The sequence below is a fragment of the Janibacter corallicola NBRC 107790 genome (assembly GCF_001570965.1).
GTDB classification, from domain to species: domain Bacteria; phylum Actinomycetota; class Actinomycetes; order Actinomycetales; family Dermatophilaceae; genus Janibacter; species Janibacter corallicola.
Map to the genome: position 1 here is coordinate 1 of NZ_BCSR01000009.1, position 94,510 is coordinate 94,510.

Consider the following 94,510-nt stretch of genomic DNA (forward strand, 5'->3'; position numbering starts at 1 on the left):
ATAGTTCCTCGGGGGTGTCGTACCGCCAGTAGACGACGTGCCTCACGTTGTTTGAGCGCGTGGCCGGTGGTGGTGCCTCACGTACTTTGAGCGCGTAGCCCGTTGGGCAGGCTTGCCTGTGTGAAGGGCGAGAAGATCGATATGGCCGCGAGACGGCAGGTGACGAACAAGCTGCGCGCCGAGTACCGGAAGGCCTCGAAGGCCGAGAAGGGCGCGATCTTGGAGCGGGTGATGGCCGCGAAGGGGATGGGCAGGTCGAGCGCGCGGCGGATGCTGACCGGGCCTGCCCTGCCGCACCCGAGGGAGCAGATCGACGCGCGGACGGTTAAGCCGCGCCGGTTCAGCGACGACGCGCGGGCCCTGCTGGAGCATGTGTGGGCGCTGATGGGCATGCCGTGCGGGAAGTACTTGGTGGTCATGCTCGAGACGTGGTTGCCGGCCATGGCCGAGGCCGGCGACTTGGACCAACCGTTTGCCACCGCGCCCGCCCGTGAGCAGCTGGAGGCGATGAGCGCCGCGACGGTCGACCGGTACCTGGCCCCGGCCCGCCAGCGGATGCAGCTGCAGGGGTGTCTCGACGACGAAACCCCGACGCCCCGGGAGTGGTCGAGGCCGACACTGTCGCCCACTGCGGACCGACCCTGATCGGGGGAGTTCGTGCGCACCCTGACGATGACCGACATGGTCACCGGGTGGACCGAGAACTACTCGATCCGCAACAACGCCGCGAAGTGGATCACCGAGGGCATCGGCGCGCTGGCGGAGAGGTTCCCGTTCGAGCTGGTGATCTTCGATTCGGACTGTGGCGGGGAGTTCATCAACCACGAGGTCGCCGCCTGGCTGCAGGAGCGCGACATCGAGCAGACCCGCTCGCGCCCGTGCCAGAAGAACGATCAGGCGACCGTGGAGTCGAAGAACAACCACGTGGTGCGCAAGCACGCCTTCTACCTACGTGCCTCACGGGCCTCACGGTCGCGGGCGCCCCAGTTGCCCAAGCGTGCCCTCGTTGACGCCCATCTCGCGGGGCGACCTGGGCGACCGGCTTCCCGGACTCTTCGACGATCCGGACCGTTTCCTACGGAACTTCCGGTCGTACTTCTTCCTCTCGATCCCTATTGTCGATGCCTCTACGCTTCCGCGTAAGCTCACATAGCGCCCCATCTTCCAATGAACACAATCAATCCAGCTCAAGGGCACTGGTTTCCTCGCAAGCGTCGCTCTCCTCCTTCGAAACGAGCGATCGTCCTACGGTTTCCGGGAGCGCCAGGACCACACAGAACACTGCTGCGGCCACCACAGACAAATATATGCCGGGTGCGATACTCATTCCCGTTTGAGAGACCAAGAATGTTCCAACGAACGGAGCGGTGCCAGCGAATACCACGTAAGCAGCGTTGTAGCTAATAGAGATGCCGCTGTACCTCGTACCCGTTGGGAACAGTTCGACCTGTGTGGCCGTATATGCGGGCGCAAAGAGCGCGAGCCCCAGGCCAAGGAGCATTTGACCTGCAATGGCGTTGGCCAAGCCACCGGTGCTCAATAGGACGAATCCAGGGACCCCAAGGACCGACAGGACCGCACACCCAGCCAGCATGGGGACGCGTCGCCCCAGACGATCACTCAGCATGCCAGTTACAGGGACGAGGGCCGTCACGGTAAGAAGCACGATGAAGTTCGCAAGCAGCGCCTCTGACTGTCCGAGTCCAACCGACTCTGTCAGATGCGTCGTCATGAAGGCCGCGATGACGTAGAACGCGAGGCCGTTGAGAGCCGAGAGACCAAACACGAAGGCCATGCCCGTTCGATTCTCCTTCAAGGAGCGCTGTGCAGGCTTAGCCTCGACCCGGTCCTCCTGTTGAATGGCGCTGAAGGCGGGCGATTCATCGATCCTGCGGCGTAGGTAGAGGCCGATCACGGCTAGAACTCCACCCAACAGGAACGGAATTCTCCAACCCCACGAGGCATAGGCGGACTCGGACATGTTCGACGAAATCGCTAGCACCGTGAGAGATGCTGCGATCGCGGGCAATATATTGAACGCGACAGTACTGCTCAGCCAAAGGCCGCGGCGATCAGAAGGAGCGTATTCCCCGATCAAAGCGAAGGCTCCAGCGTTCTCTCCACCTGCCGAGAAGCCCTGAACCAAACGACATATCAAGAGAAGCGATGGGGCAAATAGGCCGACAGCAGCATACGTCGGTAGCAACCCGATTGACAGCGTTCCAGCACCCATCGTCAGCACGACGATAGACAGCGTGTTACGCCGCCCAATCTTGTCCCCTAGATTGCCGAAGAATACTCCGCCAAGAGGTCTCACAACGAACGCGACGCCGAAGAGTGCGAAGGTTGACAGAAGCGCGACTGTACGGTTCGCATCCGGGAAGAACAGGGAAGCCAGAATGGGCGCAGAATAGGCGTAGACGATGAAGTCGAACCATTCTACAAAAACACCGATAGACCCTGCTACGAGAGCCCTCTTCCCTCGCACTACCTGTGTCGTGTTGGTGTCCATTAGTATTCCTGTCTTTAGGCAGCTGATGCGGAACAGATTGAACGAGACCTGGCAGAATGGTGACTCCGGCGCCTACCCGTGGCACGAATCGACTACGGGTGATGCGAGTCTTGGAAGTTGTATCTATTGGGTCGGGTCCGTTGCTTTGGGGCGACCATTGGTCGCCCACAGTCGGATGACCTGAGCGGCCCGCACCTGCGAACGGCACGCAGCTCGAACGTCACGGGCCAGCTGCGCAAGATCGTCGTGAGATTGTCGTCCACTCGTGCCGCGGGTGATCGCCCTGCTCGCGCTATCTAGGCACTCTTCGGCCTCAATCAGCCATTCCTCGCCCTTGTAACGGTCGGCATGCGAGGCAGGCGCATCGCGATGCGCGACCTGTGCTTCATGGACACGCCGACTTGCTTCAGCAGTAGCGTCGGCCAATAGTGACGTAGGGTCAGAGGTGAGGTGAAGAGACCAGAACTCGTTAGTTTCGTCATAGTAATAGTAGCCGTGGCTCGGCTCTCGAACTTGGAGGAATCGGTCAGCTGGCCCGATGCAAGCGCGATACTCCCCGGGCCGTGTCGACGACGGGGCGATTACGGCGGTGAAGGCATTTCCCCGGTGAGCGGCGGACGCATCCCACTCGGTTCCCGCGCTCCAGCTCTCCACAGACTCTTCGTATGGTCCTTCGGGGATGTCCCCGCTGGTTCGATACATACGTGTGAGGGCTTCGACGTCGAAGCCGCCCACCTCGTGTCGGAGGACCCGATGGAAGTAGCGATTTCGCGCTGCGCTGTTCTTGCTCGACATACGTGCCGCGATCAGCGCCGGGTCAGACGTCCCTGCATCACTGCTACGAGTAATGAACCAGCCGGCTTCGGTCGTGTAGCTGTAGCGGCCCTCACGGGGCCCCCGCCAGACTCCGGAGTCTTGGCTAAGTGGGTTGTTGTTTGCATACAGCACAGAATGCTTGTTACCTGCCGAGTCGCTCGTAGTATCCCGCAGTATCGGGTTTGGCTTAGCTGGACTGCCAGCACGCTCTTCTATCGCGACGCCGTAATGTGCGTCTGCCCAGAGCCCCCCGGCTGTTCCCAAGATCGGCCCCGGGTCCCCGACAGGGAAGGCGAGCATCATGTCACGGGCCTCGGCGGCTGAGGAGGCGAACTGTAGTGCGTGGAAAGTCGACGCCCCGCGACGGATGCCGTAGCCCCACTCCTCGGGAGGGCCACCTCCGCAGCTAGCGCCGTCTATGCCCTGACCGCCGTGATGCACGTAGGCAACGCCCTTGTTGTTGAACCCCGGGTGTCCTGCCATGTAGAAGCGACCGAGCCCCGGTATCGACCCATTGGCAGAGAATGGCGTGTAGATGAAGCTATTGCCGACGTCGGGAAAGGCCACGATCGTCGCTTGGTAAGTGCAGTCGTGGTCTGTCGTGGAACCAGCAACGAGTTCTCCGTCCGTGGTTGCTTCAGCCCAGGCACAGAACCCGCTGCACATGTCCGCGATCTCACCCGCTGGGGAGACGTGGGCCCCACTGTATGTATTGACGCCGATCCTGCCTGTGGAGTCGAGATCCTCGCCGAACATCACATGCCGATCGGCGGGTGGGCGGTACCCGGTCCATACTGCTATGGCCTGTTCCCGGGTCATCGGCACGCCACGCCCCATAGCGCCTTCGGCCCATCCCTCGGCGAAGTCAAGGATCTCAGGGGCGTGCTTTGAAAGCTGCTGTTCCCATTCAGACAGGATCCCCTCGGTGTCGGGGTCGACCGTCCGTTCGGTGAGCCGCTCGAAGATCCAGGTGCCATAGATGTCGATTACCTGCCGAGCGTACTGCCGGCCCATCTCGCGGTTGCTCCCAGCCAGAACCACCACGGGGCAAATTGTTGGCACCAAGGGTATGCCGTCCGTCGTGGTCGCCACCTCGGCGTCCTGTCGACGGATTGCCGGCGAGGGCTCCTGGGCAGGCTGCTCCAGCGACACGGACGCGCGGGCGACCTCGATAGCCTGTAGCGTCAGCGCCCGGAACCGTGCAAGCAGTCCGGGCAAGTCCGGTTCAGTTGCAGGTGCGGCGAAGTCGGTCAGACTGCCATCTGCCCGGCCCAGTTCCCACTTCGCGGCGTGGACCTCGGCGATCACGACATCCATAGCATCAAGCCAGCGACGGCCGACCTGGCCCGAGCCCTCGAACCGCCCGTTGATCAGGCGATGAGCGACGTGGACCGCCATTTGCGCCTGCTCCCGGGCCTCGTAGATGTTCGCAATCGTGGTGCTTGGCGAAGCCGGCGTGGAGGCAGCCCTTGCCAGCCGCTCGATGAGCGAGCGGTAACGGGTTAGCTCCGCATGGAAGAGGGAGGGCAGGTCATCGGCGCGGGCTGCGGACACCGGGCTGTCGGCGTCCGTCGGGAACGGGGTTCTCGTCATCGGCGCTTCTTCTCTCTGGATCTCGCTCTAGGGCCTTGTGGTGTGGGCCACATCCTGTCGGATGATGACATCGGTGTCAAGGGATCGACACAGGCGTAGACTTCGATGCATGGTCGTGTTTGGAGTGACCGTCATGTCAATGGCTTCAGCAGTTGGCGATGAGGCTGCTCATCGCTTCCCACCGCTGGACTCGCTGGTGGTAGGCGGCGATCACTCGCGATACACCTGCCAGGTGATCTCGACCAGGAGGTGCTTCTCGACGGCGAGCAAATCGTCCGGACGTTCGGCTTGGGCCTCGGTCAGCAGGCCGGTGCCGGCGCGCGGGGCCGACGGGAGCGGTAGAGCGGGTCGTCGGTGCGGCCCCGGTGGCAGGTCTCTTGGCTGGGCCCGTCGGCGGCAGCCGTCGAGGGCGTCACCGGCCAGACACACAGGTGTCGCGGAGATCCTGAGTCAGCACGAGTTCGCCACTATGTCGTGGGTTGTCCGCGGCAGGGTTGGCCTTGGGTCAGTACTCTGTAAATGAGCAGCAGTCCATGGCCGCTTGGCTGTGGTGGTTGCCCAAGAACGGCGTCGACACCGGGACTATCCATGGGCGTGCTACAGGCATGGCGGGGACGCGGAGTTGGTCTCACCTGCTCGACGCGCTGATCGCCGCCGGCCGTCAGCAAGGGCTGACGTCGTTGAGTCTGATTGTGGAACGGGACATCTACGCACGGCGCCTCTATAGGCGTGGGATTCGGACAGGTCGACGACGCAAGCAGCGGGCTGACCATGCTCCTGCAACTCCCACGTCTCAGCTGACCTCGGGGTCATGGGGCGCCGTTGCAGCGATCCTCTTTCAGAGTCAGGTCCGCATTCCGCGTGGCACGGGCGGGGCATCGGTGATCGGTGACGGCGGGGGCTGGGGTATGCAGCCTGCGATCTGGCGCGTGGAGCGGAAGACGACAAGGTTGCGGTGGCTCGGGCGAGCCGCGGAAGCGACCAAGATGCCTTGGTAGCCGTCGCGGTGGAGCTGATCACCGATGGCTTGGAACGCTGGCCACTGGTGGGCGGTGGGCCGCGGTGGAGGCAGACCGACTCGGTGCAGACGCTTCTCGTCGTCGAGCAGTGCGACATCCTCAAGGTCCACGCGCCAACGCCATAGGTCCCGGGGCAGCGTGTGGCCAGGCGGAAGGCCCGTACCGGCTAGCGCTCGGTACCATTCGGCCCACGCCGTGGCCGGCTCATCCGCGAGGTACCAGGCCGCGATGGTGCCGCCGTGTTGCCAGCGGCCGTCCGGCGGGTCGGGCGGCCAATACAGCGGGTTGGCGCCATGGGGATGTGGCGGACGAAGACGTCATGTATGGAGTCTTCGTCGACGTCGAGGGCGGGCACTTACGCGACAGGCATTTCCTCTAGTGACGCGACCAGCTTGGAGACGCTGCGGTAATCCCCGTCGTGGATGGCGTCGACCGGGCGTCGGTCATCGAGACGAGCAATGGGTTTGATCAGCCAGACCGGGATATAGCTGGGATCCATCACCTGAGCCAGGCGCTCGACTACAGCGGTCAGCTCGAGGGCTCGGGTGGCATGCTCGCCGATCGGCGTGCGAGTTCCATTCCGCCAGCGCCGTGCACTGCTTGGATCACCACCCGTCGCATCGGCCAGGTTGGCTGCCGTGAGGTGCCCCAGGCGAGAGACCCGAGCGATCTCCTCGGCCAGCGGCGTGTGGGCGATCGTTGTCATGACTCCATGATAGACCACGCGCACGCTTAACGCCTCCCAGATGCACGCACAACGCCTCATCGTCAGACATACACATCCCGGAGGCGGATTCTTCTACGGCGACGTGCCGGGCATGGCGGGTGGAGAACGGTCGGCTGCTGGCAGACGTCTCTACGGGTCCCTCTGCGGCGCTACAGGCCGAACCGGGCGAGCAGATGCCCTGACTGGCTATTCGTGCACTTGGAATAATGCGCTCCACCAGTCGTGGTGGGCACGCACGACGTCGACGAGGGTCCTGGGGGAGAGGATCGAGCCGAACCACTCCCGCTCCTCGGGCAGGAAGCCCTCCGAGCGCCGGTTGCTCGTCGCATTCGTCAGGTCCAGCTCGGTGTGGGCGACGTTGAGGTCACCGAGCAGCAGGAAGTCCCGGCCGGCCCCCTTCGCCGCCTTGCGGGCACGGTCCAGGTGGCGCGCGAAGGAGGCGAGGAAGCCCATCTTGCGCTCGTACTTCGCTCCGCCGTCGGGCTCCTCGCGCCCGCCCGGCTTCTGCAGGTGGGCGGGCAGGCCGCCCTTGGGCAGGTACAGGTTCGCCACGGTCAGCGGTGGCCGGTCCCCGTCGCCGGGCAGGTCGACCTCGATGTACCGACCCTCGGGGACGAAGGGGGCCAGCCCCCTCGCCATCGTGCCCGGCGGGGTGGGGTCCAGGTGCAGGTGGTCCTCGCCGGGAGCGCGCAGCAGCGCCTCGCCGCCCCAGGTGCGCACCGCCTCGGGCCGCTGCCGGGTGAGGAGGGCGACGCCGTTGCGCCCCGCCAGCCGACCCGGGTCGTAGGCCACGTGGAGGTCGCCGAAGACGCCCTCGGGCAGCTTCTCAGGGGCGCACCGGACCTCCTGCAGGCCGACGACGTCGGGGGCGCGCTCGGCGAGCCAGGGCTCGAAGCCCCGTCGCTGCGCCGCCCGGATGCCGTTGACGTTGAAGCTGGCGACCCGCAGGGTCACAGCGCCTGCATGTCCTCGGGCGTCGGCTTCGCGACGACCTCGTCGTACTCGGGGTGCTTGCCGAGCCACTTCTTGACGTAGGGGCAGACCGGGACGATGGTGCGGCCCTCCTCACGGGTGGCGCGCATCGCCTCCTCGACGACGATGCCGGCCAGACCCTGCCCGCCGAAGTCCTCCCCGATCTCGGTGTGGGGGAAGATCCGGCGCTCGTCGCGGTCGGTGAATTGCGTGAAACCCGCCACGTTGCCGTCCACGGAGATCTCGAAGCGGTCGGGGGAGGACTGGCGGCTGACCGAGGTACTCATGGCCCTCAGCCTGCCACGAGGGCCTGTCAACGCCATCGGGCGGCTTCTCACTGTGAGAACGGCAACGGAACCCGGACGCGATTGCCGCTAGCCTGCTCGCCAGATTCCCGACCCCAGGCACGGAGGCGCTAGTGAGCACGAATGGACTGCATCCCAACTTCCAGCAGCATTTCGACGACATGGTGGCGATCAACCCCGGCGAGACGGAGTTCCACCAGGCCGTCTACGAGGTGATGCAGTCCCTGGCGCCGATCGCGGGCCGGGTGCCGGAGTACGCGCAGTGGTCGATCCTGAAGCGGGTCTGCGAGCCGGAGCGGCAGATCATCTTCCGCGTCCCGTGGGTCACCGACGACGGTGACGTGCAGATCCAGCGGGGCTTCCGGGTGGAGTTCAACTCCGCGCTCGGCCCGTACAAGGGCGGGCTGCGCTTCCACCCCAGCGTGAACCTCTCGATCATCAAGTTCCTCGGCTTCGAGCAGATCTTCAAGAACTCCCTGACCGGCATGCCGATCGGCGGCGGCAAGGGCGGCTCGGACTTCGACCCGAAGGGCAAGTCCGACACCGAGATCATGCGCTTCTGCCAGTCCTTCATGACCGAGCTGTACCGGCACATCGGCGAGTACACCGACGTGCCGGCCGGTGACATCGGTGTCGGGGGGCGAGAGCTGGGGTACCTCTTCGGGCAGTACAAGCGGATCACCAACCGGTACGAGTCGGGGGTGCTCACCGGCAAGGGGCTGTCCTGGGGCGGCTCGCAGGTGCGGACCGAGGCGACCGGGTACGGCACCGTCTACTTCGCCCAGGAGATGCTCAAGGAGCGCGGCGAGTCCCTCGAGGGGCGCCGGGTCGTCGTCTCCGGGTCGGGCAATGTCGCGATCTACGCCGTGGAGAAGGTCCACCAGCTCGGTGGCACGGTCGTGGCGATTTCCGACTCCGGTGGCCACGTCGTGGACGAGAAGGGGATCGACCTGGAGCTCCTCCGGGAGGTCAAGGAGGTCCGCCGCGGCCGGCTCACCGACTACGTCGAGGCCCGCAGCAGCGCCTCCCACGTCTCCGAGGGCAGTATCTGGCAGGTTCCCTGCGACGTGGCGCTGCCGTGCGCCACGCAGAACGAGCTGTCCGCGGAGGACGCGCACACCCTGATCCGCAACGGCGTGAAGCTCGTCGCCGAGGGCGCGAACATGCCCTGCGAGCCGGGCGCGATCGAGGCCTTCAAGGACGCGGGGGTCCTCTACGCGCCGGGCAAGGCCTCGAACGCCGGTGGCGTGGCCACCTCCGCCCTGGAGATGCAGCAGAACGCCAGCCGTGACTCGTGGGGCTTCGAGGAGACGGAGGCCGCGCTCGAGGAGATCATGCGCGACATCCACCGCAACTGCGTGGACACCGCCGCCGAGTACGACTGCGAGGGTGACTACATGGCTGGCGCCAACCTCGCCGGCTACATCAAGGTCGCCGACGCGATGGTCGCCCAGGGCGTCATCTGAGCCGAGCCTCCCGGGGCGGCCGGGTCAGCCGAGGACGGCGTCGGTCTGCCGGCTGATCGCGGTGAGCCCTCCGTGCGGCCGCCAGATGCGTGCCTCGCCGTGGGCGTAACCGTCCGCGGCGGTGTCGGCTCTGGCCGCGTAGGCCCACTGTGCCGTGGGCGCGACATGCCGCAGATCGCCGACGATCTCCAGGGTCCATGACACCGTGCTTGCGGCAGCCGGCTCGTGCAGACGCTGCAGCGCGGGAGTGGGCCAGGCGTCCGCGAGGGCGACGAGGTGCTCCTCCCCGAAGGTGCAGCCCGGTTCCCGCAGGCGCATCCAGCCGGTGAAGGAGGACCGGGGCGAGCCGCTGAAGGGCTGGTCGCCCTCGACGAGGCGCAGCTCCATGTGCTGCAGGAACTCCGGCCCACCCGTGGACTTGGGCGTGAGCGGCTCCAGATCGAAGGGGTCGGGCAGCCGCGGCATCCTCGTCTCCGGGTGGACGCGCAGGCCCGAGCGCCGGGCGCTGCCGAAGACGGCGACGGAGACCGCGGCGACCCGGCCCTCCTGGACGACTCGCGCCTCGCACTGGGTGATGTTCGACCCCTGCCGCAGGGTCGAGGACGTGACGCTCACCTCCCCGGGCGCGACCGCGGCGAGGAAGTTCGTCGTGAGGGTGCGCAGCGGCGGGAGGGCGCCGTCGACCCGGTTGCGCATCGCTGCGAGCTGGAGGGCCGCGACGAGACCGCCGTAGGTCGCCCGCCCCTGGGACCAGCCGTCGGCGATGGTGACGGTCTCTCCCTTCGCTGCCTCGTCGAGCATGTCCTGCAGGGTCATCGGTGCTCCTCCTTCGCTTCCGCCCCGACCCTAGGCGGTAGGATGGGGTGCAGCAGCCGCCCAGTTCTGCAGCGAGCTGCTCCTCTTCTTGCAACGATGCCATCGCGCCGCGAGCGCACCCTGCCCCGGCAGGCCCGTGCCCGCGCCGGGCAGAACCGAAGCATCACGACTCCGTCTGGAGCACCCTTTCGTGACCACCACGACCTTCGCCGACCTCGGCGTGCCCACCGCCCTGACCTCGATCCTGGCCGAGCAGGGCATCACCACCCCCACCCCGATCCAGGCTGCGACGCTGCCGGACTCCCTCGCCGGCCGTGACGTCCTCGGCCGCGGCCGGACCGGGTCGGGCAAGACCCTCGCGTTCGTCCTGCCGGCGCTCACCCGCCTCGCCGCGAGCGGGGGGCACCGCGCCGCCAAGCGTCCCCGTGCGCTCATCCTCGCGCCGACCCGCGAGCTGGTGACCCAGATCGATGAGGCCATGGCCCCCTTCGCCCGGGCTCTCGGGCTGCGCAGCCGCACCGTCTTCGGCGGCGTCGGCCAGAACCCCCAGGTGAAGGCCATCGCGCAGGGCGTCGACGTGGTCGTCGCCTGCCCCGGCCGCCTCGAGGACCTCATGGGCCAGGGCCACGTGAGCCTCGACTCGATCGAGATCACCGTCCTGGACGAGGCGGACCACATGGCCGATCTCGGATTCCTGCCCGCCGTGAAGCGGCTCCTCGGCAAGACCCCGGACAGCGGCCAGCGGATGCTCTTCTCCGCGACCCTGGACGGTGCGATCAACCAGATCGTCAAGCGCTACCTGCACCAGCCGGTCACCCACGAGGCGGACTCCGCCCAGAGCCCCGTCGCGACCATGTCCCACCACGTGCTGCACGTCGCCCAGGGCGAGCACCTCGCGGTCCTCACCGACCTCGTCGCCGCCCCCGGTCGCACCGTGGTCTTCACCCGGACCAAGCACCGCGCCAAGAAGTTCGCCCGCCAGCTCAACGCCAAGGGCGTCCCCGCGGTCGAGCTGCACGGCAACCTCAGCCAGAACGCGCGCACCCGTTCGATGGACGCCTTCCACTCCGGCGCCGCCGAGACGCTCGTGGCCACCGACATCGCCGCCCGCGGCATCCACGTCGACGACGTCTCGCTCGTCATCCACGCCGACCCGCCCGTGGAGCACAAGGCCTACCTGCACCGCTCCGGACGCACCGCGCGCGCCGGGGCGGAGGGCACGGTGATCACCCTGATGACCGACGAGCAGGTCCGCGACGTGCGTGACCTCACCCGCAAGGCCGGGATCAAGCCGACGACGACCAAGGTCTCGGTCGGCCACACGCTCCTCGGCGAGCTCGCGCCCGGCGAGCGCAACTTCCCCGGCGGTTTCGTGCCCAAGGTCCCGCAGCAGAGCACCGGTGGTGCGAAGGGGGCCGGCCAGAGCGGCGGTCGTGGCAACGGCGGCGGTCAGCGCGGCGGGAAGGCCTCCGGCCGTGGTGAGCGCGGTGGCGCCGGCCGTAACCGCAACGGCGGCGGCAACCGCAACCGCGGCGGCAATGGTGGCCAGCGTCGCGGCGGCCAGGGCGCCAAGCGCGCCGGCGCCTCGCGCGGTGGCAGCGTCGTCGCCTTCTCCTCGAGCAGCACGGGCGGCAGCGGCCGCCGCTGAGCACGGCCCGGCCGCGGCAGGCGTCGGAGGAAGCGGCCCGAGGCCGGATCAGCCGAAGACCGAGACCGTCTGCCGGCTGATCGCCACGAGCGAGCCGTCCGGGTGCCAGATCCGGGCATCGGTGTGCGCGTAGCCGTCGGCCGCCTGGTCGGTGTGGACGGCGTAGGCGAAGTGGGCGTCCGGCTCGGCAGTGACGTCACCGAGCAGCTCGAGGGTCCACGTCATGCTGCTGCCCGGCGCCGGCTGGGCCAGCATCTGGATCACCGCCGGCGGCCACGAGTCCGCGAGGCTGACGAAGTGCCGCTCGTCGAAGACCGGCGGCGCCTCCCGGAAGCGCATCCACCCCTGCATGTGTGACGTGCTCGCACCGCTGTAGGGGAACCTGCCGTCGGCCAGGCGCATCTCGACGTGCTGGAAGAAGTCCGGCGTCTGTCCCGGGAGGTACGGGAAGGGATCGATCGACTTCGGCTCGGGCAGCGTCGGCATGACCACCGAGGGCGGCACCGTCAGGCTGGACTCCCGCGGTGCCCCGAAGGCGGCCAGCGCAGCGGCGACCACGGTGTCGTCCTGCCGCAGCTGGACCATCCCCTGGGTGGCGCTGCGGCCGGAGCGCAGCAGCTGCACGTCGGCCGCGGCCTCGCCCGGCGTGACCGGCGCGACGAAGTTGACCGTCAGGCTGCGCAGCGGCGGCCCGGACTCCGGGAGCTGCGAGCGCAGCGCGGAGTGCATCAGGCCCGCGACCAGGCCCCCGTAGGTCGCCCGACCCTGGCCCCAGCCCTCCTCGATGTGGATGGTGCCGCTCGCGGCCTGGTCGAGCATCTCCTGCAGATTCATGAGGTCAGCCTAGGCATCGCCCGCGAGCATCGCCGCGAGACCCTCACGGTAGGTGCGGTGGGTCAGGGCGAGCCCGCTCGCCAGCAGCCGGGAGCCGTCGATCCGCTTGCCGTGCGGGGCCGCCTCACCGGTCGGCCTCGGCTGCGGCAGCCCCAGCTGGTCGGCGATGAAGGCCCTGACCTCACCGACCGGGCAGGACTCCTCGTCGTTGGCCAGGTAGAGCCGCTCGGGGGGCCCCTCCCTCGTGAGCAGGTGGACCACGGCGGCTGCGGCGTCGTCGCGGTGGATCCGGTTGGCGATGCGCCCCGGGTCGGGGTTCTCGCCACGGCGCACCTGGGCCACGAGCCGTCCGCCGGGCTTGCCGTACAGGCCGCTCGGCCGCAGCACCGTGCCGTGCGGGATCGCATCGAGGAAGAGCCGCTCCGCCTCGAGCAGCACCGTGGCCGTGGCCGTCGCCGGTCGTGCCGGGGTGCTCTCGTCGACGACACCGTCCGCCGGGCCGATGACGCTCGTGGACGAGACGAGCACCGCGCGCTGCGGCATGCCGCTGCGCAGCACGGCTGTGAGGCCCCGCGCCATGCCTTCGACGTAGGTGCGGCGGTAGCCCCCAACGTCTCGGGCATCGGCGGTGAGCACCACGGCCAGCAGGTCGGTGGCCAGCTCCGGCAGGTCCCCGGAGACGAGGTCCGCGGAGAGCCCGCGGATCGGCGGCGGGATCGCCGCGGTGTCGCGGCGCACGCCGGTCACCTCGAGACCGCGGTCGGCCAGGCGCAGGCCGATGCGGGTGCCCAGGTCGCCGCAGCCGAGGAGGAGGGCGCGGGTGGATTCGTCGGTCACGCCGGTGACTCTAGTCCGGGGGCGAACCTAGGCTGACCCCATGAGCGCTCCTGACCCGTTGACCCTGTGGGACACCACCGCCGAGGACCTGCTGGGGGTGCTGCGCGAGCTCGGGCCGGCCGAATTCGAGGCGCCGACCGCGCTGCCGGGGTGGACCGTGCGTGAGGTCCTGGCCCACCTGGCCCACCTGGAGTCCGAGGCCGCGGGGATGGACCAGCCGGCCGGCGGTCGGGTGGTCGTGGAGCCGAAGCGCAACCAGGCGATGCCCACGAGCATCACCGAGGCGGGGGTGGCGGCCCGGATCGGTCGGACGCCGGCACAGCTGCTGGAGGAGTTCGAGACCGCCTGTGCCCGGCGTCGCGAGGTGCTCGCCGACCTCGACACGAGCGACCCGAAGGCGCTCTCGCCCGGCTTCGCCGGTGACCTGGGCTGGGAGCTGCGCGTCTGGCTGAGCAACCGGCCGATCGACCTGTGGGTCCACGAGCAGGACATCCGCCGCGCGACCGGGCGGGTGATGACGACGGACTCGGTCGGTGCCGTCCACGTCGCGGGGGTCATGGCCCGCGCCTTCCCCGCGGCCCTGCGCGGTCAGCCCGAGGGCACCTCCGTCGTCACGCGGATCACCGGGGCACAGGGCCGCGTGCTCACCGCGCGCGTGGGCGGGGACGGGAGGGCGGCTCCCTTCGACGAGGGCGAAGGGGGTGACGTCACCCTCTCCATGGATGACGCCACCTGGCTGCTGCTCGCCGGGGGGCGGATCGACCCGCAGGAGGCGGACGTCGCGGTCGAGGGGAACGCCGAGGTGGCCCGGCAGGTGCTGGGTCGGCTCAACGTCACGCCGTGACCCTTGCCACGGCGGCGTAGCGTGGCAGGCATGGAGTACCGCTACCTCGGAAACAGTGGCCTGAAGATCAGCGAGATCGCCTACGGGAACTGGCTCACCCACGGCTCCCAGGTCGAGGCGGATGCCGCCACCGCGTGCGTACAGGCGGCGCTGGATGCCGGGATCTCGACCTTCGACACCGCGGATGCGTATGCCAACACCCGGGCGGAGTCCGTCCTCGGGGAGGCGCTCAAGGGCGAGCGGCGCGAGTCCCTCGAGATCCTCACCAAGGTCTACTGGCCGACCGGGCCGCGCGGCCACAACGACTCCGGCCTGTCCGCGAAGCACATCCGCGAGTCGATCGACGCCTCGCTGCGCCGGCTGCAGACCGACCACGTGGACGTCTACCAGGCGCACCGGTTCGACACCGAGACCCCGCTGGAGGAGACGATGCAGGCCTTCGCCGACGTCGTGCGCTCCGGCAAGGCGATCTACATCGGCGTCAGCGAGTGGACGGCGGACCAGCTGCGTCGGGGGCGGGCGCTCGCCGACGAGCTCGGCTTCCGGCTGATCTCCAACCAGCCCCAGTACTCGATGCTGCACCGGGTCATCGAGGAGGAGGTCGTGCCCGTCTCCCGGGCGATCGGCCTCTCCCAGATCGTGTGGAGCCCGATCGCCCAGGGCGTGCTCACCGGCAAGTACCGGCCCGGTGAGCAGCTGCCCGAAGGGAGCCGCGCCGCCCACCAGCACGTCGGCCAGTCGATCTCCGGCCGCGTCGGCGACGAGGGACTCCTCGAGGCGGTCCAGGGGCTGCAGCCGATTGCGCAGGACCACGGCCTGACCATGGCCCAGCTGGCCGTTGCGTGGGTGCTGCAGAACGAGAACGTCTCCGCCGCCATCATCGGTGCCTCCCGTCCGGAGCAGGTGCAGGAGAACGTCAAGGCGTCCGGGGTCCGCCTCGAGCCGGACGTCATGACCCGGATCGACGAGGTCCTCGCCGGTCACATCGACAGCGACCCGGGCCTGACGGCCGCGCAGGCGCCGCAGGAGCGGCCCAGCTGAGTCGCGCTCACGCGCGCAGCAGGACGAGCTCGGAGCAGAAGCCCGGCCCGAGCGCCATGAGCAGGCCGCGGCTGCCCGGCCTCGGTGGACGCGCGCGCAGGGTGTCGGCGAGCACGTGCAGCACGGACGCCGACGAGAGGTTGCCGACCCGGGCCAGCGACTCGCGGGTCACGGCGACGTCGTCCTCGGCCAGCCCGAGGGCGTCACCCACGGCATCGACGACCTTCGGCCCGCCCGGGTGGCAGACCCACCACCCGATGTCCTCCCGGGTCAGGTCGTGCTCGGCGAGGAAGGAGTCGACGTCCTCTCCGAGGTGGCGGTCGACGATGTCCGGGACCTGCGCGTCGAGCACGACCTGCAGTCCCCGGTCGCTGACGTCGAAGGCCATCGTGCGCTCGGAGTCCGGGTAGAGACGGCTGCGGGTGTCCAGGACCTCGACGTGGCCGTCCGCGTCGCCGCCGCCCCGGGCGATCACCGCGGCCGCGCCGTCCCCGAAGAGACCGCTCGCGACGAGGTTGGCCATGGAGGTGTCCTCGCGCTGGACGGTCAGCGAGCACAGCTCGACGGTGACGAGGGCCGCAACCTCCCCGGGGTGGCCGACGAGGTGGTCATCGAGCAGGGAGATGCCCGCGGCTCCGGCCACGCAGCCGAGCCCGACGAGCGGGACCCGCCGCACGTCCGGACGCAACCCGAGCCGGGAGGCGATCCGCCCCTCCAGCGGCGGGACCGTCAGGCCCGTCGTCGACGCGCACACGAGCAGGTCGACGTCCGCGACCGCCAGGCCGGCGTGGGCCAGTGCCTCCTCGAGCGTCCGCGTGCCGAGGTCGACCGCGTGCTCGATGAAGAGGTCGTTGGCCTGCCCGAACCCCTGCAGGTCGGCGTACTGCTCGATGGGCAGGGTCAGGTTCCGGTGCTCCACCCCGGCATGGGCGTGCAGTCGGCGCAGCACCCGCTCGTCGAGGTCACCCTCCAGGATGAACTCGGCGAAGGCGTCGGTGATCTCGTCCTGGGAGTATCGGTGCGGCGGCAGTGTCCCGTGCACGGCCAGGATCTGGGTGGTCGTCACCGTGCCCCTCGCGCGGTCAGCGGCCCGTGGCCCGCGAGCGGGGGGCACAACTCGTGGGCCCGTTCGGTCAGCTCCCGGGCGGTGACGTCGTCGGTGTGCGGGAGGGCGACATCGAGGTCGATCGTGACGGTGCAGCCGCCGTCTGCATCGGGCGCGGCGTGCACCCGGGCGTCGACCGTGCTGTCGGTGACGTCCACCCCGGCCCGGCATGCGGCCGTCCGCAGTGCCGAGTGGAAGCACGTGGCGAAACCGGCGGCCAGGAGCTCTGCCGGTTCGCCCCGGGCGTTCGGAGTCGTGTCGGTGTCGGCGGTCTGCATCGTGGCGCTCCTTCCGGTGCTCTGGTCCGGACCCGTGGGGTCTCGGCAGAGGACTACCCGGGTACGGCCCGCTCACTCCACGGCCGGCCCGACGTCCCGCCGGACGTCGACGCCGTCCTCGTACACACCCGGTGTGAGCGGCCGGCGGCGGGGTAGGGCGACACCGTGACGGCGTGGACGACGTCGCACCGCCGCGGCTCGAAGGGAGCGACCATGACCGACCAGAGGGAACTCGTGGTCTCGGTGCCGATGGGCCCCCAAGACGTCGAGGACCCGGCAGAGGTCCATTTCATCACCGAGGGCGACTCCGACAAGAGGGACGCCATCGAGGCACGCCCCCAGGTGAACGTCTCCTACGCATCCGACTCCGGTTGGGTGTCGCTCAGCGGCGTGGCTCGCCGCGAGGACGACCGTGACCTGCTGGAGAGCCTGTGGTCCCCGGCCACCAGCGCCTTCGTGGCCGGCGGGAAGGACGATCCGAACACCACCCTGCTCGAGGTCTCCGCCGAGACCGCCGCCTACTGGGAGTCCCCCGGAAGGGAGAGATGGTGGTCGAGCTGGTCAAGGGCGTGGCCACGGACCGCCCGGCCCGCCCCGGCGACACCGGGACGGTGGAGTTGTGACGGTCCCGACCTGTGGCTCCGCGTCACGCGGCGTCGGGGAGCGTGAGTGACTCGAGGTGGATCTCGAGGAGGGAGTGGACGACGTCCGGCCGCTGTCCTCGGCGCTGATGTCGGCGACCGACCCCGAGGGGTGGTGGCGCCGGGCAGGCGTGCTCCGGGCCGTGGGGCGTCCGCAGCCTGACCTCGTGGGGTCCCGCGCCGGGGTCGAGGCCGGTCCCGGTGACGTCCGCAGCCCAGCCCGGGGCCTCCTTGTCCAGGTTGTGCCGCTGGCACAGGCCCCAGCCGTTGGCCGAGCTCGTCGAGCCGCCGGTGCTCGCCGGCCGGGCGTGGTCGACGTCCCGGATCGGCGCGTCGCACCAGGGGACCCGGCAGGTGCCGTCCCGTAGCTCGATGAGGGTGCGCAGGCTGCCGGAGAAGAACCGTCGCCTCGAGTCCATCGCCACGAGCTGGTCCCCGTCGGGGGCGGTGAAGAGTCGTCGTACCGCCACACCGGCCCGGCGCCGCTCGCCGTCCGCGCTGCCCTCCAGCTGCCGGACCAACCGGTCGAGGCGGGTGCGTGCCGCGCTCGCGGGTACGGCCCCCCAGCCGGGCACCTCGACCGCGCCGTCACTCGCGTGCGAGGAGTCGTGGTCGCCGTCGTCGGGGACAAGGGTTGCGTGGTCCATCACGAGGTTGACCTCGACCGGCTGGGCCTCACCCTCGTCCCGGCCGGAGAGCCGTGCCAGCGCGGTGTCGGCCATCCACTGGCCGCGGGAGCGCGTGTCCGCGGCCCGGGCCGCGTCCGTCTCCGGGTCACCCGTCGCCACCCACCGGCCCGCCTCGGCGGCCTTGAGCGAGGCGAAGGCGCCGACGACGTCGGGCAGCTCGCCCAAGATCGACAGCCACGCCATCCCGTCCGGGGCGGGGCGGGTGCTGACCCGCTTCGAGGCGACCGCCTTCTCGCGCCTGCGGGCGACGCTCTCCGGATCGAGGTCGATGCACGCACGTTGGGCGGCCCCGGCGAGCCCCTTCTCGCCCAGACGGGTGGCTGCGGGGGCCAGTCGGGCATCGGCCAGTCGCCTCTCGGGCGGGGCCAGACAGGTTGTCTCGCGGGCGATGATCCCGGCCTTGGTCTCGTTGATCCGGCCCGCGGTCAGTGCCCTCATCGTCTCCGGGAGCACCGAGTGCCATGCCCGCGCCGCGGCCACGTGCCGGTCCGCCTGCGACGGGGAGCAGCGCCGCGCCAGGGCGACCTCGCTGTGGGCGGCGCTCATCCGGCGTCGGACCTGTCGCTCGGTCAGTCGGCCCTCCACCCGGTCCGCGTGTGCCTCGGCCGCGACGTCCTCGACGAACTCGACGCTCGCCCGCGCCTGCACCGCCGCGACCGCGCCCTTGATCTCCTCGGCCGCAGTGACGACGGCCAGCGCCTCGGCCCGGGACAGACCCTCCAGATCGGTGAGGCCGGAGAGCCACTCCCGGGTCGCCGTCAGGGTAGTGGGCAGGTCGTGGATCGCGCTGTCGCCCGCGGTCGTCACGCTCATGGCCTCCCCCTTCCACCGTCGTTGGTGAACTCCTTCTATCGAACACCTGTTCGAGTGCATTGTCAAGGGTGTTCTGGGCGACGGGGGTCACGAGTCGGAGGCGAGCAACCCCTGCTTCCGCGCGATCGCGCTCGCCTCACCTCGGGTCGCGGCAGCGAGCTTGGCGAGGATGTTCGAGACGTGCACGCTCACCGTCTTGCGCGAGATGAAGAGCAGGCTCGCGATCTGGCCGTTCGTCCGCCCGAGTGCCACGTGCTCGAGGACCTCCAGCTCCCGCGGGGTGAGCGCACCAGCCTCCGGGTCCGCTGTGCCCGTGCCCCTGTCGGCACGGCCCAGGACGTCCAGCAGCGCGAGCACCGGGCTCGCGCCCAGCTCGGTGGCGACCGCACGGGCCCGGCCGGCGATCTCCGCCGCCTCCCCGCGCCGGCCGACGAGAGTGAGCGCCTCCGCCAGTCGCGCCAGGGAGCGAGCCTCCTCAGGTCGGTTGGGGAGCGCGGCGAAGCCGGTCGCCGCCCGACGCCAGGCGTCGACGAGCGCTTCCGGGTCGGGGCCCTCGCCCACGGTTGCGGCCAGCCGCAGCCCCTCCGCCTCGTGCCGGTCGAGCCAGGCGCGGGACTCGGGCCCGATCCGCACGTCGTCGCGCGCCCCCAGCGCGGCCACGATCCGCGCGTACTCGTCGCAGCGGGACCGCGCGAGGGCCGTGTCACGCCCGTCCGCGACCAGGTCGGCCACCTGGCCGGTGAAGAGTGCCGCGAGTCGGATGACGGCCTGCGCCTCGGAGCCCCATCTGCGCTCGATGATCTCGATACCGCGGTCCACCAGATCCGTCAGCTCCTCGACCATCCCTGCCCGGCCGAGCAGGTCGATCTTCCCGCCGAGCGTGGCCACGACGAGGGCGCCCTCCAAGAAACCCCGCGGCGGGTGCGGCAGGTCAACGGGGGAGTCGAGCAACCGTTCCGCCTCCTCCCACAGCCCGATCTCGTACGCGGCCCGCCCCGCCTGGACACGGCACTCCATCCCGTACGGTCCCCACGGCCGCCGGCGCCGGTCGGCCACCTCGACACCCATGGCGTAGTACCCGTGGGCTGCCCGCACGTCCCCGCGATTGCGCTCGAGGGTTCCCAGCCGCAGCAGCGCAGGCAGCCGGAGGGAGCCGGGAGCCTCGGGGTCGGTGGCGGTCGCCAGCAGCTCCGTCCGGCTGTTGTCCCGGGTCGGCGCGCGAGAGCCGCCGGGCCTCGTGCAGCCGGCTCGCCGCGACGACCTCGGGCAGGTCGAGCTCCTCCGCCCGGGCGACGATCCGGTCGATGAGTGCGGTGCCCTCGTCCTCGAGCTCGAGGTTGACGAGGACGTCGAGGTGGCGCATGAGCACCGCGAAGTCCGCCGGCTCGTCCCAGCCGGGCAGCAGGGCCACCGCCCGATTCGACATCCCCAGGGGGTCCCCCCGGCACGTCGAGCACCGCGTGCCAGACCGCGGCCCGGCCATCACCGGCCGCCTTCGCCGCCCGTACGGCGGTCTCGAGATCACCGGTGGCGGCGGGCGTCGGGCAGCAGCTCCTGGGCGACGGTCTCCCCGATGAGAGGGTGACGGAAGCAGAACCCGCCGTGACCGGTCGGCTGCAGGATCTGGTGGTCGATCGCCTCCTGGAGGGCCTCGTCGAGGGCGTCCGGCGACAGCCCGGTCACCGTGGCGAGCACGTCCGGGTCCACGGACCGGCCGGCGAGAGATGCCGCGCGCACGAGGGCGCGTGCCGCCTCGCCGAGGCGGTCCAGCCGTAGTCGGAGCAGCCGGGCCAGGTCGTGCCCGACGAGCGAGCTGTCACCACCGGCGACGAGTTCCTCGGCGAAGAAGGGGTTGCCGTCCGCCTTCTCGACGATCTCGGTGACCTCGCGTGCGCCCGTGGGCGCCTGGTCGAGTTCGGTGACGAGGCGAGGCATGTGCGCCGACCCGAGGGGTTCGAGGTCGATCCGGGTCACGAGTGGGAGGCGCGTCCAGACGGCCAGCACCTCCTGGAGCGGGTGGGTGCGGTGCAGGTCGTCCCTGCGGTAGGTCACCACGAGGGTCACGGGCGTCGGGAAGCCCCGGGTCAGCAGTGCGTGCACGGCCTCCGCGATGCGCCCGGGATCCGTGTCGAGACCATCGGGCGTGCCGCCGGGTTGTACCGCGGCGAGGGCGCGTGCCGGCGGATCGTCTCCTCCAGCGCCTCCGTGGACCGGGCGATCTCACCGACCACCTCGACGAAGGGGAGCCACGCCAGGGCGGTGCCGCCCGCACCGACGCAGTGACCGGCCACGACGAGACGGCCGGCGTCCTCGGCGGCCGCCGCCAGCTCGGAGTCTCGTCCCACGAGCGGGCGGGAGCGCGGGGCCAGCGGCATGCCCTCCATCATCGCAGCGACAAGCGCTGCAGGAGGCTCGGACGACGGATCCGCTCCGGCTTCGGAGGGCCGACGTGGTCACGCTCGTAGCGGTAGGCGACCTCGGCGGAGACGATGTCGGGTGTGATCATCGGGTTCATCGGGAACTCCTCTCGTGCTGGTGAGTCCCACACTCCGTCGCTGAGGTAGGGCCGCGGATCGGTCAGGTGCCCTATTCAGGGGCTGGGATCCTCACTACGCTTGGTCGATGGACCTGACCTCGACGCTCCCGCTGCCCCCGCTGATGACCGCGGCGGCGCTCGTCGCGCAACGTGTCCTCTCCAGCAGGTCCACACCGTCCCGGCCCACGAGCCTCCTCGGCGGGGTCATCGGCGCCGCCGGAGTCGGCGCGATGGTGGCGGGGGTGGTCCAGTTCCGTTCCAGGGGAACGACGCTCGATCCGAGCAGGCCCGACGGCGCGTCCGTGCTCGTGACCCGCGGGATCTACCGGTACAGCCGCAACCCCATCTACCTCGGTGACGGGCTCGCCCTCCTCGGCTACGCCGCGCACCGGCGCAGCGTGATGGCGGCGATCCCCGCGGCGGCGTGGCTGGTCCTGATGGACGGGATCCAGATCCCCAAGGAGGAGGACGCGCTCGCGACGCGCTTCGGTTCGCGGTACGGCGACTACTCCGCGGTGGTGCGGCGCTGGATCTGAGCAGGGCTCAGGCCAGCGCCCGTCCGGAGGTGGCGGCAGTGGCCCGGTCGTGCAGCTCGACCAGTTCTGCCTGACGGCCCGTCGGCGGTGGTCCGGCGGCGGTGAGCAGCTCGCAGACCGCCGTGTCCCGTCCCGACGTCGCGTAGTGCTCCAGCCATGACCGGGCCGACTGCTCCTGCTCGGCGTCCCAGGGCCAGGCGACGGGGATGCGGGGCATCCCCACGCGGTGGGGCTTCGGCGTCAGTCGTGCCCGGTAGGTCTCGTGCTGCCCGCAGAGCCGCACGTACAGGTCGTCCGAGCCGAGGGCGACGAGGGCCTCCAGGTCCGGGGTCCCGGCCGGGGCGCCGGTGACGAGGACGCGCAGGCCGGCCGCGGTGCGGTAGGTCCGCACTCCCCGGTCCGGGTGTGCCGCCGCCCAAGCATCGATCCGCTGGCGGGCGGCGGTGCCCGGGTCCTCCTCCCTTCGCCGGAAGAGGCCACGACGTCGCGGGCGCGGCAGGTCGACGTCGGCGATCAGCAGGGTGTCGGTGTTGAGGACCTGTGCTCCCATCCGGTTCCGGGTCACGGCTGCGACCAGCCCACCGGAGTCGTCACGGACCTCGTGCAGCACCTCCTCGCGAAGGGGGGAGCGCGGGTAGTAGTCGAACCCCGATCCGCCGCGGGTCAGCTGCTCGACGGCCGCGGACAGCCGGTACCGGGCGCGGGTCGCCGCGTCGGCGGGGGAGTCGAGGGACCACCCCCAGACGCGCAGCGGGAAGCGCCTCCCTTCGTGCTCCACCTGCTCGCTCGCGGGCTGCCAGTGCCTGGGGATCTCACGCATCGGTGCCCTCCGGGACACGGGTGAGGGTGCTCTCGAAGGAGAAGTCCACCTCGACCGGGTCGGTCGCGCCGCTGACCGGGGCCGCGGCCTCGGGTCTCGGGGCGCAGGACAGCGGGATGTGTCCCTCCCCGCAGAGCAGCCCGGAGGTCGCGTCCAGTCCGACCCAGCCGGCTCCGGGCAGGTAGGTCTCGGCCCAGGCGTGCAGGTCGGTGACGTCCTCGCGCCCCTCCTCCGCCAGCTGCACGAGGTACCCGGAGGCGAAACGGGCGGCGAGGCCCAGCCGCCGCAACAGCGAGACGAGCAGCCAGGCGCTGTCCCGGCAGGAGCCGATGCCCTCGGCGAGGGTCTGCGAAGGGGGTTGCACCCCCGGCTCCATCCGCGTCCGGTGGTCGACGTCGGCCCGCACGGCACGGTTGAGTTCGACGAGGAAGTCGATGATCGGAGTCCCGGGCCGCGGTCGCCGGCGCTCGAGCCAGTCGGTGACCAGGTCCGCGTCCGGCCCGTCATCGACCGGCGTCAGGTATGGCCCGAGGTCGCCCCGGAGTGGTTCCGGCCAGGTGAAGGGGACGGTGCTCGCCCAGTCCTCGACGACGAAGTCGAAGGGGTTGACCGGCGTCAGGTCCGTGACGAGGTCGACCGTGAGCTCCAGGTGGTCGCTCGGCCCGGGGAAGAAGAGTCGGGCCGCCCAGCCCCCGAAGGGGTCCTGGTGCCACGTGATGTGGTGCTCGCCCGGGTCGACGGTCAGCGAGTACCCGGAGATCGTGGCGGGGGTGTGCGGCGCCGGGCGCAGCCGGATCGTGTGCGGGTAGATGGTCACCGGGCGGGCGAAGCGGTACGTCGTGCGGTGCCGGAGGGCGACCCGGCGGCTCACTCCTCGTCCACCGAGGACTGCCAGGTGCACACGCAGGCCTCGTTCCCGTCCGCGTCGGCGAGCACCCACCAGGCGGGCGCGAAGGCGTCGGTCACCAGCGTGCCGCCGGCGTCGATCACGTCCTGCACGCGCGCCTCCGCGACGTCGTGCGGGACGTAGACGTCGAGGTGCACGCGGCCCCGCCCCTCGCGGTGCTCGCTCTCCTGGAACCAGATCTCCGGCAGCTGGCCGTCGGGGCTGGGGAGGTCCTCCCCCTTCGCCTCGTGGCCGGTCAGGGCCGCCCAGAAGGGGCGGATCCGCGCGGCGTCCGCGGTGTCGATCCCGACGGTCATGGCGGTCGGCACCTCCGGCGCCATCGTCGCCCCGGCGTCGTAGGCGATCCGGCTGATCTCCCCGGCGAGCTCGATGTCGCGCGAGGTCAGGCCCCCGACGTCGTGGCTGACCAGCCCGAGCCCGACCCAGTTGTAGCGCAGGTCGATGTCCGGGTGGTGGTTCGCCTCGTCGGCCGCCGCGGCGATCTCGGTGACGACCGCCAGCGCCGCCTCGAAGTCGGCGACCTTCACCCGGGTGCGAAGCATGCCGCTCACCTCGCGCCAGTCGCGGGGAGCCTGGGCGTGGACCTCGTCGCTGGTCAGGACCTGCTTGTGGTTGCTCATGTGATCCACGCTATTCCCCTCGGACCCTCGCCCCAAGGGGTCGGGCTGGGTAACCTCCGAGCATGACGGGCGCGGCATTCTTCGACCTGGACCGGACACTGGTGCCTAGGGCCAGCGGGCCGGCACTCTCCGCAGCGATGCGGGAGACCGGCCTGCTCTCGGCGCGGATGCCGGGCGAGGCCCTCGTCTTCGGGTACTTCAACCTGCTCGGCGAGTCGATCGGGTCGATCGCGCTCGCCCGCCAGGCCGTGCTGCTCGCCAAGGGCAGGCCCGCCGATGCCTTCGACGAGGCCGCCGAGCTGGCCGCGGACGTGCTCGAGCCGATGGTCGGGCCCTTCGCCAAGGTCCTCATCGAGGAGCACCAGGCCGCCGGGCGCCCCGTCGTCCTCGCGACCACCACCCCCGAGCACCTCGTCCGCCCGCTCGCGGAGCGGCTGGGAATGGACGACGTCGTCGCCACCCGGTACGAGGTCGGGGAGGAGGGCACCTTCACCGGGCGGACCGACGGGCACTTCGTGTGGTCGATGGGCAAGATCGCGGCCGTGCGGGAGTGGGCGGAGCAGGAGGGGATCGACCTGTGGGAGTCCTTCGCCTACTCCGACTCGGTCTACGACGCCCCGCTGCTGAAGGCCGTCGGGAACCCCGGTGCCGTCAATCCGGACCCGCGCCTCACGGCGCTCGCGATGGCGGCCCGGTGGCCGGTGCTGCACTTCGACGCCTCGCCGGGGGTCTTCAAGATCCCGGTGCTCGGGATGGAGCTGCAGCGGGTGGTCACGCTGCTCGCGCGGCCGGAGGTCTTCCCGTACGCCCGCTTCACCGTCGAGGGCGCCGAGAACGTCCCCACCGACGGGCCGGCCATCCTCGTCGGAAACCACCGCTCGTACTTCGACGTCGCCGCGATGGCGGTGGCGATGGGGCGCACGAGCCGGACCGCGCGCTTCCTCGGGAAGAAGGAGCTCTTCGACGTCCCCGGGATGGGGCAGCTCTTCCGTGCCGGCGGCGGGATCAGCGTCGACCGGTGGGGCGCGGACCCGGACGGTCCGGACGCCTTCGCCTCCGCGAGGCGGTCGCTCTCCGGCGGCGAGCTCGTCGCGATGATGCCGGAGGGCACCATCCCGCGGGGCATCAAGTTCTTCGAGCCGGGCATGGAGGGGTTCAACGGTGCCGCCCGGCTGGCCCACGTGAGCAAGGTGCCGGTCATCCCCTTCGGCATCAGCGGGACCGAGCACGTGTGGCCGCGCTCGGAGCGGCTCCCGCGGATGACCAACCTGCTCTCCCCGCCTCGGGTCACGGTGACCTTCGGCGAGCCGGTGGACCTGAAGTACCGGTCGGTGCCGCGGGACATGGAGCGCATCCTCGATGCGATCCAGGACCTGCTGCCGGAGCACGTGCGTGAGCCCGAGCGGCCGACCCTCGCCGACCTCGCGCTGAGCTATCCCGACGGAGTCGTGCCGGAGGAGGACCGGTGGTTCGCGGTGGACGGGGAGGACGAGTCCTGACGTGGCGGACCACCCCCTGCTGACCGGACTGCTGGACGGCCCGGACCTCGAGGACGCGGTGGTGCTCGGCGACGAGACCCTCGCCACCGACGCGGTGCGAAGGGCGGCGTTCGCCTTCGCGACCATCCTCCCCGACGAGGGGCCGGTCGCCGTCCACGCCGTACCTCGCCCCGAGACCGTGGTCGCCGTGCTCGGCTGCCTGCTCGCCGGGGTGCCGGCGGTGCCGGTGCCGCCGGACGCCGGGCCGGGGGAGGTGCGCCACGTGCTGCGTGACTCCGGCGCCACCGCGTGGGTGGGGCAGCGCCCGGACTGGGTGGGGCTGCCGGTCCTGCCCGTGCAGCTCGATGGGGCCGGTGGCGGGACCGTGGCGCCGCCTCGGGCGGACGCGACCGGCCTGATCCTCTACACCTCCGGCACCACCGGCGCGCCGAAGGGGGTCGAGCTCTCCCAGGGGGCGATCGCCGCCGGTCTGGACGGGCTCGCCGAGGCGTGGCAGTGGAGCCCCGAGGACACGCTGGTGCACGGCCTGCCGCTCTTCCACACCCACGGGCTGGTCCTCGGGGTGCTGGGTCCGCTGCGGAACGGAGCACGGTTGCGGCACACCGGCTCCCCGAAGCCGGAACGGTACGCGGCGACGCCGGGGAGCATGTACTTCGGGGTGCCGACGGTCTGGTCGCGCGTGGCCCGGGACGTCGAGTCCGCGCGGGAGCTGCGCCGCGCCCGGCTCCTCGTGTCCGGCAGCGCGCCGCTGCCGGCACCGGTCTTCGACGCCGTCCGTGAGCTGACCGGACTGGCGCCGATCGAGCGCTACGGGATGACCGAGACCATGATCACGCTGAGCGCCCGGGCTGACGGCGAGCGCCGCCCGGGGTGGGTGGGGCTGCCGGTCGATGGCGCGCAGACCCGCATCCGCGACGAGTCCGGAGGCGCGGTACCGGCCGACGGGGAGTCGATGGGGCGCCTCGAGGTGCGCGGCCCGATGCTCTTCTCCGGGTACCTCGGGCGACCGCGGACGAGCGCGGACTCGTTCACCTCGGACGGGTGGTTCGTCACCGGCGACCTCGCGGCGCGTGATGCGCAGGGCTTCCACCGGATCGTCGGGCGGGAGTCGGTCGACCTCATCAAGTCCGGCGGCTACCGCCTCGGCGCCGGCGAGGTCGAGACCTCGCTGCTGGCCCGCCCCGAGGTCGCCGAGGTGGCCGTCGTCGGGGAGTCGGACCCCGACCTGGGGCAACGGGTCGTGGCCTGGGTCGTGCCCGACGGCCCGGGTGGCGACGCGGTGGCCGAGCGGCTCGTCGCGCACGTCGCCGAGGAGCTGTCGTGGCACAAGCGCCCGCGTGAGGTGCGTTTCGTGGAGTCCCTGCCGCGCAATGCGATGGGGAAGGTGCAGAAGAAGCAGCTGGGGTAGCCGAAGGCTCTTGACAGCAAAGGTCCTACCTCTGCTACTTTTCAGAGGTAGGACCACTGGAGCAAGGGAGGCGAGCATGCAGACCAACGGCACCACGCCGTCGTTCACTGCGGTGAAGTCTGAGCGCGCCTACCGTCAGGTGGTCGGGCAGTTCCAGGCGCAGCTGCGGGCAGGCAACCTCCAGCCGGGGGACAAGCTGCCTCCCGAGCGGGAGATGGCCCTGCAGTTCGGCGTCGGTCGCAACTCGATCCGGGAGGCGCTGCGGGAGCTCCACCTCCTCGGCCTCGTCGACAGCCGGCACGGCGAGGGGACGTTCGTCGCGGCGCCGAGTCCGGAGACCATCGCCATGCCCTTCCGTGCCGTCATCGAGCTCTCCAGCACGGCCTCGGACTCCGTCATGGAGTTTCGTCGCACCGTCGAGCCGGGGGTCGCCGCCCTGGCGGCCAAGAACCTCACGGACGAGGGGGCGGAGCTCCTCCGCGCGGCGCTCGTCGACTTCGAGGAGGCGGTCCGGGAGCACCGTCCCGACGTGGAGAGCGTCGACGCGCGCTTCCACCTCATGACCGGGCGCGTGACGGGCAATCCCACGGTCATCGGTGTGCACTCGGCGCTGTACTCGCTGATGAAGGACTTCCGCAGTCACCTCGACCGCTCCAGCTACGAGCCCACGGACCGTGTCGTGGCCGGTCACCGCAGGATCTTCGACGCCATCGTCGCGCGTGACGAGCGCCTGGCCGCCAATGCCATGCGGGACCACCTCGACGACGTCACCGACGCCATCAACTAGACGATCCCCCACCCAGTCAGAGCAAGGAGGCTCTCATGGAGTTAAAGGTAGGGTCACCGGACCTTGAGCCCGGTGATGATGCGACCTACGCCCGAGCGGGGTTCGGTGGAGGCTTTGCGAAGGGGGAGCGACCCGCTGTCGTCGTGGTCGACTTCGCCCGGGGGTTCACCGACCCTGCGTCGCCGACGGGGTCGGACATGACGACGGCGATCGAGCACACCAACCGCCTCATCGAGGCCGCACGCACGGCCGGGTGCCCCGTGGTGTTCACGACGATCGCCTACGACCCGGGGACTCCCGAGGTCACGTGGCTGCGGAAGGCCCGCGGGATGGCCGGCCTCACGGTGGGTTCGCCGTCGGTGCAGATCGACCCGCGGTGCCTTCGTGAGCCCCATGACCCGGTCATCGTGAAGGAGCACGCGTCCGCCTTCTTCGGGACCGCGCTGCTCTCGCTGCTCGTGTCCCACGGCGCGGACACGCTCATCGTGTGCGGCGCGACGACGAGCGGGTGCGTGCGTGCGACCGCGGTGGACTCGGTGTCCGCCGGGTTCCCCACCCTCGTGCCCACCGAGTGCGTGGCCGACCGGGCGCAGGCGCCACACGACGCGAGTCTCTTCGACCTGCAGGAGAAGTACGCGGACGTGGAACCCGTCGACGACCTCATCGCCTATCTCGGCAGCCTCACGGAAGGACAGTCCTCATGACCCCGGACCATGTCGGGCGGCCCAGCTTCGCCCGGGAGTCGCCCCACCGCATCGGGATGATCGTGCCCAGCTCGAACACGACCATGGAGACCGAGGTGCCTCGTCTCATGGAGGCGGTCGCGGAGCCGCACACGTTCCACTCCAGCCGGGCGCGGCTGCACACCGTCGACGCCGAGTCGCTGTCGGCCATGGTCGCGGACGGTGACCGTTGTGCCGCAGAGCTGGCCGATGCCGCCGTCGACGTCATCGGGTACGCCTGCCTGGTCGCTGTCATGACGCAGGGACCGGGGGCCCACGAGAGGATCGAGGACCACCTCAGCGAGATCGTCCGGGCGAACGGTTCCGAGGCACGGGTGGTCAGCAGCGCCGGTGCGCTCGTGCGGACCCTGCGTTCCCTGGGCACGTCGAAGGTGGCGCTCGTCGCCCCCTACGTCCCGAGCCTGACCAGGACCGTCATCGACTACCTCGAGGGATACGGCGTGGACACGGTCGACTGGGTCACCCTCGCCGTGGAGGACAACTGCGACGTGGGACGTCTCGACGCCGAGTCCCTCCTCGACCACGTACGCGGGCTCGACCTGACCGGCGCGGAAGGGATCGTCCTGTCGGCATGCGTGCAGATGCCCTCGCTTCCAGCCGTGGAGCGGGTCGAGGCGGAGACGGGCCTGCCCGTCGTCAGCGCGGCGACCGCGACCACCCGGGAGATCATCCAGGCCCTGGGACTGGCGCTGCAGGAGACCGTGGGTGGCAGTGCCCTGCGCCGCGTGGAGACGGTGCGGGCATGACCGGCGTCAGGGAGCAGATCCTGGACCGGGCGAAGAGCCGCGTGGTGGCAGCCAACGGGCTGCGCCACCGAGTGCTCACATTTGCCGGAGGTGAGCGAGAGCTCGTGTTCGTGCCGGGGATCACGAGCCCGGCGGAAACGGCCGAGTTCCTGGCGGAGGCGCTCCCCCAGTTCACCGTGCACGTGCCCGACCTGAGGGGCCGCGGTCGCACGGACCGCCCACCGGCCGGCGCCTACACCATGAACCACTACCGGAAGGACCTCGCCGGGATCATCGCGTCGCTCGAGCTCGACGACCCGATCGTCGTCGGTCACTCCCTGGGCGCTCGGATCGTCGCTGACTGGACGGCATCGGAGTCGTGGACCGGCGCCCCCGTCGTCCTCGTCGACCCACCGCTCTCCGGCCCGGGTCGCCCCTATCCGATGAGCGCGCGATCCTTCGCGCGTCAGCTCTCCGAGGCCAGGGAGGGGACCACCGCCGAGAAGGTCCGCCAGTACTTCCCCGCGTGGCCGGAGCGAGAGCTCCGGCTGCGCGCCGAGCTCCTGCACGAGTGCGACGAGACCGCGGTGCTCGAGACCCACCGCGGCTTCGAGGAGGAGGAGTTCCTTCCCACCTGGGCGCGGGTACGCGGCTGCCTCGGACTGATCCGCGGTGGGAACAGCCCCGTGGTGACACCCGACGACGTCGCGGAGCTGGAGCGGAGGAACCCGGGCGTCCCGGTGATCGGGGTCGCCGACGCCGGCCACATGGTGCCCTGGGACAACCTGCCCGGGTTCGTCGTCGCCCTTCGCTCCCTCGTCACCGACGAGACCGATGAAAACCACTCACACGAGAGGACAGCTCCATGACGAACCTGCAATCGATGGATATGCTCGCCGCCTTTCGGCAGCAGCTCCAGCTCTCCCGGGTCACGAAGGGGGAGCACGTCATCCTCCTGGCCGAGCCGGGGAGCAGAAGCGACTACGTCGAGGCGGCATTCGGCGCCGCCATCTCCCTCGGGGCCCACGTCATGTCCGTGACGGTGCCGTCGGGGATCCCCGCTCCGACGCCGGCCACGCACACCGGCTCCGGACCCGGTCTGGTGTCGGTCCTGGAGGACACGGTGGCCCAGGAGCTGCTCGCGAAGGCGGACCTCGTCCTCGACCTCACGCGAGAGGGCTTCATCCACGCCCCCGTCCAGCAGGAGATCCTCCAAGCAGGCACACGGATCCTCTTCGTCTGCGACGCACCGGACGTCCTGACCCGCAACATGCCCCGGGCGGAGGACAAGGACGACGTGCTCGCCGCGGTCGACGCGGTGCGCTCCGCCACGGAGATGACCGTCACCTCCAGGCACGGCACCGACCTGCGTGCGGACCTGACCGACTGTCACCCCGGCTACCAGACCGGTTTTGCCGACGATCCGGGACGATGGGACCACTGGCCCTCCAAGATGTGCCTCTTCTGGCCCGAGGCGCCGACCGGGCGCATCGTCCTGGCTCCCGGCGACATCCTGCTGCCCTTCAAGGAGTACGTCCGCGAGGAAGTCGTGCTCGAGGTCGACGAGGGGCACATCGAGTCGATCCGCGGGGGCGCCGACGCTCGCACGTTGGAGACCTTCATGGCCGACTGCGACGACACGTGGGCCAGGTACACCTCCCACATGGGGTGGGGCCTGATGAAGAGCGCGGACTGGTTCGCGACGGCGATGTACGGCAAGCACGAGATCATGGGCATGGAGGCCAGGGCATTCGCCGGAAACTTCCTCTGGTCGACCGGACCGCAGCCGTTCCTCGGTCGTGACTCCCACGCCCACCTGGACATCGCCATGCGTGACTGCACCGTGGCGCTCGACGGCCGCACGGTTGTCGCCGACGGGGCCCTGGCGGCCCGAGAGGGATGAACATGAGCGAACAGACGAACATCGACGTGGTCGTCGCCGGTGGCGGAATCGGAGGACTGGCCACGGCCGCTGCCCTGAGGTTGCACGGCTGCCGGGTCACCGTCCTCGAGCAGGCCCCACGACTCGGCGAGATCGGTGCCGGGCTGCAGATCGGGCCCAACGCCTCCCGCATCCTCTATCGGCTCGGCATGGGCGAGGGACTGGACGCGGCGGCGCTGGTCGTCGAGGAGTCCGTCCGTCGCCGCTGGAGCACGGGCGAGATCCTGACGAAGACCACGCTGGGGACACAGGCTCGGCACAAGTTCGGAGCTCCCTATCTCCACCTCCACCGGGCCGACCTCCACCAGATCCTCCTGGAGGGAGCCACCCGGGCAGACGGCCCGGGTGAGCCGGTCACCGTGGAGATCGCCACTCGGGTCGTGGGAGTCGATGACGCCGGAACGGCCCGTCCCACGGTCCGCACGGAGGACGGTCGGGTCTTCCCCGCGGACGTCGTCATCGGAGCCGACGGCATCAACTCGGCCGTGCGTGGCGCAGTCGATGCGCCCTCGGCGATCGTGCAGAGCGGGGACATGGCCTACCGGACCCTCATCCCGGCCGAGCCGGTCCTCCAGGACCCCGCCACGCGATGGATCTTCGACTGGCCGGCCGCGAACTTCTGGCTCGGCCACCAGCGTCACGTCGTCATGTACCCGGTGCGGGACATGAGCTTCGTCAACGTCGTCGCCGTCGTGCCGGTCACCGAGCACGTGCGCGCCGAGGACCGGGCGCTGGTCCCGGCCGAGGAGATGCGACGTCAGTACGACGGGTGGGACCCCCGACTGACTCGGTTGCTCGCCTGCTCCGAGGAGCAGGTCATGGCATGGGCGCTGAACTACCAGGACCCCTTCAGCCGGTGGAGCAGCGGGCACGTGGCCCTTCTCGGCGACGCCTGCCACTCGATGCTTCCCTACTTCTCCCAGGGGGCGTCCCAGGCGATCGAGGACGGGGCCGTCGTCGCGGAGGAGCTCGCGAAGGCGGTACGAGGCGAGCAGTTCATCGACGAGGCCCTGCTGCACTACAGCGACCGTCGCGCCGAGAGGGCAGCGGTGGTCCAGCAGGGCGCCGTGGGCAATCGGCAGCTCTTCCACCTCCCCGACGGGCCCGACCAACGGGACCGCGACCGGCGGTTCCGGGAGAACCACAAGGAGTCGAACGTGTCCTTCGACTGGATCTACTCCGGCACCCCCCTCGAGGACGATGCGTCGCTGCTGACGGCGTAGAGAAGTCGGATCGACAAAGGAGTCGTGATGAGCATCATTCGCAGAAGGAGATCATCCTTCGTCGCCGTCGGGGCCGCCGTCGCCTTGTTGGGGGCGTCGGCCTGCTCCAGCAACGCACCGGCCGTGGGGGAGGACGGAGAGCCGATCGTGCGCTTCTCCGGCCTCCCCGACCCCGCCCCACTTCCGGTGATCGTCATGCAGGAGGAGGGGTTGGACGAGAAGTACGGGTTCGAGGCCGACTTCGTGGAGATCGACCCGGACGTCTCGACGACCTCGTTCCTCATGGGAGAGAGCGACATCGCGGTCGACCAGGATGCCGTGTCCTCCTCGATCGCGAACAACCAGGGCCATGACGTCGTCTCCTTCTACCCCGCACTGGCCAACACGGCGTCGATCGTGGCAGCGCCGGGTAGTGGCATCACCGGGCCCGAAGACCTCGTGGGGAAGCGGGTCGGCCACTTCGGCATGGACTCGGGGACGACCCAGGCGCTGAGCGTGTCACTGAAGCGGGCCCACGACATCGATGTCTCCGACTTCGAGCTCGTGCAGTCCGCTCCGGCTTCCCTGCCGCAACTCCTGGCCAGCGGCGAGGTCGACGCGATCTTCGACTACGAGCCGTACAGCGCCAATGCCATCAAGCTCACCGGCGGTGAGTACGTCTTCCAAGTCACTCCCTACTGGGAGAAGGCGACGGGGTGGTCGCCGGCACTCGCGATGCTGACAGCACGCCGGGACTGGCTCGCCGACAACCCGGATCTGTCGCGCGACGTCCTCAAGGCGTGGAAGGAGGCCGAGGCGCTGGTCGCCGACTCCGACTACACGATGTTCCTCGAAGAGCCCTACGCGAGCTTCCTCGATCGCGACTCCAAGGAGGAGCTGCGCACCCTGGCCGACTACTGCGACCGGCTGGAGTGCTACACGGCCAGCTGGGACACGTCTGACGTCAAGAAGCAGAACGCCTACCTCGACCGGATGGTCGACCAGGGCATGCTCGAGGCCGTCCCGAAGAACGAGCCGACGGCGACGCTGGAGCAGGTGGTGGGCCCATGACGACCCTCTCGCTCCCCTCGACAGCTGCTCGGTCGAACCGGTCCGATCCGCGCCGGAGACGCCGACGCATCCAGGCCCTGCTGTCCGCCACGGGCTTCTTCTCCCTCCTGCTCGCGTGGTGGCTCCTCGGCGACGCAACCAGGTTCCTTCCCGGGATCGGGGAGGTGCTGCGCACCTTCCCCGAGTTCCTCTCCAGCACCCTCGTCTGGCGGGAGGTGTGGGTGACGACGATCCGCGTCGTCGGATCCTTGGCCCTCGCCTTCGTCCTGGCCGGCGCGGTCGCCATGATCATGGTCCGCAGCCGGTTCTGGGGCCGGGTGCTCTCGGCATACGTGGCCGTGGCCACCGCAGTGCCCAGCACGATCCTTGCCCTGATCGCACTCTTCATCTTCCGCAAGTCCGATGCCGGCGTGATCTTCGTCGTGGTCGTGACGACACTGCCCTTCATCACCGTGCTGCTGCACGAGGGACTGCTGGCCACGAGTGCCTCGCTCTCGGAGATGAGCACGGTCTACCGGATCCGCGGGGTGGACCTGGTGCGGCACGTGCTGCTGCCGCAGGTCACCCCCTACGCGTTCACCGCTCTGCGCAACGAGTACGCCCACGCGTGGAAGGTCGTCGTCCTCGCGGAGCTCTTCATCATCAACAGCGGGATGGGTTGGCAGTTCTCCCAGGCCTTCGACCGGTTCCAGCTGGTCCCGGTCATGCACTGGCTGCTGGTCTTCATGCTCCTGCTGCTGGCCACCGAGTATCTGATCATTCGCCCGCTCGAAGCGCGGGTGCTCCGTTGGAAGGACAAGTCATGACTGTGCAGGACGCAGGCTCCATCACCAGGGAAGAAGCACTCGTCACCGTCGACGACGTCTCGATCGGGTACTCCGAGAAGGTCGCCGTGGAGAAGGTCGACCTGTCGGTGCAGCCCGGTGAGTTCGTGTCGATCATCGGCCCGAGTGGCTGCGGCAAGTCCACCTTGCTCCACCTGTTGTCGGGTCTGAACGAACCGCTGCGTGGCCGTGTCTCCGTGCGCGGAGTCGACTCCACCGGCTCGATGGGAGGTGCGCTGAAGGTCGGCTACGTCTTCCAGGACCACCGGTTGCTGCCCTGGCGCACCGTCGCCCAGAACCTCGACATCGCGATGAAGAATGCCGCCGTGCCCCAGGAGGAGTGGGCGCAGCGACGGTCCCGTTACCTCTCCCTCCTGCGGGTCGCCGACCACGAGGGCTCCTTCCCGCTCCGCCTCTCGGGTGGTCAGCGGCAGCGCGTGTCGATCGCCCGGGCGATGGCCGTGAGCCCGGACATCGTCCTCATGGACGAGCCCTTCAGCGGGCTGGACGAGGTGACCGCGCGGTCGATCCGTCGGGAGCTCGACGCATCCAGGCAGCGCCAGGACCCGGCCACGGTCTTCGTGACCCACTCCATCCGGGAGGCGCTCTACCTGTCCGACCGGGTGGTGATGCTCAGCCGCGGTCCCGCGCACGTCATCAAGGAGATCGTCGTGGACATCCCCAGGCCACGGGCCTACGACGACGAGACGATCGTCGATCTGGAGAAGACGATCGTCGACGAGGTGCTCGAGCAGTGGGAGGACACTGCCGTCCCGGCGCCGGCAGGGGGCACGGCATGACGGCGTTGCCGGCTGGAGCCGGCCGCGGCATTGGTCGAGGGGCCCTGCGGACGGGGAGCGCATGGGCCGTGGCCGTGCTGCTCGCGCTGGTCGCGTGGGAGACGTTGAGTCACTTCACCCAGCCATGGGTCCCGTCCCTCGCGGAGGTGGCGAGGAGCACCGGAGACGTTCTCACGAGCTCGGGCACCGTGGCCGAGGCCGCGGTCACCCTGCGCAGGGTGGCGCTCGTGACTGCGGGGTCGATCCTCATCGGGGTCGCGCTCGGTGTGCTCGCCGGCTTCTCCTGGCAGGTTCGGGCGCTCGTTCGTCCGGTGCTCGTCATCGGCCTGGCCATCCCCGACCTCGTGTACCTGATCATGGCGACACTCGTCCTCGGCGCGGCCGAGTCCTCGGGAGTCGTTGCCATGACGATCGCGATCATCCCGCTGGTGACCAACGCCGTACAGGGGTCCGTCCTCTCGAGGGATGCGGGCCTGGACGAGATGGCCAGGACATACCGGTTCACCGGGGTGGACTATGCGCGACACGTCGTCCTCGAGCAGCTCAAGCCAGCCCTGGCGGCAGCCGTCAAGACGGGGTTCGCCTTCTCCTGGAAGCTCATCGTGCTCATGGAGGCACTGACGATGCCCGACGGTGTCGGGGCGCGCATCTACGAGGGATTCCGCTACCTGCGGCCCCAGGACATGCTGGCCTGGGCGCTGGTCTTCATCGTGGTGATGAAGCTCGTGGAACCGTTGTTGGTGCTGCCGTTCCGGTCCAAGCGGTACTGACCGACGCGTGGGTCAGACCGCGACGGTCCAGGCGTCGTAGGCGTAGACCCAGTCGGCGTTCCCGCCCTCCTTGAGCCACTCGTTGCCGCGGGAGCCGACCTGGATCTGCGCAGTGCGCTCCCGCCGGAGGTCCTCGTACCGGCGCAACCCGTCGGGCGAACCGTGTGCGGCCAGGTTCCGCGCGAGCACGACGGCGTCCTCGATGGCCTGCCCCGCCCCCTGGGCCATGAAGGGCATCATCGGGTGGGCTGCGTCACCGAGGAGGGTCATGCCCCCTTCGCCCCAGGTGGTGAGCGGGTCCCGGACGTACAGCGCCGAGATGAGGACGTCGTCGCAGGCCTCGAGGAGGGCGCGGGCGTCCTCGTGGAAGTCCCCATAGGCCGCCCGCACGTCCTCGATGCGGCCCGGTGTCGTCCAGGACTCCTCGGACCACGCCTCCCGGCCCTCGGTGGCGAAGACGAAGGTCTCCTCGCCCCGGGTGAGCGGGAAGGTGACGATCTGGGTGTAGCGGTCCTTCCCCCAGAACTTGGTGAAGCAGTCGATGTCCGGAAGGTCGGCGACCCGCTCCGTGGGGACGACCCCGCGGTAGGCGACGGTCCCGGTGAACTCGGGGTGCTCCGCACCGAGGATGCTGCGCCGGACGGCCGAGTGGATCCCGTCCGCGCCGACGACGACGTCCGCCTCCTCGCTGCTGCCGTCGGCGAAACGCAGGGTGACACCGGAGTCGGTCGCCTCGCAGCCCTCGAGGGCATGCCCCAGTCGGACGGTGTCTTCCCCGACCGCGCCCTCGAGCGCAGTCATCAGATCGGCGCGGTGGATGGTCAGCTGCGGTGCGCCGTAGGCCTCCTCGGCGGCATCCGACATCGGCAGGCGCGAGGTCACCTCGCCGGTGTAGCCGTCGCGGCTGATGCGAAAGCGGGGCCGAGCGGCCTCGGCGCGGAGTGCCTCCCCGACCCCCAGCGGGTCGAGGGCGCGCACGGCGTTGGGGGTGAGGTTGATGTCGGCCCCGACCCGTCCGAAGGTCGGCGTCTTCTCGTGGACGGTGGCGTCCAGTCCCTCCCTGCGCAGCGCGAGGGCAAGTGTCAGCCCTCCGATGCCGCCACCGATGATCGCGATTCGCATGAGGCTTCTCCTTCGGACAGACGTCGTCGTCGCATCTCTTGACTCTCGGGTGCTGGCCCCGGCGAAGCCCCTGACCGCCCTCCCGGGCGGCTGGTCCGGGCCGTCCACCGCACTGCTGTCGGCGATGGGCCGTGCCTCTTGACCGTCGGGCCTCGATGCTCCACGATAACTTATAAGCAAATAGTTGAGCACAAAGATGTGACCGAAGGGACCCCCGATGAAGACGACTCGCATGGTGGCAGCCGCCGGAGCAGTGAGTGTGGCCCTGGCGTTGGCAGGTTGCGGTGGCGAGAGCGACGCGACCGCCGAGACCGACGGCACCCTGGAGAAGACGGATGTGACGGTCGGCTCGCTGCCGCTCGCGGACTACGCCGCCCTCTACTGGGCCAAGGAGAAGGGCTTCTTCGAGGACGAGGGCCTGAACGTGACCATCAAGCCGGTCCAGGGTGGCCCTGCCGGCATCCAGAAGGCCGTCTCCGGTGAGTTGGACTTCACCAACTCGACCCCCTTCGGCACGGCCATGGCGGTCGACTCGGGACTCCCGATCCGCTCGGTCGTGCTGACGAGCGCGCTGGCGGACAACGGCCTGGGCGTCTTCGTGCCCAAGTCCTCGCCGATCAAGGACATCAAGGACCTCGACGGCAAGTCGCTCGGTATCAACACGACGAAGAACATGGGGGACATCACCTTCAACAACCTCGTCGAGAGCAAGGGCCTCGATGTGAAGCCGAAGTGGGTCGAGGTCCCCTTCTCCGAGATGATCAGCGGGGTCAAGGCGAAGTCGATCGACGCCGGCTACATGCCCGAGCCCTTCATGTCGGGTGCCCGTGACGCCGGCCTGCGCCAGGTCGCCGACCTCACCGACGGGCCCAACAAGGGACTGGCGGGGTCGACGTACGTGGCCGGTCAGAAGTTCCTCGACGACAACCCCGACACGGCGGCGGCCTTCGCGCGAGCGATGTACAAGGCCGGCGGCGACCTCGAGAAGCACGAGGACGAGGCACGCGACTGGCTGCCGACCATCGCCGAGCTGGACGAGTCCGTTGCGAAGAACATGCCGCTGCCGACGTACTACGGCGCCATGGACAAGGAGGCCTACACCAAGGCCGTCGACATCCTCAAGGACCAGAACCTCGTCAAGGACGACCTGGACGTCGACTCGACGCTCTGGGCCGCCAAGAAGTGAGCGAGTCCTCGAAACGGAGGTCCGGATGAAACTCATCCACGAACCCATGGACGGGCGCCGCCAGGCAGTCCTCGGCGTTCTCGGCGTCGTCGGGGTGGCCGCGGTGGTCGAGCTGCTCATGCGCACCGTCGTCACGAAGCCCGGCCTGCCCGTCCCGAGCCGCATCGTCGGCAGCCTCGGAGAGCTCTTCTCCGACGGGACCTTCTGGGAGGCCGTGGGCTTCACCATGGCCGAGTGGATGATCGCGCTGCTGATGGCGACGGTCGTCGGGGTCCTCGTCGGTGCCGCCATGGGCGCGTCCACGGCTGCGAAGATCACCTTCACCCTGCCGGTCGAGGCCTTCCGGGTGCTCCCGTCGATCGCCCTCGGCCCCATCCTCGTGCTCCTGCTGGGCAACGGGATGCTGCCGCTGTCGATCACCGTCGCGCTGGCCTGTGTCTGGCCCATCCTGCTCAACACCATGTACGCGGTGCAGGGTGCCGACACGACCGCCATCCAGACCGCCGAGTCCTTCGGGCTCACCCGGGTGCAGGTCGTGCGGCGGGTCATCGTGCCGAGCGCCCTGCCCTTCGCCTTCACCGGGGTGCGGGTGGCGGCCTCGATCGGTCTGATCGTCGCCGTGTCGGCGGAGCTCCTCGTCGGTGGTGGCAGCGGGATCGGCGGATACATCCTCGTCGGGAGCGCCAACGCCACCAATCTCGACCTCGTCTATGCCGCGACGCTCGTGGCCGGCGTGCTGGGCGTGCTCGTCTCGCTCGCGATGTCCGCCGTCGACGTCGTCGTCTTCGACTGGAAGAAGGGACTGGCCCAGTGACCACCCAAGAGCTTCGTCCCCAGGTCGGGCATCGGGCCGCAGCGCCGCCCCGGCGCCGGATCGGGCTGACCCTGCCGACGCGGATCGGGCTGCGCCTCCTCGTCCCGGCACTGATCATCGCGGCCTGGTGGGGGCTGTCCCTGTCGACCACCAACGGCTACTTCGTCCCCAGTCCCCTCGAGTCCCTGCGGGCCGCCGGCTCGATGTTCCTCTCGAGCGATCCGACGCACGGCTTCCTCGGGGACGCGACCTTCACCCACTTCGTCCCGAGCGTGGGCCGCGCGCTGGCCGGCCTCGGCCTGGCGATCGTCATCGGTGTCGTCACCGGGGTGCTGCTCGGGATCTTCCCGCTGCTGCACGCCCTCCTGCAGCCGCTCGTCCACGTCGGCCGGTCACTGCCCAGTCCCGCCCTGCTCGGTGTCTTCTTCCTGCTCTTCGGCGTCGGGGACTCGCCGAAGATCTTCCTCATCGCCTTCAGCGTGGTCTGGCCGATCCTGTTCAACACCATCGACGGCGTGATGTCGGTGGGGGAGATCCGCTCGCAGGCGGCCGCCGTGTACCGGATCCCCGCCCGGTTGGTGCTGACGCACATCGTGCTGCCGGGAGCCTCGCCGAAGATCTTCGCCGGCATCCGTACGGCGATGTCCATGTCCCTGATCATCATGATCATCTCCGAGCTGCAGAAGTCCGACAACGGGCTGGGATACATGCTCGTCTCGACCCAACGCGACTTCGACTACCCCGGCTTCTTCGCCGTGCTCATCGTGCTCGCCGTGCTCGGCGTGGTCATGAACTTCATCTTCCTGCAGATCGAGCGCCGGGTCCTGTCCTGGCACCGAGGAGCGACAGCACAAAATGACTGACACGACCACCGCACCCGAGTCCAGCGGCGCCCCGGAGCTGCAGCTGGACCATGTGTCCAAGGCCTACGGGAGCAACCTCGCGGTCCGCTCCATCACGGCCGGCATCCCCGCCCACAAGGTCTCCGTCATCGTCGGCCCGTCCGGCTGCGGCAAGTCGACCCTGCTGCGCATCATCAGCGGTCTCGACGAGCCCACCGAAGGGAGCGTGAGCTTCGAGGGGAGGCCGGTCACCGGCGTGCCCGAGGGGCTGGCCATGGTCTTCCAGGACTACTCCCGTTCCCTGTACCCGTGGATGCGGGTCGACAAGAACGTCGCCTTCCCGCTCTCCAAGGTGCCCAAGGCCGAGCGGGAGCGTCGGGTGGCCGAGGCACTCGAGGCGGTCGGGCTGAAGGACCGCACCCACCTGTACCCGTGGCAGATGTCGGGCGGAATGCAGCAGCGCGTGGCGATCGCCCGCGCCCTCGCCTCGCAGCCGAAGCTGCTCGTCATGGACGAGCCCTATGCCTCCGTGGACGCGCAGACCCGGGCGGACCTGGAGGACCTGCTGCTGCGGATCCAGCGCGAGCTGGGCATCACGGTCCTCGTGGTGACCCACGACATCGACGAGAGCGTCTACCTGGCAGACCACATCATCGTGCTGTCGACGCCGCCGAGCGTCGTCGCCGAGACGATCGACGTCGACCTGCCCCACCCCCGCGACCAGATCACGACGAAGACCGACCCGCGCTTCGTCGAGATCCGCGGTCACGTGACGCGGCTGCTGCGTCACCGTGCCCTGCAGGCGGTCGAGGACGTGTCGTGAACCGCCGTGTCGCCGTCGTCGGCCACGGGGTGATCGGCGCCCGGGTGGCGCGGGAGCTCTCCCGCGGCCGCGTGCCCGGTGCCGACCTCGTGGGCGTCGTCGTTCGCCGGGAGCCGGTGGAGCCGCCAGGCCCGCTGCTCACCCTCGAGCAGGCGCTGGAGGAGGCGGACCTCGTCGTCGAGTGCGCCGGCCAGCCGGTCGTGCACGAGCTCGTCGACCCGGTGCTCTCCCGGGGGGCCGACCTCGTCATCGCCTCGGTCGGTGCGCTGCTCGACGAGCGCCTCGGACGACGTCTGGGCACCCTCGGTCCCGGTCGACTGCTCGCGACCCACGGCGCGGTCGGTGGTCTCGACCTGCTCGCCTCCGCGGCCAGGTCCGGTGGTCTCGAGTCGGTCCACGTGCGCACGACCAAGACGGCCCCCGCGCTCGTGCGGGACTGGATGTCGGTCGACGAGGTCCGTCGCATCACCGAGGCCACGGCGCCCGTGTGCGTCTTCTCCGGGCGGCCGGGGGAGGCCGCTCGCCTCTTCCCCGACTCGCTGAACGTCGTCGCCGGCGTGGCGACCGCGATCGGGTCGACCGAGCACGTGAGCGTCGACCTCGTCGGCGACCCGGGTGCCACCCGCACGACGCACGAGATCACCGCGAGCGGGGACATCGGCGACTACAGCTTCGTCATCCGCAACCGCCCGAGCGAGCAGAACCCCCGCACGAGCGCGGTCACCGCATGGTCCGTGCTGCAGACGATCGCGTCACTGACCGAGCGCGCACCCCTGATCGCCTGAGCCCTCACGGGTCCCCCGGTGAAGAAGCCTTGACAGAAAATATCTTTGCACTCAGACTTATGCCAACGACGGAAGGTAGGGCTCGGTTCAATGTCGACTGAGATCGCACCACTGACGGGAGAGGCCACCCTGGCCCATCTCCTGCGCGACGAGGTCTTCGTCGCGGGCGACTGGCGCACCGGAGCCGGAGACGTCATCGAGTCCGTCGACCCCGCCAATGGTCGGGTCTTCGCCCGCATCCACGGGGCCACCGTCGACGACGTCGACGAGGCCGTGGCCGCCGGCGAGCGGGCGGCCGTCGAGAGCGGCTGGCGGGCCATGGCACCGCACGAGCGCGCTGCCGTGCTGCGTCGCATCGGCGAGGCCATCGAGCGCCGGACGGACGAGGTCTCGGCCCTGCAGACGCTGGACACGGGTAAGACCCGTGGGGAGACGAGCGCCCTGGCCCGCAGCGCCGCCGGTACCTTCTACTACACGGCCTCCGCCCTGGAGACGCTGGAGGACCAGGTGACCCCGCGGCGGGGGCCGTACGTGACCGTCGCGACCTGGGAGCCGGTCGGGGTCGTCGCCTCGATCACCCCGTGGAACTCGCCGATCGCGAGCGACGCCCAGAAGATCGCTCCCGCTCTTGCGGCGGGCAATGCCGTGGTGGCCAAGCCCCCGGTGTGGGCGCCGTGGGTCACCCTCCTGCTCGCCCGGATCGCCGAGGAGGCCGGCCTGCCGGCGGGCCTGCTGTCAGTGCTGCCCGGCCCGGGTCGCACCGTCGGCGAGGCGCTCGTCGCCCACCCCGACGTCGGCAAGCTGACCTTCACCGGTGGCACCTCGACCGGGCGTCACCTCGCCCACGTCGCGGCCGACAAGCTGATGCCGACGACTCTCGAGCTCGGTGGCAAGTCCCCGACGATCGTCTTCGAGGACGCCGACCTGACCCGGGCGGTGGCCGGCATCCTCTTCGGGATCTTCTCCTCGAGCGGGCAGAGCTGCATCGCCGGATCACGGATCTTCATCCAGCGCTCGATCTTCGAGGATGTCGTCGCCCGCCTCGTCGAGGCGACCCGTCGTCTCCGGGTGGGGCCGGGTACCGACCCGCGTACCCAGGTGGCGCCGCTGATCACCTCCAGCCACCGCGACCAGGTCGCGGCCATGGTCGATGCGGCCGTGGCCGATGGCGCCCGGGTGCTCGTCGGCGGCGAGGTCCCGCAGGACCCGGCGCTCGCGGACGGGGCCTACTACCTGCCCACCCTCCTCGGTGGCGTCGACAACTCGGCGCCGATCTGCCGGGAAGAGGTCTTCGGCCCGGTGGCGGTCGTCCTGCCCTTCACCGACGAGGAGGACCTCATCGCCCAGGCCAATGACAGCGAGTACGGGCTCGCCAGCGGGGTCTGGACCAGCGACTACCGACGGATCCACCGGATCGCCCGAGCACTCGTCGCGGGGACGGTCTACGTCAACACGTACAAGCAGTTCAGCATCTCCACCCCCTTCGCCGGTGTCCGCGACAGTGGTCTCGGAGTCGAGAAGGGGCGCGAGGGCATCCGTTCGTACATGCGCCAGAAGTCGATCTACGTCGACCTCGGCGAAGAGCCACTTCCCTGGGCTGCGGAGCAGGCGCGTGCGGTCTGCCAGCAGCCCGTCAACACCACCCAGGCCTGACGGCCCGATCAATAAGGAGTAGCAGATGACCCAGCAGACCCAGCAGACCGAAGACCAGCTGCAGCCCGGCGACGACCTCGAGCAGCTCATCGACTCCTGCCTCGCCACCCGGGAGACCCGCCTCGAGGACTGGGACGCGCTGGCCTTCCAGGCCGACGCCAAGGGCGAGCAGTTCCGTCGGGCGCAGATCCGCTACGTCGGCTCCGGCGCCACCGGCAACTTCGACGGTGACAACCGGATCATCCCGGCGCGCGGGTTCACCTTCTCCAACATGCGCCTGCCTGCGGGCGCGGTGGGCCCCGAGCACACCCACGGCGACGTGGAGGAGGCCTTCTTCGTCCTCGAGGGGCAGATCGACGTGAGCGTCCACGACGTGGCCGACGGGAACAAGACGGCGACGCGCACCCTCGGGTACCGCGACATCATCGTCGTGCCGGCCGGGGTGCCGCGCAGCCTGGCCAACAACACCGACGAGGACGCCCTGTTCTGCGTGATCATCGGCACCCGGAAGCCGCAGCTGCCGACCTACCCGGAGACCTCCGAGATGTACGGCGTGACCCGCTGAGACGATGACCGTCGGCCGCCAGGGCCGGTACGAGGAGAGCAGCCAGCATGAAGATCGGTTCGGAATCGAGCCAGGTGCTCCGTGTCCACCAGAAGACGTGGGAGGCACGCGGCGTCACGAGCGTGACCCTTGTCCACCCCGAGGGGGAGTCGCTGCCCCGGTGGGATCCGGGTGCCCATCTCTCGCTGCACCTGCCGGGTGGGCTGGTGCGCGAGTACTCGCTGTGCTCGGACCCCGACGACACCTCCCGCTGGAGTGTGGCCGTCCAGCGTGCCCCGGACTCCCGGGGCGGCAGCCGGCTCATCCACGAGGAGCTGCAGATCGGTGACGAGATCCTCGTCGACGGTCCGCGCAACCTCTTCCAGCTCGACGAGGAGTCGCCACGTCACCTCCTCGTCGCCGGGGGGATCGGCATCACCCCGATCGTGGCCATGACGCGGGCGCTGCAGGCGAAGGGGGCCGACTGGCACCTGCTCTACACCGGCAGGTCCAGGGAGGTCATGGCATTCGTGTCGGAGATCAGTGCCCTGCCCGCGGACCGGGTGACGGTCCACGTCGACGACGAGACGGGTGGTTTCGCCGACGTCTCCGGCGTCGTCGGCGGGGTGGGCGAGGAGACGGTCGTCTACTGCTGCGGCCCGGCCGCACTGATGGAGATCGTGGAACTCTCGGTGCCCGACACCTCCCGGCTCCGCCTCGAGCGCTTCCGCGCCCCGGAACCGCCGACCACGGACGAGGAGTCCACCGACGAGTCCTTCGACGTCGTGCTGGAGAGCAGCGGCGAGCGGGTCCACGTCGGCGCGGAGACCTCGATCCTCGATGCCCTGGCCGAGGCCGGCCACGACGTGCCCTTCTCCTGCACCGAGGGGATCTGCGGCACGTGCGAGACCGGTGTCGTCTCCGGGGAGATCGAGCACCGGGACTTCCTGCTCTCCGAGGACGAGAAGGAATCGGGCGACACGATGTGCATCTGCGTCTCCCGGTGTCGTGGGCCCGAGCTCGTGCTCGACCTGTGAACGACAAGACCGACGAAGGAGTCCCACGATGAAGTACTGCGATGAGCCGGTCGTCACCCTTCGCGGCCTGCGCTCGGTGACGTTGCGCGTTCCCGAGGTGGTCACGGCCAAGGACTTCTACACCGAGGTGTGGGGCCTGGGCGTCAGCGAGGAGGACGGCGACCAGTTCTGGCTGCGGGGGACGGGCGAGGACCACCACATCCTGAAGCTGGAGTCGCACGAGGCCAACGCCATGGGCGGGGTCTCCTTCGCGGTGGGTACCCCGGCCGAGGTCGACGAGGCCGCGCGTCGTCTCGTCGCCGGCGGGATCCCCCTGCTGCAGGAGCCGGGCCGGCACGACGCGGCCGCCGGTGGCTACTCGACGAGCTTCGTGGACCCCGAGGGTCGGGTCGTCGAGCTCGCCAGTGAGGTGAACGCCGTCGTCCACCAGGACCGGGACGGTTACCCGAGCGTGCCGCGTCAGCTGGCGCACGTCGTGCTCAACACCGTGGACATCGAGGTCGCCACGCAGTTCTACACCCAGGTCCTCGGCATGCGGATCTCCGACTGGTCCGAGCGCCAGATGGCCTTCCTGCGGTGCACGCCCAAGCACCACGTCATCGCCTTCAACCAGGCGCCGTGGACCTCCATCAACCACGTGGCCTACGAGCTGACCAGCATCGATCACTTCATGCGGGGCGTCGGCAACCTCAAGGTCCACGGGATCGAGCCCCAGTGGGGCCCGGGCCGTCACGGTCCGGGGAACAACACCTTCTCCTACTTCACCGACCCCGCCGGACTCGTCTGCGAGTACACCTCGGAGGTCCAGGAGATCAACGAGGACACCTGGCTCTGCCGCACCTGGCGTCGCACCCCCGAGCTGTCCGACCAGTGGCGCACCGCGGGGCCGCCGACGTCCGCGATCCGGTCGGCGATGGCCGGCACGCCCGACTTGGGGGCCCGTGCCCGGGTGGAGGCCCGGCCGGGGTACTTCCTCGAGGAGCTGCGTTCCGGTGTCGAGACCCCGGCCGAGCGAGCATCGAAGGGCAGGTTCTGATGACCGTCATGAGTGACACCACCAGCTCACGGTTGCGCACACCGAGCGGGACCTCCTTCGTCGAGTTCCTTCCGGACGGCCCCGTCACGCGGACCGTCGTCCTCCTGCACGGCATCGGTGGCAGCGCCGCCACCTGCACCGACGTCGCGGACCGGCTCGCGGCCACGGGGGCCAGAGCACTCGCCTGGGACGCCCCCGGCTACGGGAGGTCCCGTGACCCCTTCGCCGGCGCCGACCTCGTCGACCAGCTCGCGAGCTCGCTCACCGCGTTGCGGCTGGGCCCGGTGGACCTCATCGGGACCTCGTGGGGCGGTGTGCTCGCCACCTGCCTCGCCCACCGGCGACCGAGCCGGGTGCGCTCCCTCGTCCTGGCCGACTCGACGCGCGGGTCCGCGGTACGTGACGAGAAGGCCGCCGCCATGCGGGCGCGCGTGCCCGAGCTGGAGTCGCACGGTGCGGAGGAGTTCGCCGCCCGTCGGGCCGGCCGGCTCGTCTCCCCCCACACGGACGAGGAGGTCGCGCTGCGCGTGCGGCAGCAGATGGCCCGGGTCCGGGTCCCCGGGTACCGGGCGGCGGCGGAGTTCATGGCCAGCACCAACACCGAGGACCTCCTGCCGGGGATCGGCGTGCCCACGCTCGTCCTCGTGGGCGAGGACGACGTGGTCACCGGGGTCGCGGAGTCGCGGCTGCTGGCCGAGCGGATCCCCGGAGCCACGCTGACGATCATCCCCCGGGCGGGGCACACGGCCATCACCGAGCGCCCGGACGAGTTCGCCCGTGCCGTGCTGGACTTCTGGGGCGACCGGGCATGAGCGAAGGGCGACTCGTCGTCATCACCGGTGCCGCTCGAGGCCTCGGCCGGGCCATCGCGCAGCGCTTCGCCGAGGACCGCCTCGTCCTCGGCGACGTCCGGGCGGAGCAGCTCGAGGAGACCGCCGAGGCACTGCGGGCCACCGGCACCCGGGTGCACTCGGCGCCCCTGGACGTCGCCGACCGCTCCTCCGTCTCCTCGTTCGCGCGAGTCGTGGAGGAGCTCGGCGGCGCCGACGTGCTCGTCAACAACGCCGCCAAGGCCGATGGTGTCGGCGGTGACTCCTTCTGGGAGCTGGACGAGGAGCGCTTCGAGGAGCTCGTGCAGATCAATGTCGCCGGTACCTGGATGATGAGCAAGCACCTCGTCGGCCCGATGCTCGAGCGCGGGTCGGGAGCGATCGTCAACATCGCCTCGGACGCCGCCTTCTACGGATCACCACGACTCGTCCACTACGTCGGGTCCAAGGGTGCGGTGCTCGCCATGACCCGCACGATGGCCCGCGATGCCGGGCCCCACGGGGTCCGGGTCAACGCCGTCGCACCCGGTTTGACCCGGGTCGAGGCCACCGAAGGGGTGCCGGCGGACCGCTACGCCCTGTACCGGGACAACCGCGCCCTCGCGCACGATCCCGAGCCGAGCGACGTCGCCGACGTCGTCCACTTCATCGCCTCCGAGGCAGCCGGATACATGACGGGGCAGGCCCTCGTCGTCGACGGCGGCTTCGTCATGCCCACCTGATCGAAGGACACGATGGATCTACAGCTCACCGACAAGGCGGTGCTCGTCACGGGCGCCAGCTCCGGGGTCGGCCTCGCCGTCACCCGGATGTTGCTCGCGGAGGGGGCCCGCGTCATCGCCGTGGCCCGGGACCCCGGCCGCCTCGACACCGCGATGGCCGCGCTCGAGGACCGCGACCGGATCCACGCGGTCACCGCCGACGTCACCGACCGGGTGGCGGTCGAGTCCGCCGTCGCGTCGGGCGCCGAGCACTTCGGCGCCCTGGACGCGGTCGTCTGCAACGCCGGCCGGTCGCTCATGGCCCGGATCGGCGACACGAGCGATGAGCAGATCCGAGAGGAGCTCGACCTCAAGGTCTTCGGGGCCTGGAACGTCATCCGTGCGGCACGGCCCCACCTGGCGGCCTCGCCGGTCGGCGCCGTGGTCAACACCAATGCCATCCTCGCCAAGCAGCCCGAGGGCAGGCTCGCCATCACCTCGGCGGCCCGCGCCGCCCTGCTCAATCTCAGCCGCACCCTGGGGGAGGAGCTGGCGCCCGAGGGGATCCGGGTCAACTCGGTCAACCTCGGCCTCATCGACACCGGCCAGTGGCGGCGTCGCTTCGAGACCTACCGCAGCGAGGGTGGCGACCTGGACTACGACGCCTGGAGTGCCGAGATCGCGGCGGACCGCGGCATCTCCCTCGGTCGCTTCGGCAATGCCGACGAGGTCGCCTTCGCCATCGTCTCCCTGCTCAGCCCCCGTGCCTCGTACATCACCGGCGCGCACGTCGACGTCGGCGGAGGAGTGACCCGACAGCCATGACACAGACCCGGGAACGGACCACGGCGCCCCAGACCGCCACCGGCGGTGATGTCCTCGTCGAGGTGATGCGCCGCCACGGCATCACCCACGCCTTCGGCGTCATCAGCATCCACAACCTCCCGCTCGTCGAGGCCGTCTCACGCGAGCTGACCTTCGTCGAGGTCCGCCACGAGGCCGCGGCCGTCAACGCCGCGGACGCCTTCGCCCGGGTGACCGGCGGGGTGGGCGTGGCCCTGACGAGCACCGGCACCGGCGCCGGCAATGCTGCCGGGGCGATGCTCGAGGCACTCACCGCCGGATCGCGTGTCCTGCACGTCACGGGTCAGGTCGAGGCCGAGTGGATCGGGAGCAACCGTGGGGTCATCCACGAGGTGCCGGCCCAGCTGGAGATGCTCACCGCGATCTCGAAGGGGGCCACCCGCGTCACCGCGGCCACCGACTCGGCCCGGGTACTCGAGGAAGCGGTCACGACGATCCTCACCGCGCCCCACGGGCCGGTGTCCGTCGAGTGGCCCACCGACCTGCAGTACCTCGCGCGCCCGGGCACCCAAGTGGAGGCCGACGCCCTCACCGTGCCGGCAGCGGTGGACCCGTCCGTGGACGAGATCGACGCTGCCGCACGGCTGCTCGCGGCTGCCCGCCGGCCGGTCATCTGGCTCGGTGGCGGTGCTGCCGGAGCCGGCGCGCAGGTGCGGCAGCTGGCGCACCGATGGGGTGCGGGCATCCTCACGAGCAACTCCGGGCGGGCGATCGTCCCCGAGGACGACGACCTCGTCGTCGGGAACTTCGCGTCGACGCCGCAGGGCGCGGCCCTGCTGGACGAGGCGGACGTCCTGCTGAGCATCGGCACCCACTTCCGCTCCAACGAGACCCGGACCTACTCCCTTCGCCTGCCGCAGCAGCACGTGCAGGTCGACGTCGATCCCGCCGCCATCGGCAGGGTGCACCCGGCCACGGTCGGGATCCGGGGCGACGCCGCGACCGTCCTCGACGCGCTCCTGGAGCGACTGCCGGATGCACGCACCGAGCAGGGGTGGGCCGACCGTGCCCGGGAGGTGCGCCGGGAGGTCCGTGATCAGCTCACCACCTACATCGGTGGGTATGCCGAGATCTGCCGGGAGCTGCGCGACCAGCTGCCCCGCGAGTCCGTCGTCGCCCGGGACGTGACGATCCCCTCGAGCCAGTGGGGCAACCGCCTGCTCGAGCTGTACTCACGCGAGACCAATGTCTTCCCCCTCGGTGGCGGGATCGGACAGGGCCTGGCCATGGGCGTGGGGGCCGCAGTGGCCCGTCCCGAGGTACCGACGGTCGTCATCGCAGGTGATGGCGGCGTGTCCGTGCACCTGGGGGAGCTCGCCTCCCTTCGCGGGGTCGGCGGGCACTGCTGCGTCATCGTCTTCAACGACTCCGGATACGGGGTCCTGCGCAACATGCAGCAGGCCAATGGCCTGGGCCGGGAGGGCGTCGACCTCTGGACCCCCGACTTCGCGGCGCTCGCGCAGTCGATGGACATGCCGTACTGGCGGACCGGCGGGCCGGACAGCTTCGGCCCCGCGTTGCGTGAGGCGCTGGCGACCGGCGGTCCGACGCTGATCGAGGTCGACGTGACCGCCCTCGACCCGGTTCCCGGGGCGTTCACCCCTCCCGTCCACATCCCCGAGCCCGAGGAGCGGCCATGATGCAACAGCTGAGCAGTCCAGCGGCGCTGGCGGGCGCCGACCCCGGGACCCCACCCGAGGGAGTGGCGGCCATCCGTGTCCGCGCCGGGGACCGGGACGCCTGGGCCGCCGATGTGGCCGAGCAGCTCACGCGGAGTGCCCACGTCATCGCCGTGGGCGAGGACGTGCAGGGCGCGCTCGTGCTCGCTGCCGAGCATGCCGAGCACGTCGTCTCACTCGTCCTCATCGACCCCCGGGTGGACCTCGATGACCCGCGGCACGCCGCGACGATGGACCGGGTCGGGGTACCGACGCTCGTCATCGCGTCGGCACCGACCGAGACGACGCCCATCGACGAGCCGCAGTCCATCGCGGGTGGCGTGGACAACGGGGTCTTCGTCGTCATCGACGGCGCCGCCGCACCGACCTTGGCCAACCGGCCCGAGTCCGTCCTCGAGTGGTCCTCCGCCTTCATGGAGATCGCCGAGGGGCTGGCCGAGACCCGCACCGATCTCATCGTGTCGAGCGACGATTTCTGAGGAGGATCACATGTCGCAGTACCTCGAGGTGCACCAGACGCACCCTGACCCCTTCACGCCGTACGAAACCAAGCTCTCCGGTTCGATCATGGAGGTCTTCCGTAGCGGGGTCCACGACCTGCCCGGTCTGGTCTCCGGTCTCAACGACCTCGGGATCCACGCCCCGGACGGGTCCGAGTGGACCGAGGAGAGCTTCCGATCCGAGATGCGCAGGATGGGTGACTGACATGACGACGACCGCACAGACCAAGACGACCGCCCCGAAGGGCAGGCCCCGCCACGCGGTGGGGACGCGCCGCACGCTGGATGCCGGGGAGCTCGCCGCATTCGGGCTGCGGGACCGGTGGTACCCGATCCTGCCCTCCCACATGCTCCAGGTCGGGTCGATGCAGAAGGTGACCCGCCTCGGGGTCGACTGGCTGCTCTTCAGGGACGCGACCGGACGGGTGCGCATGCTGGAGGACCGCTGCCCCCACCGCAGCGCGCCGCTGTCGGCCGGTCAGCACCTCGGCGACCGGGTCGCCTGCCGGTACCACGGCGTCCAGGTCGACGGCGAGGGCACCGTCGTGTCGGTGCCGGGCATGCCCGGGTGCGCGCTCGAAGGCCGTCGGGCGACGGTCTCCCTCGAGGTCGCCGAGGCGGCGGGGGCGATCTTCGCCTTCGTGCCGCTCACCGAGGACAGCGAGCCGACCCCCTTCGTCCTGCCGGACCGGCTGGACAGCGAGGAGCACTCCCACTTCCTCAACTACGTGGAGTGGGCGGGACCCTGGCGCTTCTACATGGACAACGTCCTCGACCCGATGCACGGTGCCTTCCTGCACCGTGACTCGCACTCGATGAATGCCGGCGGGACCTCCGCGCGCTTCCGGATCCGGGAGACCGAGCGCGGCTTCTTCTTCGAGAAGACCGATCAGCGCGGCAAGAACTTCGACTGGGTCGAGTTCGTCCGTGGGTCGATGGACCACGTCGACCTCGAGATCCCCTACGGCGACGAGGCAGGACCCGGTGGGCCCTTCGGCATCGTGGGCATGTCCGTGCCGATCGACGACCAGAACGTCGCCGTCTTCCACTGGCGCACCCGCAAGGTGCAGGGCTGGGAGCGGGAGGTGTGGCGCTTCCTGTACCGAACTGCATTGGAGGAGAAGCACTTCAACGTGCTCGAGCAGGACCGCAGCGTGCTGGAGATCCTCGCCGGCGACGCCGACACCCACGAGCACCTCTACCAGCACGACCTCGGTGTCTCGCGGATCCGGCGCCTGTACAAGTCCGACGCCAAGGCGCAGGCCAAGGTGTTGGCCGGGGAGGCATGAGCCGGACCGGGTCGGTCGAGCAGGACGGTGAGCTCATGCTCACCGTCCTGCTCCGGCACGACCAGTCACAGCACCTCGAGCAGATCCAGTCCCAGCTGGACGAGCGCGACTGGTGGCACGGGTTCCCGCCCGAGGGCTGCGAGATCGTCTCCTGGGTCGTCGCCATGGGGATCGGTCAGATCGTCACGCTGCGTTTCCCCGCCGACCGGCTGGCGGCGGTCAACGTGGAGCTCGAACGCCGGGCCTGGGGCGTCTTCCGCACGGAGTTCTACCCGACGTACGACTTCCTGCCGGTGCGGGAACGTCTCACCCGTGAGTCCGATGCGCGCCGGGAGGCACCGTGAGGATCGTCGCCGAGTCGGTCCCCGAGCCACCGCGCGAGGGGATGTTCAGCAATGCCGTCGTGCGCGGGGACCGCTTCTGGACCTCGGGCATGCACGCCGGGGGACGTGGCGGCCCCGTCGGCGGTGACGACCCGTATGGGCAGGCCCGCGAGGCCTTCCGGCGCGTCATCGAACTCGTCCGCGCCTGCGGGGCGCGCCCCGAGGACGTCACGGTGCTGCGGATCTACCTCACCGATGTCGCCGACAAGGCGGAGGTCGGGCGTGCCCGCGGTGAGTTCTTCACGGGGGAGATGCCGTGCTCGACCCTCGTCGGGGTGAGCCAGCTCGTCGATCCCGGTCTCAAGGTGGAGGTCGAGGCGGAGGGCGTCATGACGCCCCGCGACACGAAGTGAGAATTACTTCAGCACTTGACTTTTAAGTGCTGAATGAAATCCTTTGGGGAACCACGTCGAAGGAGACCCCCGTGCCAATCCACAGTCGCCGCGCTCTCGCGACTTCCCTCGCCGCGCTTGCCTCCGTCGCCCTGCTTGCTGCGTGCGGAGGACCCGACTCCGGTGAGCCCGAGAACACCGACTCGGTGACCGTCCGGACCGACGTCTACTTCACGGGTGCGGTCCTCCCCCTGGTCGCCGGCGTGCAGAGCGGGATCTTCGAGAAGCACGGCCTGACCGTCGACCTCAAGGAGGGGACCGGATCGGCAACCACCATCCAGACGGTCGCGAACGGCTCCGACGACATGGGGTATGCAGACGCGGCCACCATGGTCCAGTCCGTCGGACAGGGGATGGACGTCACGATGGTCGCCGGAATGGTTCAGGAATCGCCCCTGACCGTCATCACCCACAAGGACTCGGGTATCGACTCGCCCTCGGACCTCGAGGGGAAGACCGCTGGCTACTCGCCCGGGTCTGCTGCGGAGCGACTCTTTCCTGCCTACGCCGAGGCGGAGGGGTTCGACGACAGCAAGGTGACGTTCCGCAACGTGGACGTCCCCACTCGCACCCAGCTCTTCCTGAGTGGCAAGACCGACTTCACGTTCGGACTGACCAATGTCAGCCTGCCCAACCTGGAGACGGCCTGCGACTGTGAGCTGAAGACCTTCACCTATCCCGACTCCGGCGTCCAGACACTGAGCGCCGGCATGGTTGTCGGTGACAAGTTCCTCGACGCGAACCCTGAGACGACGAAGAAGTTTCTGGCAGCCCTCGAGGAGTCGGTGGAGTTCGCGAACGAGGACACCGACAAGGCGGTCGACGCCTTCTTCAAGATGGACAAGGACAGTCAGCTCTCGCCGGAGCAGGTCGCCCAGCAGTGGAAGAACTCCGAAGAGCTGTTGCACACGAAGGCCACCAAGGGCCAGGGGTTCGGCTGCACCTCGCAGGAGGACTGGGCGGGGACCATCGAGCTCATGGAGAAGTACGGCGACCTCTCCGAGGGGGCCGTGACGGAGTCGGACGTCGCCACGAACGAGTTCCTGCCCGGTGACTGTGACGACGACCTCGGGGGCGGGAAGTGAGTCGCCCGACGGTGGACGGCGCAGAACCGTATGTCGATTTCGACCGTGTCGAGAAGAGCTTCCGGGCGAAGGGCGGCAAGGTCGTCGCCCTCGAGGCGCTCTCGATGTCGATCGACCAGGGGGAGTTCGTCGCGATCGTCGGACCCAGCGGCTGCGGCAAGAGCACGTTGCTGCTCGCGCTCGCGGGCCTGACGACGCCGACCAGTGGTGCTGTCCGGCTGGAGGGCGCGACAGTGGCGGGCCCGGTGGTTGATGCCGGTGTGGTGTTCCAGAACGCTGAGCTGCTCCCGTGGCGGACGGCGCTGGAGAATGTCCTGCTGCAGGCGGAGGTGCGAAAGCTGTCGAAGGCTGAGTACACCGAGCGTGCCCGTCAGCTGCTTGCGGATGTTGGTCTGGCAGGTTTCGAGGACCACTATCCCGATGAGCTCTCCGGCGGGATGCAACAGCGGGTCTCGCTGTGCCGCGCTCTGCTGCACGACCCGTCGATCCTGCTCATGGACGAGCCGTTCGGTGCTCTCGACGCGATCACGCGCGACCAGGTGCAGATGGACCTGCAGAGCCTCTGGTTGAAGTCCCGACGCACCGTCTTGTTCATCACGCACAGCATCGAGGAAGCGGTCTTTCTCGCAGACCGTGTCATCGTCCTCTCGCCTCGTCCGGCGACCATCGCCGCCGACATCCGGGTGGACATGTCGCGCCCCAGGCATGTCTCCGATCGTGGGGCCGCGGAGTTCACGGCCTATGTGAACGAGATCCGGGAGGAGTTCGGAAAGCTGGGAATCTTCTCCGACCGTGATCCGGCCGGCGGAGGAGAGGAGTGACCATGACGGTGACCGCTGACAGCCAGCCACGCCACCGAGCCTCCGGAGCAACTCGCCGAGAGTTTCTCGGTCGAGGCGGGGAGATCATCCGTGGCGCGTGGCCCGCCCTGACTCTCATCGTCGTGATCCTCGCTGCCTGGCAGACGATTTCGAGCGTCGGGCTCGTGGAGGAGTACGTCCTGCCCGCGCCGTGGGACATCGCCACGGTGATGGTCGGTGATGCCGATCTGTTCTGGAGGGCCTCGGTGCCGACACTCACGGCCATCGTGGTCGGCTTCGCCCTCTCGGTGGTCATCGCGCTGCCGATTGCCATCGCCATGGTGTACAGCCCCCTGCTGCAGAGGGCGATCTACCCGCTCCTGGTCCTCTCCCAGGTGGTCCCCAAGGTCGCCCTCGCGCCCCTGTTCATCATCTGGTTCGGCTTCGGCACGGCACCGAAGGTGTTCATGGTGGTGCTGATTGCCTTCTTCCCGCTGGTGGTGGACGCCGTCGTCGGCTTCCAGGCCGCACGCCCGGAGAGCCTCATGCTCGTCCGGTCCATGGGCGCGAGCAGGTGGCAGGCCTTCTGGAAGGTCCGTTTTCCGTGGGCCCTGCCGAGCATCTTCGCAGGCGCGAAGGTCGCTATCACCCTCGCGGTCGTCGGGGCGGTCGTGGCCGAATTCGTCGGTGCGGACACGGGTCTGGGCGTTGTCATCACCCAGGCGCGGGGAAACCTGGACACCCTGACGGTCTTTGCCGGTATCGGCTTCCTCTCGCTCATCGGGCTCGCCCTGTTCGCCTGCGTGGGCATCCTGGAGCGCCTGCTCGTCCGCGGTAGTCGTGGCGGTCGGACGTTCGAAGCCGCTGGGTCGTTGTGAGGCTGCGGAACGTCGACATTCCCGAGTTCTAGGGTCGGGGCATGGACTCAGAGCCCCACGAGGATTCCGTCGAGCGCGTGGTCGGCGAGTGGAGAGCGCAACGGCCGGATGAGGACTTCACCGCCATGGCTCTCTTCGGACGTCTGTCGCGCATCGTCATGGAGCAGCGGGCCATCTTCAACCACCGTCATGATTCGGTCGGGTTGACCCTGAGTGACTTCGACGTGTTGGCCACGCTCAGTCGGGCGCCGGGCAACACCCTCAGCGCAGGCGAGATCGCCAATGGTTCCCTGCTCACCCTGGGCGCGGTGAGCATGCGTATCGATCGCTTGGCACGTGACGGCAAGGTGACACGGTCGCGCAGCAGTGAGGACCGGCGCATCGTCCTGGTGAGTCTGACCGATCGGGGCCGCGAGTTGATCGACGGCATCCACCCCTGCCACGTCCAAGCCCTGGGGCGGCTGCTGGCCGACCTGAGCGCAGAGGAGCTGGCAGCGCTGGGCCCTCTCCTTCGCAAGGTGGAGATGTCCATCCAGGCCCACGGGGCGGAGGCGCGGGAGTACCCGATGGGTGTGGAGCAGCAGGACTCCGGGGGGTGAGGCCCGACGCACGTCCGGTGCGCGTCACCCTCGCCCACGCGGGGTGGACAGGTTGATCTGCTGCAGGTCGTGACCGACGGTGATGCGTCCCCGGTAGGTGGATCGCACCGAGCGGTGCCAGGTGGCATCGCTGACCTCGCGCGGGTCCCCCGGCCCGATGTGCGACAGGGCGACGTGGCGGGCGCCGGCATCACGTGCCACCCGACCCACGTCCTCAGGGGTGGTGTGGGAACTGGCGAAGAAGTCCAGCAGTTCCTGCGGGTACCCGGCCTCCGCGTAGTAGGGGATGTGCATGACCTCGTGGACGAGCAGGTCCGCGTCCTCGGCCAGCCGCACGACATTGTCCGACTTCGTGGTGTCACCGGACAGCGCGATCACGCCGTCGTCGGTCTCGATGCGGTAGCCGTAGGAGGGGTAGACGGGCGGGTGGTCGACGAGGGTGGCGCTCACCCGGACACGGTCGTCCTCGAAGACCACGAAGGGATCCATGCGGGGGGCGTAAGGGCCGGTCGGGGACGAGCCGACGGCGTCCGGCGGCATGACGTCGGTGGCCTCCATGAGTGAGGGCAGTCCCGCGCGTGAGTTGTAACGGGTGCGGATGTTGAGGTCGTAGGCCCACGCGTCCACGGCACCCGCAAGCAGCTGGGTGGTCCCGGGCGTGGGGTTGTCGGGGTTGGCCAGCGGGGCTGGTGTCGTCCCCGGTGTGGTCGCCGGGAGACCGCCGGCCTCACCCGGACCGAAGACTTTCACCGGCGAGACGATTCCGTGGCCGCCGGTGCCCCAGCCAAGGAGGAAGAGGTTGAAGAGGTCGGCAGTGTGGTCGGAGTGCAGGTGGGTGATGAAGGTGGCGGTCAAACCGGCAGGATCGACGCCCGCCTGGATGAACTTGCGGAGGGTTCCGTAGCCCGTGTCGACGAGGTACGAGCGGTCACCGACGACGAGGAGGGTGGCGCAACCCTGTCGGCCTGGCTCGGGATACGGTCCGGCGGCGGTGCCGAGGAGGACCACCCGGGTCCGAGCCCCGGGCAGGTCGCCGCTGAGGGTCGTCGCATCCGCTGGGGCCGGTCGCCCCCGGCCGCGTCCTGCGGCGGCCGGCGGAGCGCAGCACAGGGCGCCGGGGGCAGCGGCCGCGGCGGCCACGCCGCCCGCCAGCAGGGTCCGGCGCGTGGGAGTGGTCGGACGCATGGGGCTCCTTGGGGGCTCGGTCCCGCCGTGCGGCACCATTGCCGTCTGAGTCGTAAGAGATTGAGTGCTAAGGAAAATACTGAACAGAAGTCGCAGCGTCAAGGAAGTGAGAGGTCACGGCCGCCACGTGCCGTGTCACCAGATCAGGCGGGGCGACCGGCCGAACCGGTCTCGCGGTCCGGGCGTCAGGCCTCGCGGACCTGGGCGTCTGGCACGGCCTTGCGGATCGACTGCTCCAGCTTGTTCAGTCCCTTCGCCAGGGACGTGCGCTCGGTGGCCGACATCTGGTCCAGCAGGTGTCCGAGGTTGGCGAAGTGCGCCTCGGCCACCCGGTCGACGACCTGGCGCCCCTTGGCGGTGAGCTGGACGTAGACCACACGGTTGTCCCGGGTGTCGCGGGAGCGTGAGACGAGTCCCTCGGCCTCGAGACGACGGACGCGCAGCGTAAGGCCGCCCGTCGTCACCAGCGTGCTCTGCGCCAGCTGACCGGCAGCCGCCCGCTGATCGGGCTGGCGTCGCAGGGCTGCCAGCACCTCGAACCCAGACGTGCTCGTGCCCATCTCCTCGAAGAGCGCGGTGATCTCCTGCCGATACAGCAGGTAGGCCCGGTGCAGGCGGCCGAAGACATGCATCGCCGACACGTCGAGTGCGGGGCTCACCTGGGCCCACGAGTCGATGATCTGGTCGACGGAGTCCGGTTGTGCCCTCACGCGTGTCCCTCACGTTGCAGTTGCTGTCTTGCTAAGGATCTTAGTGCTAAGACGCATGTCTCACCACTTGGTCTGCTGGGCGATTCTGGCACTTCCGGCGGCTCGGGACCCGAGAGCAGCCGGCACGAAGGGGGTGGCCGGAGCCACCCCCTTCGCCTCCATCCCCCGGAGGTCTCTCGCTCAGAGGCCGACCTGGTCGGCCGCGTACTCCGCCTGCTCCCGGGTGAAGCCGTCACCGGCGTCGGAGCTGAGCTGGTCGATCAGCTCGTTCCGCGAGAAGGGCATGAGGTCCAGGTAGTTCTCGGCGGACTTCACGGCCTGCTCGTCCCAGTCCACGTCGTCCTCGATGTGCTCGACGGCGAAGACCGCGACGTCCTGCGGGTAGTCGTCGCCGGCAGGGGAGGAGAGCTGGTCGATCAGGCCCTGCTTGGAGAAGGCCATGAAGTCCAGGTAGTTCTGCGCGGACTCGATCGCGTTCTCCTGCTCCGGCGAGAGGCCCTCCGAGGGGTCCTCGGCCGGCTCTTCCTGCGAGGTCGTGCTCTCCTCCTCGACCGGCTCTTCCTGCGAGGTCGTGCTCTCCTGCTGCGACTCCTCAGCGGCCGAGGTGCTCGTGCTCTCGCTCGCCGAGTCACCGCCGCCGGAGACGGCGACCCCCAGCCCGCCGCAGCAGAGGAGGAGCAGCACCACGGCACCGATGAGGGTCGCGAGGACCTTGTGCCTGGAGAACCAGCCCTTCTCGGGCTGCTGCGGCACCGGCGGGTTGCTCGGCTGCCAGGGCTGCTGGGGCGGGGTACTCGTCATGGCGTCCTTCTCTCTGCGGTGTGGCGTCGAGAGGGATCACACCGCGAACGGCCCCGGCGCCACCTCACCCGAACGGTCGGAGCCGACTGACCGAACGGAGGACCCCGCGGTGTCCGACCGTGGCGCTACCTTTCGGTCATGGACGTGCTCAGTGGGCTGCGGGCCCTGGCCCGGGCGACGTGGTGGCGCTCGGCGCTGTGGTACCTCGCCTGCCTGCTGAGCCTGCTCTTCGCGGTCTCGTTCGCCGAGCAGCGCACGGGATCCGCCGACACCGAGGTCATGGGCGGCCCATGGGTGTTGCTCTGGCTCGTCGGTGCGCTCCTGGCCGTGCTCGTCTTCTTCCGCTACCGGTGGCCCTGGCAGGTCACCGTGGCCGCCTCCGTGGCGACGCTGGCGCTGCCGGTCGACCCGCTCCTGCCACTCGTCGGCCTCATGCACGTCTGGCGTGCATGTGCCTGGCGGACCGTCGCGCTCGTGACCCCGCTGGTCACGGCGGCCACCTTCGTCGCGACCTGGCGGGACACCCGGGGGCACACCCAGGAGGAGTCCTTGTGGCAGCTGCTCTTCGCCTCCCCCGGGACACCCGGCACTGGCGAGGCGCTGGCATGGTGGATCCCGGTGGTCATCACCGTCCTCTGCGTGGTCGCCTTCGCCGGCATCGGCGGCCTGCGCCGGGAGCTGGCCCGCAGCGAGGCGAAGGGGGAGTCCCACCGACTGAGAGCCGAGCAGCTGGGTGACGAGGTGGTCCGGCAGGCCGAGCGGGAGCGGATCGCCCGGGAGGTGCACGACGCCATCGGGCACCGCCTCTCGTTGTTGTCGGTGCACGCCGGTGCGCTGGAGGCCAACACCCGCGACCAGGACCCGCGGGCTCGCGGGGTCGGCGACCCTCGTGCGCGAGTCGGCGGCCCGGACCGCGAGCGACCTGCGCTCGCTGCTCTCCGTCCTCCGGCGCCCCGACGACCCCGACCTCGCGGCGGCGGTGCCCGGCCTGGACGCGGTGCCGGGGCTCGTCGACGAGTCGATCGAGGCCGGCATGCCGCTCGTGGCCACGGTGCGGATCGAGGGCGAGTCCGGGCTGGACCCGTTCGTCGGGCAGACGGCCCACCGGATCACCCAGGAGCTGCTGACCAACGCCCGCAGGCACGCCCCCGGTGCGGGGGTCCGGCTGGCCTTCGTGGCGCGCCCCGCCGACGGGGTCACGATCGAGGTCGCGAACCGTCGTCGGGAGCAGTCCGCCCACGTCGAGGGTGGCGGGCTGACCGGGGTGCGTGAGCGGGCCGCCCGTGTCGACGGCGAGGCGCACGTCACGGTCGACGACGAAGGGAACTTCCGCGTCGCGGTCCGGCTGCCGTGGCGCCAGGCACAACGGATGGAGCCACGATGACCGACCCCGGCCAGGAGATCCGCGTCCTGCTCGTGGACGACGACCCGCTGCTGCGCGCCGGACTGGCACTCATGCTGGAGCCCGTCGACGGGGTGCGTGTCGTCGCCGACGTCGGCTCGGGGGAGGAGGCGGTGCCGGCGGTGCTCGCCCACCGGCCCGACGTCGTGCTGCTGGACTACCGGATGGGTGAGCTCGACGGGATCAGCACGACCCGCGAGATCGGCCGCCTGGAGGACCCGCCCCGGGTGGTGCTGCTGACCACCTTCGACATGGACGACCTGCCCGTGAGGGCCGTGCAGGCCGGGGCCGTCGGCTTCCTCCTCAAGACCGACCTGGACCCGGCCGGCATCGGGCAGGCGATCCGCGACGCCGCCGCCGGGCACGCCCCCTTCTCCCCGCAGTCGGCGGGTCACGTCGTGGAGCACGTGCGTGCCGGTGGTGCCGACACCCGGCGGGAGGAGGCCGTGGCACTCGTGGCCACGCTCAGCGACAGGGAGCGCGAGGTCTGCGTGCACCTGGCGCGCGGCGAGACGATCCCGGCGACGGCACGGCGGATGTACCTCTCCGAGTCGACGGTCAAGAGCCATCTGGGCAACGCGACCACCAAGCTCGGTGTCGACAGCCGCATGCGCATGGGGATCCTCATCGACCGGGCCGGGCTGATCTAAGGTTCAGGGATGAGCACGCACATCGTCGTCATGGGGGTCTCCGGCAGCGGGAAGTCGACCGTCGCGGAGGGCATGGCCGAGCGCCTCGGGTGGACTTTCGCCGAGGCCGACGAGTTCCACCCGCAGTCCAACATCGACAAGATGGAGGGCGGTACCCCGCTGACCGACGAGGATCGCTGGCCCTGGCTGGAGTCCCTCGCCGCGTGGATGGCCGACAAGGCGGCGAAGGGGGAGGACACCGTCATCACGAGCTCGGCGCTGAAGCGTTCCTACCGCGACGTGTTCCGGGAGGGGGGCCTGGACCCGGAGAAGGGCCAGCGGGTGGCCTTCGTCCACGTCCACGGGCCCTTCGACGTCATCGCGGAGCGGATGGAGCACCGGCGGGGGCACTTCATGCCCGAGTCGCTGCTGCAGTCGCAGTTCGACACCCTCGAGATGCTGGGCGAGGACGAGGACGGAGTCGTGCTGGATCTGCGCCGGCCCCCGGAGGAGCTGATCGAGGCGGGCGTCGCGTGGGTCAGGGAGACCGGCGGCTGAGGCCGGGGCCGCTCTGACGGCGCTCCGGTCTTCCCCGCGCTGCTCTTCCCGGCCGGGCACGGCCGTCGGCTCGACAAGACTTACTGCCCCTTCGCAAGAGTTTGGAACTCAGGCGAAGGGGGTGGTTCTCGGGTCACCCGGAAATCGTGGGGCCGGTGGGGTGGCGCCTCACGGAGTCCCGGCCACCCGAACGATGAGGGCACGGTCGTCGACGGTTGCGCGCACCCGCGTGGCCTCGCCGATGACGTCCCCGTCGACCTGGACGGGCCGCCGGGCCTCGACCTCGGCGGTATAGACGCTGGCCGAGCTGCGGGTCAGCTCGGTCGCGTTCCGGGTGGACCTGCCGAGGACGCGCACTGCGATCGAGCCCCACCCGATGATGGTCTTGGGCGCGACGACGACGCCGTCGAGCAGCCCGTCGTCGATCCGGGCGGTCGGCACCAGCTGAATCCCGCCCTGCAACGTGCCGCAGTTGCAGAAGATGACCGAGCGGGCGCGGGCCGGCGACCCGCTCTCGCCGTCGACCGTGAGCCGGACGCGGAAGCGCTTGATGAAGAGCTTGCGGGCGCCGGTGACGAAGTAGGAGATCCACCCGACCTTCGCCTTGAAGTCCTCGCTCGTGCCGCTCATGATCTCGGCGTCGAAGCCCATGCCCGCCATGACGAGGAAGGGGTGCCGGTCCACCGACGGCCCCTCCACCGGACGCTCGGCCTGCCCCGCGTCCTCGGTCTCCGTCTCCTCGACCGGGTCCAGCTCCAGCCAGGCGACGTCGATGGGCTTGTTGCGCCCGTTGTAGGCGACCTTGAGCGCCGCGACGAGGTCCGCGCCGAAGGGGATGTCGAGGTTGCGTGCCAGCAGGTTGCCGGTGCCGCGGGGGAGGAGCCCCATGGGGGTGTGGGTGTGGGCGAGCGCCACGGCCACGGCCCGGATGGTGCCGTCGCCGCCCAGGGGGCAGACGACGTCGACGCCCTCCTCGAGCGCCTGCCGGGCCTGACCGGTGCCCGGGTCCTCGATGGTGGTCTCGATGAAGAGCGGCTCCTGCCAGCCCAACTCCTTGCTCGCCGTGGTCAGCTCGGCCTTCGTCGCCGCCGGGTCCTTGAACTTCGAGGGGTTGATGATGATCGCCGCGCGCCGGGGTCGGCGCTGGGAGCGCTTGCGGCGGAAGGAGTCCCGGTCGGGACGCTGCACGGCCCGGTCACGCCGGGAGCGACCGGGGCCGGCCAGGACGAGGGCGATCACCACGGCGATGAGGGCAAGGCCGATCACGATCACGAGGGCCAGCGAGCTCCAGTCAGACACGCCGAGACGCTACCCCACGGTGGCGCGGATATCCTGCGGTGGTGATCGACCTGAAGTTCCTGCGTGACCAGCCCGACGTCGTCCGGGCCAGCCAGCGTGCCCGCGGAGAGGACGTGACCCTCGTGGACGCCGTGCTCGGCGCCGACGAGCGCCGCCGCTCCGCCATCAAGGAGTTCGAGGCCGCGCGGGCCGACCAGAAGGCCGCGAGCAAGGAGCTCGGTGCGGTCATGGGGCGGCTGAAGAAGGCCGAGAGGGCCGGCGAGGACGTCACGGACCTCGACGCGCACGCCACAGCCCTGCGGGAGAAGGGCGCCGCGATGTCCGCCAGGGTCAAGGAGCTCGACTCCGCCGCGGAGCAGGCCAAGGACGCCCTGGAGACCTCCCTTCGTTCCATCGGCAACGTCATCCAGGACGGTGTGCCCGCCGGCGGCGAGGAGGACTTCGACCTGCTCGAGGAGGTCGGGACCGCGCGCGACTTCGCCGCGGAGGGCTTCGAGCCCAAGGACCACCTCGAGCTCGGTGAGCTGCTCGGCGCGATCGACATGGAGCGCGGCGCCAAGGTGAGCGGCAGCCGCTTCTACTACCTCACGGGGGTCGGGGCGCGCCTGGAGTGGGCGCTCATGGGCCTCGCCCAGCAGATCACCGCCGAGGAGGGCTTCACCCCCCTCGTCGTGCCGAACCTCGTGCGCGCCGAGACGATGGCCGGCGCCGGCTTCCTCGACGCCCACGACGACGAGGTCTACCAGCTGCCCGCCGACGACCTCTACCTCACCGGCACCTCGGAGGTCGCGCTCGCCGGCTTCCACGCCGACGAGATCCTCGACCTGACCGACGGGCCGCTGCGCTACACCGCCACCTCGACCTGCTATCGCCGCGAGGCGGGCAGCTACGGCAAGGACACCCGCGGGATCTTCCGGGTCCACCAGTTCCAGAAGACCGAGATGTTCGTCTTCTGCCGGCCCGAGGACGCCGCCGCCGAGCACGAGAACCTGCTGCGGATCGAGCGGCGGGTCCTCGAGGCGCTCGAGCTGCCCTACCGCGTGATCGACGTCGCGGCCGGCGATCTCGGCGGCCCGGCCAGCCGCAAGTACGACTGCGAGGCCTGGGTGCCCACGCAGGGCAAGTACCGGGAGCTGACGTCGACGAGCAACTGCACGACCTACCAGGCCCGACGGCTGAACATCCGCGAGCGGGACCCGCGGGGCTCGGGCACGCGCACGCTCGCCACGCTCAACGGCACCGCCGCCACGAGCACACGGCCGATCGTCGCCCTCCTGGAGAACCACCAGCAGGCCGACGGGTCCGTGCGCGTCCCGGAGGCTCTGCGACCCTTCCTGGGGCTCGAGGTCCTCCGGCCGAGGTGACGTGAGCGCCCGACAGCCTCGCCTTGCGCGCTCATCCTCGGGGGTTACGTTGGGTGCAGCCTTGGCGAAGGAGGAGACGTGAACCTGGCGGCACACCACGAGGGGAGCGGTGGAACGGCACCCCTCGGGCGGGCCCGCACGGTCGCCTCGATCACCGCGAGGGTGTCCGACGGACAGACCGTCGTCCTCCGTGGCGCCCGCGGCATCGGGCGCACGACGGTCCTGGCGGCCGTCGCGGCGGCGCTGCCCCGCCCCATCGCGGTGCGGCTGTCCCGTCACGGCAGCGAGGGCCAGGGGGTGCGCACGCTCGCCGCGCGCTTCTCGCGCTCCGCACTGGAGGAGCTGCCGGCACCGATGCGGGAGATGCTCCAGGCCCCCGACCGGGTCCCGCAGGGGGCCCACCGCGTGGACCGGCTGGCCGATGCGCTGACCGAGCTGATCACGCTCGAGGCGGGGAGCTCCCCCTTCGCCGTGGTCATCGACGACGTGCAGAACCTCGACGACCTCAGCCTCGCCGCCATGCGCACGGCGGCTGCACGGGCAGTCGGACCCGGGACCCTCGGCGTCCTCGTGGGGGTCGGTCCCCGCGACCTGGACGAAGGGGGCGCCCTCCCCGACGCCGACGGCAGCCGGGACCTGCCGGTGCTCACCCTCGATCTGCCGCCGCTCAACGGCGCGGACACGGTCGAGATGCTCACCGCGGTGGGTCACCCGATGGACACCGCCCTCTGGGCCCACCGCGAGTCCGGCGGGAACCCCGGCCTGGCCCACGAGATCGCCGCCGCCGTGGACTCGGCACCGAACGGGGACCCCCAGCGGGAGGTGCGCTCGGTGGCCCGCTCCCGGCTGCGCGGTGTCGCGCCGGTGGTCCTGCGGACGCTGCAGCACGTGGCCGCGATGCACCAGCCGACCCCACGGGCCCTCGTCCGGATCGAGGGGGAGAGCGCGTCCGGGTCGATCCGGGCGGCGAAGGCACTCGGCCTCCTCGTCACCGAGGACACCTACCTCCGGCTGACGCCGGGCGCCCTCGGGGACGTACTCACGGAGACCCTCGACAGCGACGAGCTCATCCGGATGCACCGGGCGCTCGCCGAGCACGCCGACTCGGAGGAGCTCGCCCGGCTGCACCTCGCCCACGCGGGTGACCAGGACACCACGCCCCGACTCCTCGCGGAGTCGGGGCAGCGGTGCGCGGCCCGGGGCGAGCACGACCTGGCGGCCCAGCTGTACCTGCTCGCGGCCGGCGGCGACACCGACGAGCGGGACGAGTGGTTGACCCGGTCCCTGGAGAACGCGGTCATCGGCAAGGAGTTCCGGGTGCTGCACCGGGCCGCCCGGGCGACCATGGAGCTGACCGACCACGGCCTCCTCGTGCGGACCCGGTTGGCGCTCTCCGAGCTCACGGAGACCCCGGCGGACGAGGTGCTCGTGGCCGCGCTGCGCGAGGCCCGGGAGGATCCCGCGCTGCAGGCCCAGGTGCTCCTCCAGCGGGCCCGGCTCGTCCTGGGCGATGACGACGTGCGCACCGCGCGGGACCTGGCCCACAACGCGATCGTCCTCGCCGAGAAGATGGGGCGGACCGACATCCAGGTCGAGGCACTCACCGTCGCCGCGGTCGTCGCGCAGATCGGGGGCGAGGGCGACCCGCGGGGCCTGATCCGCCGGGCGGCGGCGCTGGAGCACCATCCGCGTCCGGGCCAGGTGCACATCTCCCCCCGGTACATCGCCGCCCGCTTCGCCCTCGAGGCCGACGACCTCACCACCGCCCGCGAGGAGTTCGTCGACATGCTCGCCACCGTCGGGGCGGACGCCGGGCTGGACACCGTCCACGTGCTGCGCGGCCTCGTCGAGATCGCCGCCCGTCAGGGGCGCGGCCGTGAGGCGCTCGAGCTGGCCTCACGGGCGATGCGGGCCGCGAGCCACTTCGACACACCCGTGGCGACGACCTGGTTCGTGGAGTCCATCGCGGAGAGCGTCGGAGGCTCCTTCGAACGGGCCCGGACCATCTCCGCCCGGGGCGTCCAGCTCGCTCGCGCCCAGGACGACGAGCGTTACCTCCGCCGTCACCTGGCCGTGCTCGGGCTGGCCGCACTGCACCTGGACGAGATCGAGGACGCGGTGGCCTGCTTCCGCGAGCTGCGGCGGATGGAGGCCGCGAGCGGGATCCGCGACGTGGTCTCCCTTCGCTGGCACGCCGACGGGGTCACCGCACTGGCCCTCTCCGGGGCGCTGGAGGAGGCCGTCGACCTGCTGGCGCAGCTGCGCGAGGTGATCGAGGACGGACGCGGCGCGCCGGGCGTCGAGGCCGCCGCCGACCGTGCGGAGGCCGAGATCGAGGCGGGCCGGCGCAACCTCGACGAGGCCCGCCGACTGGCCGAGCGCTCGGCATCCGTCGCGAGGGGGCACCGGCTGCCGATCGAGGAGGCCCGCTCCCTCGTCACGCTCGCGCACGTGGAGCGCCGCGCCCGCCGGACCGGGCGCAGCCTGGAGGTGGCCGCGAGGGCGCGGGAGGTCCTCCGACCGCTGCACGCGGACCCGTGGTCCGGGTGGGTGCGGGTGCGCTTCCCGGGCGGGGCCGCGCTGCACGCGCTGGAGCCGGAGACCGAGGGCGAGGACCAGCTCGCGGAGCTGACCGTCACCGAGCAGCAGGTGAGCTCGCTCGTCGCGGAGGGGGCGAGCAACCGCGAGATCTCGCAGCGGCTGCACCTGAGCGTCAAGACCGTCGAGGGGACCCTCACCCGGGTCTACCGCAAGCTGGACGTGCGCTCACGCACCCAGCTCGCGGCGATCGTGCTCGGCCACGGCCGTTGAGGCCGGTCAGTCCCCGGTCTCGAGGTCCAGCCGGTCGTCGGGGTCGTGGCGCCGACGCTGCGAGCGCCGGACCATCCACAGGACCACGCCGAGGGCGGTCAGGACGATGAGCGCGTAGACGGCCTTGCTGATCGGGTCCATGTACTGCTCGACGAGGTGGTAGTGCGCGCCGAGCCGGTAGCCGAGCCACACGAAGAGGCTGTTCCACAGCAGTGAGCCGGCACTCGTCAGGGCGAGGAAGGTGACCAGCGACATCCGGTCGATCCCCGCCGGGATCGAGATCAGGCTGCGGATGCCGGGGATGAAGCGCCCGAAGAAGACCGCCTTGCCGCCGTGGCGGCCGAACCAGGCATCCGCCTTGTCGATGTCGGCGACGTCCACCAGCGGCATCCTCTGGGCGATGAGGCGCAGCCGCTGCAGGCCGAGCGCCCGGCCCAGCCCGTAGAGGGCGAGGGCCCCGAGGACCGATCCGAGGGTCGCCCACAGCACGGCCTCGAGCATCGTGTAGCGCCCCTGCGAGGCGGTGAAGCCGGCCAGCGGCAGGATGACCTCGCTGGGGATCGGGGGGAAGAGGTTCTCCAGCGCGATGCCGAAGGCGATGCCGGGGCCGCCGATGCGGTCCATGAGGTCGAGGACCCACTCGACGATGGTGTTCATGCAGCCCTTCCGCGGCGGAGACGTCTACCGTGGGGGCTCGTGGGCACCCCTGGATCAGGCGACAAGACTACGGGTGGTCCCTCCGAGGAGTCTGAAAAGGGCGTCGGCCCGTGGCGGGGTGACTGGCCCCGGGACCCGCGGCTGGACCCCGATCTGCTGCGCGAAGGGGACCGGCGCAACGTCGAGGACCGCTATCGCTACTGGAGCCACGAGGCGATCGTCGCCGACCTCGCGACCCGGCGGCACGGTTTCCACGTGGCGATCGAGAACTGGGAGCACGACTTCAACATCGGCTCGGTCGTGCGCACCGCCAATGCGATGGGCGCGGCCGCCTTCCACGTCGTCGGTCGGCGCCGGTGGAACCGTCGCGGCGCGATGGTCACCGACCGCTACCAGGTCGAGCACTACCACCGCGACGTCGCCGGCCTCGTGGACTGGGCGAGGACCGGTGGCGAAGGGGGCGTCCCCCTTCGCCTCGTGGGCATCGACAACGTCCCCGGTGCGGTGCCGATCGAGACCCACGACCTGCCCCGGGACTGCGTCCTCGTCTTCGGGCAGGAGGGCCCCGGGATCTCCGAGGAGATGCTGGCCGCCTGCGAGGTCGTGCTCGGGATCAGCCAGTTCGGCTCCACCCGGTCGATGAACGCCGGTGCCGCCGCAGCGATCGCGATGCACGCGTGGGTGCGGCGCCACCACTTCGGGCAGGTCCCGTAGGGCGAGTCCTCGACGAGCGAGGCACCGCTCGGCCTGCCACCATGCGTCGGTGTCCCTGAGCAGCACCGAGCCACTGGAGGAGTGAGGGTGGGAGCGACCCCTGCCGCCACGCGTGGCAAGCGCAACGGCGCCCTGGACGGGCTGCGCGGACTGGCCGTCATCGCGGTGATGGCCTACCACGTCGTGCCGGACCCCTTCACCGGTGGCTGGCTCGGTGTCGACGTCTTCTTCGTCCTCTCGGGCTTCCTCATCTGCTCGATGCTCCTGCGCGAGCACCAGCGCAGCCAGCGCATCGACTACGTGCGTTTCCTCCTGCGACGCGCACGCCGGCTCATGCCCGGCATGGTCATGATGCTGCTCGCGACCCTCGTCGCGGCCATGGTCTTCGAGGGCGGGGAGCGACGACGGTCGGTGGCGATCGACGTGCTCTCCTCGGCGCTCCAGGTCTCGAACTGGCGGCTGATCCTCTCAGGGGAGTCCTACTTCGCCAAGGTCGCCGCGCCGTCGCCGATCCGCCACACGTGGTCCCTCGGCGTCCAGGAGCAGTTCTACCTCGTCTTCCCGCTCGTCCTGATCCTCATCTTCACGACGATGCGCCGGTACCGGAGCATGGCCCTGGTCCTCGGGGCCCTCGCGCTGCTGTCGCTCGGCCTGATGACCTGGCTCTACGACCCGGGCACCGACCCGAGCCGGGTCTACTTCGGCACGGGGACGCGGCTCTTCGAGCTGCTGGTCGGGGTCGTCGGCGCGGTCCTGCTCCACTGGCGGACCCAGCGGGCTGAGCATCGGCCCGTCGTGGGGCGACCGCGCGGATGGACGCGCACCACCGAGACGGCGCTCGGATGGGCTGGCATCGGCTGTCTGCTCCTCCTCGCGGTCTGGATGTTCACCGTCGACGAGTTCTCGCCGTGGCTCTTCCTCGGGGGGTTGGCCGGCATCGACCTGATGACCCTCGTGGTCATCACGGCGGCCACGTCGCCCTTTCCCAACGTGCTCGCCCGCCTCCTTGCCAACCGGCCGCTGATGAAGGCCGGGGACATGTCCTACTCGCTCTACCTCTGGCACTGGCCGGTCATCGTCTACCTCGCGCCGGCCATGCAGGGAGCGCCGGAGCTCACCCGCCAGGTCGCCGCCGTGGTCGTCACCATCGCCATCTCCACGGTCAGCTTCACCTACGTCGAGAACCCCGTCCACCGCCACGGCCTGCGCGGCCTGTCCCGGCTCCGCCCTCGACTCGGTCCCGGTCTGGCCCTGGCCGCGGGCCCGATGCTGCTCGCCGGGGCGGTCACCCTCACGATGACACCGGGCTTTGTCAGGGGGGACGACGTGCAGGTCGGGCTGCCCGCGGACCCGCACTACGGCACGTCGCAGGCGCAGCTGCCCCCCGACGTGCCCAGGCACGACGTCGTCCTCGTGGGCGCCTCCACCGCCGCCGGCCTGGCGGCGAAGGGGAAGTCCGAGCGGACCCCGGACGTCACGCTGACGCCGGCGGCGAACGTCGGGTGCCGACCCTTCGCGCGCGAGACGGTCGAGGACGGGTCGGTGACCCAGGAGGCCGCGGTCTGCGACGAGTTCCGCAAGCAGTGGCCGGTCGCGGTGGAGAAGGCGGATCACCCCACCGTGGTCTTCTTCCTCACGACGAGCCTCCTGTCCGACTTCCGCGTCGACGGCAAGGTCGTCAGTCCCCCTTCGCCGGAGTACGACCGTGCGGTCACCGAGATCCTGGACCAGTGGCAGAGCACGACGCGGCAGCGGGGCGCCGCCCGCATGGCCGTGATGAACCTGGCCTGCCACGAGCGCTCCGAGGCCGGCGGGGGCGACGTCATCGAGCGGACGAACGACATCGGGACGGTCAAGCACTTCAACGCTGTCGTCGACGATTGGTCGGAGGAGTCCGGGGCAGAGGTCTACGACATGTACGGGCTGCTCTGCCCCGGCGACCGATACCACGGCACGATCAACGGAAAGCCGCTCTACGAGGACACCCTCCACTTCAGCAGCAGCAGCGCACCGCTCGTCTGGCGGTGGCTCGCCGCCGAGGTGCGGGAGGACGCGCGCTCGTAGCGTCTGCTCAGGCGCCCGGCTCCGTCGTGCGCCGGGTCAGCTCGGACTCCATCCGACCGAACTCCTCGTCGACCCCCTCGGCGGTGCCGGGCCACAGCTTCGAGACGACCATGGCGACCACGAGGTTGATGATGAAGCCGGGGACGATCTCGTACATGTGCGAGGTGAGCACCTCGACATTGCCCCAGACGAAGACGGTCACGGCACCGACGATCATCCCGGTGAGGGCGCCGGTCGCGGTGAGCTTCCGCCAGTAGAGCGAGAGGAGCACGATCGGGCCGAAGGCTCCGCCGAAGCCGGCCCAGGCGAAGGCGACGAGCTCGAGGATCGCGGAGTTCGGGTCCAGCGCGAGGACGAAGCCCACGAGGGCCACGGCGAGCACAGCGAGCCGGCCGTACATGAGCAGCGCTGCGGCGGAGGCCTTGCGGCCGGTGAGGTTGACCAGGTCCTCGACGAGCGCCGACGAGCAGACGATCAGCTGGCTGGACATCGTCGACATGACGGCGGCGAGCACCGCTGCGAGCACGAAGCCCGCGACGAGCGGGTGGAAGAAGATCTGGGAGAGCAGCAGGAAGACCGTCTCCGGGTCGTGGATCTCCTTGGCCGGGTCGTTCGCGAAGTACGCGACGCCGACGAGCGCGGTGAGGATCGTGCCCAGGGCGGTGATGATCATCCAGGTGGTGCTGACGATCCGGCCGTAGTGGGCGTCGGCGGGCGTGCGCAGCGCCATGAAGCGCACGATGATGTGCGGCTGGCCGAAGTAGCCCAGACCCCAGGCCGCGGTCGAGATGATGCCCAGGAGGACCAGCCCGGCGCCGCCGTCACCGGCGAAGAGGTTGAAGACGTCGGGGTTGACCTCGCGGGCCTGGGCGGCGATGTCGCCGGGGGAGCCGATCTTGATGACCGCGACGATCGGCACCGCGACCAGCGCGGCGAACATCAGCAGGCCCTGGGCGACGTCGGTGAGCGTGGCCCCGAGGAAGCCGCCGAAGAGGGTGTAGACCAGCGTGATCGCGGCGACGAGCATCGCCCCGTGCAGGTAGGTCCAGCCGAAGGAGCTCTCGAAGAACTTCCCCGCGGCGACCATGCCGGAGGAGACGTAGAAGGTGAAGAAGACGAGGATGACCAGCGCCGAGACGATCCGCAGCAGGTGGCTGCGGTCGCGCAGGCGGCGCTCGAAGAAGCTCGGGATGGTGATCGAGTCGCCCGCGATCTCGGTGTAGGCCCGCAGCCGGGGCGCGACGAACTTCCAGTTCAGCCAGGCTCCGACCGTCAGGCCGATGGCGATCCAGGACTCGATGAGACCGGAGGCGTAGATCGCACCGGGCAGCCCCATGAGGAGCCAGCCGGACATGTCCGCGGCATTGGCCGACAGGGCGGCCACCGCCGGGTGCAGACCCCGCTCGGCGAGCATGTAGCCGTCGATGTTGCGGGTGCGGGTGTAGGCCACGTAGCCGATCGCGAGCATCAGCGCGAAGTACACGCCGATCGCGATGCCCTGGTAGGTCATGTCGGACATGACGGGTCCTTTCCTCGTGGGTCGCCGCCGAACGCTACTCCGCCACGCGGGTGGTCCCGGACACACGCCGCCAACGAAACGGTCACGGTGTGAGGATGGGGGCATGGTCACCCCCTTCGGTCCCTCCCAGCGCTCCGCCGTGGCTCCCTTCGAGGTGATGGACGTCCTCGCCCGCGTCGCCGAGATGCGGACCGAGGGCCGGGACGTGATCTCGCTGTGCGCCGGGGAGCCGAGCCAGGGTGCGCCGAAGGGGGTGCACGCGGCGGCCGAGCGGCTCCACGCCGAGCGCAGGCCGCTGGGGTACACGCCCTCCCTCGGGACCACCGCGCTGCGCGGGGCGATCGCGGGCCACTACGCCCGCTGGTACGACCTCGACCTCGACCCGGCGGAGGTCGCCGTGACGACGGGCTCCTCCGGGGGCTTCGTGCTCGCCTTCCTCGCCGCCTTCGAGGCCGGTGACCGGGTCGCGCTGGCCCAGCCCGGCTACCCGGCCTACCGCAACATCCTCGCCGCGCTCGGCTGCGAGGTCATCGACATCGAGTGCGGCCCGCAGGAGCGGTACCAGCCCACCGTCCCCCAGCTCGAGGCCACCCACGCGGCCGCGCCGCTCGCCGGTCTCGTCCTCGCCTCCCCCGCCAACCCGACCGGCACGATGGTCGAGCGAGGGGAGCTCGCCGCGATCGCCGCGTGGTGCTCCGCGCACGGGGTGCGGCTGGTCAGCGACGAGATCTACCACGGCGTGACCTATCCGGAGCCCGGTGCGGCGGACCCGCGCGGGGTGTGCGCACGGGAGCTCGACGAGCACGCGATCATCGTCTCCTCCTTCAGCAAGTACTGGGGGATGACCGGGTGGCGCCTCGGCTGGCTGCTGCTGCCCGAGGACCTTTGTCGGCCCGTCGACGCGCTCGCCGGCAACCTCGCGCTGTGCCCGCCGGCGGCCGCGCAGGAGGCAGCGCTCGCGGCCTTCACCGAGGAGACCTATGGCGAGTGCGAGGCCGCGTTGGTCGAGTTCGCCCGGGCCCGGGAGGTGCTGCTGGAGAAGGCACCCGCCCTCGGCTGGGGCGCGGCCGCCCCTGCGGACGGGGCCTTCTACTACTGGGCGGACCTCGGGAAGGCCCTGGCCCCCTTCGCCGACTCCGGTGAGTACGCGGCAGCACTGCTGGAGGACACCGGCGTCGCGGTCACGCCGGGGGGCGACTTCGATCCCGCGGCCGGCTCACGGTGCGTGCGGCTGTCGCTGGCCGCCGGCCCGGTCGCCGTGGGCGAGGCGCTGGACCGGATCATCGCCTGGCAGGGCTCGCGTCTCACCTTGTGACTCGCGGGTACGACACCACGCTCGCTCCTCGGCAGGTGTGCTGAGCCCGACAACTCGGGCCTCTCCTCGGCGGCACCAACCCAGCGTGGTGTCGTACCCGCGCGTAACTTCCGGATCCGTGGGTGCAGCCGCCCCGCGATCTGCGAGGATCGAGCCAAGACCACCAGCACACCGCGCCAGGAGGCCGTTCATGCCCATCGCCACTCCGGACGTCTATCGCGACATGCTCGACCGGGCGAAGGCCGGGTCCTTCGCCTACCCCGCCATCAACGTCACCTCCAGTCAGACGCTCAACGCCGCGATCCGCGGCTTCGCCGAGGCCGGCAGCGACGGGATCGTGCAGGTCTCCACCGGCGGCAGCGAGTACCTCTCCGGCCCGACGGTCAAGGACATGGTCACCGGGTCGCTCGCGCTCGCGGCCTACGCCGAGGAGGTCGCGAAGAACTACGACGTCAACATCGCCCTGCACACCGACCACTGCCCCAAGGACAAGCTCGACGGCTTCGTCCGTCCGCTGCTGGCGGCGAGCAAGGAGCGTCGGGACAAGACGGGGCTGCCGATCTTCCAGTCGCACATGTGGGACGGTTCTGCGGTCGAGCTGCACGAGAACCTCGCGATCGCCGAGGAGCTGCTCGGGCTCGCGGCGGCCGCGGACATCATCCTCGAGGTCGAGATCGGCGTCGTCGGCGGCGAGGAGGACGGTGTCGCGAACGACATCAACGACAAGCTCTACACGACCCCCGGCGACGCCCTCGACATGGTCAAGGCGCTCGGGCTCGGCGAGAAGGGCCGCTACATGGCGGCGCTGACCTTCGGCAACGTGCACGGGGTCTACAAGCCGGGCAACGTCAAGCTGCGCCCGGAGATCCTCAAGCAGTGCCAGGACGCCGTCGTCCAGCAGCACGGCAGCGACCACGGCGAGCGCCCGCTGGACCTGGTCTTCCACGGTGGCTCCGGCTCGACCCCGCAGGAGATCTCCGACGCGGTCGACTACGGCGTGGTGAAGATGAACGTCGACACCGACACCCAGTACGCCTTCACGCGCCCGGTCGCCGGCTGGATGCTGGAGAACTACACCGGCGTGCTGAAGATCGACGGCGAGGTCGGCAACAAGAAGCAGTACGACCCCCGCTCCTGGGGCAAGGAGGCGGAGGCCGCGATGGCGGCCCGTGTCGTCGAGGCCTGCGAGAACCTCCGCTCGGCCGGGACGTCGGTGAGGGCCTGATGGAGAACCTGCTGCACATCCCCGAGACCCTGCTGCCCGAGGACCCGGCGACCGCCCGGATCGAAGGGGGCGAGGACCCCGCCCGCGTGGCGGCGGACCTTCCCTCCTCCTCGCTGCCGTGGGCGGTCCTCGCGGAGGCCGCGCTCGACGGCGGACGGTCCATCGAGGCCTACGCCTACGCCCGTACCGGCTACCACCGCGGCCTGGACGCGCTGCGCGGCTCCGGGTGGAAGGGCCAGGGCCCGGTGCCGTGGAGCCACGTGCCGAACCGGGGCTTCCTGCGGGCCCTGGCGGCGCTGTCCCAGGCCGCCGGCGAGATCGAGGAGACCGCGGAGGAGGAGCGCTGCCGCAATCTCCTCGTCGACTCCTCGGCGGAGGGAGCCCGGGAGCTGCTGGGCTGACCCTTCGAGGCTCGCACGCTCGCTCCTCAGGGACTGGTGCACACTCGAAGGGCGCCACGACCGTTGTCGTGACGCCCTTCGCGTCGTTCCGGTGTCCCGCGCAGATGTCCGGAAGGAGTGCGCGAGGCGCCGTACCCCAAAGTCCCCTGATACCCGTGGACGGCGCCTTCGCGTGCCTCCATTCTGCCGCACGACGACCCCGAATATCGGCAGCAAGTGGCCACTGGCACTAAGATGCCGGCATGACTTCCGTGGAGCCCGTACGTCCCACCTCCGCCGAGGACCCGATCCGGCGGCTCGAGGCCTATCTCGCCGAGGACGCCAAGCGGGTCGACGAGGCGCGGGAGAAGCTCATCGACATCGGCGATGCGCTGACCACGCTGCGTGCCCGGATGCACAACATCGACCTCGGCGACGACCCCGGGGTGCAGGTGCTCGACCAGGCGATCGCGGCCCCGATCATCGACCGGCTCGCCGGGAGCGTCGAGCGGGTCGACAACGCGATGACGGTCATCGAGGTCGGGGCGGGGGCCGAGGAGACCAACTCCCGCCACGAGCGCGACCGGGCGCTGGCCGGCCAGCAGCAGCGGACCCTGGTGCACCCGAGGGTGCTCGCCGATGAGGCCGCCGCGGCCGACCTGGCCGCCCGCCGGGCCGCGGGGCAGCAGCAACGGGTGGCCCGCGACCTGGGCACCGAGTTCCTCGTCCTCGGGGAGGAGGCGGCGATCACCCTCGCCGAGTGGGGCAACGCCGAGGGGCCCTACGTGCTCATCCGCAACACGGCGCTCGTCGGATGCTTCGCGGCGTGGTTCGAGTCGATGTGGTCGGTGGCGCCGCACGTGGAGGCCCCCGACGAGGACACCGACGCGGCGCTCATCCGGCTGCTGACCCTCGGCGCGAAGGACGAGCTGATCGCCCGGACGTTGCGCATCGGTCTGCGCACGGTCCGGCGGCGGGTGGCGGTCCTCATGGACCGCTACGGGGTGAGCACGCGCTTCCAGCTCGGAGTGGCTCTCGAGCGCGACGGTCGGCTCGCGAAGAGTCCTCGGTAGACTCCCCCCGGGTGAGCAGCCGCGGCCGGGCCGCGGCTGCTGCCCTGCCGAGAGCGTCAAGGGCCCACTGCGTGGGCGAGGAGGAGCCATGCCGGCGATCGTGCTGATCGGCGCCCAGTGGGGCGATGAGGGCAAGGGCAAGGCAACCGACCTGATGGGCAGCGACGTCGACTACGTCGTGAAGTTCAACGGGGGCAACAACGCCGGCCACACGGTGGTCATCGACGGCGAGAAGTACGCCCTGCACCTGTTGCCCTCGGGGATCCTCACCCCGACCGTCGTCCCGGTGATCGGCAACGGTGTCGTCGTCGACCTCGAGGTGCTCTTCGAGGAGATCGAGGGGCTGCAGGCCCGCGGCATGGACACCTCCAAGCTGCGGATCAGCGCCAACGCCCACCTCATCCCGCCCTACAACCGGACGCTGGACAAGGTCACCGAACGCTTCCTCGGCAAGCGGAAGATCGGCACCACCGGCCGGGGGATCGGCCCGACCTACGCCGACAAGATGAACCGGGTCGGCATCCGCGTCCAGGACCTCTTCGACGAGGGGATCCTGCGGCAGAAGGTCGAGGCGGCCCTGGACTTCAAGAACCAGGTGCTCGCCAAGGTCTACAACACCCGCGCCACCGACGTGGAGGAGGTCGTGGCCGAGCTGCTCTCCTACGCGGACCGGCTGCGCCCGATGGTCGCCGACACCAGCCTCGAGCTCGAGCAGGCCCTTGACGCCGGTTGCAACGTCCTCCTCGAGGCCGGCCAGGCGACCCTGCTCGACGTCGATCACGGCACCTACCCCTTCGTCACCTCCTCCTCGGCGACCGCCGGCGGTGCCTGCACCGGCTCCGGGATCCCGCCGACCCGCGTCTCGCGGGTCATCGCGATCCTCAAGGCCTACTCCACGCGCGTGGGGGAGGGCCCCTTCCCGACCGAGCTCTTCGACGACGACGGCGAGTTCCTGCGCAAGACCGGGCACGAGTACGGCACGACGACCGGGCGGCCGCGCCGCACCGGCTGGCTCGACGCCGTGGTCGGCCGGTACGCCACCCGGGTCAACGGAGTCACCGACTTCGTCGTCACCAAGCTCGACGTGCTCACCGGCCTGGAGCGGGTGCCGGTCTGCGTCGCCTACGACATCGACGGCGAGCGGGTCGAGCAGATGCCCGCCAACCAGACCGACGTGCACCACGCGCAGCCGATCTACGAGTACCTGGACGGCTGGTGGGAGGACATCAGCGCCTGCCGGACCTTCGAGGAGCTGCCGGAGGCCGCGCAGGCATACGTGCTGCGTGTCGAGGAACTCATCGGCGCGCGGATCTCGGCCATCGGCGTCGGTCCGGGGCGCGACGAGATCATCCAGCGCCACCCGCTGCTCGACTCCTGACACCGGCGCTCCGGGCGGGGCGTAATTCCGTTGCCGGGCCCCCTTCGCGCTGGAAGGGTGGGGCCAGAGGTGCCGCAGCTGCGGTCCCGGACGGCGACGAAGGGAGATTCGGATGAGCGACCGCGAGAGCGCACCCGAGGACGTGAAGGCGAAGTTCCGGGAGGCGCTGGAGAAGAAGCAGTCGCACGGCGGGGCAGATGTCTCGCCTGACGGCGCCCACGGCAAGGTCGACGGCGCGCACCGCGCCGAGACCAGTGGCGCCCAGCAGATGTTCCGCCGCAAGAGCGGCTGACCGACGCTCCACGAAGGGGGCCCGGAACGCCCTTCGAGACGGTCGCTGCGCGACCTCCTCAGGGGCCGTTCCGGGCCCTCTTCTTGTCAGTCCAGCGGTCGCAGCACGCTCATCCGGTGCGCGGCGCGGGTGAGCACGACGTAGAGGATCCGGGCGCCGCCGGGGGCCTCGTTCGTGATCGCGACGGGGTCGACCACGAGGGTCCCGTCCCACTCCAGGCCCTTCGTCGAGAGCGGGTCGATGAGTACGACCCGGCCGTCGTGGCTGCCGTCCAGCTCCAGCAGTGCCTCCCGATGGCGCTGCGGGGCGATGACCGCGATCGAGCCGTCGACCTCCGCCGCGAGGTCGGCGAGGGCCTCTGCGGCAACCGTGCCGACCGGCGGTCGGGAGGTGTCCAGGGCATCGCCGAAGGTCACCTCGAGCGGGTCCACACCCGTCTCGCGCACCGCCTCGGGGATGTCCGCTCCGGGGACGACGGGCAGGATCACGTCGCGCGCGTAGTCGAAGATCTCGCGGGCGTTGCGGTAGTTCGTGCGCATGTGGAAGGCCTGGCGCGCCTGGCTGCCGTAGGCCTCATCGCGGGCGCGCACTGCCTCGTCGGCATCGGGCCAGGATGCCTGGGCCACGTCGCCGACGACCGTCCACGAGGCGCGCCGGCCCCGGCGGCCGATCATCCGCCACTGCATCGGGGACAGGTCCTGGGCCTCGTCGACGAGCACGTGGGCGTAGTCCTCGGGCGAGCCGACGTGCCCGTCCAGCAGGCGCTCGCGGGCGTCGGTGGGGGTCAGGTGGGTGCGGACCTCCGGCTCGCGGATCGCCGAGCCCATCGCGCGCAGCTCCTCGACGCCGTCGAGCTCCTCGATCTCGAAGAAGGAGCGCTCCTCCGGCTCATCCTCCTCGACGCGCCCGATGCGCACCGACAGGTCGTCGATGAGCGCGACGTCCGAGACCGACCAGGTGCCGAGCGCCAGCGCCTCGCGGATCGAGTGCGCCAGGTCCGCGGCATCGCCCTGGCTGAGCACGGAGTGGGCCACCTCGTAGGCCAGCTCGGTGTCCTCGAGCCACAGCAGCGCCTCGCGCGGGTCCACCTGGGGCCACCACTCGGCCATGAACTGATCCACGGCGAGGGAGTCCTCGAAGGCCTCGAGGAACTCCTCCTTCTCGCCCTCGGCCACCTGGCGCCAGGCGGCCTCGGCGAGCAGGTCGCGGACCGCGCGGGCGGCCTGGTTGCGGCTGCGGTCCCGCAGCGCCTGCCGCCGGATCCGGCCCAGGGCGGCCTCGTCGAGGTGGATGGGGGAGCCGGCGACGATGGCCCGCATGCTCGTCGGCGCGTCCGGTGCCGGCCGGGCGGCCAGGCGGGAGAGGACCGTGCGCATGGCGAGCGAGCCCTTGATCGCCGCCGTCTCGGGCGGGTCGTGGCGCACCGCGGTGATGACGTCGACGACGTCACCGAGGGAGCGCAGCGTCACCGACTCCTCGCCGAGGGAGGGCAGCACCCGCTCGATGTAGGCGGTGTAGGCCGTCGACGGGCCGATGACGAGGATGCCGCCGGACTCGTACCGACGCCGGTTGGCGTAGAGCAGGTAGGCGGCCCGGTGCAGCGCGACCACGGTCTTGCCGGTGCCGGGACCGCCGGTGATCTCGGTGACGCCCCGGTCGGTGGCCCGGATGGCCTCGTCCTGGTCCGCCTGGATCGTCGCGACGATGTCGCGCATCTGCTGACCCCGGCTGCGGGTGAGTGCGGCCAGCAGTGCCCCGTCGCCGACGACGACCATGTCCGCGGGGGCCTCGGGGACCATGAGGTCGTCCTCCACGCCGATCACCGTCTCGCCGCGGCTGCGCAGGACACGGCGGCGGATCACCCCCTTCGGGTCGCCGGGGGTGGCCTGGTAGAAGGCCGCGGCCGCCGGTGCCCGCCAGTCGATGACGAGGGGTTCGTAGTCGTCGTCGCGCACGCCGAGCCGGCCGATGTAGCGCACCTCACGCTCGTCGTCGGCGTCCGGCTCGAGGTCGAGGCGCCCGAAGACGAGCCCCTCGTACTGCGTCTCCAGGTGGGCCAGCCGGCGGGCGGCGTGGTGGACGAGGGCGTCGCGCTCGAAGAGCCCGGCCATCTCCTCGTCCCGGACGTCGCCGGTGCGGTCGGTCCGTCCCCGGGACATGCCGTCGGTCGCGACGAGGCCGGCCCGGCGGCCGGCCTTCGCCAGCTCGTGGTGGACCCGGTCCAGGTGCTGCTGCTCGGTGGCGATCTCGGCGGCGACGGTGTCGGTGGGCGCGTCGGTCACAGGTCTCCTGCCGCTCCCTTCGGTGTGGGCGGAACGTACGAGTCTAGGGCCAGCGACGCACCCCCGGGCACCCGTCCCGTGATGGACACCTGACCCTCCTGACCGAGCGCTGCCGCAGAAGAGGGAAATCCCTGACGGCTTCATCTTGATTTCACCTTCATCCAAGTGTCACTATCGAGACATCGGCCAAGGCCGATGGTCGTGCGGTCGGTGTCCCCCCTGATGTCTGGACCCGCGACCTAGGGGCGCAGCTCGCGGCAAATTCCCCCCCCTGCTTGCCGCTGAGCTGCGCCCCACCTCTGTCTCGGGCCGGTTCCTCGGGTCCCACGCTCGGCGTGGGCGGTGCGAGCGTGCGCAGCAGGGGAGCCTCGAAGGATAGGCTCGCCTCCCGTGAAGGTCCTCGTCATCGGCTCCGGCGCCCGCGAGCACGCCCTCGCGCGTGCCCTCACCCACGACCCCACCGTCAGCGCGGTCATCGCGGCGCCGGGCAACCCCGGCACGGACGCGATCGCCCTCAACGAGCCGGTCGATGCGGCCGACCCGGAGGCCGTGCTCGAGCTCGCCCGGCGCCACGACGTCGGCCTCGTCGTCATCGGCCCGGAGGCCCCGCTCGTCGCGGGGGTCGCCGACGCGCTGCGCGAGGGCGGCATCCGGTGCTTCGGCCCGAGCGCCGCGGCCGCCCGGCTCGAGGGCAGCAAGGCCTGGGCGAAGGAGGTCATGGCCGCGGCCGAGGTGCCCACCGGCATGGCCCGGGTGTGCACGGACGAGCAGCAGCTCGCGGACGCGCTGGACTCCTTCGGGCCCCCCTTCGTCGTCAAGGACGACGGGCTGGCCGCGGGGAAGGGAGTCGTCGTCACGGAGGAGCGCGAGGAGGCCGTGGCGCACGGCCTGGTCTGCCTGGCGAAGGGGGAGGACGCCCGAGTGGTGATCGAGGAGTTCCTCGACGGCCCGGAGGCGAGCCTCTTCTGCATCTGCGACGGCACCACCGTGGTCCCGCTGGACCTCGCCCAGGACTTCAAGCGCGTCTTCGACGGCGACGAGGGGCCGAACACCGGTGGGATGGGTGCCTACAGCCCGCTCACCTGGGCGCCCGAGGGGCTCGTGGACGACGTCGTCGACCGGGTGGCGCAGCCGGTGGTCGATGAGATGGCGCGGCGGGGAACCCCCTTCGTCGGGGTGCTCTACGTGGGGCTGGCGCTGACCTCGCGCGGGCCGCGGGTCATCGAGTTCAACGTGCGCTTCGGGGACCCGGAGACCCAGTCGGTGCTCGCCCGGCTCGAGTCGCCGCTCGCGGTGCTGCTCGGGGCCGCCGCCGACGGTGGGCTGGCCGACCACGACCCGCTGCGGTGGCGTCCGGAGGCGGCGGTGACGATCGTCGAGGCGGCCGCCGGCTACCCCGCATCGCCGCGCAAGGGGGACCCCATCGACGGCCTCGAGGAGCTGACCGCCGGACCGCTCGCCGAGCACGTGCACGTCCTGCACGCCGGGACCGCGCTCGAGGAGGGGCAGCTGGTCTCCTCCGGCGGGCGGGTGCTCTCCGTCGTCGGGCTCGGGGAGGACCTGACGCAGGCACGGGAGCGCGCGTACGAGGGCGTCGAGGCGATCGAGCTGGATGGGGGGCACCACCGCAGCGACATCGCCCTGCGCGCATCGCGCGGTGAGATCCGGGCGTGACCTGCGCCGGGTCCCGGCGACTGCTCAGGCGGCCCGGTCCTTGCGCGGGCGGCCGACCGTGCGCTTGCGGGTGATGACGCGGCCGCGGTCGAAGAGTTCCCCGCCCCAGACGCCCCACGGCTCCCCGCGCTCCAGCGCCCCCTGCAGGCACATCGCCCGGAGCGGGCAGGGGCCACAGAGCGACTTCGCGTGCTCGAGCACGTCCGGGCTCTCGGCGAACCACGTCTCCGGGTCGCCCGTGAGGCAGGGTGTCAGGTGGGTCGGTGTCATGGCCGCCACCCTCTGACCTCAAGCGCGCTTGAGGTCAAGCCGGTAGAGTCGGTCGATGGACAAGCGCGACCTGCTGACCATCGGTGAGACCGCCGCACGGGCTGGCGTGAGCGTGCCGACACTGCGCTTCTACGATTCCAAGGGCCTGGTCCACTCCACGCGCACGTCCGGCAACCAGCGGCGGTACCCACGGCACACCCTGCGGCGGGTGGCCTTCGTCCGGGCGGCGCAGCAATTCGGCCTGTCGCTCGAGGAGATCGGCGAGGCCCTGGCGACCCTGCCGCGCGACCGGCCGCCGGCGGCCCGGGACTGGCGACGCCTGTCCCGCCGGTGGCACGACGCGCTGCAGGAGCGCATCGACGCGCTCGTCGAGCTTCGCGACACGACGAGCGGGTGCATCGGCTGCGGCTGCCTGTCGACGAGCAGCTGCCCGATCTACAACGCCGGCGACGTCCGCGGCCAGGAGGGCCCCGGTGCCCGGCGCTGGTCGTCGGGGCTGCGCGAAGGGGAGTGATCCTCCCTTCGGCGGACCTCGTCCGGCCGGCCTGAGAAGATGACCCCATGACCAGTGACGTGCCCCTCGAGCTGCCCGGCTACGCCCACGTCTACTCCGGCAAGGTGCGTGACCTCTACGCGCCGCTCGGTGGGGACGGCCGGCCGCGTGAGGACCGGCTGCTGCTCGTGGCGAGCGACCGGCTCTCGGCCTACGACCACGTCCTCGAGAGCCCGATCCCGGACAAGGGTGCGGTGCTGACCCAGCTCTCGCTGTGGTGGTTCGAGCAGGTTGCCGATCTCGTGCCGCACCACGTCGTCTCGACCGACGTGCCGGCGGCCGTCGCCGGGCGCGCGGTGCTCGTCGAGCGTCTCGAGATGCTGCCCGTCGAGTGCGTGGCGCGCGGCTACCTCACCGGTGGCGGGCTCAATGAGTACCAGGCGAGCGGCAGCGTCAGCGGCATCGAGCTGCCGGGCGGGCTCGTCGACGGATCGCGGCTGCCGGAGCCGATCTTCACCCCCTCGACGAAGGCGCCCGTCGGCGAGCACGACGAGCCGATCCCCTACGAAGGGGTCGTGGCCGAGATCGGCGCGGACCTCGCCTCGCGGGTGCGGGACCTGACCGTGCGAATCCTGCAGCGCGGCAACGAGATCGCCGAGCGAAGGGGGATCATCCTCGCCGACACGAAGGTCGAGTTCGGGATGCGTGGGGACGAGGTCGTCCTCGCCGACGAGCTCCTCACCCCGGACTCCTCGCGCTTCTGGCCGGCCGACCAGTGGGAGCCGGGGCACCCGCAGCCGAGCTTCGACAAGCAGTTCGTCCGGGAGTGGCTGACCTCGCCCGCGTCCGGGTGGGACAAGAACTCCGGTGAGGCGCCCCCAACGCTGCCGGAGGACGTCGTCGCGGCGACCCGGGCGAAGTACGTCGAGGCCTATGAGCGCCTGACGGGGCGGACCTTCCGCAGCTGAGTGACTGGGACCGTGTGGTGATGCGGCGTGCTGACGATGCGACAGGGACGCGCTGGGAGCCCGTGACGGCCGTCCAGGTCATCGCCCACCGCGTGGCGCGACGTCGCGTGTTCCTCGTGTGTGCCGGCATCTGGGCCGTGACCGCCCTGGTCCTCGGGCTCACGTCCGTGTGGGTGGGCGCGACCGCCGCCGGTGTCGTGCTCGCGGTCACGGCGTGTCTGATCGGGGGCGTCATGGCTGCCTGTGCCCTGGTGTGGCGACGCCACCCCGTGCCGAGCCCGAACCATCTGTACCCGATGATGCTGCCGCACACCCCGGCCAGCGGGTGGTCGTCGTTCGTCGTGGTCTCGGCCGCCTGGGTCGTCGCGTGCGTGGCCTCCGGGGCGATGGGCCAGTCGCTCGTCCGCGACGTCGTGGTGCTTGCGGTCGTGCCGGCGCTCATCGGGTCGCCGCTCCTGGTGCCCGGCCTGCTCATGGGTACGCGTCGACGCCGGCTGGCGGATCTGCTCGCGAGCAGCCCGGTTGCGCGGCGGGAGCTGGAGTCGCTCGCCTCCGACTGGCGGGATCCTGACGGCCGCCGGCCCTTCGGCCGGGTGTGATCGGTGTCACCAGGTCGGGTCCAAGGGGGTGAGGTGGCCGCGGGCGTCCTCGATGACCTGGCCGACGTCGAGGACCCGCTCGTCGTCGAAGCGGCGACCGATCAGCTGGACGCCAGTGGGCAGTCCGTCCGTCACGCCCGTCGGCACGGCCAGGAATGACGTCGCTTGCGCTGCACTGGCTCGCGTCGTGGTCGTCGTCTTCGTGCTCGTGCCATCAGGCGATGACCACCCATCGCCTCATCCCCCCCCACCACCGCTGGTCGATGCCTCGTAGTCGGAGGTCAGGCCGACAGTTCTCTTGGACGTATTGACGTGGCTTGACAACGGGCTTGCTGCGTATGCGCTAGCTGCTGGCCCCAAGGTGAGCGCGAGGCCTAGCGCGGCGGCGCTGGTCAGGAGACGTCGCACGGTGCCTCCTTCGCGCTCTTGCCGGTCAGTAGCTGTACCCCTGTCATCTGCCACGTCTCACCCTTGTCGGTGGAGGTGAGGCTGACCAGGTTCGCGGACTTGATCGGCTTCTTCGGGACCGGTTTCCCGGTCTCGATGTCGCCGGTGACGTCCTTGCCGTTCGGCGCGATCATCCGAACTGTCGACACGGAGCAGTCGATAACGGTCAGGTCCGGACCTCCCGACGCCTTCGGATCGAGCTTCTTGAGGTGGACTGACGTGGACTTGATCTTGCCCTTCTGGGTGACGTCCTTGTCCTCGAAGTACTCCAATTCCTTGTTGTAGTCGTGCACGTACTGCGGAGAGGCCCAGTCGGCATCCTTCTCCTCGTCCAGGGGCTTGTTGACGTTGTGCTTGTTGAGGTGGTCGATGGCCTTCTTGGCTTGGTCCAGTGCGTGGTCCTCGTCCTGGAGCAGGTCCGTGGAGGTGCTGCTACTGGAAGGTGGGTCGCTGCTGGAACTGTCGGGGCCGCCGGTGCCTTCGCTGGAGCACCCTGCCACCGCGAGCGCGAGGGCGCTGGCCAGGGTGAGGGTGAGGCTGGTGCCTGGGCGGGTGTGTCGCATGTCCTCTCCTGGGTTAGGCGTGGCGGCGTTCTGTGGTGATGACGTCGTTGATGAGGTTGATGGTGTCATCTTCGAGGTCGTCTCCGAGGGGTTCGAGCGCGGTGCGGGCTTGGGTGATGGTGTCTCGGGCGGCGCCGGTTGCGGTGGCCCAGATGGCGGTGTGGGCGTCGCCGGTGGTGAGGTATCGGGTGGCCGCCTGCAGCAACCGGCGAACGCTCAATGCGGTCGGGGTGGCCCTGTTGGTCATGCCCGGCAGCCTGCTCGTCATCGTCGGTCTCACCCGCGGAGAGGGCGAGGAGGAGCGCGGGTTGCCAGCAGCTCGGGGACGCCCCTTGCCCCTCAGGGGGCGGGGAGGTCCGGGGGCCAATTAGACTCCCCGGTGGACCACCCCCTTCGCCCCCCAGGAGACACCCCGTGGGACGCATCGTCGTCGACGTCATGCTCAAGCCCGAGATCCTCGACCCCCAGGGCCAGGCGGTCCGCGGGGCCCTGCCCCGGCTGGGGTTCGACCAGTTCACCGACGTACGGCAGGGCAAGCGTTTCGTGCTCTCCGTCGACGGTGAGGTGACCGAGGCCCACCTCGCCAAGGCCCGCGAGGCCGCCGCGACCCTGCTGTCCAACCCGGTCATCGAGGACGTCGTCGACGTGTACGAGCTGACCACCGACGAGCCCGAGCAGGCCCCGATCACCGGAGCCGGGGCATGAAGGTCGGAGTCGTCACCTTCCCCGGCACCCTGGACGACGCCGACGCCCGCCGCGCGGTGACCCTCTCCGGGGGCCACGCCGTGCGCCTCTGGCACGGCGACGCGGACCTGCACGGGGTCGACGCGGTCGTCATCCCCGGCGGCTTCTCCTACGGCGACTACCTGCGCGCCGGGGCCATCGCCCGCTTCGCGCCGGTCATGGACGAGGTCATCGCCGCCGCGAAGGAAGGCATGCCGGTCCTCGGGATCTGCAACGGCTTCCAGATCCTCACCGAGTCCCACCTGCTGCCCGGCTCGATGATCCAGAACGACCACCGCCGCTTCATCTGCCGCGACCAGGTCCTGCGCGTCGAGAGCACCGACAGCGCGTGGACCTCCGGCTACGCGGCCGGCCAGGAGATGACCGTGGTGCTGAAGAACCAGGACGGCCAGTTCGTCGCCGACCGCGAGACCCTCGACCGGCTCGAGGGGGAGGGGCAGGTGGCCTTCCGCTACGTCGGCACCAACCCCAACGGCTCCGCCCGCGACATCGCCGGGGTGCGCAACGAGCGCGGCAACGTCGTCGGCCTCATGCCCCACCCCGAGCACGCCGTCGAGGACGGCTTCGGTCCGAGCCTGGACGGTCGGACCGTCTTCACCTCCGTCCTCGAGCAGGTGGTGTCGGCATGAGCCAGCAGACCGTGAGCACCCTGGACACCGTCACCCGCGCCGGGTCCACCCCCGACACCGAGCAGCCCTGGGCCGACCTCGGCCTCAAGCAGGACGAGTACGCGCGCATCCGCGAGATCCTCGGCCGGCGCCCCACGAGCGCCGAGCTGGCGATGTACTCGGTCATGTGGTCCGAGCACTGCTCCTACAAGTCGAGCAAGGTCCACCTGAAGCGCTTCGGCGACCTCCCGAGCGAGACCCCGCTCGGCAAGACCCTCGCCGGCATCGGTGAGAACGCCGGTGTCATCGACATCGGCCAGGGCTGGGCGGTGACCTTCAAGGTCGAGTCCCACAACCACCCCAGCTACGTCGAGCCCTACCAGGGCGCGGCCACCGGCATCGGCGGGATCGTCCGCGACATCATGGCGATGGGCGCCCGCCCGGTCGCGGTGATGGACCCCCTCCGCTTCGGTGCCATCGACCACCCGGACACCGCCCGCGTGCTGCCCGGCGTCGTCTCGGGCATCGGCGGCTACGGCAACTCCCTCGGCCTGCCCAACATCGGCGGCGAGGTCGTCTTCGACGACTGCTACCAGGGCAACCCGCTCGTCAACGCACTGTGCGTCGGCTCCCTTCGCCACGGTGACCTGCACCTGGCCAACGCCTCCGGCACCGGCAACAAGGTGATCCTCTTCGGCGCCAAGACCGGCGGCGACGGCATCGGCGGCGTCTCCGTGCTCGCCTCCGAGACCTTCGACGAAGGGGGACCGACGAAGCGCCCCGCCGTGCAGGTCGGCGACCCCTTCGCCGAGAAGGTCCTCATCGAGTGCTGCCTCGACCTCTACGGCGCCGGCGTCGTCGAGGGCATCCAGGACCTCGGCGGCGGTGGCCTCTCCTGCGCCACCTCCGAGCTCGCCTCCGCCGGCGACGGCGGCATGCACGTCGAGCTCGACCGCGTCCCGCTGCGCGACTCCACGCTCTCCCCCGAGGAGATCCTCATGTCGGAGTCCCAGGAGCGGATGATGGCCGTCGTCGCGCCCGAGAAGCTCGAGGACTTCCTCGCGGTCACCGGCCGCTGGGACGTCGAGGCCGCCGTGCTCGGTGAGGTCACCGACGGCGACAACCTCGTCATCACCTGGCACGGCGAGACCATCGTCGACGTCGAGCCGGGCACCGTCGCCCACGACGGCCCCGTCTACGAGCGGCCCTACGCCCGCCCGGAGTGGCTCGACGCCGTGCAGGCCGACACCACCGCCGGGCTGCCCCGGCCGCAGGACCTGCGCACGACCCTGCTGGACCTGCTCGCCTCGCCCAACCTGTGCGACAAGTCCTGGGTCACCGACCAGTACGACCGCTACGTGCGCGGCAACACCCGGCGCGCCATGCCCCACGACTCCGGCGTCGTGCGCATCGACGAGGAGACCGGTCTCGGTGTCGCGATCGCGACCGACTGCAACGGCCGCTTCGGCACCCTCGACCCCTACGTGGGAGCGCAGCTGGCCCTGGCCGAGTCCTACCGCAACGTCGCCACCTCCGGGGCGCTGCCGCTGGCCGTCACCGACTGCCTGAACTTCGGCTCGCCGGAGGACCCCGGCGTCATGTGGCAGTTCGAGCGCGCCGTCGCCGGGCTCTTCGACGCCTGTCTCGAGCTGGGCATCCCGGTCACGGGCGGCAACGTCTCCTTCTACAACCAGACCGGGGAGACCCCGATCCATCCGACTCCCGTCGTCGGCGTCCTCGGGGTCCTCGACGACGTCGCCGCATCGGTCGCCTCCGGCTTCGAGCACCCCGGCGAGACGATCGTCCTGCTCGGGGAGACCCGGGAGGAGCTCGACGGCGGTGAGTGGGCCCACGCGCTGCACGGCCACCTCGGCGGCACCCCGCCGCGGGTCGACCTGGCCGCGGAGAAGGCGCTCGCCGAGTTCTTCGTCGAGGCGGCCCGGCGCGGGCTGCTCACCAGCTCCCACGACCTGTCCGACGGTGGCCTGGCGATCGCGCTGGCCGAGTCGGTGCTCCAGGGCGGCACGGGTGCCGCGATCGACCTGCAGCCGGTGCTGGACCGGGACGGGGTCGACCTCTTCACGGCGCTGTACTCCGAGTCCACCGCCCGCGCCGTCGTCACCGTCCACGACGAGGATCTGGCGACGTTGGTCGGGGTCGCGGAGAGCCACGGCGTGCCGCTGGCGAAGCTGGGCCGCACCGACGGCACCGCGTTGCGGGTCGGTGGTGCCCTCGAGGTCGAGCTGGCGGACATGCGGGAGGCCCACGGCGGCACCATGCGGCGGTACTTCGGCTGATGGGAGCCTCCGGCCGGCTGGTGCTCTTCGACTGCGACGGGGTGCTCGTCGACAGCGAGCGCCTCAACGTGCGCACGTGGACGGCGATGATGCGTGACGCCGGGGTGGACTTCACCGAGCAGGACGCCGTCGACCACTTCGTGGGCCGGGCCTATGCCGACGGCCGGGCCACGATCGTCGAGCTCACCGGGGCGATACCGGACCCGGAGTGGGAGCGGACCTGGCGAAGGGAGTTCGCCCGCAGCCACGAGGAGCTGGATCCGATCCCCGGAGCCCGGGAGGCGGTGCTGGCCGTCCAGGACCTCGGGCACGATATCGCGGTCGCCTCCGGCTCGCTGTGGCAGGTCATCGGCACCAAGCTGGACCGCACCGGGCTCGTCGACCTCTTCCCCGAGGAGGTGCGCTTCAGCGCCGAGCAGGTCGACCGGGGCAAGCCCGCCCCCGACGTCTTCCTGCTGGCCGCGCAGCGCCTCGGGTACTCCCCGGAGCAGTGCCTCGTCGTCGAGGACAGCCGCGCGGGGGTGGACGCGGCCCGCGCTGCCGGCATGGGGGTCGTCGGGTACCACAGCGACCTCACGCCGACCGACTGGCTGGAGGCGGCCGACGCGGTCATCACGGACATGGTCGACCTGCCGTCGGTCGTCGCCCGGCTCACCCGCACCTGAGGGGCCCGCCCTCCGTCAGAGCACCTTGGACAGGAAGTCCCGGGTGCGCGACTCCTGCGGGTTCGAGAGCACCTCGCGCGGGTCGCCCTGCTCGACGACGACGCCGCCGTCCATGAAGACCAGCCGGTCACCGACCTCACGGGCGAAGCCCATCTCGTGGGTGACGACCATCATCGTCATGCCCTCGTTGGCCAGGGTGCGCATGACGTCGAGCACGTCGCCGACGAGCTCGGGGTCCAGGGCGGACGTCGGCTCGTCGAAGAGCATCATGTCCGGGTCCATCGACAGGGCCCGGGCGATCGCGATGCGCTGCTGCTGACCGCCGGAGAGCTGCCCCGGGTAGGCACTCTCGCGGTCACCCATGCCGACCTTCTCCAGGTTGCGTCGGGCGATCTCCTCGGCCTCGCTCTTCGAGCGCTTCTTCACCCGCTGCTGGGCCAGGGTGAGGTTGCGCAGCACGGTCAGGTGCGGGAAGAGGTTGAACTGCTGGAAGACGATGCCGATCCGGGTGCGGACCTGGTCCAGCTCGGTCTCCGGGTCGGTGATGTCGACCCCCTCGACGAGGATCGTCCCGCTCGTGGGCTCCTCGAGCCGGTTCACGCAGCGCAGCAGGGTCGACTTGCCGGAGCCGGAGGGGCCGATCACGCAGACGACCTCACCCTGGTCAACGTGGAAGTCGATGCCCTTGAGGACCTCGTTCTTGCCGAAGTACTTGTGCAGCTCCCGCACCGTGATGGCGTGCTCCGTCGTGGCTGTGCTCACCGTGCTCACCGTCCCCTCGACTGGCGTCGTTCCATGTAGGCCACCAGCTGCGTCAGCGGCAGCGTGATGACCAGGTACATCAGGGCCGCCATCACCAACGGCGTCGCATTGGCCAGCTGGGAGACGCCGTCCCGGGCGAAGGTGGTCAGCTCCCGGTCCGGGAGCGCCATGCCGGCGATGAAGAGCAGCGAGGTGTCCTTGATGATGATGACCAGCTCGTTGGTCAGCGGCGGGGTGATGATCCGGAAGGCCTGCGGCAGGACCACCGAGACCATCGTCCATCCCGGGCTCATGCCCAGGGAACGGGAGGCCTCGACCTGCCCCTTCGGCACGGCCTGGATGCCGGCCCGGATCGTCTCGGCGATGTAGGCCGCGGAGACGATGATCAGCGCGATCAGCCCCGCGCCGGCGCTGCCACCCGGTGGGCGCCAGTTGAAGGCGATCGGCACGGCGAAGGCGAAGCCGAAGATCACGAGCAGGGCCGGCAGCCCGCGGAAGAGCTCGATGTAGGCGGTCGAGACCCAGCGGTAGGGGGCCACCGGCGAGAGCTTCATCAGCGCGAGGACCAGGCCGAGCACCAGGCCGCCGGCGAAGGCGATCGCCGTGTAGACGACGGTGTTCTTCGCCGCGGTGGTGATGACGTCGGGCAGCGTCGACTTCGCCGCGTCCGCGTTGAAGAAGTTCGTGTGGATCGCGCCCCAGTCCGCGACGAGGAGGACGACCACCACGGCCACCACGAAGATGGCGTAGAGCGTGCCCCGGAAGAGGCGTCGGCGGGTGGAGGGTTTCACGTTCGGGGCCTTCCGACGGGTGAGCGTGGCCCGGACGGGGTCCGGGCCACGCTCGTGGGGGTGCTACTTCTTGTTCTCGCTGAAGTACTTGTCGTAGAGCTTGTCGTAGGTGCCGTCCTTGCGGAGCTTCTTGAGCTCCTTGTTGACGGACTTCAGGAGCTTCTCGCTCCCGGACTTCTTGACGGCGAAGCCGTACTGCTCGCTCGTGTCGTACTCCTGGGCGATGGTGAACTTCCCGCCCTCGGTGTGCCCGAGGTTGACCGGCAGGTCCTGCAGGACGACGTCGACGCCCCCGGACTGCAGCGCCGGGAAGAGCTCGGCGTCGCTGGGGTAGGACTTCATCTCGGCGTCGTCCGGGATGTGGTCCTTGGCGTACTTCTCACCGGTGGTGCCCTGCTGGACGCCGACGGTCTTGCCGGAGAGGTCCTTGATGTCCTTGATGTCGGAGTCCTTGGGGACCAGCAGGGACTGCAGCGAGTCGTAGTAGGGGTCGGAGAAGCTGAGGTTCTTCGCCCGCTCCTTGGTGATCGTCATGGCGCTGGCCCCGATGTCGCAGGTGCCGGCGTTCAGGGCCGCGCCGCTCTGCAGACCGTCGAAGCCGACGTCCTTGACGGACATCTTCAGGTCCATGCCCTTCGCGATCTCACGCATGAGGTCCATGTCGAAGCCGGTGTACTCCCCACCCTTCTCGAACTCGAAGGGCGGGTAGGGGACGTCCGAGCAGACGGTGAGGGTGCCGGCGGAGGCGAGGTTCATGCCCGAGTCGTCGCCCCCTTCGCTGCTGCCGCAGGCCGTGAGGCCGAGGGACGCGACGGCCACCAGGGCCAGGGGAAGTGCCGCTCTCATTGAATTGTCCGCCCTTACTCGCTGAAGTACTTGTCGTAGAGCTTGTCGTAGGTGCCGTCGTCCTTGAGTTCCTTGAGCTGCTTGTTGACGGCCTTGAGGAGCTTCTTGTTGCCCGTCTTCACCGGCATGCCGTACTGCTCACCGGTGTCGTACTTCTCCGAGATGGTGAACTTCGTGCCCTGGTTCGCGATGTTGGAGGGCAGGTCCATCATGACCGCGTCGACCGCACCGGACTCCAGCGCCGGGTAGAGCTCGGAGTTGCTGGGGAAGGACTTGATCTCGGCGCTCTTCGGGGCGTGCTTCTGCGCGTAGGCCTCACCGGTGGTGCCCTGCTTGGCCGCGATCGTCTTGCCCTTGGCGTCCTCGAGCTTGAACTTCGCGTTCTTCGGGACCAGCAGGGACTGCAGCGAGTCGTAGTACGGGTCGGAGAAGTCGAGGTTCTTCTCCCGCTCGTCGGTGATCGTCATGGCTGCGGCGCCGATGTCGCAGGTGCCGGCGTTCAGGGCCGCGCCGCTCTGCAGTCCCTCGAAGCCGATGTCCTTGACCTGCTGCTTCAGCCCGATCCCCTTGGCGATCTCCTTGGTCAGCTCCATGTCGAAGCCGGTGTACTCGCCGTTCTTCTCGAAGGCGAAGGGCGGGAAGGGCACGTCCGCGCACACGGTGAGCGTGCCCGGCGTGGCCAGGTTCATCCCGGAGTCATCGGAACTCTCGGAGTCCCCGCCTCCTCCGCAGGCGGTCAGGGCGAGGCCTGAGGCGGCCAGTACAGCGACTACGACACTGGAGCGCATGGGGTTCCTTTCCTCCGAACACCGACGGCGTGACGATATCAGCGGATCCCGCGCCCCAGATCACGAAGACGTCTCGTTTGGGCTCAGCGAGCGCGCCAACGTCCGGGATCGGGAGCCGCGGGCGACGGGGACGAGGCGGCGTCGGTCAGTGGCCGGCCGCCGGCGAGTCGCCGCTCCAACGTCGCCCCGGCGAGCACCCCGGAGGGGAAAGGCCACCGCAGCACCTGTCGCCGGATCTCCTCGACGTCGAGTGGCCGGTCCGAGGCCACGAGGACGGTGTTGCCGTAGCGCCGCCCCTTGACGACGTCCCGCATCGCGATGAGCGCAAGAGACGGTCCCTGAGGTGCAACGAAGGAGCCTCGAAGGGTCGCCACCACGTCCGCCACGTGCCGCAGCCCCGGCTCGTCGGGGCAGTTCAGGGCGAGCAGCCCGCCGGGCCGCAGCACCCGGGCGACGTCGCTGAAGAACTCGCTCGTCTGCAGCTCCGCCGGAACCCGCCCGTCGGCGAAGGCGTCGATCAGCACGACGTCGGCGGAGGCGTCCTTGAGCGCGGCGACGCCCTCCCGGCCGGCCTGCGGGCGGACCCGGATCCGGCTGCCGCGGGGGAGGGGTAGTCGCTCGCGGACCTGCGCCGTGAGCTGCTCGTCGGGTTCGAGGACGATCTGCGGGGAACCGGGCCGGGTCGCGTGCACCCACCGCGCGAGGGTCAGGCCCGCGCCCCCGACGTGGGTGGCCCCGATCGGGTCCGGCCGGGGGAAGCTCGCGTCGATGACCGCGGCCATGTGCTGCACGTACTCGAAGACCAGCCCCTCCGGGTCCTGCAGGTCGACGTGGCTCTGCGGGTGCCCGTCGACGGTCACGGTCACCCCGCCGTGCTCGTCCGGCACGAAGTCGATCTCGGCCACGGTGGGAGGATAGTCGCGTGGCAGCCAGGCGACGCATTCCCGAGGACGAAGGGCGCTCCGCCGTCCGCGCGTGGCGGCAGGCCGCCGATCGCTCGGCCGTGGACCGCGCGACGGTGGCGACGGCGGTGCGGCACACGGTGACCGCGCTCGCGGAGTCCGCTCCCGGGCGCAGCGTCGAGGTGAGGGTGCCTCCCTTCGCCGCGGTGCAGTGCGTGGAGGGCCCGGTGCACACCCGCGGCACCCCGCCGGCGGTGATCGAGACCGACCCGCAGACCTGGCTGGCGGTGGCGACCGGCGAGACCACCTGGGATGACGCGGTCGAGTCCGGCGACGTCCGGGTCAGCGGTCAGCGCACCGACCTCTCGGCGTGGCTGCCGCTCACCGCAGCGAGCTGACCAGCTCCTGCATCAGCTGCACGATCCGTACTGACTCTGCCAGGGGCATGACGGGGGACTCCAGCTCTCCGGCGGTCACCCGGAGGGCCACCTCCGTGGCCTCGTGGCGCAGGCCGCGGTGCAGCTCCATCGGGTCACCGGTCATCGTGTCGAGCACGACGCCGTCCGCGCCGACCAGGTGCATCGTCGTCGGCGTGTAGAAGTCCGCCTCGAGCTCCAGCCGCGCCCACGGGCCGTTGACGGACGCGGTCGTCGGGGTGAGCGCGGACATGTCCGTCGACAGCGCCCCAACGCCGCCGTCCGGCCCCTGCACCGCGTAGGCCATGCGCCGGTCCACCCCACGGTCGGTGAGCGTGCCCAGCCCGGTCGCGGCGGTGATGCCGCCGAGGACGAGCGAGGCGAAGGAGAGCGGGTAGATGCCCAGGTCGAGCATTGCGCCGCCCGCGAGGTCCGGGTCGGCGAGCCGCTGCGGGCCGTCCGGCCAGAGCAGCTGCCCGTGGTCCGCGAGGACCGTGCTCACCCCACCGAGCAGCCCGGCCTCGAGCACCTGGCGCAGGACGTCGACGTGCGGCAGGAAGCGGGTCCACATCGCCTCCATGCAGAAGACCCCGGCCTCGCGGGCGGCGTCCGCGATCTGCTGCGCCTCTTCGGGGGTGGGGGCGAGCGGCTTCTCGACGAGCACGTGCTTGCCCGCGCGGATGGCCAGCAGCGCGTGCTCCAGGTGCTCGCTGTGCGGGGTGGCGACGTGCACCACGTCCACTTCGGGGTCGGCGACCAGCTCCGCGTAGTCCCCGTGGGCTGAGGCGTTGGGGGCGTGCCGCGCCACGAAGTCCTCGGCGCGCTCCCGGGACCGGGACCCGACCGCGACGACCTGCTGCGCGGTCCCCTCGAGGGCATCGGCCATCTCGCCGGCGATCCATCCGGCGCCGAGCAGGCCCCACCGCAGCGGTGGCGCCGTCGCCGGGTCAGGAGTCCGAGGGGGCGGGAGCTTCATCCCCGGGACGTCCGCACGGGGTCGCTGGTCAGCCATGGCCCCAATCTAAGGGCCT

General features: G+C 70.4%; 102 protein-coding genes. 64 read left to right on the forward strand and 38 right to left on the reverse strand.

The annotated features are described in order from the left end of the window. Positions 1-120: 120 nt before the first annotated feature. Complete coding sequence (locus tag JCO01S_RS16065; protein WP_218002225.1) at positions 121-645, forward strand: hypothetical protein; 525 nt, start codon at positions 121-123, stop codon at positions 643-645. Between the two features lie 12 nt (positions 646-657). Next, positions 658-1,143 (forward strand): integrase catalytic domain-containing protein, encoded by a 486-nt coding sequence (locus JCO01S_RS16070; RefSeq protein ID WP_369407279.1) that lies wholly within the window; start codon positions 658-660, stop codon positions 1,141-1,143. 34 nt (positions 1,144-1,177) lie between these two features. Here the strand turns inward: JCO01S_RS16070 and JCO01S_RS15360 are convergent, their stop codons facing one another. From JCO01S_RS15360 to JCO01S_RS05560, 6 genes are all read right to left on the reverse strand, one after another. Next, a complete protein-coding gene (locus JCO01S_RS15360; RefSeq protein WP_084342660.1) occupies positions 1,178-2,512 on the reverse strand; it encodes an MFS transporter in 1,335 nt (444 codons plus the stop codon). Positions 2,513-2,635: 123 nt separating this feature from the next. After that, positions 2,636-4,921 carry a C45 family peptidase gene (locus tag JCO01S_RS15655; RefSeq protein ID WP_157074494.1) on the reverse strand — a complete coding sequence of 762 codons (2,286 nt, stop codon included), beginning with the start codon at positions 4,919-4,921 and terminating at the stop codon, positions 2,636-2,638. An 844-nt stretch (positions 4,922-5,765) separates the two neighbouring features. Then, positions 5,766-6,221 (reverse strand): RES family NAD+ phosphorylase, encoded by a 456-nt coding sequence (locus JCO01S_RS16410; RefSeq protein WP_084342661.1) that lies wholly within the window; start codon positions 6,219-6,221, stop codon positions 5,766-5,768. A gap of 74 nt (positions 6,222-6,295) precedes the next feature. Then, a complete protein-coding gene (locus JCO01S_RS05550; RefSeq protein WP_068252029.1) occupies positions 6,296-6,646 on the reverse strand; it encodes a hypothetical protein in 351 nt (116 codons plus the stop codon). Between the two features lie 207 nt (positions 6,647-6,853). Continuing rightward, complete coding sequence (locus JCO01S_RS05555) at positions 6,854-7,621, reverse strand: exodeoxyribonuclease III (RefSeq protein ID WP_157074495.1); 768 nt, start codon at positions 7,619-7,621, stop codon at positions 6,854-6,856. Further along, complete coding sequence (locus JCO01S_RS05560; RefSeq protein WP_068252032.1) at positions 7,618-7,926, reverse strand: GNAT family N-acetyltransferase; 309 nt, start codon at positions 7,924-7,926, stop codon at positions 7,618-7,620. Before JCO01S_RS05560 ends, JCO01S_RS05555 begins: the two co-directional genes overlap by 4 nt. Positions 7,927-8,057: 131 nt before the next feature. Here JCO01S_RS05560 and gdhA point away from each other — a divergent pair, with 131 nt between their 5' ends. Further along, complete coding sequence (gdhA, locus tag JCO01S_RS05565) at positions 8,058-9,410, forward strand: NADP-specific glutamate dehydrogenase (RefSeq protein ID WP_281189176.1); 1,353 nt, start codon at positions 8,058-8,060, stop codon at positions 9,408-9,410. Positions 9,411-9,434: 24 nt separating this feature from the next. On the opposite strand, the gene JCO01S_RS05570 is transcribed toward gdhA, so the two are convergent. Next, the gene (locus tag JCO01S_RS05570; protein WP_068252034.1) at positions 9,435-10,226 is read right to left on the reverse strand and encodes a thioesterase family protein; all 792 of its coding nucleotides are present in this window, start codon (positions 10,224-10,226) and stop codon (positions 9,435-9,437) included. 190 nt (positions 10,227-10,416) lie between these two features. On the opposite strand from JCO01S_RS05570, the gene JCO01S_RS05575 reads away from it, so the two are divergent. Next, a complete protein-coding gene (locus JCO01S_RS05575) occupies positions 10,417-11,874 on the forward strand; it encodes a DEAD/DEAH box helicase (protein ID WP_068252037.1) in 1,458 nt (485 codons plus the stop codon). Positions 11,875-11,922: 48 nt separating this feature from the next. Here JCO01S_RS05575 and JCO01S_RS05580 read toward each other — a convergent pair whose 3' ends face one another. Further along, positions 11,923-12,708: an acyl-CoA thioesterase gene (locus JCO01S_RS05580; RefSeq protein WP_068252041.1), complete on the reverse strand. Its 786-nt coding sequence runs from the start codon at positions 12,706-12,708 to the stop codon at positions 11,923-11,925. A gap of 9 nt (positions 12,709-12,717) precedes the next feature. Continuing rightward, positions 12,718-13,545 (reverse strand): Rossmann-fold NAD(P)-binding domain-containing protein, encoded by an 828-nt coding sequence (locus JCO01S_RS05585; protein ID WP_068252043.1) that lies wholly within the window; start codon positions 13,543-13,545, stop codon positions 12,718-12,720. A 40-nt stretch (positions 13,546-13,585) separates the two neighbouring features. Here JCO01S_RS05585 and JCO01S_RS05590 point away from each other — a divergent pair, with 40 nt between their 5' ends. Together JCO01S_RS05590 and JCO01S_RS05595 are read left to right on the forward strand one after the other, a co-directional pair. Continuing rightward, on the forward strand, positions 13,586-14,389 hold the full coding sequence (locus JCO01S_RS05590) for a maleylpyruvate isomerase family mycothiol-dependent enzyme (RefSeq protein WP_084342662.1): 804 nt from the start codon (positions 13,586-13,588) through the stop codon (positions 14,387-14,389). 30 nt (positions 14,390-14,419) lie between these two features. Further along, entirely contained in the window at positions 14,420-15,430 is a 1,011-nt protein-coding gene (locus JCO01S_RS05595; RefSeq protein WP_068252053.1) for an aldo/keto reductase family protein, read from the forward strand. Between the two features lie 7 nt (positions 15,431-15,437). Here JCO01S_RS05595 and JCO01S_RS05600 read toward each other — a convergent pair whose 3' ends face one another. Continuing rightward, entirely contained in the window at positions 15,438-16,496 is a 1,059-nt protein-coding gene (locus tag JCO01S_RS05600) for a type III polyketide synthase (protein WP_068252056.1), read from the reverse strand. Continuing rightward, positions 16,493-16,813: an OsmC family protein gene (locus tag JCO01S_RS05605; RefSeq protein ID WP_068252059.1), complete on the reverse strand. Its 321-nt coding sequence runs from the start codon at positions 16,811-16,813 to the stop codon at positions 16,493-16,495. Before JCO01S_RS05605 ends, JCO01S_RS05600 begins: the two co-directional genes overlap by 4 nt. Positions 16,814-17,026: 213 nt before the next feature. Between JCO01S_RS05605 and JCO01S_RS05610 the strand changes: the two genes are divergently transcribed. After that, the gene (locus tag JCO01S_RS05610) at positions 17,027-17,482 is read left to right on the forward strand and encodes a pyridoxamine 5'-phosphate oxidase family protein (protein ID WP_157074496.1); all 456 of its coding nucleotides are present in this window, start codon (positions 17,027-17,029) and stop codon (positions 17,480-17,482) included. On the opposite strand, the gene JCO01S_RS05615 is transcribed toward JCO01S_RS05610, so the two are convergent. From JCO01S_RS05615 to JCO01S_RS16360, 5 genes are all read right to left on the reverse strand, one after another. Continuing rightward, a complete protein-coding gene (locus tag JCO01S_RS05615) occupies positions 17,460-18,956 on the reverse strand; it encodes an HNH endonuclease signature motif containing protein (protein ID WP_068252063.1) in 1,497 nt (498 codons plus the stop codon). The genes JCO01S_RS05610 and JCO01S_RS05615 overlap by 23 nt on opposite strands. 87 nt (positions 18,957-19,043) lie before the next feature. After that, complete coding sequence (locus JCO01S_RS16355) at positions 19,044-20,051, reverse strand: helix-turn-helix transcriptional regulator (RefSeq protein WP_157074497.1); 1,008 nt, start codon at positions 20,049-20,051, stop codon at positions 19,044-19,046. Positions 20,052-20,477: 426 nt separating this feature from the next. Then, entirely contained in the window at positions 20,478-21,056 is a 579-nt protein-coding gene (locus tag JCO01S_RS05625; protein WP_068252071.1) for a hypothetical protein, read from the reverse strand. After that, entirely contained in the window at positions 21,041-21,331 is a 291-nt protein-coding gene (locus JCO01S_RS05630; RefSeq protein WP_068252073.1) for a hypothetical protein, read from the reverse strand. Before JCO01S_RS05630 ends, JCO01S_RS05625 begins: the two co-directional genes overlap by 16 nt. A gap of 8 nt (positions 21,332-21,339) precedes the next feature. Beyond that, complete coding sequence (locus JCO01S_RS16360) at positions 21,340-21,471, reverse strand: hypothetical protein (RefSeq protein WP_281189177.1); 132 nt, start codon at positions 21,469-21,471, stop codon at positions 21,340-21,342. A gap of 107 nt (positions 21,472-21,578) precedes the next feature. Here JCO01S_RS16360 and JCO01S_RS05635 point away from each other — a divergent pair, with 107 nt between their 5' ends. Further along, entirely contained in the window at positions 21,579-22,028 is a 450-nt protein-coding gene (locus tag JCO01S_RS05635) for a methyltransferase family protein (RefSeq protein ID WP_068252075.1), read from the forward strand. A gap of 7 nt (positions 22,029-22,035) precedes the next feature. Here the strand turns inward: JCO01S_RS05635 and JCO01S_RS05640 are convergent, their stop codons facing one another. Genes JCO01S_RS05640 through JCO01S_RS05650 form a run of 3 tightly spaced genes read right to left on the reverse strand, consistent with a single transcriptional unit; the run spans position 22,036 to position 24,375 of the window. Beyond that, the gene (locus JCO01S_RS05640; RefSeq protein ID WP_068252078.1) at positions 22,036-22,848 is read right to left on the reverse strand and encodes a hypothetical protein; all 813 of its coding nucleotides are present in this window, start codon (positions 22,846-22,848) and stop codon (positions 22,036-22,038) included. Beyond that, positions 22,841-23,749, reverse strand: a complete 909-nt coding sequence (locus tag JCO01S_RS05645) for a transglutaminase family protein (RefSeq protein WP_218002226.1) — start codon at positions 23,747-23,749, stop codon at positions 22,841-22,843. The genes JCO01S_RS05640 and JCO01S_RS05645 overlap by 8 nt, the downstream gene beginning before the upstream one ends. Next, positions 23,716-24,375: a 4a-hydroxytetrahydrobiopterin dehydratase gene (locus JCO01S_RS05650; protein ID WP_084342665.1), complete on the reverse strand. Its 660-nt coding sequence runs from the start codon at positions 24,373-24,375 to the stop codon at positions 23,716-23,718. The genes JCO01S_RS05645 and JCO01S_RS05650 overlap by 34 nt, the downstream gene beginning before the upstream one ends. Before the next feature lie 62 nt (positions 24,376-24,437). Between JCO01S_RS05650 and JCO01S_RS05655 the strand changes: the two genes are divergently transcribed. The 12 genes from JCO01S_RS05655 (at position 24,438) to JCO01S_RS05710 (ending at position 36,146) form a co-directional block, all read left to right on the forward strand. Continuing rightward, positions 24,438-25,874 carry an HAD-IB family hydrolase gene (locus tag JCO01S_RS05655; protein ID WP_068252084.1) on the forward strand — a complete coding sequence of 479 codons (1,437 nt, stop codon included), beginning with the start codon at positions 24,438-24,440 and terminating at the stop codon, positions 25,872-25,874. Position 25,875: 1 nt separating this feature from the next. After that, positions 25,876-27,282, forward strand: a complete 1,407-nt coding sequence (locus tag JCO01S_RS05660) for an acyl-CoA synthetase (RefSeq protein ID WP_068252086.1) — start codon at positions 25,876-25,878, stop codon at positions 27,280-27,282. Positions 27,283-27,358: 76 nt separating this feature from the next. Then, positions 27,359-28,069, forward strand: a complete 711-nt coding sequence (locus tag JCO01S_RS05665; protein ID WP_068252089.1) for a FadR/GntR family transcriptional regulator — start codon at positions 27,359-27,361, stop codon at positions 28,067-28,069. Between the two features lie 35 nt (positions 28,070-28,104). Next, the gene (locus JCO01S_RS05670) at positions 28,105-28,773 is read left to right on the forward strand and encodes an isochorismatase family protein (protein ID WP_068252092.1); all 669 of its coding nucleotides are present in this window, start codon (positions 28,105-28,107) and stop codon (positions 28,771-28,773) included. Beyond that, positions 28,770-29,558, forward strand: a complete 789-nt coding sequence (locus JCO01S_RS05675; RefSeq protein ID WP_068252095.1) for a maleate cis-trans isomerase family protein — start codon at positions 28,770-28,772, stop codon at positions 29,556-29,558. The genes JCO01S_RS05670 and JCO01S_RS05675 overlap by 4 nt, the downstream gene beginning before the upstream one ends. Beyond that, on the forward strand, positions 29,555-30,406 hold the full coding sequence (locus JCO01S_RS05680; protein ID WP_068252097.1) for an alpha/beta fold hydrolase: 852 nt from the start codon (positions 29,555-29,557) through the stop codon (positions 30,404-30,406). Before JCO01S_RS05675 ends, JCO01S_RS05680 begins: the two co-directional genes overlap by 4 nt. Next, on the forward strand, positions 30,403-31,440 hold the full coding sequence (locus JCO01S_RS05685) for a 2,5-dihydroxypyridine 5,6-dioxygenase NicX family protein (RefSeq protein WP_068252100.1): 1,038 nt from the start codon (positions 30,403-30,405) through the stop codon (positions 31,438-31,440). Before JCO01S_RS05680 ends, JCO01S_RS05685 begins: the two co-directional genes overlap by 4 nt. Before the next feature lie 2 nt (positions 31,441-31,442). After that, positions 31,443-32,702, forward strand: coding sequence for an FAD-dependent monooxygenase (locus JCO01S_RS05690; RefSeq protein ID WP_218002227.1), 1,260 nt, complete (start codon positions 31,443-31,445; stop codon positions 32,700-32,702). Between the two features lie 27 nt (positions 32,703-32,729). Further along, on the forward strand, positions 32,730-33,752 hold the full coding sequence (locus JCO01S_RS05695; RefSeq protein WP_084342667.1) for an ABC transporter substrate-binding protein: 1,023 nt from the start codon (positions 32,730-32,732) through the stop codon (positions 33,750-33,752). Next, complete coding sequence (locus tag JCO01S_RS05700; RefSeq protein ID WP_068252106.1) at positions 33,749-34,558, forward strand: ABC transporter permease; 810 nt, start codon at positions 33,749-33,751, stop codon at positions 34,556-34,558. The genes JCO01S_RS05695 and JCO01S_RS05700 overlap by 4 nt, the downstream gene beginning before the upstream one ends. After that, positions 34,555-35,376: an ABC transporter ATP-binding protein gene (locus tag JCO01S_RS05705; protein ID WP_084342668.1), complete on the forward strand. Its 822-nt coding sequence runs from the start codon at positions 34,555-34,557 to the stop codon at positions 35,374-35,376. The genes JCO01S_RS05700 and JCO01S_RS05705 overlap by 4 nt, the downstream gene beginning before the upstream one ends. Before the next feature lie 68 nt (positions 35,377-35,444). Further along, on the forward strand, positions 35,445-36,146 hold the full coding sequence (locus JCO01S_RS05710; RefSeq protein ID WP_068252115.1) for an ABC transporter permease: 702 nt from the start codon (positions 35,445-35,447) through the stop codon (positions 36,144-36,146). Positions 36,147-36,158: 12 nt separating this feature from the next. Here JCO01S_RS05710 and JCO01S_RS05715 read toward each other — a convergent pair whose 3' ends face one another. Next, complete coding sequence (locus tag JCO01S_RS05715; RefSeq protein ID WP_068252119.1) at positions 36,159-37,268, reverse strand: FAD-dependent monooxygenase; 1,110 nt, start codon at positions 37,266-37,268, stop codon at positions 36,159-36,161. Positions 37,269-37,485: 217 nt separating this feature from the next. Here JCO01S_RS05715 and JCO01S_RS05720 point away from each other — a divergent pair, with 217 nt between their 5' ends. The 22 genes from JCO01S_RS05720 (at position 37,486) to JCO01S_RS05825 (ending at position 55,988) form a co-directional block, all read left to right on the forward strand. Beyond that, positions 37,486-38,454, forward strand: a complete 969-nt coding sequence (locus tag JCO01S_RS05720) for an ABC transporter substrate-binding protein (protein ID WP_068252123.1) — start codon at positions 37,486-37,488, stop codon at positions 38,452-38,454. 25 nt (positions 38,455-38,479) lie between these two features. Beyond that, positions 38,480-39,268 (forward strand): ABC transporter permease, encoded by a 789-nt coding sequence (locus JCO01S_RS05725; protein ID WP_068252126.1) that lies wholly within the window; start codon positions 38,480-38,482, stop codon positions 39,266-39,268. Continuing rightward, the gene (locus JCO01S_RS05730) at positions 39,265-40,131 is read left to right on the forward strand and encodes an ABC transporter permease (protein WP_245634340.1); all 867 of its coding nucleotides are present in this window, start codon (positions 39,265-39,267) and stop codon (positions 40,129-40,131) included. The genes JCO01S_RS05725 and JCO01S_RS05730 overlap by 4 nt, the downstream gene beginning before the upstream one ends. Continuing rightward, a complete protein-coding gene (locus JCO01S_RS05735; protein ID WP_068252129.1) occupies positions 40,124-40,933 on the forward strand; it encodes an ABC transporter ATP-binding protein in 810 nt (269 codons plus the stop codon). The genes JCO01S_RS05730 and JCO01S_RS05735 overlap by 8 nt, the downstream gene beginning before the upstream one ends. Continuing rightward, positions 40,930-41,718: an aspartate dehydrogenase domain-containing protein gene (locus tag JCO01S_RS05740; RefSeq protein ID WP_068252132.1), complete on the forward strand. Its 789-nt coding sequence runs from the start codon at positions 40,930-40,932 to the stop codon at positions 41,716-41,718. The genes JCO01S_RS05735 and JCO01S_RS05740 overlap by 4 nt, the downstream gene beginning before the upstream one ends. Positions 41,719-41,808: 90 nt before the next feature. Beyond that, positions 41,809-43,371, forward strand: a complete 1,563-nt coding sequence (locus JCO01S_RS05745) for an aldehyde dehydrogenase (RefSeq protein WP_068252135.1) — start codon at positions 41,809-41,811, stop codon at positions 43,369-43,371. 25 nt (positions 43,372-43,396) lie between these two features. Beyond that, on the forward strand, positions 43,397-43,936 hold the full coding sequence (locus tag JCO01S_RS05750) for a cupin domain-containing protein (RefSeq protein WP_068252138.1): 540 nt from the start codon (positions 43,397-43,399) through the stop codon (positions 43,934-43,936). A 47-nt stretch (positions 43,937-43,983) separates the two neighbouring features. Continuing rightward, positions 43,984-44,952 (forward strand): PDR/VanB family oxidoreductase, encoded by a 969-nt coding sequence (locus JCO01S_RS05755; RefSeq protein ID WP_068252141.1) that lies wholly within the window; start codon positions 43,984-43,986, stop codon positions 44,950-44,952. A 28-nt stretch (positions 44,953-44,980) separates the two neighbouring features. After that, positions 44,981-45,988, forward strand: a complete 1,008-nt coding sequence (locus JCO01S_RS05760; RefSeq protein WP_068252144.1) for a VOC family protein — start codon at positions 44,981-44,983, stop codon at positions 45,986-45,988. Between the two features lie 8 nt (positions 45,989-45,996). Further along, complete coding sequence (locus JCO01S_RS05765) at positions 45,997-46,800, forward strand: alpha/beta fold hydrolase (RefSeq protein WP_084342677.1); 804 nt, start codon at positions 45,997-45,999, stop codon at positions 46,798-46,800. Further along, positions 46,797-47,540 (forward strand): SDR family oxidoreductase, encoded by a 744-nt coding sequence (locus JCO01S_RS05770; protein ID WP_068252150.1) that lies wholly within the window; start codon positions 46,797-46,799, stop codon positions 47,538-47,540. Before JCO01S_RS05765 ends, JCO01S_RS05770 begins: the two co-directional genes overlap by 4 nt. 12 nt (positions 47,541-47,552) lie before the next feature. Next, positions 47,553-48,344, forward strand: a complete 792-nt coding sequence (locus tag JCO01S_RS05775; protein ID WP_068252153.1) for an SDR family oxidoreductase — start codon at positions 47,553-47,555, stop codon at positions 48,342-48,344. Further along, complete coding sequence (locus JCO01S_RS05780; RefSeq protein WP_068252156.1) at positions 48,341-50,023, forward strand: thiamine pyrophosphate-binding protein; 1,683 nt, start codon at positions 48,341-48,343, stop codon at positions 50,021-50,023. The genes JCO01S_RS05775 and JCO01S_RS05780 overlap by 4 nt, the downstream gene beginning before the upstream one ends. Further along, positions 50,020-50,541 carry an alpha/beta fold hydrolase gene (locus tag JCO01S_RS05785; RefSeq protein WP_068252159.1) on the forward strand — a complete coding sequence of 174 codons (522 nt, stop codon included), beginning with the start codon at positions 50,020-50,022 and terminating at the stop codon, positions 50,539-50,541. The genes JCO01S_RS05780 and JCO01S_RS05785 overlap by 4 nt, the downstream gene beginning before the upstream one ends. A gap of 10 nt (positions 50,542-50,551) precedes the next feature. Continuing rightward, a complete protein-coding gene (locus JCO01S_RS05790; RefSeq protein ID WP_068252162.1) occupies positions 50,552-50,767 on the forward strand; it encodes a recombinase-like helix-turn-helix domain-containing protein in 216 nt (71 codons plus the stop codon). A gap of 1 nt (position 50,768) precedes the next feature. Continuing rightward, positions 50,769-51,851, forward strand: a complete 1,083-nt coding sequence (locus JCO01S_RS05795) for a Rieske 2Fe-2S domain-containing protein (protein WP_068252166.1) — start codon at positions 50,769-50,771, stop codon at positions 51,849-51,851. Then, a complete protein-coding gene (locus JCO01S_RS05800) occupies positions 51,848-52,195 on the forward strand; it encodes a hypothetical protein (protein WP_068252169.1) in 348 nt (115 codons plus the stop codon). Before JCO01S_RS05795 ends, JCO01S_RS05800 begins: the two co-directional genes overlap by 4 nt. After that, complete coding sequence (locus tag JCO01S_RS05805) at positions 52,192-52,587, forward strand: RidA family protein (protein ID WP_218002228.1); 396 nt, start codon at positions 52,192-52,194, stop codon at positions 52,585-52,587. The genes JCO01S_RS05800 and JCO01S_RS05805 overlap by 4 nt, the downstream gene beginning before the upstream one ends. A gap of 71 nt (positions 52,588-52,658) precedes the next feature. After that, positions 52,659-53,711: an ABC transporter substrate-binding protein gene (locus JCO01S_RS05810; RefSeq protein ID WP_169796899.1), complete on the forward strand. Its 1,053-nt coding sequence runs from the start codon at positions 52,659-52,661 to the stop codon at positions 53,709-53,711. An 11-nt stretch (positions 53,712-53,722) separates the two neighbouring features. Beyond that, positions 53,723-54,532: an ABC transporter ATP-binding protein gene (locus tag JCO01S_RS05815; RefSeq protein WP_245634341.1), complete on the forward strand. Its 810-nt coding sequence runs from the start codon at positions 53,723-53,725 to the stop codon at positions 54,530-54,532. A gap of 2 nt (positions 54,533-54,534) precedes the next feature. Then, positions 54,535-55,389, forward strand: coding sequence for an ABC transporter permease (locus JCO01S_RS05820; RefSeq protein ID WP_068252177.1), 855 nt, complete (start codon positions 54,535-54,537; stop codon positions 55,387-55,389). Between the two features lie 41 nt (positions 55,390-55,430). After that, positions 55,431-55,988, forward strand: coding sequence for a MarR family winged helix-turn-helix transcriptional regulator (locus tag JCO01S_RS05825; protein ID WP_068252179.1), 558 nt, complete (start codon positions 55,431-55,433; stop codon positions 55,986-55,988). A 24-nt stretch (positions 55,989-56,012) separates the two neighbouring features. Here JCO01S_RS05825 and JCO01S_RS05830 read toward each other — a convergent pair whose 3' ends face one another. From JCO01S_RS05830 to JCO01S_RS16210, 4 genes are all read right to left on the reverse strand, one after another. Then, positions 56,013-57,173: an MBL fold metallo-hydrolase gene (locus JCO01S_RS05830; protein ID WP_084342671.1), complete on the reverse strand. Its 1,161-nt coding sequence runs from the start codon at positions 57,171-57,173 to the stop codon at positions 56,013-56,015. Between the two features lie 185 nt (positions 57,174-57,358). Beyond that, a complete protein-coding gene (locus JCO01S_RS05835) occupies positions 57,359-57,883 on the reverse strand; it encodes a MarR family winged helix-turn-helix transcriptional regulator (protein WP_068252181.1) in 525 nt (174 codons plus the stop codon). A gap of 180 nt (positions 57,884-58,063) precedes the next feature. Beyond that, positions 58,064-58,684, reverse strand: coding sequence for an Ltp family lipoprotein (locus tag JCO01S_RS05840; RefSeq protein ID WP_068252184.1), 621 nt, complete (start codon positions 58,682-58,684; stop codon positions 58,064-58,066). A gap of 344 nt (positions 58,685-59,028) precedes the next feature. After that, on the reverse strand, positions 59,029-59,478 hold the full coding sequence (locus JCO01S_RS16210; protein ID WP_068252186.1) for a hypothetical protein: 450 nt from the start codon (positions 59,476-59,478) through the stop codon (positions 59,029-59,031). A gap of 95 nt (positions 59,479-59,573) precedes the next feature. Here JCO01S_RS16210 and JCO01S_RS16215 point away from each other — a divergent pair, with 95 nt between their 5' ends. From JCO01S_RS16215 to JCO01S_RS05860, 3 genes are read left to right on the forward strand one after another with little or no spacing between them, the layout of a single operon-like run. Then, positions 59,574-60,068 carry a sensor histidine kinase gene (locus JCO01S_RS16215; protein WP_068252188.1) on the forward strand — a complete coding sequence of 165 codons (495 nt, stop codon included), beginning with the start codon at positions 59,574-59,576 and terminating at the stop codon, positions 60,066-60,068. Further along, positions 60,065-60,736, forward strand: coding sequence for a response regulator (locus tag JCO01S_RS05855; protein ID WP_068252191.1), 672 nt, complete (start codon positions 60,065-60,067; stop codon positions 60,734-60,736). Before JCO01S_RS16215 ends, JCO01S_RS05855 begins: the two co-directional genes overlap by 4 nt. A 9-nt stretch (positions 60,737-60,745) precedes the next feature. Beyond that, on the forward strand, positions 60,746-61,273 hold the full coding sequence (locus tag JCO01S_RS05860) for a gluconokinase (RefSeq protein ID WP_068252193.1): 528 nt from the start codon (positions 60,746-60,748) through the stop codon (positions 61,271-61,273). Between the two features lie 168 nt (positions 61,274-61,441). On the opposite strand, the gene JCO01S_RS05865 is transcribed toward JCO01S_RS05860, so the two are convergent. Next, positions 61,442-62,572, reverse strand: coding sequence for a diacylglycerol/lipid kinase family protein (locus tag JCO01S_RS05865; RefSeq protein WP_068252195.1), 1,131 nt, complete (start codon positions 62,570-62,572; stop codon positions 61,442-61,444). Between the two features lie 41 nt (positions 62,573-62,613). On the opposite strand from JCO01S_RS05865, the gene serS reads away from it, so the two are divergent. After that, the gene (serS, locus tag JCO01S_RS05870; protein WP_068252295.1) at positions 62,614-63,936 is read left to right on the forward strand and encodes a serine--tRNA ligase; all 1,323 of its coding nucleotides are present in this window, start codon (positions 62,614-62,616) and stop codon (positions 63,934-63,936) included. Between the two features lie 78 nt (positions 63,937-64,014). Beyond that, positions 64,015-66,747: a helix-turn-helix domain-containing protein gene (locus JCO01S_RS05875; RefSeq protein ID WP_068252198.1), complete on the forward strand. Its 2,733-nt coding sequence runs from the start codon at positions 64,015-64,017 to the stop codon at positions 66,745-66,747. A gap of 6 nt (positions 66,748-66,753) precedes the next feature. On the opposite strand, the gene JCO01S_RS05880 is transcribed toward JCO01S_RS05875, so the two are convergent. Further along, complete coding sequence (locus JCO01S_RS05880) at positions 66,754-67,404, reverse strand: DedA family protein (RefSeq protein ID WP_068252200.1); 651 nt, start codon at positions 67,402-67,404, stop codon at positions 66,754-66,756. Positions 67,405-67,443: 39 nt separating this feature from the next. Between JCO01S_RS05880 and JCO01S_RS05885 the strand changes: the two genes are divergently transcribed. Both JCO01S_RS05885 and JCO01S_RS05890 read left to right on the forward strand, forming a co-directional pair. Then, positions 67,444-68,118, forward strand: a complete 675-nt coding sequence (locus JCO01S_RS05885; protein WP_068252202.1) for a TrmH family RNA methyltransferase — start codon at positions 67,444-67,446, stop codon at positions 68,116-68,118. A gap of 87 nt (positions 68,119-68,205) precedes the next feature. Continuing rightward, the gene (locus JCO01S_RS05890) at positions 68,206-70,182 is read left to right on the forward strand and encodes an acyltransferase family protein (RefSeq protein ID WP_068252204.1); all 1,977 of its coding nucleotides are present in this window, start codon (positions 68,206-68,208) and stop codon (positions 70,180-70,182) included. A 7-nt stretch (positions 70,183-70,189) separates the two neighbouring features. On the opposite strand, the gene putP is transcribed toward JCO01S_RS05890, so the two are convergent. Beyond that, entirely contained in the window at positions 70,190-71,701 is a 1,512-nt protein-coding gene (gene putP, locus JCO01S_RS05895) for a sodium/proline symporter PutP (protein ID WP_068252207.1), read from the reverse strand. A gap of 103 nt (positions 71,702-71,804) precedes the next feature. Here putP and JCO01S_RS05900 point away from each other — a divergent pair, with 103 nt between their 5' ends. The 6 genes from JCO01S_RS05900 (at position 71,805) to JCO01S_RS05925 (ending at position 77,364) form a co-directional block, all read left to right on the forward strand. Beyond that, positions 71,805-73,016, forward strand: a complete 1,212-nt coding sequence (locus JCO01S_RS05900) for a pyridoxal phosphate-dependent aminotransferase (RefSeq protein ID WP_068252210.1) — start codon at positions 71,805-71,807, stop codon at positions 73,014-73,016. Positions 73,017-73,206: 190 nt separating this feature from the next. Then, complete coding sequence (gene fbaA, locus JCO01S_RS05905; RefSeq protein ID WP_068252213.1) at positions 73,207-74,241, forward strand: class II fructose-bisphosphate aldolase; 1,035 nt, start codon at positions 73,207-73,209, stop codon at positions 74,239-74,241. Further along, positions 74,241-74,642 carry a DUF3151 domain-containing protein gene (locus JCO01S_RS05910; protein ID WP_068252217.1) on the forward strand — a complete coding sequence of 134 codons (402 nt, stop codon included), beginning with the start codon at positions 74,241-74,243 and terminating at the stop codon, positions 74,640-74,642. The genes fbaA and JCO01S_RS05910 overlap by 1 nt, the downstream gene beginning before the upstream one ends. A gap of 242 nt (positions 74,643-74,884) precedes the next feature. After that, on the forward strand, positions 74,885-75,694 hold the full coding sequence (locus JCO01S_RS05915) for a helix-turn-helix domain-containing protein (protein ID WP_157074498.1): 810 nt from the start codon (positions 74,885-74,887) through the stop codon (positions 75,692-75,694). A gap of 88 nt (positions 75,695-75,782) precedes the next feature. Next, a complete protein-coding gene (locus JCO01S_RS05920; RefSeq protein ID WP_068252223.1) occupies positions 75,783-77,072 on the forward strand; it encodes an adenylosuccinate synthase in 1,290 nt (429 codons plus the stop codon). A gap of 112 nt (positions 77,073-77,184) precedes the next feature. Further along, complete coding sequence (locus JCO01S_RS05925; RefSeq protein ID WP_068252225.1) at positions 77,185-77,364, forward strand: DUF5302 domain-containing protein; 180 nt, start codon at positions 77,185-77,187, stop codon at positions 77,362-77,364. 86 nt (positions 77,365-77,450) lie between these two features. Here the strand turns inward: JCO01S_RS05925 and JCO01S_RS05930 are convergent, their stop codons facing one another. After that, positions 77,451-79,646: a HelD family protein gene (locus JCO01S_RS05930; RefSeq protein ID WP_068252227.1), complete on the reverse strand. Its 2,196-nt coding sequence runs from the start codon at positions 79,644-79,646 to the stop codon at positions 77,451-77,453. A 390-nt stretch (positions 79,647-80,036) separates the two neighbouring features. Between JCO01S_RS05930 and purD the strand changes: the two genes are divergently transcribed. After that, complete coding sequence (purD, locus tag JCO01S_RS05935) at positions 80,037-81,320, forward strand: phosphoribosylamine--glycine ligase (protein WP_068252229.1); 1,284 nt, start codon at positions 80,037-80,039, stop codon at positions 81,318-81,320. A 24-nt stretch (positions 81,321-81,344) separates the two neighbouring features. Here the strand turns inward: purD and JCO01S_RS05940 are convergent, their stop codons facing one another. Next, a complete protein-coding gene (locus JCO01S_RS05940) occupies positions 81,345-81,590 on the reverse strand; it encodes a WhiB family transcriptional regulator (RefSeq protein WP_068252234.1) in 246 nt (81 codons plus the stop codon). A 55-nt stretch (positions 81,591-81,645) separates the two neighbouring features. Here JCO01S_RS05940 and soxR point away from each other — a divergent pair, with 55 nt between their 5' ends. The 3 genes from soxR to JCO01S_RS05955 all read left to right on the forward strand — a co-directional run bounded on the left by soxR (position 81,646) and on the right by JCO01S_RS05955 (position 83,650). Then, on the forward strand, positions 81,646-82,104 hold the full coding sequence (gene soxR / locus JCO01S_RS05945; RefSeq protein ID WP_068252237.1) for a redox-sensitive transcriptional activator SoxR: 459 nt from the start codon (positions 81,646-81,648) through the stop codon (positions 82,102-82,104). Positions 82,105-82,151: 47 nt separating this feature from the next. Continuing rightward, complete coding sequence (locus JCO01S_RS05950) at positions 82,152-83,051, forward strand: phosphoribosylaminoimidazolesuccinocarboxamide synthase (protein ID WP_068252242.1); 900 nt, start codon at positions 82,152-82,154, stop codon at positions 83,049-83,051. A 62-nt stretch (positions 83,052-83,113) separates the two neighbouring features. Beyond that, on the forward strand, positions 83,114-83,650 hold the full coding sequence (locus JCO01S_RS05955; RefSeq protein ID WP_068252245.1) for a hypothetical protein: 537 nt from the start codon (positions 83,114-83,116) through the stop codon (positions 83,648-83,650). A gap of 6 nt (positions 83,651-83,656) precedes the next feature. Here JCO01S_RS05955 and JCO01S_RS16365 read toward each other — a convergent pair whose 3' ends face one another. From JCO01S_RS16365 to JCO01S_RS05965, 3 genes are all read right to left on the reverse strand, one after another. After that, on the reverse strand, positions 83,657-83,785 hold the full coding sequence (locus JCO01S_RS16365; RefSeq protein WP_281189179.1) for a hypothetical protein: 129 nt from the start codon (positions 83,783-83,785) through the stop codon (positions 83,657-83,659). Positions 83,786-84,042: 257 nt separating this feature from the next. After that, entirely contained in the window at positions 84,043-84,660 is a 618-nt protein-coding gene (locus JCO01S_RS05960; RefSeq protein ID WP_068252251.1) for a hypothetical protein, read from the reverse strand. 13 nt (positions 84,661-84,673) lie between these two features. Beyond that, positions 84,674-84,907 carry a hypothetical protein gene (locus JCO01S_RS05965; protein WP_157074500.1) on the reverse strand — a complete coding sequence of 78 codons (234 nt, stop codon included), beginning with the start codon at positions 84,905-84,907 and terminating at the stop codon, positions 84,674-84,676. A gap of 167 nt (positions 84,908-85,074) precedes the next feature. Here JCO01S_RS05965 and purS point away from each other — a divergent pair, with 167 nt between their 5' ends. The 4 genes from purS to JCO01S_RS05985 are packed head-to-tail and all read left to right on the forward strand — an operon-like array spanning position 85,075 to position 88,974. Further along, positions 85,075-85,365, forward strand: coding sequence for a phosphoribosylformylglycinamidine synthase subunit PurS (gene purS, locus JCO01S_RS05970; protein ID WP_068252258.1), 291 nt, complete (start codon positions 85,075-85,077; stop codon positions 85,363-85,365). Next, on the forward strand, positions 85,362-86,033 hold the full coding sequence (gene purQ / locus JCO01S_RS05975; RefSeq protein ID WP_068252260.1) for a phosphoribosylformylglycinamidine synthase subunit PurQ: 672 nt from the start codon (positions 85,362-85,364) through the stop codon (positions 86,031-86,033). Before purS ends, purQ begins: the two co-directional genes overlap by 4 nt. Then, positions 86,030-88,309, forward strand: a complete 2,280-nt coding sequence (purL, locus tag JCO01S_RS05980; protein ID WP_068252263.1) for a phosphoribosylformylglycinamidine synthase subunit PurL — start codon at positions 86,030-86,032, stop codon at positions 88,307-88,309. Before purQ ends, purL begins: the two co-directional genes overlap by 4 nt. Then, positions 88,309-88,974 carry an HAD family hydrolase gene (locus JCO01S_RS05985; protein ID WP_084342674.1) on the forward strand — a complete coding sequence of 222 codons (666 nt, stop codon included), beginning with the start codon at positions 88,309-88,311 and terminating at the stop codon, positions 88,972-88,974. Before purL ends, JCO01S_RS05985 begins: the two co-directional genes overlap by 1 nt. 15 nt (positions 88,975-88,989) lie before the next feature. Here JCO01S_RS05985 and JCO01S_RS05990 read toward each other — a convergent pair whose 3' ends face one another. From JCO01S_RS05990 to JCO01S_RS06010, 5 genes are all read right to left on the reverse strand, one after another. Further along, positions 88,990-89,736 (reverse strand): amino acid ABC transporter ATP-binding protein, encoded by a 747-nt coding sequence (locus JCO01S_RS05990; RefSeq protein ID WP_174521065.1) that lies wholly within the window; start codon positions 89,734-89,736, stop codon positions 88,990-88,992. Positions 89,737-89,741: 5 nt separating this feature from the next. Beyond that, entirely contained in the window at positions 89,742-90,527 is a 786-nt protein-coding gene (locus JCO01S_RS05995) for an amino acid ABC transporter permease (RefSeq protein ID WP_068252269.1), read from the reverse strand. A 63-nt stretch (positions 90,528-90,590) separates the two neighbouring features. Further along, positions 90,591-91,346 carry a basic amino acid ABC transporter substrate-binding protein gene (locus JCO01S_RS06000; protein WP_245634342.1) on the reverse strand — a complete coding sequence of 252 codons (756 nt, stop codon included), beginning with the start codon at positions 91,344-91,346 and terminating at the stop codon, positions 90,591-90,593. Positions 91,347-91,387: 41 nt separating this feature from the next. Further along, positions 91,388-92,062, reverse strand: coding sequence for an ABC transporter substrate-binding protein (locus tag JCO01S_RS06005; protein WP_068252274.1), 675 nt, complete (start codon positions 92,060-92,062; stop codon positions 91,388-91,390). 182 nt (positions 92,063-92,244) lie between these two features. Further along, positions 92,245-93,066 carry a spermidine synthase gene (locus JCO01S_RS06010; RefSeq protein ID WP_157074501.1) on the reverse strand — a complete coding sequence of 274 codons (822 nt, stop codon included), beginning with the start codon at positions 93,064-93,066 and terminating at the stop codon, positions 92,245-92,247. A 17-nt stretch (positions 93,067-93,083) separates the two neighbouring features. Here JCO01S_RS06010 and JCO01S_RS06015 point away from each other — a divergent pair, with 17 nt between their 5' ends. After that, positions 93,084-93,461: a sterol carrier family protein gene (locus tag JCO01S_RS06015; protein ID WP_068252276.1), complete on the forward strand. Its 378-nt coding sequence runs from the start codon at positions 93,084-93,086 to the stop codon at positions 93,459-93,461. Here JCO01S_RS06015 and JCO01S_RS06020 read toward each other — a convergent pair. After that, positions 93,445-94,491 carry a Gfo/Idh/MocA family protein gene (locus tag JCO01S_RS06020; RefSeq protein ID WP_245634343.1) on the reverse strand — a complete coding sequence of 349 codons (1,047 nt, stop codon included), beginning with the start codon at positions 94,489-94,491 and terminating at the stop codon, positions 93,445-93,447. The genes JCO01S_RS06015 and JCO01S_RS06020 overlap by 17 nt on opposite strands. Positions 94,492-94,510 lie beyond the last annotated feature (19 nt).

What these genes read in the sequence shown, in the direction of transcription:
- JCO01S_RS15360 (WP_084342660.1), bottom strand. Translation starts at nt 2,512, where the DNA reads ATGGACACCAACACGACACAGGTAGTGCGAGGGAAGAGGGCTCTCGTA.
- JCO01S_RS15655 (WP_157074494.1), bottom strand. Translation starts at nt 4,921, where the DNA reads ATGACGAGAACCCCGTTCCCGACGGACGCCGACAGCCCGGTGTCCGCA.
- JCO01S_RS05550 (WP_068252029.1), bottom strand. Translation starts at nt 6,646, where the DNA reads ATGACAACGATCGCCCACACGCCGCTGGCCGAGGAGATCGCTCGGGTC.
- JCO01S_RS05560 (WP_068252032.1), bottom strand. Translation starts at nt 7,926, where the DNA reads ATGAGTACCTCGGTCAGCCGCCAGTCCTCCCCCGACCGCTTCGAGATC.
- JCO01S_RS05570 (WP_068252034.1), bottom strand. Translation starts at nt 10,226, where the DNA reads ATGACCCTGCAGGACATGCTCGACGAGGCAGCGAAGGGAGAGACCGTC.
- JCO01S_RS05580 (WP_068252041.1), bottom strand. Translation starts at nt 12,708, where the DNA reads ATGAATCTGCAGGAGATGCTCGACCAGGCCGCGAGCGGCACCATCCAC.
- JCO01S_RS05590 (WP_084342662.1), top strand. Translation starts at nt 13,586, where the DNA reads ATGAGCGCTCCTGACCCGTTGACCCTGTGGGACACCACCGCCGAGGAC.
- JCO01S_RS05595 (WP_068252053.1), top strand. Translation starts at nt 14,420, where the DNA reads ATGGAGTACCGCTACCTCGGAAACAGTGGCCTGAAGATCAGCGAGATC.
- JCO01S_RS05605 (WP_068252059.1), bottom strand. Translation starts at nt 16,813, where the DNA reads ATGCAGACCGCCGACACCGACACGACTCCGAACGCCCGGGGCGAACCG.
- JCO01S_RS05610 (WP_157074496.1), top strand. Translation starts at nt 17,027, where the DNA reads ATGACCGACCAGAGGGAACTCGTGGTCTCGGTGCCGATGGGCCCCCAA.
- JCO01S_RS05615 (WP_068252063.1), bottom strand. Translation starts at nt 18,956, where the DNA reads ATGAGCGTGACGACCGCGGGCGACAGCGCGATCCACGACCTGCCCACT.
- JCO01S_RS05630 (WP_068252073.1), bottom strand. Translation starts at nt 21,331, where the DNA reads ATGCCGCTGGCCCCGCGCTCCCGCCCGCTCGTGGGACGAGACTCCGAG.
- JCO01S_RS16360 (WP_281189177.1), bottom strand. Translation starts at nt 21,471, where the DNA reads ATGAACCCGATGATCACACCCGACATCGTCTCCGCCGAGGTCGCCTAC.
- JCO01S_RS05635 (WP_068252075.1), top strand. Translation starts at nt 21,579, where the DNA reads ATGGACCTGACCTCGACGCTCCCGCTGCCCCCGCTGATGACCGCGGCG.
- JCO01S_RS05640 (WP_068252078.1), bottom strand. Translation starts at nt 22,848, where the DNA reads ATGCGTGAGATCCCCAGGCACTGGCAGCCCGCGAGCGAGCAGGTGGAG.
- JCO01S_RS05650 (WP_084342665.1), bottom strand. Translation starts at nt 24,375, where the DNA reads ATGAGCAACCACAAGCAGGTCCTGACCAGCGACGAGGTCCACGCCCAG.
- JCO01S_RS05655 (WP_068252084.1), top strand. Translation starts at nt 24,438, where the DNA reads ATGACGGGCGCGGCATTCTTCGACCTGGACCGGACACTGGTGCCTAGG.
- JCO01S_RS05665 (WP_068252089.1), top strand. Translation starts at nt 27,359, where the DNA reads ATGCAGACCAACGGCACCACGCCGTCGTTCACTGCGGTGAAGTCTGAG.
- JCO01S_RS05670 (WP_068252092.1), top strand. Translation starts at nt 28,105, where the DNA reads ATGGAGTTAAAGGTAGGGTCACCGGACCTTGAGCCCGGTGATGATGCG.
- JCO01S_RS05675 (WP_068252095.1), top strand. Translation starts at nt 28,770, where the DNA reads ATGACCCCGGACCATGTCGGGCGGCCCAGCTTCGCCCGGGAGTCGCCC.
- JCO01S_RS05680 (WP_068252097.1), top strand. Translation starts at nt 29,555, where the DNA reads ATGACCGGCGTCAGGGAGCAGATCCTGGACCGGGCGAAGAGCCGCGTG.
- JCO01S_RS05685 (WP_068252100.1), top strand. Translation starts at nt 30,403, where the DNA reads ATGACGAACCTGCAATCGATGGATATGCTCGCCGCCTTTCGGCAGCAG.
- JCO01S_RS05690 (WP_218002227.1), top strand. Translation starts at nt 31,443, where the DNA reads ATGAGCGAACAGACGAACATCGACGTGGTCGTCGCCGGTGGCGGAATC.
- JCO01S_RS05695 (WP_084342667.1), top strand. Translation starts at nt 32,730, where the DNA reads ATGAGCATCATTCGCAGAAGGAGATCATCCTTCGTCGCCGTCGGGGCC.
- JCO01S_RS05700 (WP_068252106.1), top strand. Translation starts at nt 33,749, where the DNA reads ATGACGACCCTCTCGCTCCCCTCGACAGCTGCTCGGTCGAACCGGTCC.
- JCO01S_RS05705 (WP_084342668.1), top strand. Translation starts at nt 34,555, where the DNA reads ATGACTGTGCAGGACGCAGGCTCCATCACCAGGGAAGAAGCACTCGTC.
- JCO01S_RS05715 (WP_068252119.1), bottom strand. Translation starts at nt 37,268, where the DNA reads ATGCGAATCGCGATCATCGGTGGCGGCATCGGAGGGCTGACACTTGCC.
- JCO01S_RS05720 (WP_068252123.1), top strand. Translation starts at nt 37,486, where the DNA reads ATGAAGACGACTCGCATGGTGGCAGCCGCCGGAGCAGTGAGTGTGGCC.
- JCO01S_RS05725 (WP_068252126.1), top strand. Translation starts at nt 38,480, where the DNA reads ATGAAACTCATCCACGAACCCATGGACGGGCGCCGCCAGGCAGTCCTC.
- JCO01S_RS05735 (WP_068252129.1), top strand. Translation starts at nt 40,124, where the DNA reads ATGACTGACACGACCACCGCACCCGAGTCCAGCGGCGCCCCGGAGCTG.
- JCO01S_RS05745 (WP_068252135.1), top strand. Translation starts at nt 41,809, where the DNA reads ATGTCGACTGAGATCGCACCACTGACGGGAGAGGCCACCCTGGCCCAT.
- JCO01S_RS05750 (WP_068252138.1), top strand. Translation starts at nt 43,397, where the DNA reads ATGACCCAGCAGACCCAGCAGACCGAAGACCAGCTGCAGCCCGGCGAC.
- JCO01S_RS05755 (WP_068252141.1), top strand. Translation starts at nt 43,984, where the DNA reads ATGAAGATCGGTTCGGAATCGAGCCAGGTGCTCCGTGTCCACCAGAAG.
- JCO01S_RS05760 (WP_068252144.1), top strand. Translation starts at nt 44,981, where the DNA reads ATGAAGTACTGCGATGAGCCGGTCGTCACCCTTCGCGGCCTGCGCTCG.
- JCO01S_RS05765 (WP_084342677.1), top strand. Translation starts at nt 45,997, where the DNA reads ATGAGTGACACCACCAGCTCACGGTTGCGCACACCGAGCGGGACCTCC.
- JCO01S_RS05770 (WP_068252150.1), top strand. Translation starts at nt 46,797, where the DNA reads ATGAGCGAAGGGCGACTCGTCGTCATCACCGGTGCCGCTCGAGGCCTC.
- JCO01S_RS05775 (WP_068252153.1), top strand. Translation starts at nt 47,553, where the DNA reads ATGGATCTACAGCTCACCGACAAGGCGGTGCTCGTCACGGGCGCCAGC.
- JCO01S_RS05780 (WP_068252156.1), top strand. Translation starts at nt 48,341, where the DNA reads ATGACACAGACCCGGGAACGGACCACGGCGCCCCAGACCGCCACCGGC.
- JCO01S_RS05785 (WP_068252159.1), top strand. Translation starts at nt 50,020, where the DNA reads ATGATGCAACAGCTGAGCAGTCCAGCGGCGCTGGCGGGCGCCGACCCC.
- JCO01S_RS05790 (WP_068252162.1), top strand. Translation starts at nt 50,552, where the DNA reads ATGTCGCAGTACCTCGAGGTGCACCAGACGCACCCTGACCCCTTCACG.
- JCO01S_RS05795 (WP_068252166.1), top strand. Translation starts at nt 50,769, where the DNA reads ATGACGACGACCGCACAGACCAAGACGACCGCCCCGAAGGGCAGGCCC.
- JCO01S_RS05800 (WP_068252169.1), top strand. Translation starts at nt 51,848, where the DNA reads ATGAGCCGGACCGGGTCGGTCGAGCAGGACGGTGAGCTCATGCTCACC.
- JCO01S_RS05820 (WP_068252177.1), top strand. Translation starts at nt 54,535, where the DNA reads ATGACGGTGACCGCTGACAGCCAGCCACGCCACCGAGCCTCCGGAGCA.
- JCO01S_RS05825 (WP_068252179.1), top strand. Translation starts at nt 55,431, where the DNA reads ATGGACTCAGAGCCCCACGAGGATTCCGTCGAGCGCGTGGTCGGCGAG.
- JCO01S_RS05830 (WP_084342671.1), bottom strand. Translation starts at nt 57,173, where the DNA reads ATGCGTCCGACCACTCCCACGCGCCGGACCCTGCTGGCGGGCGGCGTG.
- JCO01S_RS05840 (WP_068252184.1), bottom strand. Translation starts at nt 58,684, where the DNA reads ATGACGAGTACCCCGCCCCAGCAGCCCTGGCAGCCGAGCAACCCGCCG.
- JCO01S_RS16210 (WP_068252186.1), bottom strand. Translation starts at nt 59,478, where the DNA reads ATGGCGTCGTGCACCTCCCGGGCGATCCGCTCCCGCTCGGCCTGCCGG.
- JCO01S_RS05855 (WP_068252191.1), top strand. Translation starts at nt 60,065, where the DNA reads ATGACCGACCCCGGCCAGGAGATCCGCGTCCTGCTCGTGGACGACGAC.
- JCO01S_RS05860 (WP_068252193.1), top strand. Translation starts at nt 60,746, where the DNA reads ATGAGCACGCACATCGTCGTCATGGGGGTCTCCGGCAGCGGGAAGTCG.
- JCO01S_RS05880 (WP_068252200.1), bottom strand. Translation starts at nt 67,404, where the DNA reads ATGAACACCATCGTCGAGTGGGTCCTCGACCTCATGGACCGCATCGGC.
- putP (WP_068252207.1), bottom strand. Translation starts at nt 71,701, where the DNA reads ATGTCCGACATGACCTACCAGGGCATCGCGATCGGCGTGTACTTCGCG.
- JCO01S_RS05900 (WP_068252210.1), top strand. Translation starts at nt 71,805, where the DNA reads ATGGTCACCCCCTTCGGTCCCTCCCAGCGCTCCGCCGTGGCTCCCTTC.
- fbaA (WP_068252213.1), top strand. Translation starts at nt 73,207, where the DNA reads ATGCCCATCGCCACTCCGGACGTCTATCGCGACATGCTCGACCGGGCG.
- JCO01S_RS05910 (WP_068252217.1), top strand. Translation starts at nt 74,241, where the DNA reads ATGGAGAACCTGCTGCACATCCCCGAGACCCTGCTGCCCGAGGACCCG.
- JCO01S_RS05915 (WP_157074498.1), top strand. Translation starts at nt 74,885, where the DNA reads ATGACTTCCGTGGAGCCCGTACGTCCCACCTCCGCCGAGGACCCGATC.
- JCO01S_RS05920 (WP_068252223.1), top strand. Translation starts at nt 75,783, where the DNA reads ATGCCGGCGATCGTGCTGATCGGCGCCCAGTGGGGCGATGAGGGCAAG.
- JCO01S_RS05925 (WP_068252225.1), top strand. Translation starts at nt 77,185, where the DNA reads ATGAGCGACCGCGAGAGCGCACCCGAGGACGTGAAGGCGAAGTTCCGG.
- JCO01S_RS05940 (WP_068252234.1), bottom strand. Translation starts at nt 81,590, where the DNA reads ATGACACCGACCCACCTGACACCCTGCCTCACGGGCGACCCGGAGACG.
- soxR (WP_068252237.1), top strand. Translation starts at nt 81,646, where the DNA reads ATGGACAAGCGCGACCTGCTGACCATCGGTGAGACCGCCGCACGGGCT.
- JCO01S_RS05950 (WP_068252242.1), top strand. Translation starts at nt 82,152, where the DNA reads ATGACCAGTGACGTGCCCCTCGAGCTGCCCGGCTACGCCCACGTCTAC.
- JCO01S_RS05960 (WP_068252251.1), bottom strand. Translation starts at nt 84,660, where the DNA reads ATGCGACACACCCGCCCAGGCACCAGCCTCACCCTCACCCTGGCCAGC.
- JCO01S_RS05965 (WP_157074500.1), bottom strand. Translation starts at nt 84,907, where the DNA reads ATGACCAACAGGGCCACCCCGACCGCATTGAGCGTTCGCCGGTTGCTG.
- purQ (WP_068252260.1), top strand. Translation starts at nt 85,362, where the DNA reads ATGAAGGTCGGAGTCGTCACCTTCCCCGGCACCCTGGACGACGCCGAC.
- purL (WP_068252263.1), top strand. Translation starts at nt 86,030, where the DNA reads ATGAGCCAGCAGACCGTGAGCACCCTGGACACCGTCACCCGCGCCGGG.
- JCO01S_RS05985 (WP_084342674.1), top strand. Translation starts at nt 88,309, where the DNA reads ATGGGAGCCTCCGGCCGGCTGGTGCTCTTCGACTGCGACGGGGTGCTC.
- JCO01S_RS06005 (WP_068252274.1), bottom strand. Translation starts at nt 92,062, where the DNA reads ATGAACCTGGCCACGCCGGGCACGCTCACCGTGTGCGCGGACGTGCCC.
- JCO01S_RS06020 (WP_245634343.1), bottom strand. Translation starts at nt 94,491, where the DNA reads ATGGCTGACCAGCGACCCCGTGCGGACGTCCCGGGGATGAAGCTCCCG.